The following is a 113,075-nucleotide window of genomic DNA, read 5'->3' on the forward strand; positions in this document are numbered from 1 at the left end:
AAGACTTTCAAAATCCTTGCAGAGCGTTATCGAAATAGAGGGAAAAGACTTGGCTTAAGGTTCAATTTGATTGCAGGTATTTATAATTTAGAACTGAGTAAAAAGTGAGTTATGAAAGAAGTCTATTATCAATATATTTTTCATTATCTTTCAAAGCTTTCTTTTCAATTCCATAAGTTTCAAAACCAAATTTTTTATAGAGATGAACAGCTGCCTTGTTATCATCTGCAACAGAAAGTAAAATTTGTTCAACATGCTTTTTACTATATTCTACAACTGAAGTAAGTAGCCGAGTAGCAACGCCTTTCTTTTGAAATTGAGGCTCAATAAACACGCTTGTTAAATATCCTTTATGAGAAGATTTTGCTGAAATTTGTTTTGTAAATGTGGCTAAACCTATAATTTCATCTTTATGATATACACCAAATACGGTTGAATTTGATAAACAAGCTTCAAAAAAAATTAAGGGTTTCTCCACCTCAGCCGAGTATGTAGATCCAAACATTTCTGGCGCTTTTTCTAAAGCTGATAATCTGATAGTTCTGAAATCTTTAAGCTCATTTTTACTTAAAATTTTAATTTCGATATTTAACATGTACTTATATTTTAAAAAATTTAACATGATTTAACTTTAGCATAAAACACTTATCAAAATTTTTAGAAACTGTAATTCAACCACTCATTCAAACTTGTTTAAATTAATAAGCTTTTTTTACGAGATAGTCTTCACTCTAAGGGCCATACTTCATCTAATTTTTCTTTATTAATTCGCTCTGCATCAGCTCGTTCTAAATTATTTATCTCCCTAAACGATAAATAGGTGTAGGTCAATATCCCCCAAAACCGCTTTGTCCATTATGACGAACATAGTAGTTATCAAATTCACTACTTTCCACGAATTGAAAACCATGACGACTATAAAATCGATTTGAAGCACTCTCTTTTAGAGCCCCTACTTTCAATGACAAGCCAATTGCATCCACCTCCATGAAGATATGACGAAGGACTACAGAACCTATGCCCATACCTTGTGCACCTGGTTTAATATAGAGATGGTCAAGTAACATTCCATCGATATAAGGTTTAACAACCACGAAGCCTACTCTCTCACCAAAAGCTTCTATATAACGAGTAAACTCAGGAGTAAAGCCTTCTCGAAAACGCTCTCGGACACGTATGGGATCAAAGCGACCAAGACGCTCAAGGCTTTCAGACATTGCTTCAATTCGAATAGCGACAAGCGCTTCGAAGTCAGTAAATTGAGTTTTAACAAGTGTAACAGCGCTCTTGTTTAGCGAATATAATTTAAGATCAGACAATTACTCTTTATCCCAATGTTTTAAAAAATTATACAAAATAAAAAATTTAACTCTCACTTAAGCGCTTTACTCTTCGAATCATTCGAAGTACTACAATCATTGTATTTCGCAACAGTATCAATGATCCATAATGTGATTTCTTTACCCTGCCCTGACTCTCATTTTAAGAGTTTAGGGCAAGGCCTTATCTAAAAATTATACCACTCGGCTTCCTAAGATTACTTACAAAATAAAAATGTTGAGATTAAGCATACTAGGCTATATTAGGTATATCGGTCTACCTAATTTCAAATATGAAAAATAAATCTGCTAAACAAAAAATCTTAGATGCAGCATCTACATTGTTTTATAACAATGGGATTGCTAATACAGGAATAAATACAATTACTGATAGGGCTGGTGTTGCGAAAATGTCACTGTACAACAACTTCCCAACTAAATCCGCTCTAATCTCGTCATACATTCAAACTAGACATCAGGAATGGCTTGGTCTATATGAAAAAAGGAATGCTCAAGCTAAATCACCTCTTGAAAGCATTTTAGCTGTTTTTGATGCATATCAAGATCATGCTGAGTTTGCTTATGAAAAAGGTTTTAGAGGATGTGGATTATTAAATGCAGCTGCTGAATTTCCTGCTAATAGTGATGAGAGATGGGCCATAAAATTACATAAAGATGAAATTGAAAATATTATTTTAAATCAACTCTCACTGCTTATTTCAGATCATGGAAAAGCTCACGAAATAGCATTAATGTTTTCTTTTATTTTAGAGGGTTCTATTGCTAGAGCTGGTTTAGAAGGATCTAGTCAAAAAATAATATCAGCCAAAAACATTGTAATTAGTATTTTAAAACAAGAGCTCGCTCCATGAGTCACTCAATTTCTAATCCTTCTAGTTATGGTTTTATTGCTGTTCTTTCAGCGGCATTTCTTTGGGGAACTACAGGTACAATAGCTACATTTGCTCCAAATCTCAGTCCTCTCGCGATTGGCGCAGCAGCTATGGGTGGTGGTGGCCTTTTACAAGCAATTTTAGCTCGAAAAAGCATTAAAAATAACATAGCTCAGATAAATTCCAATTTAGTCATCCTTGCTATAGGTGTCATTTCTGTTTTCATTTATCCATTAGCATTTTATTCTTCAATGCATTTGGCGGGAATTACAATCGGGACAGTAGTCTCGATTGGCACAGCACCCCTATTTACAGCCCTTTTAGAAAGATTCTTTGATCATAAAAAGCTTTCGATTAAATGGTTTATTTGTTTTATATTGGGTATTAGTGGTGTAATTTTATTATCACTTGGAGAGAGTCATTCATCAATTTCATCAGAACAGATCCAAAATAACGGTCAAATTCTAGGAATATTTTTAGGAGCACTGGCAGGACTTACCTATGCTTTATATTCTTGGATTGCAAAAAAACTCATAGACAGAGGTATAGATTCAAAAGCATCAATGGGCTTAATATTTGGTATTGGATCTCTATTTTTATTGCCTACTTTATTTTTTACCGGTGGAAATTTGTTTGATGAAAATATAAATATTTATGTTGTTGGTTATATGATGCTCATTCCAATGTTTTTAGGTTATGTATTATTTGGATATGGATTAAAAACTGTTCCAGCAAGTAAAGCCATTACCTTAACGTTATTTGAGCCATTAGTTGCTGCAGTGTTAGCTATTGCTCTAGTTGGGGAAGAATTAGCACCAATTGGTTGGATCGGCATGATTTTTATTTCATTGTGCTTAGCCCTTCTTTCTAAAACTAAGTAGCCCTCACTCAGAGACCCATGCTTCACTCAAACTTTATGCATCAGCTGCTTTTGCCACTGCGTGATATACTGTAAAGCAACTTTCGAGAATATCACTATGAGCAATACTAAACTCAGTAATGCCACTTCATTTACAGAATCCCCTAACCCAATCTCCTTCACCCTTATTCTCCTCATTCGGATTGTAATCTTGTGCCATTTGAGAAAGCAGACCTTGTGCTAAAATTCGCGCCAAAGTCAGGGTTAAACTCTTGTGCAAATTTATAAGTGCGGCAAATCAATTTACTTTTCTACAATATAGCCTCTAAAGCTTATATACACGTACTGTTCAAGCAACCAGTCCGCGGTTCATGTAGATTTCCGTTTCTCTCAAAACATCTCATAGATGCTTTTGGCATAGTTGATAGGTTCCCTTATAAATATAGTAAAATTCAATCAAGCAATCAGATCAGCAAGATAAAGCTCTTGTTTTTTTAACTGAATGATTTGAAATTGAATCAGCGCAAGTAAATACTGGCAAGCAATTGATAGATATGCAATAAACAACACAGGAATGCATAGCAACATGAGTAATAAATTCGAATTCCAAATCCGTGTATATATCGAAGATACAGATGCTGGCGGTATCGTATACCATGCCAATCATATCCGCTTTATGGAACGTGCACGGACAGAATGGCTACGTGCATCCGGTATTGACCACTATTGGCATCAAAAAGATTACAATTTTGTCGTGCATAAAATTGCATTGAAATATTCTCGCCCTATACTCATGGACGATCTTATTACTGTTACAGCAAGTGTAGTTTCATGTAAAGCTTCGTCATTTGTGTTGCAACAGAATATATATCGTGGTGAAATCATGCTTGCTTCTGGCGAGGTGGAATTGGCATGTTTAAGTACAGATATGAAACCTCGTAGAATTCCTGACGAAATCCGTGATTTAATTCTTCGAGAATTAGCTCACGAATAAAAAATACTTTTGGCACATGTAACTATGGCAACACAACTAGAATCTTCTTTACACATCTCTGATTTAATTTTACAAGCGAGCCCTGTGGTTCAATTGGTGATGCTAATCTTAGTACTCGCATCTGTTTTTAGTTGGTATTTGATTGCCAAGTTGCATATGGGCTATAAGAAAGCACATCAAGGCGATGAGCACTTCCAAAAAATCTTCTGGTCTGGTGCTGAACTCAATACCTTATATAACAATGCTCAGCTTAATTCTAAGCGAAGCGGTTTAGAAGATATTTTCTATCAAGGTTTAAGTGAGTTTTTAAAACTTAAAAAACGTCATGCTGAAACTGCATCGATGATTGAAGGTACTGAACGTATCTTGCGTGTAGGACTCAGTCGTGACCAAGGCCGTTTAGAGCAAGGCTTAAGCTCTCTCGCCAGTATCGGTTCTGTCGCACCTTATATTGGTTTATTTGGTACTGTTTGGGGCATTATGAGTGCATTCATTGGCTTAGCTCAGGTTGAACAAGTTACCTTAGCCACTGTTGCACCAGGTATTGCTGAAGCATTGATTGCAACTGCGATTGGTTTATTTGCTGCAATACCAGCAGTACTAGCATTTAACCATTACACTGCAAAAGGCGAAGAAATTTATTCAGATCGTGCATTATTTGCAGAAGAAATGGTGGCGCTATTACAACGTCAGTCTGTGGGAACTACACAGGAAGATGAATAATGACAATCCAACGTTCTGGACGTTTTGAGCGCGTCAAAAAGCCTTTAAAAAGTGATATGAATGTCGTTCCCTATATCGACGTCATGTTGGTTTTATTGGTTATTTTTATGGTGACAGCACCCATGATTACCACGGGTGTTAAAGTTGATCTACCTCAAGCAAACAATAATCCGATTCAATCTGAAGACCGACCAGCCATCGTGACTTTAGAAGCAGATGGTACGATTAAACTTGAAGACAAAAACCATAAAAATGAGGTTTTAACTTTAGATGAGTTAAAAACAGTACTTACAGAAAATCAGCAACAGGCTCAAGCAAATAACAAGCAATTGAGTGTCTTGATCAATGGTAGTGAATCACGCCCTTATGGTGAAGTCATGAAACTCATGTCTACACTGCAAGATGCTGGTTTAAGCCAAGTGGGTTTACTGACAGAGTCTGTAAAGTAAGTTATGAAAAATATTCAAAAGCCACAATCTAAAGAAAAAGCGATTGCACTTGGATTTACCTTAGGTATTCATGTGGTGGCGATTACTGGCTTACTTTTTCTCGGTTTAAGTCAACCACCTGAGCCACCCAAGCAAATTAAAACCGTTTTAATTAAGCCTGAAGATTTACCACCGCCTGAACCCAAGCCTTTAGTAGAAACTGATGCCACTGAAACGGCAGATAGCAAGGTTGCAGAAAATACTCAGCAAACAACGGAACCCGATCAAACTGCACCAGAAATTCCAACTGAAGCAAATAACACACCAGATACCAAGGCGATAGAGGCACAAAAAGCTGCCGAACAGGCCAAGGCAGCCGCATTAGAACAGCAATTGGCTATGGCAGCGGCTAAAGCAGCACAAGAAAAAGCCTTAAAACTTTCTCAAGCTCAAGCAGATGCTGCGGAAAAAGCCAAACAAGAGGCAGCTGAAAAAGTAAAGCAGGCTAAAAATGCTGCTGAGAAAGCTAAGGCAGAAGCTGAAGCAAGATCTAAAGCAGATGCAGCAGCTAAGGCCAAGCAAGAGGCGCTTCAAAAAGCCAAAGCGGATGCTGCGGAAAAAGCCAGACTTGCAAGACTCAATACCGAAGCAAAAAGCAAAGCAGAAGCTGCTGAAAAAGTCAGAAAAGAAGCCGCAGATAAGGCCCAACAAGCCAAAGCCGATGCTGCTGCAAAAGCCAAGGCAGATGCTAATGCAAAAGCCAAAGCAGACGCTGCTGAAAAAGCCAGAGCGGATGCTAATGCAAAAGCTAAAGCAGATGCTGCAGCAAAAGCCAAAGCAGACGCTGCTGCAAAGGCTAAAGCGGATGCTAATGCAAAAGCCAAAGCGGACGCTGCTGCAAAGGCTAAAGCAGATGCTGCTGCAAAAGCCAAAGCGGATGCTAATGCAAAAGCCAAGGCAGATGCCGCGGCAAAAGCCAAAGCGGATGCGGACGCAAAACGTAAAGCTGATCTAGCACGCGAATTAGATGAAGAAAAAGCCTCTGCTGCTGAAAAAGCCAAAGAAGCTGCTGCAAATAAAAAGGCAGAAGCGAGAAAAGTTGCATCTTCTGCGAAAAAGGACTTTGAAAGTAAAGTTCGGAATGCTTGGCGTATGCCTGCTGGCTCAACAGGTCAAAAGGCTACAGCTCGTGTCACACTAACGGATAGCGGTTCTGTGGCCTCAATCATTGTCAATGCATCAGACCCAGATGTAAAAGCAAGTGTGGAACAAGCAGTTCGCAATGCTGCACCTTTCCCAATGCCATCTGATCCAGATGCACGACGTGAAGCGCGAAGTTTTAGTGCAAATTTTACTGTGAAATAATCTTAAAATTACACCCTGCCTTGGCAGGGTGTAATTTAATGCAAGAACAATCACTCGGAAAATCAAATGCGAGTTAACCCCATATTTGTAGCAATTTCATTATTTTTTCCAACCGCGTTATTATTTGCAAAAAATATCGAGCAAGAAAAAATACTTGAAGTAAATACGCAACAACACCCACCTTCTGCGTCATACGAAAAAAAACCGTCTGTACCAACAACGGAAGCATTACTTCTACAAAGTCAAATGGCTCAGCAGATAAATACCGCTAGAGTCAATCGTATTGTTAAAAAGTTGAGAAATTTAACAATCATCCAAGAAAATGCCGATGTTATTATTTACTTAGATGACAGTGGGAATGTAAAAGATATTTTAATCACAGAACAGGACAGCGAAACGTTTTCAAACGCAATCAAAACGGCGATTCAGCAAACAGCACCTTTTGAAATGTCTAAACAGTCATCGCTCAATCAATTATTAAAAGTGATTCGCACCAAATTCCGTGTTGAATAAGTCTCTATTGAACACGAAATAATATATTTTAATGGCAGTAACAACGACATTGTTCTCAAATCTATAAAAAAGTAATTTTTAAAACTGCGCCATTTACAACACCCAAAGATCAAGCCGAAATTCATTGGTGTAATAAATTTGAATTTAATTTTTTTAGTAAATCTGTTCAATGATAATCTTTTGTTCACAATTACATGCTTTATATAGATTAAAATCATGTCTTTGTGCTACAAAGCTAAGCATAGTTAAAAATTGATATTTGAGTACATGAAGTCCAATGAAAATCATGCCTAAACATCTATTAGGATTCGCAATTATTGTTGCATTTAGTCCAGCATTGATCACCGCATCATATGCACAATTGCAATTAGAAATTGCCAAAGCACCTGAATCTGCACCTAAAATTGCCATCATTCCATTTAGTAATGATCAATCTATCTACCCTATTGTTGAACAAGATTTAAACCGCTCTGGGCGCTTTACCAGTTCATCAAAAAATCTTCCTGCAACTGCAAACATAAACAATATAAATGCAGAAGCATGGAAAGCGGCTGGGGTTCCTTATGTGGTTTTAGGTGACTCTAAAACCAATGCAGATGGTTCATTGGCAGTACATTACCAACTCTATGATGTTGAAAAGCAAAAATTCCTATTAAATGAATTGCTCTCAATCCCAGCATCACGTGTACGTTCTGCGGCACATATGATCAGTGACGCAATTTATCAAGCGCTTACAGGGATTCAAGGCGACTTCACAGGACGTATTGCTTATGTGTTACGTAACCCTGCAACACCAGATACCCGTTATACCTTACAAATTGCAGATACCGATGGTGAGCAACCTAAAACGGTATTAAGTTCAAGAGATCCTATTCTCTCACCTGCTTGGACGCCAGATGCGAAAAAAATTGCATATGTTTCATTTGAAACCAAGCGCCCTGCTATTTATATCCAAGATTTAGCCACAGGTGCACGTGAAAAACTCGCTGCATTTCGCGGTTTAAACGGTGCACCAAGTTTCTCTCCTGATGGGAAATCAATGCTGTTTACTGCGTCAATGCATGGAAATCCTGAAGTTTATCAAATGGATTTAGATTCACGTCAAGTGAAGCGCATGACCAACGATAGCGCAATTGACACAGAAGCACGTTATGCTCCAGATGGAAAATCATTTATTTTCACATCTGACCGTGGTGGATCAGCACAAATTTACCGTTATAGTTTTGATGATGGCTCGACCAAGCGTTTAACTTTCCGTGGTGCATTTAATGCACGTGGTACATTAAGTGCCGATGGTAAATATGTGGCATTGGTACACCGCCCTTCTGGTAGTAATTACAAAGTTGCCATTCAGGAAATTTCTACAGGTATCACCAATATTTTGACACCAACAAGTTTAGATGAATCACCAAGCTTTTCTCCAAATGGGCAAATGGTGGTTTATGCAACACGTGAGGGTAATCGTGGCTTATTGGCAATCATGTCTACAGATGGTCGCTTCCGCATGAACTTACCAAGTGAACAAGGTGAAGTACGTGAACCGGCTTGGGCCCCTAAATAATTTAATCAAGATGTAAATCACTTATTTAAAATTGAAATACCGGAGATCAACATGAAGTCAATTCAATATCTAGCTTTACCCTTATTAGCAGCAAGCTTGGTGATGACAGGTTGTGCAAGCCGTAAACCTGCTGCCACTGTAGAATCAGGAACCAATCCAAATAGTGCAACGACAGTAAATACCAGTGGTTTAAGTGAAGATGCTGCTTTAAATGCACAAAACTTAAATGGTGCTTCATCTAAAGGCGTGACTGAAGCCAATAAAGCATTTTTAGCAAAACGTGTGGTACATTTTGATTATGACAGTAGTGATCTTTCCAATGATGACTACCAAACACTACAAGCACATGCGCAGTTCTTGATTGCCAATGCCAACTCTAAAGTGGCATTAACAGGTCATACAGATGAACGTGGTACGCGTGAGTACAACATGGCTTTAGGTGAGCGTCGTGCTAAAGCCGTTGAAAGCTACCTGATCACCAATGGTGTTAAAGCAAACCAATTAGAAGCGGTAAGCTACGGTAAAGAAATGCCAATCAATGCTGGTCATGATGAAGCTGCTTGGAAAGAAAACCGCCGTGTTGAAATCAACTACGAAGCCGTTCCTCCTCTTTTAAAATAATGCCAAAGTTGCATTATTAAAATAGACCATAAAAAAATGCCCAATTCAATTGGGCATTTTTACCAGAAATTCTTCTCATTCAGCGCTTTTCCATTTCAAGATAAAGTCTTGATTTAGTAAAGTAAAATAAGAAACTGCTTAGAATGTTCAATGGTAATTTATATTAATAACGCCATTTCTTGAGTATTTGCTCATTAAATAACGCAATAAACCTTTCCTCTACCCATTCATCTACTTCATCTGGATGTGCTTCAGCAAAAAACTCAGACTGCACTAAAATCAGACAACCTTTAATATAGTCATCCACACAGTCCAATATTTTACTTAAATAAGGCGAGTTTTAACATCCCACTCCACTTCACCAATTTTATTAAACGGAATGATAATGTCTGTTTTGTGATCAATTTCTATCATGAAGCGTTATTGTTCGGAATGAATATGAAATAAATAGAAAAAAGCGCTCATATAGTAATGAACGCTTTTTATTGATTAAGCCTTTGACTCGTCTGGCTTGGGGCTTTGCATAGATTCAATCATGTCATGCTTATTGAATTCTTTGAATTCAGGCTTAGCTTCGTAATTCTTCCATGCTTCTTTCACTTTTTCAGCACTAATATCTTTTAAATCAATGCTTTCATTTGGAGTCGGAGTCGCTTCAAACTTTGTCGTTGTCATGTCAGTGCTCCTTTACGCTATTGTACGTATATTCAACATAACACTTTCTAAAATACTTTCAAGGGTAATTTCACGACAAATAACACAGGATAATTTCTATTTTGTGCTGAACTCATCTAAAATAGCCTCCATTATTTGGTTTGTAAAAATTTATCGCTTTTGGAGCACCTCTGATATGTCATATCGCACCCTATCCCAATATTTAGAACAACAACAAGGGAACTTAACACCTGAACTTGCCAATGTGATTGAAACAATTGCCAATACCTGTAAAACCATCGATCAGGCTTTACAAAAAGGTGCTTTAGCTGGTGTCTTGGGAAGTGCGCAACATGAAAATGTACAAGGTGAAGAGCAAAAAAAACTTGATGTGATTTCAAATGATTATTTGATTGATGCTTTAAAAGCCAATCCAAATGTAGGTGGACTCGCATCTGAAGAATTAGATGAATTTACCCCAGCTCAAGAAAATGGTAAATATTTGGTTTTATTTGATCCATTAGATGGTTCAAGCAATATTGACATTAATATGTGTGTAGGAACAATTTTTTCTATCCTTCCTGCTCAAAATGCCGTAACACAAGCTGAAGACTTCATGCAAGCAGGGATTCAACAAGTTTCAGCAGGTTATGTGCTTTATGGCCCATCGACAATGATGGCTTTGACCGTTGGCGCGGGTGTTGTATTCTTCACTTACGACCCTGAAGAAAAGCAATTCTTGCTCACTTCTGAAAATATTCAAGTTGCTGCGGATACCAAAGAGTTTGCGATTAACTCATCAAACCATCGTCATTGGGAAGCGCCTGTAAAACGTTATATCGATGAACTACAAGCGGGTAAAACATCTATACGTGAAAAAGATTTCAATATGCGTTGGGTGGCGTGTATGGTGGGTGATATTCATCGTATTTTATGTCGTAGCGGTATTTTCTTATATCCATACGATACTAAAGATCCTAAAAAAGCAGGTCGTTTACGTTTAATGTATGAAGCTAACCCAATGAGTATGTTAATGGAACAAGCTGGCGGCGCATCGACTACAGGTCGTACACGTATTTTAGAGATTCAACCGACTGAGTTACATCAACGTGTTCCTGTTATCATTGGTTCTAAGAATGAAGTTGAGCTTGTTACCAGCTACCACAACTAATTCTTCTCTCTTTTCTTACTCTCTATTTAGGGAGTAACGCCAGCTAGGGTCTGTTGCAATTTCTTTATAGAATGATCACAGACCCTACTTAATTTTTTGGACGTACTCTCCCATGCCTACAATTTTCCTTGAATCAAAAGACAATCCCAAAATTAAACACCTTAGAGGTTTAATTGAACAAAACACTTACCGTAAAAAACAAGGACAAACTGTACTTGAGGGAACGCACCTTACGCTTGCATGGTTAGAAAAAGGTCGAAAGATTAATTCAATTTTCACCACTGAACATGCCTTAGAACATGAAGATTTAGGCAGCATCCTTGACCAATATCAAGGTATCGTGTTTGTGGTCGGTGAATCTTTATACAAAGATTTAAGTACCCTTGGAACCAGCCTTGCATGTCTAGCCATTGTGGATTTACCAAGTTCAACTCAGGCACTGAATTTTACTGAAGACACGCTAATTCTTGAAAATGTCCAAGATCCAGGCAATGTTGGTACATTACTTAGATCAGCGGCCGCTGCGGGTATTGAACAAATTGTCTGTACCAAAGGTTCTGCATCTTTATGGTCACCACGAGTATTACGTGCTGGTATGGGGGCGCATTTTTCATTACACACATATGAAAACGTGATCCTTGAAGACCTGCTCAAGCAATTTAAAATTCCTGTGTATGTCACCAGTTCGCATCAGGCAGAAAGCCTTTACACTAAAAACCTGCGCAAACAATGTGTTTGGATTCTAGGTAACGAAGGTCAAGGCGTTTCAGATTTTGCCCTTAAACGCGCAGAAGCGGTATCTATTCCGCAACCTGGTGGTCAAGAATCCCTCAATGTTGCAGTTGCAGGCTCGATTTGTTTCTTTGAAATGGTTAGACAACGACTATAAGGTTAATTTATTTTAAATATTGCCCGTTATTGGAAAAAATCATTTAAACTGAAAAAAATAATTGATTTACATGTCAACCCAAACCATTTTTTTAACGTTATAGAGATATGAATTTAAAATAATGGTGGGTACCCATGACGGGATTTTCCATCTCTATGGACTTAGCACCAAAGAAGTCACAGTCTGAAACAGCAAGTGCTCAAACGAGTACGAGCGAGCAGCGCCTGCGTTTTTTCATGCAGGACGTGACGGGTCGTGCCCTAGTGATGATGGAAAATGCAACCCAAGGTCACAATGGGATTGCGATGGATTTGGTACAGGAAGCATTTATTTCCTTACATAAATCTTATGCTGAGAAATCTACCGAAGAATGGTATCCACTGTTCTATACAATTTTAAATAACAAATTACAAGATTGGCGACGCAAAGAAGCACGACGCGCTTCTCCATTTTCGTTATTTCGAAAAATTGATTTAGATTCTGATGATGAAGAGGCCATGGAAATTGTGGATGAATCCACACCTAATCCACTTCAATTTCTAGATCAAGATGTCACCGTTGAGGAAATTCAAGAAGCCATTAGCCGCCTCCCTGTACGCCAGCAACAAGCATTTATGTTACGCGCTTGGGAAGGATTTGATACTCAAACCACTGCATCTATTATGAATTGTACAGAAGGTAGTGTAAAAACCCATTATCACAGAGCTATTCAAGGACTAAGAACTTCGCTCTCACATTTAAATCCGTATGGAGGTTCATCACATGAATAATGATGATTTCACCAAACAAGTGACGGCAAAACTGGATGAAGCTGCACGTAATCACCGTAATAAAGCAGTGGTGATGAACAATGTGCTTGATCATATCCAAGATAAACAAACCTCACGTTTTGGTCACTGGAAAATGACTGGCTTTGCGCTTGCAGCGGCAATTACTGGTTTTGTTGTGATTCCCAATGCTTTTGATGTATCACCAGAATCGCAAACTCCGCAACAAGTGGTGATTAGCCCTAAACTTTCACCTCAAATGATGGAAGATTTAGATATGTTGTCTGTATTTGGTGAGGATAAAAATTCTCATGGCAGCTAGAAAATTAGCTTTGGCATTTTGTGCTATTGGTTTTCTACAAACAAGTTTTGCTGGATTTGAACGTTTTTGGATTTTTTCTAAAGATGCGAACAGTCAAGTCAATGAAACATGGGATGCCCTTTCTGAGGACGAACAAAAAGCACTAATTAAACGCTATCAAAATTTAAAAGAAATTCCGACTGATCAAAGTGCAGCACTGCAACAACGCATGGATTGGTTTACGCAACTTCCTGAACAAGAAAAGCAAAAAATGCGTGAAGTCTGGCAGCAAATGAGCACCGCTGAACGCAACGAAATGCGCAAAAAAATGCAAAAAGCATCAACATCTGATGAGCGCAATGAAATTCGTGAACAATATATGGTGAAATATCAACAGAATATCACGGGTTCACATTAAGCATATTTTAAATTTTATTCATTGCCAGTTATTTAACTGGCTTTTTATCTTCAAACTCAACATCGTCAAAATCCAAACACACCATTACTGACAATTCTCCTCTCTCATAATTTTAAAATTAAAATGCTGAATTTCTAATTTTCATGCATAAAAAAACCTGCACAAGGCAGGTTTTTCATCACTTAAATTCGAAAACGAATTACAAGCTATAGTACATATCAAATTCAACTGGGTGAGTCGTCGTATTTAAACGACGTACATCTTCAGTTTTAAGCTCGATGTATGCATCCAACATTTCTTTTGTGAATACACCACCTTTAAGAAGGAACTCATGATCCGCTTCAAGTGCTTCAAGTGCCATATCTAGGCTATGCGCAACTGTTGGGATTTTAGCTTCTTCTTCAGGAGGAAGATCATATAAGTTTTTATCAGCTGCTTCACCTGGGTGGATCTTGTTTTGAATACCATCAAGACCAGCCATCAATAATGCTGCAAAACCTAAGTATGGGTTCATCATTGGATCAGGGAAACGCGCTTCAATACGTTTACCTTTAGGGCTAGAAACGTATGGGATACGAATCGAAGCAGAACGGTTACGTGCAGAATAAGCAAGCATAATTGGCGCTTCGAAATGAGGAACCAAACGCTTATACGAGTTAGTAGAAGGGTTTGTGATCGCATTCAATGCACGCGCATGCTTGATGATACCACCGATGAAGTAAAGCGCCATTTCTGAAAGACCAGCGTATTCATCACCAGCAAACAAGTTCTTGCCATCTTTAGAGATAGACATGTGAACATGCATACCTGAACCGTTATCACCAACCATAGGCTTAGGCATAAACGTCGCTGTTTTCGCATATTGATGCGCAACGTTCCATACAGCATATTTGAACTGTTGAACTTCGTCAGCTTTACGAACCATCGTATTGAAGCTTACACCAATTTCTAATTGGCAAGATGCAACTTCATGATGGTGCACTTCTACACGACCAGGGCCCATGATGTCTTCGATACGTGCACACATTTCAGCACGCATATCTTGTGAAGAATCTACTGGAGGAACTGGGAAATAACCACCTTTAACACGAGGACGGTGACCAGAGTTACCTGCTTCGTAGTCTTTACCTGTAGACCAAGCAGCTTCTTCAGCGATTAATGTATGGCGAGCACCAGACATATCGATGTCCCATTTAACTTCGTCAAAAACGAAGAATTCTGGTTCTGGACCAAAGAATGCAGTATCACCAATACCTGTTGATTTTAGGTATTCTTCCGCACGACGAGCAATCGAACGTGGATCACGGTCATAACCTTGACCAGTAGATGGTTCAATAACATCACAAGTAACGACGATGGTTGCTTCAGCAAAGAACGGGTCAAGGAAAGCAGTTTCAGGATCTGGACGTAAAATCATGTCAGATGCTTCAATGCCTTTCCAACCAGCAATTGAAGAACCATCAAACATTTTACCATCTTCAAAAGTATCTTCATCGATAGTGTCTGATGGGTAGCTTACGTGCTGCTCTTTACCCTTAGTATCAGTAAAGCGAAAATCGACCCATTTTGCGCCACTTTCTTGTATGAGTTGAAGGACCTTGTTCGCCATGCTCATTTTGCTCCAATGAATTTTTGTTGCACTTGTGAAGTGCGTGTTAGTAGTTGGTATTTATATAGCAAGTAGCATACCAACTTTTAAAATAATTGCTAAAATATTGAATTTCTTATCAGAAAATAAGCTTAGCAACGATTAAATTCCATCTATTATACTGAGTGCAAATAGAATTGCACCATATTCAAACACACTTCTCATTTTAAAATTATTACGCACAATTTTAACGCACTATTTTTGTGCAAACTGAATAAAATGTTTTATCTTGGTGCTTATATTACGCGAACAACACTTTTTATCGACTATTTTTTAAGATGATGGCAATTTTTTATTTCAAAAGCATTAAAATAAGGCGTATTCAGTCTGTGTACGCCTTTAACATTGTTCTATACAACCCTTAATAAAGTAACGTAATTTTATAATCTACGATCTACTATATCGACAATTAGCCAAATTCGACTTCAGCTCTTGCAATAAGCGCTTCAACCATGACCAATACATCATCTTTTTTTCTGGCGTCTACTGCAAAAATTGGCATGGTCAATTGATTTAATTGCATCCAATCTTTATAAGGTTTTAATAGATGCTGCGGATTTTCATCTATATGGGTCACACCAACCACAATATTATTGAGATGTTCTTTAAAACGTTGAAAGTAAAATTTTAAATCTTCAAGTGCATCTTTTTGCGTATGGTCAATCAATACGACCGCTCCGATTGCACCTTTACATATCACTGACCAAACAAAATCAAAGCGATCCTGCCCTGGTGTTCCATATAATCCAACAATAACACCTTCATCTAATTTAATTTCACCATAGTCAATCCCGACAGTGGTCAATGCCTTACTGTGTGCTTGCTCATCTGTATTTTGTGCTTCTGTAGATAAGACTGAAATTTCAGATAATGATTTGATTGCTTCTGTTTTACCAGCGCCCATTTTACCGCCAAAAACAATTTTATACTTTTGTAAGATCACATCATCACCTATTTTTAAACTTATCACTGCATCATATAAACTGACTATGCATTTATTTATCGTGTCAGTTTAAACAAACTTGATTTAAGGGTTAATTTTTACAAGCCTTATTTGATTTGCATGTTTTTTACATACTTAAAGCCCTAATTTTTTCCTTAACTTACCAAAAAACCCACGTAAAATGCCTGAAGATTGTTTTTCCTCAGTGAGCAATTTTGCATCTTCAATCGCTATTTTTTTCAGTGAATTGGTCAACATGCCAATTGAAACAAATTTAGCGACTTGTTCTTTGCTATAACCTGTTTTCTGAGCCACTTGGGAAACACTTGCTCCCAATTCAAAACACGCTGCAATTTTAAAAACCATTTGCCGTTCATTTTGATGATTCGGTTGCGGCCAATCTAGCAGTTTATAGCAATCGTTAGAACTGATTGGAATATTGACATCATCTGAATACCACAATAAATTCCACACCCAAGATCTAAGTTCTATACCTTGAAAAGTGCTGACAGACTGTGCCATTTGCATAGTTGCATAAGTAAAATTTAAAGAAACATCCGTTCCCTGCACTTTTCGTAACGGGTCTATCCAAACTTGCTGTGTGCGAATATTAACTAATGCGATGTTGCCTTTTGAGTCGAATACTTGAACATTGCCATTTCGTTCATTAAAAAGCTCAGGAACCACCTTGGTTAAATCGGCTTTTTTAGAAATCTGATTGACAATATTGACGGTTTTATCACTGACAGGTACATGTAAATAGCGATCTTTAAACCATTTTCGAATTTCATCTGAGGGAGAAAAAGGTAAATATAATTTATCTCCTTCTATTTGCCCTGATTTTTCATTCTTATTGACCAGACGCAAATAAGGGACTTTTTTAACACCAACCAAATTTTGAATTGTAGGTGAACTAAAAAACATATCATTCACAAGAAGAATATCTAAATGAGGGTCAGCAATATTCGCCCAACTTACTTGAAGTGAGTCATCATACATAGATCGTATTTTCTGCTTAATTGCATCGAGCACATTTAAACTCAAACCGAATATAGCGATTTTTACTTCTTCTTTCATTTAGCCCCCATGGCCTCATATATAATGTGAACAGTTTATCATTTTTATAGAAAAATAAAATATAAAACACTATATTTGCTGTAAAAAAATTGTACAAATTTAATATACTATTAAGCGCATAAAATACAAGAATAGTTATTAAAAAAATCCTCAAGTAAAATTTAACCTAGACAACACAAACAACATATATAATTATATTTCAATAACTTAATTTAAAATTAAGCTAAATCAGTGATATTTTAGCTTAGAAATAATGCCAATCAAATTTAATAAAACTAAATGTTTTATTTAAAAATATTAATAACATTTGTATATTAATATCGATAACATGAATAAATCAATTTTAACTTGATCAGTTAATCTTATATTCTCATGCATCAAATAGATCTTTTTAGCGTGTATTGGTTTGCCTTTTACTCTACGCTCATCATTCTTATGACCCAAGTATTATAAAAAATTCAGAAAATAAAACAAAAAATCCCAGTAATGAACAAAAGTACGATTAACCAGGCATTAAAAACAATGGGCCTAAATTGCACTGCTCATGACTTCCGCGCCATAGCATCCATGATTTGGCATGAAAAAAATTACAGTTCAGAATGGATTGAAATGCAACTAGCCCATGTTGATAAAAACATTGTACGCTGTACATATAACCATGCTCAAAATTTAGATGAGAGAAGAAAAATGATTCAAGACTGGTCTGATATCGTTGATAGTTGGTAAATTTAAGATGAAATTTATTATTTTTCTTGTTATTGGAATACTTGTTTTTTTGTTATATGACAGTTTCTCTACTTCTCTACAAGATCTAGAATCAATTCCACGATAAATTCAGAGAGTAAAATAAATATATGCGGTACTTTTTTAGGTGTAAAAACCATAAATGCTCGATTTAAGGAAGACTACTTTGCTTTTAAAAATGATGAAAATAAAGTTGAGGCATTTAATATTTTTCCACAATTTGATCTTCATAATAAAATTAAAAATAACGAAATAATTAAAAATGGAGACAAGGTTTGCTTTCAATATGCATACGTTCATACTTATATGGATTCGATTAAAATAATAACAAGTGTAGAGAAGATAAAATGAAAATTAAGAATGAACGCAAATGTGTTCAAACTATGAAATTCCCACCAGAGATGCCCTCGCCTAACTTGATGTCGAAGTTGATCAGTTTACTGTTGCTGCAATCTACGATGATGCTGTAATTAAAGATTCAAAAGTCAGATCATTTTCAATGCTTACGATCAATTCTGACAACCACCCTTTCATGAAGCAATTTCACGCGCCTGACGATGGAAAGCGCTCAATCATAGTCATACCAGAAGAATACCGCAAAGATTGGTTGAATGTTGATAAAGAAAACGCTCATGAATATTTCTTTGAAATGCGTGATGAGTTTGTCACTTTTCCGCGTGATGAAGAAAAACAAAACGTCTTATTCTGACGCACCTTAGGATATATATTTTGAATCACTTACCAAAATTTCCACCAAGCTTTATCAGGCCAATTAGCACAAGGGTTAGGTAATAAACCGTAAATTTTGACAAATTCATCTTCTACAAGTTTTCCATCTTGATTTTCATCTAGATATTTAAATAANTGGCCAATTAGCACAAGGGTTAGGTAATAAACCGTAAATTTTGACAAATTCATCTTCTACAAGTTTTCCATCTTGATTTTCATCTAGATATTTAAATAATTTAATGTTTTTATCTTTGCCTTGAAACCGTCTATCATCTGGCCAAGGATATGGTTCAAAATCTTTAACCTTTAAAAATTCATTAAGTTCAAAAGTACCATTTTTATTTGAATCATAGATTTTATAAAATTTCTCCCAGTCTAATGAAGTCGGATCACAGGCATGACTGAAGCTTGAAAGTGCGCTACAACTGAGAATCAGAATACAGATTATTTTTTTCATTTGTTTTATCCCATCTTTAATTAGCTTTGATTATATAGACAAAGTGATTTAGAAAAAATCATTTAAAGAAAGCCATTTAGAGTTATTCAATGTAATAGATAGCAAAACATCAATAGCGACTTTATTTTAAAACAAAAGCAGTGGTGAACTACTATTTTTTATTACATTAAAGTATTGACTAATACTGTCTGTTTTTTTGTTGGTTTTTTATTCCAAAATTATTCCTAGAAATAAAGCCCTATTTAAAAGCCTTATTCTTCACATCATTCAAAGCACTCCACTTATTGTACATAGTAGTTACTTAATTATCATTCTTAAAACATCAACTGTTTCTTTATAATTCCATATGCTTTTGCGTATCGTATATTTCTGTATTAGGATTTTAACGATATATAAAATTGCTTATTTTATGAAGGCTAATATATCAAAAAAAGGCGCATCAACCTCCTTTATTCAATAAAAGTATCAAATACTTATAGCAAAAAGTTGCGTTTTTTTTGCATTTTATTTTAGATTTGATTAAATGTTTTATTTGATGGAATTTAAAAGTAACCATATTTAAACAATAATCGTTGATCATTGTACTGCCTGAATCACTCTTTAGAAACTTAAATGATTTAGTAGCAAGTGTTGAGCTTGCTACTTAGATATTTTTATGCAACTGACCCGTTGTTTTTATCAAATTGACCATGGATGTAGTAAAATGAAATTAATTTGAAAATGTATAAAACCTCTATTTGGGGAATAATCCTGTGAATTTTACTGATCCAATGAGATTAAATGCATTAATAATTTTAAGTTTAACTTTCAAACAAAAATGGATGATATCAAGATGGTAATAAAAAGAATTTATTTATTGGGACTATTGCTGTTGACGATAGAAGGTTGGGCTGAAGTAATACCAAATACGACTAGTACAGAGTCATTGCCAGATGTTGAGGTAATGCAAACCTTATCCACTAATAATACCCCTATAAAGTACATAAAAAGACCAAAAATCACCTATCCTAAAAATCTTAGCGATTTCGGTAATAGGGGTAAAGTGCTGCTTAAAGTATTAATTACTGAAACAGGTAGAGTTAGTGAAGTTGAGGTACTGGATTCACCACACCCCGATTTAGAACGTGCCGCTGTTCAAGCTGTCATGGGGGCACTGTTTGAACCGGAAAAAATTAATGGTAAGCCACAAAGCGGCTTTGTGAAAATACCCATTGAATTTTCTGTGTCAGCAGGTTTAAGTAATGGTGTTGATCCTTTTAGAATCCCTGCTGCATCAAAAAACCTTCCAGCAGATTTACAGTATGATGTCGCACCGCAGATTCGTATAGCAGCCCCTTTAGTTTATCCCTATGAGCTACTTAAATCGAAAACTACTGGTAAAGCTAAGGTGTATGTAGTTATAGATCCTGATGGAAATGTGCGTCAAGCCAATGTGCTTTCAGCCAGTGAGCCATCATTTGGCTTAGCTGCGAAGGCTTCTTTACAGTCATGGAAATTTTATCCTGCAAAAAAAGATGGTAAACATAGTTGGTCAGTGATCACAAAAGAACAGAATTTTAATCAGTTTAATAGAGATACATCAAATAGCCACTCAACAACTCAAATATTGGCTGATTTAGAGCGTGGAAAAACAAAAATCTATGAGTTGAAAGATTTAGATTCGGTACCTAAACCATTATATGCACCACACCCTGAAATGCCTATAGGTTCTGATAAATCACAAAAATCAAAAGTAATGTTAGAATTTTATTTAGATCAGGATGGTATGGTGATTTTACCTAAAATTGTATCTGGGAATAATGATGAATTTAGTTGGTTGGCGCTTACAGCGGTTAAACGTTGGCAGTTTGATATTCCGAAAGTAAATGGCAAGGCAGTTGTTGCCAGATTAAGACTGCCAATTCAATTTGATTAAATTAAAGGTAGTACTCAGATTCTGAGAACCAGGTATGGTGGAAATCACCACAACTGAAATTACTAAGGATCTGACGATCATGCAGCCCCTTGTAACTACACTTTTAGTGTAGCTATGAATATAAGATATACATCTGATACTTAGATTATGAGTACCTGTTAATCACACTAACCCACTTTTGGTTGGTTAGTTTGGGAGATGGTGAATATTGGTCTAATACCTCATCACCATGGAAGCCTATAGGTTACAAATACAAAGCATGGCATGTAGAATTTAAAACTGGTTTTTTAGCCCCTACACTTAACTACACAGAATACCTTGCCCTCTCTAAGGCTGTTCGTAATAGTAAATAGAAGTACAGCAATTAATTTTAACTTTTAATTACTACTGTTGTATTATTAACAATCAAAAGAATTTAGATACAAAAATGAGAGCTAATTATGAAAAAAATATGTTTTATCACTTCATTAATCGTAGTTTTATCAGGATGTAGTAACTATGTATTACCGAATGGCGAACAACTTGGTAGTAAACGATGGGAGGAAATAAGTGATAGAATGAATAAAAAAGTAGGACTTTCTGAGCAAGAACTTATTAGTCAATGGGGTGTACCAAACGGTAACTATACCCTTTCAAATGGTTCAAAAATTATATCTTATGATGTATATAATTCTAGAAAAGATAGTTATTGTGAAGCAAAATTTTTAATTGAAAGGGGTAAAGTAACAAAATGGGGACATTCTGGTAATAAGGCTTGTGGACTCGGGTCAGCTTCACCTTCAAAATTAATTCCAAAGACTCCTCTTCCTAAACCTACTTTATGAAATTAATTTACTTAATGCTACTTCTCTTGGTTAATCCTTATTAAATTGAAGCCCTCAATTGAGGGCATTTCACTTTATACTTCCGTTACTCCAGTTGCAGATACACCTTTTAAAACAGGCAAATCATAACGAAACTCAGCAGGTTTACTTGTTTTCCCATACCATCGAAATTCCTGAAAATCAGATTCATTATAAAGCGCATAACAAACCATATTTGATTGATTTCCACCAATACAGACCAACTTACCTGTCTTACTATCCCGACCTGCAACAAAGCAAACATGGCCACCACCGCTTCGAGTTTTGATTGCTACACAGCCATAGGCTGGTTTTGATAGTTTAAATCCATAGTTCACATAATCAAGTGCGCAGTACCAATGTTTTGGATATGCCACACCAGTAGATTTTAGACACCACGCCAAAAATGTACCGCACCAAGGTGTTTCATCTTCTTGCCACCATGAACCCAAGGATTGAATCCATTTTAGGATTGTTGGGTTATGAGCTGTTTTGCTTGTATTTTCTTTTAAACCTAAATGTTTTTTGGCTTCGACCATCCAAGCTAAATCATTTGTATTTGATAGCAGTGTTGAGATCAGTGTATTGACGGTGGTTAAATTTAACTGAGGCTCATGCAATTCTGGCTGCTTTTTCAAACGAGCTAAAATCAAAGCTACACCAACAAAAGCGCCAACATATTCTTTCCATTATTCGGGAATTGAGTTTTTGAACTCTTGAGGAGTAATATTCCATAGAGTCAAAAGTGCTCAGAGAATAAACTCAAAGCAAAAAAATGGCGCTTATTGCGCCGATCTGTAGTGATTTAAGCTTGTATGACTGTTTCCAATTATCGATTAATTTCATTTAATACTCCACGTGTTTGCTTGGCGTTTAAGCCAAGACTCAATAAACGTACTTCCTAAAATACCTAATGTTGATGCTATTGCGATCAAAGTAAGAGGGTTTATATCAGGAACCTGTAAAACAATTGCTCCCGCTATCGTTGATGTTGCTGCTCCTAAAGTTGTTCGGCCAATAGCTAAACGCCATGTAAGTTTTCCACCAGAGACAAGTAGTTTGGCAAATCCAATACATGCCCCCATTGCAAGAATGAATAGTAAATTTTTCATTGCTCATAAATTGGGTCCAATAAAAAACCCACTCTGTTGAGTGGGTTTGATTAACATTCGATTTTGCTATTTAAGTCTTCCACGTTAGATACCTCCAACTTTATTTTTTTGAATCCAAGCAAGCCCACCAGCTGAAAATATAAAACTGATCACTGCAATATAAAAAAAAGAATTAATTCTATTATTCTGTTCTTTAGATACATAATGAACCGAGCCATGATTATTTAATGAAACAGAATATATTTTATCTGGTGTTTCCATACCCTTTGAATGGTAAGTTTCAAATAAATCAAGACCATAGAATAAGCTAGATATACTAGAAATTAGTAAAAATGCTGTAAAGAGATAAATTATAAGTTTTTTCATATCTTATCCAAGATATAGATTTAATCCAAGATACTAATTTTTATACAAAAAAGAAACCTCTCGATGGTGATTCCTTTTCACTAAACATTCTATCTTGGTTTTATTAATTTATTTATCGCTTGCTTTGTCTTGCCACAACTTTGCAGTTTCTTTATTTTCTTCGACCCCTAAGCCATGTTCGTACATAAATGCAATATCTCTCATTGCTTCTTTATTTCCTAGTGAAGCAGCTTTCTTGCGGATTTCTAATGCTTTTTGAGAATCTTTATTGATGCCATCACCTCGACTGTATAAATTCGCTAAGCCAACCATAGATTCAGAATGATTTTGATCTACGCCTTTTGAAAACCAAGTAAATGCTTTTTTGTAATGTTCATCAGCATCAGCTGGATCCATATCTTCAACCAACCCAGCATAAGTTGCATATCCATCACCAAGCCAATACATCGCTTTAGCATTACCATTTTCAGCAGACTTTGTAGCCCATAATTCAGCTTGAGTTTCATCCTCATCAACACCATAACCATGAATATATACATCGGCTAACTCCAATTGGGCAACAGCATCGCCACTTTTGGCTTTAGATAATAATTCATTTGAAAATGTCGGATTAGCTAATGTTTCCATGGAAAAAATGAGTCCTAAAATAATAAATATTTGTTTGAAATTATTCAATTTTCACCCTAATATAAGTCAGGTTTGTCTATAAAATTTTGATCAATGATAATATAAATATATGACAAATTGTGTATTAACTAATTTGTTAAATATTAATCAAAACATTTTTATCACTATGTCAGCTAATTGGAATCATTTTGTATACTCAGCTTCAGTATTTTTCAATCTAGTGGATTGGCTATTGAACTCATAAGCTAAAAAATTAAATTATTAACCATCTAATACACCAAACTTATGAAAAAAATATTTGTGGAAGATTATCAAGGACATTACTTATGTGCTCACAACATTGTGGATTTTACTGATATAAAATATTCTCGTCTGTTTGCACAAATCATTTTTACAACCTTAAGAGAACCTATTTCAACTGAAAAATTTGAAAACTTAAAGAACTTTGACTCTTGGTATGATTGTTGTGATTGGATAGAAAAATTTTTATCACTAATGCCCGATTTCAAAAACACTGGAGGTTTTTATGAAAACTCAAAACTATCAACCATTGATGCAATTGAACTCACCTCAAATTGCTATAGTCATTCAGATTATGAAAAGATTTCACATATAAATACCATCTACAATAACAATGAAGACTTTAGCCATCTAGAAATTATATTTATTGATTCAAACGATACAATAGTTAAAAATTTCTCTTCAGAAGATGCTGCAAAAGAATGGCTAAATGAACATTTTTATATGATGTAAAAAATTTGCATTGAAGAAATAAAAAACCTCCCTTGGGAGGTAATAACACAATCAATACCTAATCATTAAGTATCTTAGATTTCTTTATCTCTTCCAACTTAAAAATCTTGGAGCTAATTTTAATACCATTAGACGCATAGACAACTATCGGAAGTTTACTATTGTAATTAAGTATAGTATTACCGTTTAAGTTAATAGGAATCTCACCCATTTTAGGCATCTCAGAACAACCCATTAAAGTCGTAATTATGTTACCTAGTTTACCAACTTCATAATAAGCATATTGCATGCCCTCAACTAATTTTTTAGTATACTTTGCAGATCGACTTTTGGTATTACAATCTTGCATACCCTCCACAGAAGCAGTGATTAAGACTCTATAGTCTTCTTCATTTTCCTTAGGATCTAATAAAATTACATTTCTATTTTGATCTTTTTTAACTTCTGGATATACGTTTAAATCATTAGCACTCTTATTAGCATAAGCGCTGACCGAGATAGAGAACAAACATAAAATAAGAACTTTTTTCATGCCCCACCCTAAATTATAAATTTAGACCAAGATACTAATAATAGGGTTAAAAAGAAACCTCCCGAGAGAGGTTTGGTTTTACTAAAAATTTATAGAAAAGAAATAAACTATCCTTCATTAGCTGAAACTAAAGAAAAAGTAAATTTTTTTGTCTTTCTAAGTGGATATGGTTTGCCATTAATACTTAATGGGAGAAAACTTGCTTTTTCTCGAAATTCGTTTAATACATAATTATCCAATTTAGTTAATCCGCTACTTTCAGTAATCTCGGCTTTAGTTAATTTCCCATTATCATCAGCTTCTGCATAGATCGTTATTGATCTATCTTCACCCTTTAAATCTGATTTTTTTACAAAAATCATTGGTTCACTTTTATATCTCACTTCTCTTGAAACATTAAATTGAAAAGGCTGCTTTGCACGAGCTGGGTAATTGGTTTTCTCTTCCCCTTCATTCCAAACTCGTAATTTAGATATTTGAACAGCCCTTAATACTTTATGATCTAATTCTTCCAGTCCACTACTTTTAAACACCTCAGCGTGTTCAACCTTGCCACTCGCATCAGTTTTAAATGAGATTACGACATTCCTGTCATAGCCTTCTAATAATTCATTTTTAAACGAGACTTTTGGTGCTCTCATCCACCTGACTAACATTGTATTATTTGTAATTTTTTGCCCTTCTTGAGCTTGAACGTTTGATCCTAGATAAAACGTAAGTGCAATTAAAACTATATTTAAAATTTTCATATAAAGTTCGCTTAAACTAGTGTTTTTATAAATCTATAAATTTGACTTTTGGGGTGTAAAAAACCACCCTCAGTTGGTTTAATAACTTTAGATTAACTCATTCAGGTTCAATATTTCTTTCACAATCTTCTCGCCACTCATTTGCATAATTCTCAATAGCTTGCTCTTTAGCAAAATCAGTAGCGTATATTTGATATTGTTTTGCATTAGAAATCATATCAATGAGTAGTAAAGATTGGTTTTCCGATAACTTCCCACTTGTAGCTTGTAAATAATTTTCTATATCGAAACCTTGTTGGTATTCGGTCATTAACATAGATGCCATATTTTTCATAACCTGACAAGCGTCCTGTTCATATGCATATACAGTTGTGCTTGAAAGTAAAAATAAGAATAAAAATGTTTTTTTCATAATAAATTCACGTTTTATTTTAAAACAAGATACTAATAATTAATTCAAAAAGGAACCTTCGCTTTGAGATCGAATAAATAACAGAATCACCTCCCTCATCAAAAGGAGGATGTGCTTAGTTTCTGGTTAAATAGTGATGTGAATGAAGCTGTAGCCACAAAATGTAAAAAATCTGCTAAAGTAGCCGCTTAGATAGCGGCTTTTTTGTAAAAGCTGTTGTTTAAATAGACACTTAGCAAAGTGAGTAACATTGTGAGTAACTTCACAACCAGTCTACACATTAAGCAATATATTTCAAAAGGTTAAGTTTGATATGCTTCTAATGATCGAAAAGAAGAATCTTTGTATCTTATTGTTTCCATTAGTGTCTAATAAAAACATAACTCATTGTATTATTTAAAATATTAGTTTCCTATAGTTTCCTCAATTCCTATTTAATTGCGCTTCAAAACGGGTAATAATACGGGTAACGTCATTTTTCAGAAACTCGTTACCCGTATGGCAACATCAAAACTATCAGATGCCAAGATCAAGACACTGAAACCACAAGAAAAAATTTACAGAATACTTGATGCAGATCGTCTGTATATTGAAGTTCGCCCAACAGGTGTCAAAGTTTGGCGTTTTAAGTTTGTGCTTGATGGTAAAGAGTCATCAATGAGCTTAGGTGAATACCCTGCCATTAGCCTTGCTGATGCGAGAAATTTGCGTGAAGAAATGAGGGAGAAATTATCTAAAGGTATTCACCCGGTTAAAGAACGCAAAAATATTAAAAAAGCTGAACAAGAAAAAATCACAAATACTTTTAAATCGCTTACTGATGAATTTGTCAAAGAGAGACTTTCAAAGCGAACTGAAAAATATGTACAGCAATTCATGCGCAACATGGAAAAGGATGCTTTCCCTATAATTGGAAGCAAGGATGTGCGTGAGGTTACTTCAGGCGACGTACTTCAATGTATTAAGCACACAATGAAACGAGTTAAACGCCAAAAGAATTCAGGCACTGGTGAAGTTGCAGCAATCAATACAAGAAAATTTATTGGCGCAGTTATGCGATATGCTATTGCTACTCTCAGAGCTGATAATGATCCTACATATGCTGTTCGTGATGTTATTGCTAGACCAGCTGTAAACCATGCAAGACCATTAACCAAAGAAGAGAAAAAGCAAGCGCGTACTAAGCTTGAAAGTTATAGAGGTGCTGAAACTGTAAAAAATGCAGGCTTGATCCTTCTTTATACAATGCTAAGAACAATTGAAATCAGAAGAATGGAATGGTCATGGGTAGATTTTGATGATCGAGTTGTTAATTTTCCCAAATCAGCAATGAAGAAAAGTCGCGCGCATATTTTGCCTATGTCGGATCAGGTTTTTAATGTACTTCAAGCGCAGTACTTAAATTCAGGCAATAAAGACTTAGTATTCCCTGCTGTATATAAAGCTTCAGGCATGTTAAGCCAAATGACACTTAACAGAATGCTTGAGTATATTGGACTTGATGAAGTCACTGCTCATGACTTTAGAGCAACCGCCTCAACATCATTAAACGAAATGGGCTATGATGAGAAGTGGATTGAATCACAGCTTGCACATGCCGATGATAATAAAACAAGAGCTTCATATAATCATGCTAAGTATTTACAGGATCGTCGTAAAATGATCCAGGACTGGGCGAACATTGTTGATAGTTGGAAAGATTTGAAATGAAATTTATAATTTACAATCATTAAATTTGGTGCAATTTTGTAAACTGAACTTTCAGGTTAAACAATTATTTACTCTTTATTTTTGATTTTATCGGTTTCATTTGAGTAATATAAACTCAGTCAAAAGCAATAAGGAAACTAGAAATGGAACTAGATGATTATCAATTTAAAACATTAGAATTTATTTTAAAAAACGCATCTGTATCTGTTGAACATAATGCTAAAGACAATAATCTAAATCCTGAAACAGCATTAAGAATTCTTGAAAAAGTTGCAAGTGATGAAAACTATTTTCAAACACTTTCTGATAAACAATCTTTTATTTTTAATAAAACCGTAATGCCATTAATTTCTGAAGTTAAATGCCATGGAATAGTTGAAGGGCACTGCATAGGTGATGATTATCTTTATGGAGAAAGTCTAGTTGAAGCTTATCAATATGGGGAATTTATGTGCAGTGAGTGCAGTGCTGCTATAAATAGACATGGATCTGATTGAAATTTGAGTAAAAGCTCATGTGTTCAAACTATGAAATTCCCACCAGAGATGCCCTCGCCTTTCTTGATGTCGAAGTTGATCAGCTAGAACTTGATCTTAAGTCACACATCTATCCAGGTTACCATGCCCCTATTATCATGAAAAACTTTGATTTGGATTTCGGCAAGTTTGGGCTTTTGCCAAGCTGGGCTAAAGATTTTAAGTTTAGTTCTTATACTTATAATGCGCGGACTGAAACTGTTGCAGAGAAACCGAGCTTTCGACACGCTTGGAAATACAGTAAATTTTGTCTTGTGCCTGTGCAAGAATTTTACGAGCCAAAATATATTGACGGTAAACCACATTGGTACACGATCAAACGAGAGGATGGTCAACCGTTTACAGTTGCAGCCATTTATGATGACGCATTTATAAAAGACTCTAAAGTCAGATCGTTTTCAATGCTTACAATCAATTCTGATAACCACCCTTTTATGAAGCAATTTCATGCGCCTTCAGATGAAAAAAGATCGATCATAGTCATACCCGAAGATTATAGAAATGATTGGTTGAATGCTGATAAAGAAAATGCTCATGAGTATTTTTTTGAAATGCGTGATGAGTTTATCACTTTCCCGCGTGACCATTCATCTGAAGTAGCTAAACAAAGTGATCTATTTTAGATCAGCTATGATTATCCACAGCTTTTAAATTTGAAATTTTAAAACATACAAATTAAACTCTTGAATATGTAACGTAATCAAGTGATATTTTTTATGAATATTAAATCAAATTCAAGCTTCTCAAAAGCTAAACTTCAAAGGCTTAAAGACGCAAATCTAGATCACTTGAACGGTTCTAAAGTTATTGATATAAAAAAATATTCTTCAAAATCTCGTCAAATTTCTGACTTCTCTGAAATCTTGTCATTTCAAGCAATAACTAAAGCCTCAATCCCCTTAGTTTTAAACAAAATTGCTGCGGGTTTCCCCTCCCCAGCTGAAGATTATATTGATAAGACTGTCGACATGAATGACCTACTTATTTCAAATAAAGAAGCGACATTCATTGTTCAAGTTGAATCGCTTTCGATGAAAGATATCGGGATTGATATAAATGATTATTTGATCGTTGATAGAAGCATACGCTCTCAGCATCAAGACATTGTTATCGCATTCATTGATAATGATTTCACTGTAAAAAGAATGATGATTACACAAAGAATGTCTCATCAAGAATTGTTTGATATTTTTCATAATGAAAATGATCTTAGGAATCTTCCAGCAGTTTGGCTGAAACCAGAAAACATTGAATACCAACCTATCCTCCCCCGCTCAGAACAAGAATTAGTAATTTGGGGTGTTGTCACCAAAGTTATTAAGAACTTTAAATGAAACATGGAGAAAAGATATTTGCTCTTATTGATATCAATAATTGCTATGTCTCGTGTGAACGTTTCTTTAACCCCAAGTTAAACAATGTCCCTGTTATAGTTTTATCAAATAACGATGGGTGTGCTGTTGCTCGAAGTAATGAAGCAAAAGCAATGGGCATTAAAATGGGTGTGCCACTTTTTCAGATCAAAGATGTCGTAGAGAAAAATCATGTTCAAGTACTCTCAAGCAATTACGCTATATATGCTGAAATGTCGCGTAGATTTCATTCAATTCTTGCTGGCTATGTTGCACCTCATGAGCAAGAGATTTACAGCATAGATGAATGCTTTCTGGACCTGACAAGCTTTAAGCATAATTATGATTTGGTTGAATACTGTCAAGGCATGCGCGAACGAATTCAAGAGTGGATCGGATTGCCTGTTTCCATTGGAATAGGAAGATCAAAGACTGAAGCAAAAATCGCGAATCACATGGCGAAGAAAGGCAAGCGTTTTAATGGGGTTTGTGATCTTGCAACTATGGACCCGAAATATCGTGATTACTTCTGGTCATTAGTGGAAGTGGGCGAAGTATGGGGTGTGGGCAGAAAGCAAAATAAAAAATTGAATGATATGGGCATTAAGACTGTTCTAGATCTATCAAGAGCTAATCCACCCATAATGGGGAAAATGTTCACTGTCTGTATGCAAAGAACAGTATTAGAACTGCAAGGCATCTCATGTATGCCCATTGATGACCAACCAAAGCCTAAACAACAGATTGTTGCAAGCAGAACGTTTGGTATCAAAATAACAGAGCTTCAAGACTTAAAAGAAGCAATGTCGAAGTACGTACAAGACGCTGTTGGGCGTTTGAGAAAAGAGAAACTATTATGTGGTGTGATTACTGCTTTTGTTCAATCAAATCCATTTAATGCGTCTGCCCCTTACTATAGCAAAGCTCAAACGTACAAATTTGTAGAACCCACTGATTGTGTTTTGGATTTGGTTGAAGTCGCATATCTTTTACTTGAGAAGATATATAAACCAGGTATCAAATACAAAAAATGCGGTGTGTTTTATTCAGAGTTAATTCTGAAATCGAATCATATCCCTGACTTACTTTCTGAATATGAGACAAGAATACAGAATGAAAATCTGATGCAGGCTTATGAAGATATTCAAAGTAAATTCGGCAAGGCAAAAATTTCCGTTGGTCCGTGTTACTTCAAGGATCGTAAGTGGTCAATGAGTCGGGATATGCTGTCTAAGAATTATTTTACGAAGGCTGGGTTGATTAAGGTTAAGTGAGTTTTAATTAAATTATTAATATGTAATATAAAATTATTGACAAATATTAATTTTACATAGAGATTACGTCGTAATTGAATATTTTTTAATTTAGGTAATAAAATGGCAAATTTGTCAGATATGGAAGAGCTACTTCATAAAATCGAAAATGAACAAATTAGAGACTACATGAGAGAAGCATTAACCTGTTACATGACAAAAGCTTATCGCGGATGCATTGTTCTAAGTTTCATTGCACTGTTTGATGATATTACGTCAAAACTAGAAATTCTTGGAACAGTAAATAAAACGGCTAAAACCATATCCGATCAAGTAAAAAAAAGAAAAAATGAACAAGAAGTTTATGAAAACTACTTAATTGAGCAACTTAAGTCAAAGCAACTCTTGCAGGAGATTGATTCTGAATTTGCGGATATATTAAGAAAATTAAGAAATAAATCTGCGCATCCTTCAGGACATAAACCAAGTGCTGAAGAGGCTCGTTATGTTTTTTTTGAAGTCATTGATAGATTTTTATCTAAACCGATTTTTGCAACAACACATTTAGTAGATGAAATTGTAAAACGCTTGTCAAATTCAAATTTTTTCGTAGATACACGTGCCAACCAACTTTCTGAGGTTGTTAAGGAAGAGTCGTCTTCATTGCATATTGAAGCAATACCTCTATTAATAAACAAGCTTTTAAACTCTTTAATATCAGAAGATAAAACTATATCAAATAATGCAGACTTATTTATAAGCGGATTAGCATATAAAGCAGGTAAAGAAACTGCTGCATTACTTATGAAACATATTATCAAACCTAAAAGTGATGATCCTAAATTTAGTAATGTAATCCTAGAAGTTTTATCGTTACAACCAGCGATTTATAAAGAACTCACAGAGACTCATCGTAATAGAATTAAAACTATTCTCTATAAGAAAATCAATAACGATAACTTATCATTAAATCAAACAAAATTAAGACATCCTACTACAGTACTTAAATATTTAACTTCGGTTTACGGAGATAATGAATTTCTAAATGAATTCTCAAAAGTACTAAAAATTCTTTTTAAGAAGGCGCCAACCATCGAAATATTGACAACTTTATTCAAAAACAAGCCTTTAGTTTTTCAAGAATATATAACAACTATAATTAATCAAGCGGGGGATAACTCTTATGATATCGCTAATAATATCAATGAAAAAATTACTCTTATAGAAGACCTATATAAGAAATCAATATCAAATCAACAATCTTTTGAACTTATTACTGCCATTATAATTTCTGCAAAGTCGGGAGCATCAGAAGCAAAAGAATTATTAAAAAGTGAATTTTCCACTATCAATTTTACTAAAGAGAAATCTAAAGCTTATATCTTGGAGAATAAAATTAATGCATCCGAGTATTTTAAGTCTGTAACAGATGATGAAATTCCTGAATTTCTTCTATAAAAATTAGCCCTCAATCTGAGGGCCATGCTTCCCTCAATCTTTCTGCATCAGCTGCGTGTCTCCATTAGCAGCTTATGCCTTACCGTAAATTATGAGATACCAGTAAAATGATTAAAGAATTTCGTAAAAGCCATATCAATTTTTAATAAGTTTTAAAGAATATAAATTATGAATGAAAAGCTAATTATACTTTACAATTTTCCTCACAATGATTTGTATGAAAACTTATCGTTTATAGGAAAGTTGCATGAAAATAACATATGGGCTATTGAGGAATATTGGCTTTTAGAATGGGGAATTTATAATCTTGAAAAAAATTCATCTGAAAAATTAGATTCAGAAGTATTTAGGATTTTTAGTTTAATTATGTTTTACATAAGCTCACATTTGGATAAAAATGACTCCTTTAAAATTAAGAATTTGGAACTAGAATCAATTTATGAGTTTAGGGAACGAACTCAACTAGTATTTGAAGGATATTTCTCCAAAATGATGCCGAAGCAAACCATATTTGAAAAAATTAATCCTTTACTAACTTCTTATTCTATAGAGTAAATGCTAATTGAAAAAGCTCCCTAAAGGGCTTTCACGCAAATACCCACACTTACATTTGTATTGATGGTGTGGGCTGTGCAGCCTGCAAGTGTCATGCAAAACAATAAACTAATTATCTTGAGCTGCATATTTTAAATTCTCTGCAACACGGTTAGTCCACCCTTTACCATAGGTTGCCCAAGTTTTTAAGGATGTATAAAAACTTAAGCGCTCAGAAGCCAGCAGCATTAAAACATCATTCACTTCTTTAGCATTTACTGCAGCAATTGTTTTAGGCCCTATCATTCCATCATCTGGAACACCGACCGCCTGCTGTAGTTCTTTAATTGCTCGGCTTTTCCCTGCATTTACAGCGAAATCCCATAATTGAAAAACAATCGCTGGGTGTAGTTGGTCTGCACCTAATTTATCCCACCAATCCTTTTTATAAATAGCCTTGGCTTGATCAATGGTTAAGTTTTTAATATCTAAATTAGGATAAGTATTGGCAGCAATACCATATTTAGTTCCTTTAAATGTGCCACTACCAACCTTGCCACCTGTCCAGTTGCCTGGATCATTACGATCTGTAGAGTAACCACCCTCATGACCGATTAAACGTTCAAATGCTTTTTCAAAGTTCACGTTTCTTCTCCTTATTTTGCTCAGAATTACCGAAATAAAAGCTAACTACCGCACCAGTCCAACCAATAAGTGAGCCGATAACAATGTTTAATAGATCCTTGTTTTTTTCAGGAACATTGAAAAAGAAGAGACCAACAACAACGAGTACGGATAGTCCTAGTGTGATGTATGCAATATATGTTTTGGTTTGATCACTGTTCATTTTCGTGCCCTAGTACGTTTCGTTTACTTAAAACTGATATGTCTGTATCAAGCCGAATAAGTTTTGACTCAACAATCGCAATTCGTTGATTTGCGTCAGACATGCGCTGTTGTGTTGCTGATAAACTTTGAACTGTCCAAGTACCAAAACCTATCACACTCGCCAAGGCTGTTCCTGCAATGAGTTTTGCAAAGTTCAATCCGCCTTTTGCTTGGTTCATATCAGCTTGCAAAGTAACGATTGAATCCTTGTTTGAGCTCGATAAACTTTGATGCGCCTCATTTCGCTCAGAAAGCCGAATCAATGCGCTATTCATCTCAGACATTTGATGCTGCATGGAGTCGATTTTCTTTTCTAACCGCATCCCATACGTTTCGTTTTCAGACATGTAACCCCCTAATTTTTGGCAATAAAAAAGCACCCTTATGGGTGCTTGTAATGTTTGATATTTAGTAGTTTGTGACGTCAAGAATCATGTAATGGTGTCGACAAACACCTATAGATACAACAGAGGTATCTTCTACCTGATCAATCTTTCCAGAAGTTAAATACAATGTACTACTATCAATTGCAGCTACAGATGAATAGACATCAGCCTGATAAAATGTTTCCCAACCATTAGATATCCACTCAGCGTAAATTGCGAACATACGATTTAAAGGATAAATCGCATATTTTCTACCAACAGGTAATGAGATAGTTTTGCTATTACGATATTGATTACTACCACCTACTACTGGTGAATAGTTATCAGTCTCCATGATCATTTGAACGGGTTGCATGTATCTATGATTTGCATCAAATACTAACTTGCCATTCGCATCCCAAGCTTTAAAACCTATATTTGGGGTGTTATCAATCGGTCTACCAAAAATATAAATATCAATATAATTAGTCTCAGTATTTAACTTATTGACTGCACTTGGAATATTTTGCTGGTTCGCACCAGTCACCATCACTCGAACAGTCGAATCAGTTAAACTGTAGTAACAAGCACCACAGATAGAGCTAAAAGCAAGAACAGCACCGTCAATACCTGAAACATCGATATCATAACCCATCCAACCATAGACACCTGGTCCCGCTGTTTTAATAAAATATCGTCTTTCTTTCCGAACAAACGCTAAATTGAAGAATGAATCATCAATAACTTGAGTGATTTCATTATTAATTTCTAAATAGGATGCCATCAATACTCTCCTACATAGACTTTAAATGGCTTCGGTGCAGAGCTCCATGAGGCATAAGGTACAAATGAAATTGTAAGTTGGGTGCCAGAAACTGAAACCCTATAGTTATAACTCATTGGATCATAATAAGGCTCAGAATCATTGGCTATCAGGGGTTTATAGTAGTAGTAAAGATTGCCCTTTAAGGCTCTTGGTAATGAGACAGTCTTAGTCACATCCCCTGCATTAATAGTGACTTCTACCAATACTTTTGGTATTCGCTGAGTCCCATCGAATGAGACTCCCCCTTGTTCATCTTGCAACAAAATGCCTATTGGCATTACCAGACTCCTATCTTAACTCTTACACGGTTTTGACTATCTTTAACCTCAATATATGAGCCCGTAATCGTTGTTGTGCCATTACTATTTGAACTGGTAAACGTTCCTAAATTAGCACTAATAGCACTCAGGTTATCTGCGTAGATCTTACTCGCTGAAATATAACCAACTGACGCATTATCAAGATACAAGCCAGCAGGTACGATGGTTCCATTGGGTAACTCTGTTGGTGTTGATTGGTACACAAACGCATACTTACTCGATCCACTAGTACCTTCAGGTGGGGCAATTGCAAACTTGTTTGCACGAACAATGAAGTCGACAACACCACCATCATTACCAATCGCAACCCCACCAACTGTATTACCTGCAGCAACTTGAATTGTGGCTTTCGCCTGCAAACCATTAATTGATGATTGTTGGGTTTGAATCGATGCTGTATTTTCACCAACCTTTGTTTGCAAAGTGGAAGTTGCTGAAACATTGGCTGATACTGCATCGGCTGTTGCTTTAATCTGTTGCTGATATAAAGCATCGTTCTGATTCATCTGCGCAACAACCTGATCAGTACGAATCGATTGTGATAAATCTCCTTCAATACGTGCTGATTGTTCAGACCAAACACCTGCATAACCGCTATTGTTACCAATAAGATCAGTTTCAGAGCCGATTAAAGGTGGATTGATTTGAGCGTATACACCATCGATCCGTGTCGTTTGTGCTGTGATCTTGCCGTTATAATCCTCTTCAATCTCAGACTTAACTTGCGTTAATTGTCCTGTTGAGGCTTTATCATCTAGCTCCAATTCCAATGCGGCAATTAATTCAGCATTTGCATTTGATTTATCAACCGCTATTTGTGCTGAATTACGCACAGTTGCTAAAGCTTGATCATTTTCAACAATGTAAGTATCAATCTTTTTAACTGTAGCCTTGTCTCCCTCAATACGCGCTTGAACTTCTTGCTGTGCAAAGGCTTGAACATCATTGACTTGGGCAACAGTTGTATCGATTCGCTTACTTAAAACTAGATCACCTTCGACAATTGCTGATTGAAGCGACCAAGTTCCCGCGAAGCCTTGATCATTGCCAATCAAATCCGTTGCCGACCCAATCAAGGGAGGATTCAACTGCGCGTAAACGCCATCAGTTTTTTCAGCAGTCAGTTTAAGACTATCCGCAACAACTTTAATTTCTGATTGTGCAGCGGCTATACCATCATCACTAGACTTTTTAACAGTATCAACAACTTGAAGTACTGCATCATCACCATCAATAATTTGCTGTGATAAACCCTCTTTTGCTTGTTGAATCGCAGATTGACGATCAATAATTTCTTGGTTGATCTGATCCTTTGTATTCTGAATGTCCTGTTTAATTGGACCAATTTCAGCGTCGATCGTTTCGATATGATCAATCTTAGTTTTCAAATCCTGATTTAACTGACTTTCAGAGATTTGATCATTCAATAGTTCAAGTACATCTGATGCATCTGCCGAAGTCACACCACTGACCCAATCCGACCAATCACCCACATTTCCAATTCTGTCAATCAAGCGCCCGCGGTAATATTGACGTAAGTTTGGCTGCATACCTTGAATCGTGTGCACCGTTGTCGGATAAGCAAACAAACCCAGTTGAGCAATATTTGATGTGCTATCAGGTGAAACTTCAATCTCCGTATATGCTGTATCCAATGCTCCCACCGCTGGAAACAACCAGTTTAATTTCATGCCAAATAAAATACCTTCAGCATGGATATTGGCTAACTTTGGTGGTTTTCCTTGCTTGCCTTTTAGCTCTGTTAAAACTGAATATGTTGGCAAGGATGAAATATCAAAAGCACTGATTGCAAATACGCGTGCTTCATATTGCCCTGCGTAAATCCCCGCCACCTCAGCTGAGTTGCTTCCAGTTAATGGTAGTTTTAACCATGTGCCGTTATCTTTGCGCCATTCAACTTGATACTTAGTGGCATCTTTGGCTTGAGGCCAACTGATGACCATGGTTTCAACAGACATTCCCTGCTGAACCATTTGCTCACTGGAAATCGTGACTGATTCAACAGGATCTTGAGTTGTAGGATTGATGATAGAGATTGGCCGATCATCAATAAATGCACCATGATCAATGGCATCAAATTTAGAATCAGCATGTTGTAGTGCTGTGATGGTAAATTGGTGTGGTTCATCTTGTGAGATCGAAACTACACGAAATTTCATCGTCGCTAAATCTTGTGCATCAATCACCCAGACATTTTGTGGGGCAACACTATCAAATGCTGATACTACAGTAACAACTCGACCAGCAATGCTTGATACAACTCGTGCTTGTGCCTTTCCATTCTCGCCATTCACAACTAGACGATCACCAGCTCGGCAAACCACATCATCACGATCTAAAGTGATTTGTTTTAAATCAGCACTGACTGAAGAAATACGCCCACCGTTTGCACGACCAGCTAACAACTCATCAGCAAGTTCAATCACTTTACCAGGTAATGGAATATAACCATCCAACCCAACTTTAAATGTGACAGTTCGAGTTTCTAGTTGTTCTGTTTTTAAGGCCCATTGCCCCGTCCGTTGTGCTTGTCCTTCTGATGTACAGCCCCATGCCTCAAGCTCAAGTAATTTGACTGCGCCTCGATCACGTGCAATTGCTGATTCATCCCGAACGAACACATATTCAGTCTTATAGCGATTTTGCGGATTATCCCAAGCCACCTTGATTGCATTGTGACGATCACGTGCACGTGTACCTGAATAATTGATTCCTTGAGCACCATCAATGATATTTGCGGATGTGTAAGTAAACATTGTATCTTGTGGCAAATCAGCTTCACATACGATTGAATTACCATCCCAATAACTGATTGCACGAAATAAACCTGCAAGTTTGCTTAAAATATCAAAAGCAGATTCGGCACTTTGAATATATACATTACAAGTGAAACGAGGCTCTTGACCGCCTTTGCCATTCGGTACCAACTGATCACAATATTGTGCTAAACGATATAAAGACCATTTATCAATCATTTGCTCGGTTAAACGGTTGCCAAGTGCATATCGCTTATTGGTACATAAATCATAGTAAATCCAAGCTGGATTATTGCTATAAGCACGCTTAAATAGACCATCCCATATCCCGATGTAAGTTCGGCTTACTGGATCATAGTTGCTTGGTACTTTGATCTTTACACCCTTTAGATCTACAGCAATTTTGGCAATATTTGAGAATGTTTCAGCATCATATTGCACACCAATCAATGCAGTGTTTGGATAGGCAAGTTTAAGATCCACAACTTCAGTAATGGCCTGAATATACATCTTATCGCTGACATATTCAGAGCTTGAATTTGGTGTTTTACGTATGACGCGAATCAACCAATTATTATTGGCTTTGGGTAAGCCGATACGATGGGTACGTTCATAATTTGCTGAAGTTTTTCCTGACATTTGAGTATCAAGCATTAACTCCCATGACCCCCCATCTGTTTGCACTTCGATCGAGTAATCAATAACAAAACCTGAAACATCACCGTTGCTTGGATCTTGCTGTTTTAAGGCCCCAAAGCGCACTCTTAAAATCACGGCATCGAGATTAAGATTGGTAATCCCTTTAACCCAAGGCGTATCACTTTTAAGTTCAACACCAACAGCAGTTTCAGAAGCAATGCTTTCAAAACCTTCCATGTATGCCTGATCATTGGTACCTGAGCGAAAATCTAGAGTGACATCTTGAAAGTTTCTTGCACCACTATCGTTTTCAACGGGTGTGTCATCTAAATAGATAGACTTAAAGCCATTTGCCAAACCCTCAACTTCTCCTTCACTCATACCATATTGTAAACGTGCATAGGTTTTTGAAGCGGTGGTATCATTTGCAACTTTTGGTTGTCTTTGGCTTTGACTGCCACCTTTAGCGCCTTTTACTGTTTTAAGCATACTTTTTCCCACACAATAAAAAAGCGCTTAATGCGCTTATATTCTTCTTAAGATTATTTCTTACCACCACTGTTGCCACCGCCTGTAAAACCAGCATCTGCAGAACTAAAAGTATCTACTGCAAATTGACCAGCATTTACAATGAATCCACCAACTTCGCGCTGACCATAAAGAATCGGGACTGGATTGCCTTGTGCGATTGTGGTGACTGCCCCGCCAAAGCCAAAGTTAGACTTATTTCCATCTTGATTTTGATCTTGTACATCAACTTTTGGGGTAAGCATTTGAGCAACCCCTCCAGCAACCATGCCTACCCCCATCCCAACTAGCCATGCTTGCCCTGTCCATGCTCCTACAACAACCATAACCGCACCTAAGATTAAGTTTATAACACCACCATCTCCACCAGCCCCCATGACTTTAGGCACAATCTTGATAACTTTGGCACCAGTCTCAAAGTCGATTTGATCCTCAGAGATATTTTCATCATCTTGAAAAACAGCAAAGCTAAGTCCTTGTTCATGAGCGGTTAGCATAAATTGTTCAAAGCCGGGCAATTGGACTGATAGCGCTCTTACAGCTTCTCGGGTGCTTTCAACAGCAAGCTTAAATTCCTTACCAAACTTCTTTCCCAGTACGCCATATAATTTGATCGTTTTAAGCATTCTTATGCCTCACAATTTTGACAACACGCTCTCGCCATTGTTGCCCAAAGATTTCACGTACTGACTTTCGACCATAAGGATGATGCAGGATTAATGGTCCACCAAAACAACTTGTGCTTTCTTCTGACTTTAATTGCCACTGATCACCCAACCAAATCACAGCATGATTCGGGTGTTCTGTACGGCCAATATTACACACCAACATGTCACCATATTGAGGTTCGCTGACTTCATAAAATCCAGCTGCGTCTAGGTTTTCTAGATAAAGGGATTTATGATCTTTATCACTCCACCAATTATCTAAACGCTCGAAATCAATGAGTTTGATATTTAACTCACGAAGATAAAAATCACGAACAATTGAATAGCAATCTTGATATCCATGATGATAATCACGACCAATGAGTGGTGCTTTATAGCCACATGGCTTATAGACTTGAAAATCTACTTCAGGCCAAGCACAGATCACCCATGGTTTTTCATGAAGTTCAATTTGCAATAAATCTAAATCAGATGCGCGTGCTGTCGCGTTTGGATGTGAATGTACATAGGCTTGAATCTCACCTTGATCTTCAGCATTCGCCAAGTCTTCATGATGAATTTGAAACTGACCTTTTTCAGCGACATTACGGCATGGAATATACTCACCTGAAACAATAACCCCGCAACATTCTGCGGGGAAACATTGTTCAGCATGAGATAAAATCGCAGCTTTAAGTTTTTTATTTAATTTCATTTTTACACCATTGAAGATGCAGGGAATCCACCAAAATGAAGCTCATTCTCTCGGCAACGACAGCCTGATGTTCGGTAGTTGCATCGATCTAAAGCTGGATTGTCTGTAGACTCATCTTTTTCAGTAAACATTGCCGATCCAATATATCCGCACTCTTCACTTCGATATTCCCAATTGCAGTAGTTTGAGATTTGCCGTGTAGGGATTTTTAATCCTTCAAAATCCACTGGATTAGAAAGTTCAAAAGTCACTTGCTGAGCATTTTCAGAAGTCTTTTGTTCTATAAACCAAATCTGCTCACGTTTCTCACTTGGATTCGCACTGGTATTTCCAGCACTAAAGTTTTCAGCATCGAGATACTTGGCTAATGTGGTAATGACTTTGATCTTTGCACCAGCAAAATCACCAAACTGTAAACAATATGCAGTTACAGCACCTTGAATGCCTTTGATGTTATTTGCCATGCTTAGTGTTGGGGCTGAAGCTTTACCATCACTTCGCATTTCCAAGCCTGATACTTGCAATGCCATTGGCTCAAAAGTCTGACCATTAAAAATGATATTACGGTGCCAGACCTTTTCATCACCAACATCATAAAGCTTACCAATTGAGCCAGTATCTGAACCCATTAGCCCATTTGAACCGATTGAACTATAAATCTTTTCCCAGTCTTCATATGAAATATGACCATGGAAAAGCAAAACGCCAGCACCTAAAGCACTGGCGTCTAATTCAAATAATGTGATTAACCCATCTACATAGAGTTTTTGAAAATCACTGTTGAGGCTCATAAGTCACCTCATCATAGATTTGTTTCCCATCCTCATCGAGTACAGGCACATCATCAAAGATCGGCTGATCTTCACTATCTATCGCTTGCACCCATTCAAAAACAGGCTCGCCTTTATCATTGATAACAGGTTGATTGCTCAAGATTGGAGTGCCATTCTTATCAGTTTGAATATGGGTAACCGGCTTTTGGTATTTTTGACCATCCACGATGACTGGATTTCCAGCATCATCAAATAGATCTTCATATTTGGTGATGTATGTGAGTTGTGGCGCATACTTTACTTGTTGAACCATTCGAGCCTGTTTTTCAGTCCGTGGAACTTTGTGAACTACTGCTTTATTAACAGAATGCAGGCGCACATCAATCCAGCGTGGTTCGCCATTGGCGTTGTATGGAATATCAATCGCTGCATCCAAGTTCGCTACAATATCACCCTCATCATTCAATTTTTTCTTGAATGTCTTAATTTCAAGATCACCATTTTCTAAGGTTTGATATTCAACTGCACAAATACGATTTCCGTTTGTATCAGTAGGCACTTCAATCCACCAACCTTCTTTTGCAAAACCCTCAGTGTTTTTAATTAAGTAATGACCAATATCCACTTTTTCAAATTCTGGATTTTGCTCTAAGGCCTCTTCATTTGATTCAATTTTATCTGCAAATAATTGGACTATTGGGGATGCTGCTTTAATGAAGCCGTTTGAATCTCTTGTGGTATTGCCAGATGTCAAAAGGTAACCATGGGCAAAATTAGACGATGATGCCCCTCCTTGACGTACCATATATCCAACTCTTCTGTTTACATGATCAGTCCAGAATGCAAGCTGTGTATCACCACCCCGACCATAGAGCATCGTTGCATATAGTACTCGACATGCATTAGCTGTATTTGTTGCAGCCTCCCCAGAAATATTATCATTTCTATAAATGCCAGAACCTTTGCTGAACATTTGATCAAAGTACGCTTGAAAAGTCTGATCGCCTGTTATTGCTGGATCTGCAGCTGCAGCACCAAGCCCAAACGCCCCAACTTGCATAACATTACCAGCAGCTGTACCAACCAATCGACTCGCTGCATGGGTATTATTAGTGAAGTTTTCATTTACTTTTGTACCAGTAGATCGAAAGGTATCACCACCCGCCCCACTTGGTGCGGTTCCTAAATTAATTGTTTGAATAGCCATATTTTTCTCACTAAAAAGCCCCAGCTAGTGGGGCGTGAAAATTATTAAGAATTAGGTGACGGGCACAACTCCGTCTTATGTGCATGTCGTAGTTACTTGCATGAGGTCACGACATTAGGAGAAAATTGTATGCCAATATGCTTTTGTTTTTGATCGGGTTAGGAAGTAATAAAGACCCCACTTTTTAGCGAGATCTTGTTTGCTTTTGCCGGTATATTTTACACATAGTTTAATGAATAAATCGGTTGAAAACTGTTTCATTTTGCTTTCCTTTAGATAATAAAAAAGGACGCAAATGCGTCCTTCTCTTTTGATTGTTTTTAAACTAATAAATCACCAATAAATTTGGCTTGTACTTTAATAACCACACCTGGTGCTAATTCAGTTTTGCCAACCAAATCATAACCAGCATTAGTTGGATTAACCTCTAAAACCAATTCGTAATCACTGATATTACCAAATACAGATACAACATCTTTGTCATGTTGTTTTGCATTCAATTTAAGAAGATTATTTTCAAGCTTCCCACGATAAATAAATCCATAATCTCCACCATTGACCACACCATCCTTTACTATCACAGTGCCCGCTCCAAAATCTTGGATATTGCTCTTGAATTCAACAAAGTAAATTCCGTCTTTCATTTTTGACCTCATGCATTAATCGCTGAAAATTCAGCCATTTGATAGTAAGACATTGATGGTCAAAAGTTAAGAGTTCTCAAGGGTAAAAAACTTGGGTAAAGGTTGTGGAAATAGTCCAGATCATTCCACCCACTTGACTAGGTGTATAGCTTGTATCTGTTTTGACTCTCACCTCACCATCCAATGGCGAATTCCATAGAAATGAATCAGAGCCTTTATGTCGATCAAAGAAAGCTTTGATTTGAAGAATTTCTTCCTTGGTAGATGTAAATTTATAAGTCCACTCCCCCTTTTTATTGTTAATGCCTACTGAGATACTCTGCTCGTAGCCATCACCAAATTTTGAAGTCAAAATATTGAAGTTTTGTTTGCCTGAGTTTCCATCCAGATCACACGGAAATGTAAATTTTTCATTGCTCATAAATTGCGTCCAATAAAAAACCCACTCAGGTGAGTGGGTTTGTGTAAAAGTTGCATCAATCAACTTTCAGCATCTTTCTTATTAACATCTTCGGCTTTCTCATGCCCTATGATTCTCTGTAAAAACATCACAGCTGCCATAGCAACAATCAACCCCAAACAAGTATTACTTTGAATAGGTTTATCTAGCCAAGAAAAACCAAAAGATGCTAATAACAGCAAGATCATTGACACAAAAGCAAACCATTGACCCTTTGACTTAATATCTATCTCTCTAGATCTAGCAGTATTAAGAGAGTCTTGCTCTCTGATATTTGCGGCATCAACAGTTTCACTTCTTAATAGGTTCCGCTCTACAAAATCAACCTCTTTTCGCTTTAATTCCATTTCAAATTTTTGCTGCTCATGTATAAGATCAAATATTTCACGAGCAGAGCCTGGCAGAGTTTTCTCATAAGATTCTAAAAACTCTGGAGGCAAATAAGGGGTTTTAATGGATTGAAAAGATGCTTCGACTATTTGATGTTGTGCATACCTATCAGTGTTAATTGGCGTTACTTTCTGATTTGGGTCAATATCAATATCTAAATTTACATGAGGTAAATTCTCATTATTACCAGTCAATTCAATCAGCCTTAGATCTATTTATTAACATTATGTTGAAGCTCATAACGATTTGCTGCTTTTTTCATATATGACCCAACTGCAATCCACGCTGATGCACTGTCATTGATTGAAATATGAGTATCAACCTTTGGGGTTTTTGCTTCTGAAATAAAATTAGCTTTATGTCTGGTTTGCTTAGGTGCTAAATCAAAAGCTGAACGCATACCCTCTACAAAAGCACTTGTACGTCTCATGATAGTATCTCCTTAGACAAAAATACCCTTTTATCATTTGATAACAGGGTTATTAGTGGCTTCATAATATCTATTAAACATGGCATAAGTCAATAATTAAACTATAACCATATACTACAAATTAAACATAGATTTCTTTTAAAGAATTTAACATAATTCAATAATTATCAATCATTTAAAAAAAATAAACCTAAATTTAATTGCTCTAAAACCCCTTAGCTAAAAGTATAGTTTTGTTATCTTAAACCCTCATAAAGATTTCAATTTAGTTTTAAGGATTTTCTTTAAACCTTTAAGAGTTGTTCTAATTTATCAAAAGAAACCTCCCGAGGGAGGTTTCTATTCCTAAGATAGACTTCCTTATATATAACTCTTAACTAAAAAAATTTATTATGTATAGATTTATCTGGACGCTCCAATACAAATTAAAACTTCCATTTTAGTACAAGCATAAGCTCTTCAAAATTCATATATTCGACATCAAAATGTTCGCAAACATTTGGTATTTTAGAGCTATTTGGCTTATAAGCCTCTTCTGTGATTAAAATACCATTGTGTATCTTTGCACAAGCTATTAAGAATGGGTCAGCTACAGGAGTTCCCCTTAGCTTTTGCGTATTACCAATAAGTGTTTGAAAGTGCTTAACCTTGAATATCTCACTAACAAATAAAAGTTCATCTCGCGTTGGAGTTGTAAAAATCTGATTTTTCCAATCATTCAACCATTCAAGTAAATGTGGTGTAGGGCTTCCATTATTTACTTCAGTCCACACTTCTTTTGTTGAAATCAGTTGTCCGTTCTTTACGAGATCATCTAAATGATTCCATACTGTTTCAAATATAGTTGGGTAGTAGTGTTTCATTTTATTGAATGATGATGTGTCAAAAATATATGTTCTATCCATTAATTGACACTCTTCAAAATCATTTGCTCAAGACCTGCAAAATTCTTAGGTTTTATACCTAGATATTCTGATGCACTTTCTAAACTTAGCTTGTGGTTATAATGTTTAGATACAACTTCTTTAGTGAACCTAGAACTTAAATAAGCATTTTGAGTTGCATACCAATTTCCATTGCCTGAAGGTTTTATTTGATTATTCCAAATCTTAACTTTTTCTAGGTATATATGCTCTGAAACTTTTTTTAAGTCTAAAAATTTCCTCAAAACAACTTCTCGACTAACACAGTATCTTTTAGATAAATTAATAACAATTTCATCTAGGTTGTACAAGTCAAGCTCTTCGGGCAAGGTTTGAATTTGATAGCTAAAATCTTTATCAGGAATTAGTACTTCTGAGGCAAACTTATTGCAGAATATTTCTAAAGCTTGTTCTTTTGTATCCAAATAGGCTATATGTTCATCTGTAAATTTGCCAATTCCATTTACCCCGAGAAGAATATGAGCCAATTCGTGCAATAGACTGAAAATTTGCCTTGTTTTTGTTGTTGAATTATTTATATAGATGATAGGAAACTCATCATCATTCAAACAAAAACCTGAAATTTCTTTTTGTTTGAAGCTATTTTTAAAAACAAAAATACCTTGTTTTTCAATTTCAGAAATCCAGTACTTTAATGCCTCGTCATCGTCTTTAAATTTTGCACGAACTTCTATTTCTGCATTCAAAACTGATCGAATTATATCAGCTTGCTTTGTAACAGATTTTTTTGGATCTAATTCAAATCTATAAAATAAGGGTCTTCTCTCAGGATTTTTTCCATTATAAAGTTCGGCCAAAGTTAACTGAAATGCTCGTGCATTTCTAAATTGCATATGAGTATTAGGTAATAAATTTGAAATATCTGTATCGGGTAAAGTTCTAAACTCTTGCTTTGGAGTAAATTCCAAAGGAGGCTCTGGAAGGAAAAATACAGCTAAAGGTCTTTTATAAATTTCATAAGCTAATTTTTCCAATTGAGAATAAGTTGGAGCTGCAATTCCATTTTCCCAATCTAAAACATCTTGCTCTGTTTTCTTTAACTTTTTTGACACGTCAGCAATACTAAAGCCGCTGGTTTCCCTAGCCCATTGCAAAAGTTCTGGCTTTACAATTATTTCTAACTGACTATTCATTTCACTTATTTTTCCAATACTTATAATGCTGTCTATAAGCTTTTGACAACTTCAATATATTATCACTTTAGAACTTTTAATAACCATAGTTTTTACCAATGATTTTTAAAAAGCTTAAAAAAAGCACCCTGCTTAGGGTGCTACGCATTAACTGTTTATTACTTTATTAGCTTCTTCTAGATTGTAATCAACCCATTCCAAGAAGCCTTCCTTATTGCTGAATTTAGCATTGTTGTCTTGTTGGGTGAATTCGTAAGTGTCTTGGCAGTTCTGTTTTGGAATAATCACTTTACGGTGTTGCCACCAGTTTCGATCTATTAGTTTATTAGTTGAGGAAATGAAGTTATCAAAAGCTAATTTTCGTAGAAAATAATCAACGTTGCTTTTTGAATCTAAATTCTGTTGATTACATTCTTCCGATTCTAAGAATAAATCATATTCTTGCTCAAGTTTCATAAATATATCTCCATTTTTCTGCCCATGAAGTTTTTTCATATACTCATCAGTTATATGATCTTCGACAGTTAACCACCCTAAGCTACTTTTACCATTATCTACAACGTCTATCTGATTGTCGCCCTTATATACGAGCACATCTTTACCTAAAAACTTTAATGAATTCCAAAAAGAAGAACCACTCAATACCTCAAGAGCAAGATGAATATCGTCACGAAGTTGATCGAGATCTTGTGTGTAGTCTAAGCTAAGATTATTTAAAAGCTTTCCATAAACAACTCGTTTTATACCGCTCTTTAAATGAAAGATTTTAACATCGGCATTTGTTGGTGCTGAACTATCATTTCTTATAAAACTATCTTCTAATCTCGCAACAATATCAGCATTCATCGAACGATTATGCTCTTTAGCTGATTCAACAATCTTATCTTTGAGATCCTGCGTCATACGCATCTTGTATTCAACGTCTGAACTTCTAGCCATTTTTCTGCACTCGAACAATTTAATTTATAATAGTATCCCCACTGGGGATTGACAAGAAGTTTTTAACGATTTAAATTATAAAACATCCCCATAGGGGATATAAAAAAGCCCTGATAACTTTCGACGGCATCAGGGCTTCTATCAAACCCTTCGCAAGGAATCTGATATGCATACTTTAGCACAAATAAATGCACCCTTTAACGGTGTAGAGTTAATAATTATTGAGCACAATCAACAACCATATACCCCTATGCGCCCAATAGTTGAGGGTATGGGTTTAGCATGGCAAGCTCAATTTGATAAGTTAAAACAACGTTTTAATTCAGTTATCATGGAAATCATGACAACTGGTAAGGATGGAAAATCTTATAAAATGATTTGCCTGCCCTTAAGAAAACTTTTCGGCTGGCTGATGACGATCAGTCCAAATAAAGTAAAGCCTGAACTTAGAGATACAGTAATTAAATATCAAGAAGAGTGTGACGATGTTCTTTGGGATTACTGGACAAAAGGTATTACTGTAAACCCACGCTCAACTAAAGAAGAGCGCGAACCCTTAACAAACGCTGTAAATCTTCTCGTAGCCAAGACTAAACATCTTAACTACAGTGATGCATACAAGCTCGTTCATCAACGCTTCAACGTAAAGCACATTGATGAGATTCCTTACGATACGATTCCTGTAGCAGTGGAATATGTTCATCACTTGATTGCTTTGTATAGTCAGGCAAACAAACACAAAGACACTGAGCCACATATTCAAGCTGTATTACAAGATCAAAATGTTCAATTTCTAATGTGGTACGTGCCGATTCTTGCGAAGTTCGTAAAAAATGAACTCTATCCTGCTCTAACTGTAATTCAAAGCAGTTATGCAGGTCGCCTGATTGGACTAACTCAAGAAGTCTCATGTCACGCTAACATATTAAACCGAAAAGCTATTGGTTATGGCATTACGCTTAAGCATGTTGGTGATAAGCAGCCACATTCAATGGAATGGTATTTAGCTTGAATAATTGATACAAAAAAACAGGGCTTTTGCCCTGTTTTTAATTTTTAAATTCTTTTTCACAATAAGGTGAAGCGTTTGATAAGGAATTGTCAGGTTTGTATTGATAAGTTGCACCACCAAAATACGATACTTTCAAAGTTAAAGAAGATGCATCATTTTTAATAATAGTTTGCTTTAAACCATTTTGCATAAATAGTGTATCCCCATTGATTTTAAACTTCTCTAATGTATCTTTGCCATTATAGCTAGCACACATCAACCCTGTACCATCATCATTAAACTTAATTGTGACAAGATAAGGACCATTATTACCAGACCAAAAACCTCTTAAATTTGTGATGGTGGGTTGCACATTAGTAAAGTTATTATTCGTCATTTCAGAAACAGGACTTACGCAACCAACTAAGCCAACTACGACACTTAATCCTAATATAATTTTCTTCATCACAAACTCTTAATTTATTTTGAATAAATCTAACATTTGAATGAATAAAAAGCTACCGAAGTAGCTTAACGTCTATTCTTTATTGCTTTATCTAATAGATAGCCTTGTTTCAAATTCCTTTGAATACCTCTATCAACCCCATCATCAATCTTCTTATCCATCATTTTTCCAATTTGCACCAATAAATCTCCATTTGATGCAGTTGATGTTTCAACTGTTTCATTGGAGTAGTTGTTGATGATGATATTTGGCTGTGAGGCTACATTTGTTCTGGCTTGACTAATTGCATCATATTGCCTCCTTTCATTATAAGAATTACCGACAATTCCGCCATCTGAATAACCACCAGTTTTGCGTAGCTTTTCAACATTCCCAACTCCACCCCAGCGCTTGATGTCTTCTTGAGAGAATACAACTTCACCCTTATGAACTATGCCTGCTGGATCATGCTTTCCACCTGAACCCGTATAGCCTCCATTTGAGAATCCTGCAATTGTCTGGGCAGCAATTAAGCCAACGGAGGCATAACCAAGCCCTCTCACAAGCGCAGCGGCAGGAACCCCTAGAATCGGACCTAACTCCAGAGCCTTAGTTGATGCTAATTCGGTGCTGATAATTGCTTGAGCGATTGCTAAGGCTTGTTGTGTTAAAAACATTGCCTTATAAGCTGCGCTCTGCTCACCAGTTGCATCTTTAACCATGGTAGTTACACCACCCCAAACAGAACTAGCTTGGGTCAATAAGAAGTTATAGCCATTAAGCCTTTCATCTTGGATTTGGCGTTGTAAAACCTTCTCATCCTCAACCCCTTTCATTTTGATTAATAGAAGTTGATTTTGATAGTTTTGCTCAGCCTGTAACAACATTTGATTACGTGTTTCAGCCTCAATCAAGTACTGATCTTTGTCATCCTTCTTGTTAATATCCTTAACAGAATTTTGATAAGAATCATAAGCACCACCTATAGAAGAACCATATTGATTTTGAAACTGCCACTGTGCAAGTTGCGGTTGAGTCATTGTGTTTTGTGCCATTACCTCATAATAAGCACGTTGCAATTCACCAGTTTGCTGCTCCAAAGCTGCTTTAAACTCATTGAGTTTGTCTTTTTGGAGTCTGCGGTATGCGGCTAGTTCATAATCTCTTTGCTCTTCAAAAGATTTAATTGCTTCTGCCTTTTCCTTTTTATTGAAATCCGTACTAGCTTCAACTCTAAGTTTTTTGACATAAGCATCATTCTTGATCTTTTCCTCACCAACCCAACGCCAACTATCAACCTCCATTGTGAATTCGAATTGACGAAGTTGTTTAGTTTTTTCAAACCGAGCATTTTCATCAGCAACTAGGCTATCTAGGCCATTTTTACGCAAATCTTTTACACGCTTGATATGATCAGCTTCGTCTTTTTCACTTAGCGAGTAGTAGTTTGCTCTTAATGTTTCAATTTCTTGCTCTGACTTAGCTTCAACTTTATCTTGCGCAATATAGGAACCATAAGTCCCAGTACTTGCACCACCTTTCACCTTGCTTTGCATGCTTGGCGATTGATGTAGAAGTTTAAGCACAACACCGTCTTCAAAAGTTACCGTACTGTAGTAACCACCACCTTTTGGATCGTATGCAGTTTTTACATCTTTTACCGCTACTTTTGTTGTGATTGGTGTGCCCACAGGCATAGCAAAATCAATACCCTTATGGAAACTTGACGCCCCAGCAGTTGGTGCTTTTCTTTGACCATAATCAGAAGAAACACGATAATTTGAAAGGGATTTACCACCAGCTTGTAGTCGTGCTATGTGTTCAGGTGATACTTTCTGCCCATCACGAGATCCACCATAGCGAACATCAAGATGAGCGCCTGTGCCGATACCTGAATTACCTGATATTCCAACTAAGCGTTTAGATATATTTTCTTGGTCTTTAAGCTCTTTAGTACGATCCTTTTCAGCCTTACTCTTTGCCTCAATAGTGTCTTTAAGTTTGTTTTCAATACTTAAAACTGACAGTTCATTTTTAAGCATATCTGCAGTAGGATTTTTCAATCCTATTTTTTCTGCTTCTTTGCGAACCTTTAACATTGCAGCAGCTTGCTCTGGAGTTTTACCATACTGAGTAATCAAAATTTGTTGATAACCAGCATCAAATTTTCTCTGAGCAATAGTTTTATTAAACTCCTTCATTTTCTCATTGAGTTTGTCTACTTCTGACATTGCTGTTGAAGCACCCTGACTTGCATCAATGAAACCTTGCTTTGCTTTAGAACCATTTTCTTGAATCGCTTTTAATTCCGTATTAGCCTGATTCATTGCAAATTTAGACTGGTCTGTTTTAGAAGCGTAATCTATCAATCCTTTGATTACATCAGAAGGAACTTTGGCTGAGCTGTTGAATTTTTTTACAGCATCAGTTGCTGTAAGTTGGTTCAAAGAATAAGCTTGAATCACTTTATTCAACGAATTAACTTGTTCTTCACTGCCACCATTCAAACGGATGAATTCTACTTGTGCTTGTAATGAATCAAGCATTTGAGTTTTCATATCAGTGAAATTTTGGGTAGCAACTTTTGTTAAATTTGTTTGAATCGTTAGTTGCTTAATTGAATCAGCAGTTACTTCTACATGTTGCCCAGATGTAGCATTCAATAATTTAAGAGCATTATTATTTTGCTCTATCTTGTTCTTTGATTCTGCTACTGCTCCTGAAAACTCAACCAATTTATCAATTTGATTCTGACTAAAACGACCTGAAGCAATCATTTTATTTAAAAGATCACCTGCATCACTTGCACCTTTAGCAATAGAAGTAACTGCCTTCTGGTAATCTGCATAATCATTGCCAGATAATTTGAACAATTCTTTTTGAATATATGCGAAACGTTTTGTAGCACTACTTGCATCATCAATTACATCATTTTGCTGTTCAATCTCTTTACGTAAGCGCACGCCTTCAACCAAAGCTTGTACAGTATTTAACTCTAAGTATTTCTTTGTTAAAGACTCGACAGAATCAGCTTGAGTTGCAAGAGACTCTTTGACTTCATCTGAACTACTACTCAATAAATAGAAAGTTGCTGCTGTTGCTGCAATTGCTAGACCCATTGGGCTAAAAATCGCCATAAGAGCTGACTTGGCTAAAGCTAAACGACTTGTAGCAACGGTTTGTGCTGTTAAAGCTGCAGATAATCTGGCAGAAGATGCGGTTTGTGCTGATTCAGCCGCTGCAACTTCTAAAGCGACTTGAGCCTGTAATCGACCAAGCTGAGCCATTCGTGTAGTTGTGGCCATTCGACCTTGATCAGTGATTTGAGCTTTCAAACGAACTTTTTCAAGTTCAATTTCAGCCATGATCTGTGCATGTGTTGCCTTGATATTGGTCAATGTTACTTGAGTGCTTTGTGCTTCAGCAGCTGCAGAAGCGACTTCGGCTTGTGCCGCTGCAATATTGGCATTTCGTTCAGCAATACTTGCATCAACTTTTGCAATCAAGGAGTAGGTTGCAGATGTTGTGGCTGCTGCATTGCTGATCATTGCTTTGGTTAACATTCCTATTGCTAGTGCTGCACCAGCGTTTGCAATAGGGGCTAGATTTTCAGCAAGTGCACTAATAGAAGAAGATAGAACCTTTGCAGCCCCACTCCCTTTACCAGCCTCGCCCACAAACTTAGTGACTTCATTGGATAATTGCGTGAATGACTGAGCAATAGTGAAATCCGTTTTGCCAAATAGTTCATTTACTGAACCACGTGCCTTTGTTAAAGCATCAACAAGTACATCACCTGTAATCTTTCCTTCTGCAGCAACTGAACGTAATTGACCTACTGTGATTCCCATACCTTGAGCAATTGCCTTTGCGAGTCCAGGCGCTTGCTCCATTACAGAGTTAAGCTCTTCACCGCGTAGAACATTGGAAGCCAAAGCTTGTGAAAATTGAACTAATGCAGCTTCTGCCGAAGCAGCTGAACCACCACTAATTGCGATTGCTTTAGCAACGGTATCAGTTAGTTCTGCAGTTTTGGCTTGAGTAATGTTTAAACGCTTTGCATTGTCAGAAAAACGTTGATAGATCTGTGCAACCGAATCCCATGCTTGTGCAGTATTTTGAGCGATTTTGAAGGTATCGTTCATTGCAGTATTGAGTTCAGATTGGCTCTTAGTGACTAATTTAAGTTTGTTATTTAAACCAGTATAAGTATCCATCTTAGCGATCGCAGTACCAACAGTCACAACCCCAGCCAAATACCCTGCCAACTGACGTGCTGCCACTGACATAGAGTTCATTGAAGTAGTTGCGTAATTACCAGTGCGTTCGATACTTTGTAGCTCTCGATCTAAAGCACGTGCATTACGTGCTGCTTGTTCTGAGCTAATTTCGATAACGAGGGTGCTGCGTTGTTCAGCCATTTTTTACTTTCCTACGGATGAAAAAAAGCCCGCAGGAAAGGCGGGCTACAGGTATAAAAAAACCACTCAGGTTAGTGGTTTTTTATGTTTGATGGAATTAAATTACATTAGTCCACTACGATTTCGTAGACAGTTTTGCAAAGTTGTTTCGGGTAAGCGGATGGTTAGCTAATTTAGTATGATCCCTGCGTATCTAAGCAAGCCATATAATGTTTCAAGGGAAAACTTGATAGTTCTGCTTCCTTTTCGGAATCACTTGAAGAAATTGGCTTTGAATAAGCTTCTTTTATAATGGTATCAATTTCTTTATAAGTTGCTTGATCGTTNAATTTAGTATGATCCCTGCGTATCTAACAAGCCATATAATGCTTTAAAGGAAAACTCGATAGTTCTGCTTCCTTTTCGGAATCACTTGAAGAAATTGGCTTTGAATAAGCTTCTTTTATAATGGTATCAATTTCTTTATAAGTTGCTTGATCGTTACTTTTTTTCAATGCAAGATCATTTGCTTCTATTTGCTTTGTTATAGATACGCCCTGCTGCTTAGCCTGAATAACCATTTCTGCTGTTTTAAAAATCGTACCGCATTCATGAATATCGTTATCTAACTGTTTTGTGTCCGCAAAACATAAACTAGGTAAAATTGCAGATAAAATTAATATTTTTTTCATATAAACCCCTTGGTGTTTGCTCATAAAATAACAAATAATCCAATTCTTTGTAAGTTGGGCAAGGGCATTCATGAATATCGTTATCTAACTGTTTTGTGTCCGCAAAACATAAACTAGGTAAAATTGCAGATAAAATTAATATTTTTTTCATATAAACCCCTTGGTGTTTGCTCATAAAATAACAAATAATCCAATTCTTTGTAAGTTGGGCAAGGGCTTATTGCGGACATTAAAAAACCGACCTTTTAAAAGATCGGCTTTATGGTTTGATGATCATGTTTATTACCACCAGCGTATGGCAGCAATCACTGCCGCGATTCCAAATAATACTGATGCAATAATTGCGGCAGTTGCTAATTTGTTACCAGCTTTATCCGCACCTAATTCGCTCATTTTTCCGTCTACCTTTAATTGGTTTTTGGGGGTATAATTCATATATGTTCTAATCCTCAAGTGTGCATTGTGGGTTGGAAACAAAAACCCCAAGAGCTGTGAACTCTCGGGGTTTTGTTTTGGAATCAAGAAAACCATATAAATAGTTCTCTCTTATACGTGCACCTCTAAATAAAATTTGTTAGAAGTTTTGGCTTGATAGCACTTATGACTTATTCACTTCACTCAAGTACTTCCCATCCAGCGCAAAAATACACTCAACAAAAAGCCCTCGATCTAAGTCACAACCGTACACATCAAAATAGCTTTTAATATCCGCAAGAGTGAGTGAGTCATAGAACCCACCACCCTGCGGAAAGGCAATAAACCGTCTAGCCTTTGAAATTAAATTAAAGGCTTTAATGATATGGTTTGCGGTGTAACTTGGTTCTAAACGCTCAGGTGGTTTTATGCCGAGCTTTTGGTAGATTTCAGCGGTTTTTTCTTCGCACCATTTGATGTTTCTTTGTTCGTAGTGCTTGAGGACTTTCCCACTTCATCAGCAATCTCTACAGTCTTAGAGTCATGGTTCACTTTAGCCTTTTCCATGATGAATACGATAATTTCAAGTGATTGCTTTGAGCTTGTACAAATCAGCTCAGCATTTTGCGCGCTGTATTCGATTGGCTTCTTATCCTTACCGACTAGTCCAACCCATCCTAGCAAGAGATGTGATACAGCTCGGTTAAAACCTAATTTGGCTTTAACTGCACCCTCATCTGTAACAGCCTTAATGCCTGCAAGCTCTTGCTCGGCCTGAATCCCATTGAGTTCAAGTGAACGCTGAAATGATGGCTTATCAATACTCGCAATGAGTAGTTTCACTCCATCTTTAAAATCAAACCATTCTTGAACGTATTCAATAGACTTCTGTTCTTCGATTTCAATTAACATGATTAAGGCCCCGCAACTACAGGAATACGTGTAAGAGTCGGTGCAACATCCGCGACAGTGAACGAGAATTGGGTAGTTAATACATCACCAGCACCACCACTTGGCAAAGGCGCAGATACTTGAACCTTAGGTAGTTTGAGAGTGTATTTATTACCTGCAGTATCTTTCAATGAGTATTCAAGGCCAATCGGTTCATTTAAGAATTGTTTTTCATAAAGTTCTGCAGTGTTTTTGGACCATGCAATTGTAAAGTTACCACTGCCTTTCATAATGGTTTCTAAGATTGCGGCAATGTTATTTTCATAGTCTAAGCACTTTTGAATCTGCATTGTATTATCAATGGTTAATTCAATCTGAGTGATGCACATTCCTGGTTTCTTCTCACCATCAATAAGAATGTCACCAGTTGATAGGCTAGTTAATGGTACTGCATCCACTGCTGGTGTTACGGTACCAGTCGGGGCAACCTCATAAGCTGTACGCTTCATTCCCATAATTGCGAATTTAGAAGTCACAATACCAGAATCAGGGATCGATAAAGTCCACTGGTTAATGTGGCAACCGGTGAAAGCTTGGAAGTTATCGATATCACTAAAGCCGCGAATAATCGAAAGTGTTTTTCGAGTTGTACCTCCAAAGCTCAAAACGTTGTTATTCCAAGCATTAAAGGCAACTAGCTCTAAGACTTTATCCTGAATCCCATAAGCCCATTCAGATTCAATATCTCCTTGCACTTCAACACCAGTTACCAAAGTACCGGCTGCAATTCGTGAATCTTTAATCGTTTGCGATTCGGTGGTTTGTGCTGCTGCATCTAAACCATTAGTGGTAAATGCAAATGTATTCCAAGTGGTTGCAATCACACCAGGTGATGCTTCAAAACCAACTCGGGTTAATTGTTTAGCTCCAGAACTCATGAAGTTCTCCTTAATTTAGGCATAAAAAAACCTCCTTTAAGGAGGTGGATAGAGTTGCTAGAAAGTGATATTTGAAATCTAACCCTCTAGTTTTAAACTTGGTTGAGCATGTTCAATTAGCTCATCTAATTTTTTCAGTATCTGTGGTCTAATTTGTTTTCCACCAACACTTAGAATTCTTCCTGCATTTGATAAGGTTTCTTTCCATTGATCGGCAAGCAAGGATAATTTTCCAATTTCAATTTGGATGCCGTTTAATGTATTGCGTGCCAATTCTTCTTGCTCAATGTAAAACTTGCGGATTTCAAAACCCTTTTCATTTCGTTCCATCATTCCAAGATGTTTTGTCATATCTACAGAAATAATGTATTCAGTTGTTGGACGTCCACCTTTTAGGTTTTCGTCTTTTTTGACGAAAACCATATAATCAAAATTTTCTTCAAATTTGCATTGGTTAATTCGTCGTTTAATCCAATGAGAAAACTCCGCTTTGACTTCTAGCATTTTGTGCAAATCACGGGCATTTACGCCAAGTTGAATTTTTCCATTAAGCTCCACTTCGATAAATGGACTTTTACCTTCAATTTTTACAATCGCATTCATTGTTATGCTCCGACCACTCATAAATAAAAGAAAGCCAACAAGAAGATGCAATGAGTAGTCGAAACGACCATCTTCCTTTCAGGAGCTACCCTAGTTGGCTTGGATGCCATATTTCAGGCATTAAAAAACCTGTCACTAAGGACAGGTTCGTTTAAAAGTAATTCCGGTTTGTTGTGAGATTAAGCTAATTAACTCGAAACTCAGCTCTCACTATCTTTGCATAAAAATTGTCATCATCCATATCTTGTGGCGCATGGACTCTATAGACTTCTAAATGTGAAACACCAAAGGTTTGTAAGAATTCACGCCATTTAACACATAGATTTGTCATTTCAATCGTGCCTGAATTCTTTGGTGCAAAGCATTGAATTGAAATAGTGCCAATATCTCGAATACAGGGTTCATTTCCAATACCTGCAATCAAACTATCTCCATACTGAATATAAACTTTGCACCAAAGTTTATTTGATGGTGGATCAAATGGTTTGCCATCTGGAGTTTTCTGATTTTCAATTCGAAGATATGTTTTTTCCACACCACTAAATTGGCCTATTCGCTTGTATATCGCCAATTCAGCTTCCGATAATGTCATCATTTATATCTACTCGTAACTGATTGGAAAGTGATTGAATAAATCCCTAAAGGCGCTTGGCCTGAATGTCCATTTTCGAGAGCAATTGCGTAAGGCAGATTATTACTAATGAAGACTCTCATCCCTAATTGAATGCTAAGGACTTTAGCCATTCCATCCGCAATGGTTGTCGTACCTGATTTATCTATTTTTTGAAAGTCTTTGGTGTAATCCACACTACCAATTGAAACACGATGATTACCTCTGAAAGCCCCTGTATCGACTGGACTTTTAAGCACAACACCTTGAAGCATTGCAGCGGTTATTTTTCTTTGTAGTTCTGATCCATCATGCAAAACTTGGAGTGTAAATTGTGATGGTCTAAATCCTTTCCAAGTCATATTTCACCCATTAAAAAACCACCCTAAGGTGGTTTTTATTATTTATAAGCAGATTCAGTAAATATTCTATATAAAAATTCTTTAAGTTGATCTGAGTCAAAACTATTTAATTCTTTTAAGGGTAATGTAATTTCAGATTCTTTAAGCTGAAAAATAGCACTATCTTGTTCAAGATTTAAAAAGCTTTTATGGAAATATATGTGTTCTGCTCTGTCTACATTATTTATGTAGTCAAGAAAAATCTGCATCAATAGATCATAGTTAGTAATATCTTTAATCTTCGGATCCAATAATCTTTTATTAACTAAATACGCAGACAAATCTTTTAATATTAATTCAGTAGGTAGCATTATGTGTACTCGAATTCAAGTTGAAATAAATCATACACTTTTTCAATAAAATCCAAAATTTATTTTATAGCTTTATGTAACTCTTAACTGGCAAATCCAAATACTTCCACTTGGATCTTTGCTAATGCTCAAAACTTTAAACTCACGACCTGCCACCCAAACATCATCAATCTGAGGCACACCAGTTACTTCATTTTGAAGCACAGTAGCTTTTACATCTTCAACTTGATAATTGATAGGCTTTACCAAATCTCGCTTATATGAGCCAAATACGCCACGTCCTGAGTATTGTTCAACGGTAATAATAGGATAAGTCTGCGTTTCAAAGTCGAAATCACCTGATTGAATTTCTTTGGAGCAAGTGAAAGTGGTAATGGCATCAGCTAAATCAGTATCAAATGCCTCTGCAATATCGGCCTGCAATTCGTCTCTCAATCCCATCACAGTTTCCTTACCATTTGAACGCGTGATTTTTTAGTATATGGCTTGATCAAATCCCAAATGAATTGCTCAACTGCATTAATGGATTTAGAGCCATCCTGATATACCTTTTCACTTTCAATACTATCCGCTTTTACTCGTTTAGATTTAAGTTCTTGGTCTTTATCAATGTAGAGTTTTTTATCAATGATACCTTTAATGATTTCAAAGGATGCATCCTTTAAATCCTGTGGTACATCATCAACATTTTCATAATCTTTAACGTTTCGAGCGATTAAATATGTTTGACTTTTCTTAAGAAGTTGAGCCTTGTCACTTTCACTTTGGCTGGTCCAAGTATCCCCAAGCGCTTGCTCAACTTCTGATTCAGTGACAAAACTCATGACTCACCTACTTTGCTTTGGTTGTTTTCGGTTTTTCTTCATCCGTTTTATCGGCGTTTGCTTCCAATTCGGTGATACAGGCTTTCATTGCTTCAATGTTATTTTGGAATGCAATAAATTCACCTTTAGCAGTTTGAAGTTGTTCGAGCGATTCTTTCTGAGCATCTTCTAGAATCAAAACTGAATCTTTCAATCTTGAATTTTCTGACTCAAGTTCAGATTTCGCTGCTTCATTTGCAGAAAGTGCTTCGATTTGTGCTTTCAGGGCCGTATTTTCTTCAACCACCTTTTCACACTCAGCTTTTGCTTCATCAACAACAGCCTGTAATTCAGGCGTGATGCCTACATTAACTTGAACTGATAGAGCCTGAGCATTTAAGAACGCATAGGCTTGTTTTACTGCTTCAGCATTTGGAAATTCATCATCCACTTCAACCGAAGTTGCAGCAGAAATAACACCTAAAAATGAAGTGCGATAGCAAACATTTAGCTGCTGATTTTCAGGAATTGTATTTGTATAAATAACTTTCACTTTATTCTCCAAAACAAAGGCGACCGAAGCCGCCAAGTTTATTAAGGTGTACCTGAGATTACCGCAGCAAAAGGCACAAGTTTACGATCAAACACACGTTCCCAATTCGCAGCATTTGCATACTGAGCAATTGTTGGAGTTTTATTTGGATCTTCCTCCCCTTTCCATGAGAACCCGGCAGGCTGCAAGATGTAAGTCTTACGCTCCACGATGATTTCCGAACCACCACCATTTCCACCTAAGGCATCACGCTGAACTTCAACTGGATTGGTTGGAGTACCCTCACCATAACCGAAGGCACCCGTACCAAAGAACATTGAAAGGTACTGGTTTGCGCCATAAGTAAGGCCATCATCCATAAAGATTGGCTTACCAAGGTAGGTAGTTAAGATGATGTTGCCTTGAGAGTCTTTCACATACTCAATCAGATCTTTTTGCACCATCTGCTTCATTACAACAGAATGCACGCCAATTGCAGCAAACTGATCAGCAGCATCACCAGCAGTAAATGCCGCATCCTGCATAGCTGTAGCGGTCATCGTTGCACCTGCATCAATCACCATATCGCCAGAGTTATTTGCAAGGTTAGATGCAATCACGCCACGTGCAGCACCCAATAAGTAACGCTGCCATTGACGTTCCCAATATTTCCCATAACGGTTGCGAATGTGTTGCATTGGTTCGCTATTGGCAAGCTCAGTCGTTAAATCTGACACGCCATATGGTTTGTTAAGATAGAGAGTACGAGCTTGCATCTTGTCTTGCGACGCTTTACCTACTTTACCTTTTTGATCTGGATCGTCTGTAGAGACGTTTGCCTCTTCATTGGCATCTAGATCCTGCCAATAAGAAATTGTTGAAGTGCCTTGACCATTATTTGCAATATCACTCAAAGCTGGATTTTTGGTAACAATACCTGATTGATAAACTGCCGTTTTTTCAGGTGAGTTCACTGGATCTAATGTTTGGTAGTAATCCCCAACAAAAATATCCGCAATACGAGTAGCTGGCATAAATTAGTTTTCCTTAGTTTTTAATAACTGTTGAAATGCATTTGGATTTTCACGCGCAATTGCTGCACGTTCTGATTCTGTATAGTCAGACCATTTTTTAGTTGATGTTCCTGAACCTGGTGCACCAGAACCTTGCGCTTTAGGGAAAAAATAAGACTTGGTTTCGCGCAGGCTTTCGACCCATTCTTTAGGGCTTAATGGAGTTGAGCCATCTTTCCCAATAATTGTTTCGCCATTGGCATCGATCATCACAGCATTGCCTTTTTCATCTAAAGCAAATTGTGATAAAGCCAAAGCCGTAACATCGTCTGTCGCTTCCGCTAAACCACCAACACCGCTGAATGCTTGTGCAATCTGACCTTTCACTACAGACTGTTTAAACTGGTTTGCATATACTTCCGCTTTATTTGCCCGCTCAGTTTCAGCCTGTAGTTGTTTGTCATGGTCCTGCTTCATTTTTTCAGTACGCTTTTGAATGACTTCATCAATCTTGCCCTCGGCAATTAGTTTTGATTCTTCATCCATATTGGCTTTTGAAAGAAGGTCTTTAACTGCTGTTAAATCCACACCTTCCAACTGCTTTTTAATGCCTGAAAGTTCAGTGTTTAAGTCTTTGTTCTTACCAAGAAGTTCATCATTTTTTGCCTTCAAGCCTTTGACCTGTTCATCTACGGCATTTTTGATTGCTTCTTGAATTTCAGGGTTGTTTAAATCAACTTTATTGTCATCTGACATTATATATTCCTCGAATAACCGCCTAGCGGATTTGTGAACCTGAGCTTTGCGCAGGCAATAAAAAAGCACCCGGTTGGGTGCTTAAGCTGAAAAGTTTAATTTAAGTTCTTATCAATATGATTGAACAATCATTTCTAAAAGCCTTTGATTTGAGTTGTCTAAACGCGGATTAAAAATACATTCCACAAACTCCCCATAATCTTCATAATCTTCATAATCTTCATAATCTTCATAATCTTCATAATCTTCATAATCACATATCACAAAACTATCTCAATGATATTCTAAAATTTCCATGTGCAAGTCTTTGTAGAAATTGTAAAAATCTACTGGTTGAAAACACTCAGAAACTCTCCCTGACTCAAAATGATTTAACCTATTTGCATGATTTGGTCTATTGCAATATATATTTTCCATCCTAGTCAAAATATCACCTTCAACGCTCTCCATCTCCAGCCTAGACAGGTTATATTTAAATTTAAAAGCACAGAAAAGATAATATGTCGGGCGAGCTGAACTATATGATCTTGATCTTAGATCACCAGTAGTAATTCCTATTTTTACGAAACTTTGGTCATTAGCATCGGCTCCCAGATACAACCAATTCGAAATCGATTCGAAGTTATTTCTTATATCATTTATCTGGTGTTGCAGCTTGTAGTCACGACCAGTATCTTCATAATACCAATCATACTCTTCATTAACTTCTCGTTTTTTCACATTAATCACTTAAAACTTTTTTCTTGATAATGCTTAAACTACACTCTTTACAAATAGTTTCCAAGAAATAACACCCTTGCAATGCTACTAATTTAGAACAACCCAACCTCTTTAAAAGTCTTTTCATCCATTTCTTTTAGCTGCTTGAGATTGAATTGCAGACCAGAAAGTGGATCAACAAATTTATCAATGGTATAACCACCATCTTTATAAAGTTTAAACTTTGATGGTCCTAGCCATTCTCTTTGGAATTTCTCATCTTGACGTTCAAACCAATCTTTGTAAGAGGTATTAGCATCAATCTGACCAATCTTGCCGCTACGCTGATCTTTTGGAATATCCTTAACCGCTCGATTATCTGCCACAAATGGTCGTAACCCTGCTATTTCTCCATCAGCATCTACACCAAGTAAAGTTGATCTACAGTGAGGATGTAATGGTGGTCTTCTAATATTAGGATCACCCTTTTGCCATGTAGTTTGATCTAATGATGCACACAGCATAGATGTTCTACCATCAAGCACACTGAAAAACTTATAGAATTCGAAACCTAAAGCATTCCAAGTAGACTCATAAGATTGATTCGACACATGGCTTCGGGCAGTTCTAACAACTCGATCAACATCTTTAAACGATTGATCGATCAAACCATCATAATGAATTTTCTTTCCATCAATAGTTTTGTCATAACCTCGAATTCGTTTAATGATTTCATAATTAGTTTGACCTGAATTAATTCCATCTCGAATCGCATATTCAACTTTTTGACGTGCTGTAGTTGCGATATTTTCAAGTAAGCTATCAACCAAAGCACCACCAGTCAAAGGCTTGTGCCTGATCTTTGTATACAGCTTTTTGCCATCAGGCTCTTTAATTGGATTATTTAACGCCTTGGATAACCATATGGACTCGTAAACTGCGAATGCCGTTGCTGTTACTGCAAAAGTTTCAGGCAGCGCGAAACTTAGATTTAAGAACCATTCATTAATAAGGCTGCGCACTTCTTTGAGCTTTGGTGTTGTGTACTGTGCACCAGATAAGGCTATTTTCTCTTGATCGCTTAATTCATCCAGCAAATCACGAAGTTTCAGAACCATTTCATTAGATTGATTGCTAAAAAGCTGCCACATCTCATTAACAGTTTGACTCGATGCACGATGCAAATAAGTTTGATGCTGAATAAATGCATTTAGAAATGCTTGCTCTTGAATCGAGTTATTCATGGTCTAACCCATATTTAGTGTGCCTTCAGTTTCTTGTTCAACCTTAAGCAATTCTTCTTGATATCCACCTTCTGGAAGTTTGCCAGTAGCAATGTAATCCCAGTAAGTTGAGAACGAGTTTTTACCAGCCAAAGCACCTTCATAAAGTTGCTTAGCCAAATTAATGTCATAGGATTGATTGGAGAATTCAGCTTTCACTGTAAATACATAATCATTAGGATTTAGCCCAAGCCATTGCGCTGCATATTTTAATGCCTGTTCTATACCCTCTGCAGCACAAGTCACAATACTATGTAAACTCGCATGCTGATCATCTTGTCTTGCTCGACGCGCTTCACCTGATTCTTGAGTGTTGGTATCAATGACCTTGGCTCCTGCTTCTAATGCAGCATTCTTTTGAGAATCCATTTCAGCTTTGGTTTTATCAATGCCTACGCCTTCGATCTCTAAATATCCACACTCAGCACCCTGAGGTAAATCCCAAACTGCCATTACACCAGTAACACTGATTTCATCATCATCCGATAGGCCACTAATCCATGGTTGCGGATGAGCCGTATGATGAAGTGATTGAAAATAGTCAGCAGATAATTGGTAATACTTAATTGCTGCCTTTGCCATCGATAACAATGGAATTGATCCAATATTTGGAGAATTATTCGTTGCACCTATAAAAACAAATGTAATAAAACCTAGATTGTTGTTTCCAATTTTCGGAGTCTTTTCTTCAATTTTACCGCCATCATGCAGGAAAACTTCAAAATTACCATCATTCAATTCTAAAGAACGCTGAACTGTCTTTGTGCTATGGCTGAACTTATCTTCACCTGAACTATGTTGTTCTTCTAAGACAACCAATGTTGTATCTTTCCGACCTTCAACACTGTTCTCCTTCCAGTTGATAATAGACAGTGCGTCATAAAGAGCAAAATAAGGTTTCCCTTCTCCATCGACATCGATGTAAAGCCCACAACGTCCAAATTCAATAATCTGCTCAACTATTCGAATGAATAACTGCTTCAATCCAAATCCATCATTTGTTGCATTTTCTTCTAAATGCTTCATCAAATTACTTTTGATCTGAATTTCAGGAGTAAGTTTAGAAACTAAACCAATCATAGTTCTTAATGAATCTTGAACCCACAAAGGATATTGAGCTCGCTGCAAATATCCATTATAGATTTCTTTACCAAGTGGGCTTTGTTTTTCTGCTTCGATTTGACCTGCTGATTTTGGCAGATACTTGGTTGTAGCCTCTTTTATGGTTTCTTCACCAGCAACAGAGCTTGAATCCCGCATCAATTGCCAACTTTTTTTGACCGCTGCGTACTGCGGATGTTGATCTGTAACTGCCATATTAATACCAATAAAAAAAGCACCCGAAGGTGCAAACTATTTAAGCCATCCCTCGAATTCTTCGAGTTTTGACTTTCTGAACATGTTTAACTGCTATGTAAGGTTCCAAGGCATATCTCAGTGCATCAGCATAGTGATTGTCTTTATCCAAGATTTCTGTAGTAATTTCATCGAATTTATCTTTCTTATAACTGTAGGCCATCAATTCCGCATAGCAATTATCAGCATCAGGATGAACAACAATTTCATCAAAAGATTGAATGTAGACTACACCATCCTCAACCGATCCTGACCATTTCACGCAAGCTTTTAACAATGGTAAAGGACATTCTTTATCCTTCTGAACTTTACTGATTGTTTCTGGTCTTGAATTATCCGCTCTTGAAGTATTGGATTTCAGTTTTGGAATGTGTCTATACAACCAAGCAGCAGTGTCATCTAACTCTAAACCAACCCTACTTGCTGCATTTCGAATGTATAGGGTGCGTCCTTTCACATAAGCTTCAATTGCTGCAACTGGATCTGTACTAAATCCCCAATCCACGCCCAACATTGGATCACCAAAACTTTCATCAACTTCAAATTCACGCTGTCTAAGCTTTTTACCGAATATTGACGCCTCAGAAAGCTTTAAAAACTTCCCACCCCATATCCACTCATAACGACCTGCATCACCTCTAGCATCACGTAAACGCTGATTGTTTAAAGATTCAGGAAACCAAGGATTGTCACGCCAACCAATACTAATATGTAGAGTTCGATTATCTTTTTTAGCTACAAACTCTTGCCAAGTTGGGTCAGTTTCAAATTTCGGGTTAAACACTACATAAATTCTAACCTTTCCATAACGAGGCGTTGGTCTAACAATATCCCATGAGTTTTGACTCACATTTTCAGCTTCATCCACAAGCACAACACGTAATTTCGTAATTGACTTTATGCTTGTGATATTTGACTTCAATCCCGCAAAAATGAAGCGTGCACCAGTTATTAGGTTGGTAATTTCATCTTTGAGAATTTTAAATTGCTCATCTAAGCCAAGCTGAGAAATTTTGGCAACCAACATCGAATAGATTGAATCATCAATTGATTTCTGAATCTCGCGGCAACAAAGAATCACCCCATCATCAATATACGATTCTAAAATTCCGATGTGTGCCAGTGCTTCAGATTTTGCACCACCACGCCCACCTTCCCAAACAATTGCATCATATAGACAAGTATTTAAATTCTCGAAAGCTGGAGTCAGCTTAAACGGTATCTTTATCTCCATCTGGCTTAACTCCAACAATGTTAAAAGTTGGCGCTTGAATCTTTAAATTACCCGTCAACTTCACTTCTTCTTTAAACATACCAAGATGTTTACCAATCATCTCAAGGGATTTATTCGCACCTGCTTGATCGAATTTATAGAGCGCTGAATATTCTTCATCGGGCCCTTGAATAAAAACAGGACTACCATCTCGATCGGTTACAGGCTCACCCTGCATACACCGCTCGGCGATAGACTTTAGATTCTTAAGAACATAATAAGCATCAATACCCAGCTCTTCCGCCCGTTCTTCTTGTAGGAACTTAATACGTTCTTGAACATCTGGTCTTAAAATGGCTCGAAATGCGTTTGATTTATCTGTGTAGCCTGCCTTTTCCCCTGCTTTCTTTTTACTCGCAGTCTCAACATAGGCTTGGGCTAAATTTTCATGTTGCTGATTAGCTAATGGCTCACTCCCTTTCGGAAGCTCAATATCTTCCATAAAGGAATCTCCTAATTGATTAACTTAAAATCAAAACTTATAATTGTTAATGCAGGAGCAAGGACTTCCCGATGGCTTGATGATTCAATGCACAAGGTTCCTGCCGTTAGGTAAGTTATTGAACTCCTATTGACAGAAGCAGTAACCAGCCTGTAGTCAATCGAAAGAACGAAGGACGCCATCCCAAAAGAATCACGGTAACTGTGAAATCTTTATTAGAAGCCCAATTTATGGGCTTTTATTTTTTCTGTAATCCACACTCTAAATTACGAATAAACCCATTAATCTGCTTCACTCTCAACTCACACTGATTCTTAAACGCCCAAGTGGAATTGAGATGATTAAGTGAGAGTAAGCGTGCTTTATCTTGTTCGAGTAGTTGGAGGTTCTTTTGTGCTTCGAGTTTGTTCATAAGTCATCCATCCCAACCTTCCATAGTTATCTCCAAGACAAAATAAAACCCCTTTCGGGGCAAAGGAAACGTAGCGGAAGGTTCTGAATTATTTATTTAATTCAGCCTGATAGAGGCTTTCTTTGAGAAGATAACCCTCTAATTCCCAAATCTTTTCGCGTGCATTTTGTCGTGCGATTTTATTACCAATTTCTTGGTTGAAGTTATCTTTACTCACACAGGCAGATTTGCCATCAACAGTAAAACCGTTCTTCAATGTAAGTTGACAAATGACCGTTCGACCATCTGGTAAGTTTGTATAGGTCTCACCAACAATCACACCATCAATAAGATCAGGCGTTAATCGTGGTGCATTCAGACCTTTGTCTTGAATTTCTTGTTCAATTTGCTTTTCGTTTGACATCTTCACTTTCCTCTAGGCATTAAAAAACCCCAACAGTGTGGGGTCAGATTTACAATTGAATTCTTTATTCAGGTGTACAATTGTACTTAGTTCCTGCGAGCGCTTTCTTATACTCTTCAATTTCAGATAAATGGCTTATTTTCATTTCTTCAAATTCATCTTTTGGCGGTGATATCATTTCTACTTTTTCAAGCATTTCCGTATAATCACTATAATTATCAATGATATAATTCACAAAATTAATCTGATCAAGCACTGATATACAAACTAGATTAGTTGATTGTGACTTATCACTACTCGAAAATGCTATAGAATTAATAATTGAATCATCCATTGCTTTGGATAGCTGATTATATTTTTTTTCAAAATCTTCTTTTTGATAGGCATTGGCATAGCCGCAAACAAATAAAGAAATTACTAATATGATATTCTTCATGTTTTATACTGCTTAATTATGTATTAAATACATATAACAAATCCTAAAGAATTAAAAAACCCCTCGGAAGGGGTTTTAAGATTAATTAAGACATTCTTGTTCAGAGGGAATCAGGAACACAATAATCAACCTATGGTATTTTTTAACATTTATTAAAAATATTGTTCACTAGTTTGTAGAACAATTTAGATAAAATTTACTATTTGTTAAAATTATGTGGTACTAATCACCTTCCGACACTCTCTCACTCTAAAGAAATCTGAATATTCCCAAACGTGAAAGCAGAAGATTTGTTTGATTCGGAGCATAGATACCTCCATTAAAAAATCCCACCAAGGTGGGATTCTTCTAGTTCAAACCAAACGGTTTTAAAATTTCATTAACCGAATAGTCAAGATGATCTGCATTAACTTGTTGATAGATTTTTTCACCACCTACAAGATGAAACTCTAGTTTAGTCGATTGCATTCCTTTGATAACTTTTACATGTGTCACATTATCTTTATTAACAAAAGTATTCTCATTTAATTTAATCAGCATAACTACCTTTAATTTTGAATAAGTTTAAAATATTAAAGTAGTGAAATTAATAAGTATTTTCAATATATTTATAAAGTTATTTATAACTTAATGTAAAAAAGACGCCTAAGCGCCCTTTATTCAACCCTGCCTTGCCAGCTTCTCAGCCTCAACAAACGCATCATGAAAACTTACTTTATCTGAAAACCAAAACTTATAGGTCTTTTCACCAATTACAATAGACTGTTGAAAGTAATCGTTAGGGCTTTTCTCTACAACTTGACCGCTAAGATCGCCACCGATGCAAATATTCATGTGTTTTCCTATTTATCGGTGGGAGTGTAGCACTTTTGGTTGGTATGAAAAGCAAAAACCACCGTTGAGGTGGTTAGTGTTAATTTTAAATTACATTAGTATCCTAGATCACCTAAATAAGTATGTAGTGGCATTTTAGCTAAATAATCTGCAAATTGATGATCTTTTGTTTGCTCTAAAGCATAGTCTAATTGATACTGTTCATCAGTGATCTCATCACCACGACCCTTCCATGCAAGCAAAGCAAGCTCCGCCTGTGTGATTTTTGACATATTTTTAATATAGTTTGCTAAATCACCTAACTTATTTTGAGCAGATAGTAATTTCACAGTTAATATTTCGTTAATAGTTAAATTGTTATTAAAAATACTCACACCCATCTCCATGTATGTGTAGCTAAATTTTGGTCTCAGATGAACTGTAATACGACCAGTATAGAAAAACTATACCCTAGTTATCATTTAAATGATAGCCCTATGCTTTTAAATCTTTGTAAGTATTTTTTCTATACTTTTCAATTGCATCTGATGCGCATTTAATTGAAGTCTCTAAAGCAATAATCATCATGTTTTCGTATTGTTTCCATGTTAAACGATATGAATTTTGGGTCATCTGCCAAGAGCGAATCCCTGCATAATACAACCGTCCTTGAGCTGTGAAGTTATTCTCAAGCTCTGGATCAATAGAGAAATCAATTACCATTCTAGCAATCAACACCGCCAAATAGTCTAATTGAATCCCCTCAGGTTCTCGACGTTTATCACTCAATGCATTTGCAATCATGATTTTTGCTAAGTGATTCTGCACAAACTCAAAATCACTCTTACTATTTTGTCCAAAAATGATTACTGATGTAATCGACTTCTCCAATTGGGTTTCCATGCTCGCAATAGCACCCAAGCGATCTTGATAGTCCAAAGGTTTCTCTCCTGTGCCTTTTGTCTCATCATTGAATTGCGGTGACTTAGCAGTGATGCCATGAGTCAACCACTCGAATTGTTCAAACTTCTCTGCTACTACGTTCATAATTGCCCCTTAAACTTTTAACTTCTTAATCGCTTCTTCGATCCAACCAATGAGAATCCCTTTCTTAACCTGTTCTGTAGTACCTCGAATCACTACCCAACCAAGGATTGCCGCTGCACTGTATTTCTCACAATCTGCTGAATAACCTTTGCCTCTTGTGTGACGACCACCTGAGAACACACCACCCTCAACCTCAACCAAAATTGGATAACCCTCAATGCGAAAATCAGCCTTCCACTTCCGCTCTGGATGAAACTTAAACTCTTGCACATATTCGATTTTCAAAGCGTCAAGGTGACGGCATAAGAGCCGTTCACCTAATGATGGTTCATGTTTTTGTCTTGGCTTGAGAACTGATCTCGCCACTGGCTTCGACTGTGTTTGCCACCCTTTAGGAATTTGCATTGTTGTCACCAAAATCAGCAATTTCTTTCCTCATGGCTTCAATACTGATTAAATGATCTATGTATTCAATAAACCCTGAACTTTGCTCCCAATTGCCATCATCCTCACAAATCATATGGTTAATAAGATGACTTTCTTTTGGCGCACTTCTAGCTAAATACTCATGCTCTGCATCAATGTCTTTCACATATACATCGTTATCAAAGTGGTAAAACTCAGCATCATCTGGAACAGTATGTAGTGCTGTGACCAACTGTCTAAACCTTAACAACTGATCAACCGCACCAACTACCTGATCACAAGTCCAAGTGCTACGAGATGACAACCCATTAATACCGTGTAGCATTCCTTGGATTTTTCGCATTGAATTTTCAAAGCGATCTTTACGAACCACCTCACCTGATCCATCAAATTCTAGATCCTCAAGTTTTGCGTCACGGAATTGTGGCAAGCGAATATCTTGTTCAGTCACTGGATTCTTACTCATGCTCACCTCGCAGGGCTTTTATCGCCAAATAACAAGATTGATCCATTCCCTTATTTCGAACATCATTAAGATGATTTAGAGCTGCTTCAATCCGCTTGTCTTTCTCTTCAAGCTTGCTTTCAAGATCTGAGATTTTTTCTTTAAAGCTATCAATTGTCCTGGCTCTCAAGTTCGAAAGGTTTTGCGACGAATCAAAACTTTTTCTTAGTTCATCAACCTCAGCCTGTCGGTAGTTCCAAAGATCTTTTTCATCACCGTAAAACTCACCAACAGGCACATTTGGATATTTTTCTTTAAGATGCTCATAATCAACTGGATATCTTGCCTTGATGTATTCTTCAAACTTATCCATGACGTTCTGCCTCCAAACGGTGACCTGCTTTAATTTCGGATGGTGTGGCGTGCCTTAAATCCGAACGAAATGAGTGTGAGTTTCTGTCATAGAAAACCGTAAATAGATCACCTTTTATTTTAATAATTTCATATATTTTCTTGTTGTCGAATTTAGGGTGAACCACCAAATCCCCCACCTTAAACTCGTCATGCTCTGAAATGGCGGTGCGGAGGTCGCTGTGAGTAAAGCCAACTGAGCTTCTATGCCACATTCCATTGATAATGCTAATCTTCCAACCTTCTGGAACAGCATGTTTTTGAAGCATTGCTTCAAGTGCTATAGCCCTATCAATCCCGCCTACTTTCTCAATCAAGTTTTCAGAGTTGTTTATAGTTGTCATAGTGCCACCTTAAATAATTCTTTTGCTTTGTCGGTTGCAGTAAACCCAAGAGGCTTGGCATTATCAGATTTCAAATACCCTGCTTCCCTTAGTTGATATGCGAAACGTTTTGATTTCGAATAGTTCCCATCAATCCATTGTTGAATATCAGCAATTGAAGTTTTGCCTCGCTTTTCAATTGAGTTCTTTAAAACCAAAACCATTTTTTCGAATTGTTCTACTGTGCTGTGAGCTTTCATTCTGTGCCCTCATAACAATCGCAAGGCATGTCAGGTACAAAGTGATCCATAAATGCATCTTGCTGCTGATAAATTGATTTCCATGAAAAATTGCGCCCCAAACCTTTAATTTCTTTTAGATCCGCTTGCTGCTCCATTGTTAAAGCCCTATGCATCAGATCCAGATGGGTTTGCTCCAGCCATTTAATCTCGCTTGGTTTTGAATTTGGGCAAAAGAAGCATGATGATTTCCCAGGTAGTACTATGCCTTCATTCTGGATCGCTTGAATGCATTCAGCCCTACCCATATTCCACTCAATTAGCGGATAAATACGGGTGAATTTATCGTTGTATTCTTTATTTGCTCGATATGGCTCATCAGCATCAAAACCAATCAACTTAACTAAGCGATAGCCATCTTTTAACGCTTGTCTAGCATAAGGATTTTGATTAATAGCCTTATCTTGAGGCTGAATCTTGAACCGCTGACTACATGTTTTAAAACCATAAGCAACACTAGGTAATGCATTTCGATTTAAGCAATCTTGTTCGAGCGTAACGTTTGGTGCTTTCACAGTAATAATCGATGGGTAGCCCTTTGTGATAAGCCATTGCGACATCCAGTAGACATGGTGATATGTAAATGGCCTCTCTCCACCTGTATCTGCAAATAGAATTAAATCTATTTTGATACCACGATTTACACATTCAATCAGAAGTGCAGTAGAGTTTGTGCCACCACCGAAACTACAAATTACAAAGTCTGTTTCTAAGATTAATTTGTGTTCAGTAAAAATTTTATTTAATGCATTCACACCCCACCCCCTACGCTTTCCACGTCTCGAATGGCTTTTTTAAGATATTTATAATATCTGCCCATCTTTGAAATGGCTTTAGAATCTTCCAAGCCACCAAATGATTTAACTATTTCCCAGCTTTTGACTAAGCTTCTTACATCGTCAATATTTATCTCTTCTCGCTTGTAAGTAACATCACCATTAAAAATACTCACACTTGCTTTATTGGCTTCTTTCCAACCATATTTCCTCACAAACTCAACTGCATTCATACCAGCTCCCCTTGCATTGACACACTTTCAATACCATCTAAAACACTGCCTACATTTCCGAACTGGCAATACTCAAATCGATCACTCAAACGAACCTCTCCCTTTTTGCCCTGTCGGTTTTTAACAACATCAGCAACGATTACGCCTTGTGCATTTGGGCATGGATAAAGCATCACAATTTTGTCGGCATCCTGAGCGATTTGACCTGAGCCACGTAAATCAGACATTGTGATTTTTTTGCCAATGGCATCTTTGGTGAGTTGAGATAAAGCGATTACTGGGACCTTGAAATCCTTGGCAATCTTTTTCAAACCTTTTGAAACCGCAGTGATAACATCGTATTGTTCTTTGAAATATGGATCGCTCATCAACTGAATGTAATCAACAATCACACAGCCGATTCGTCCATGCTTCGCAATTGATTTCTTAATCTCCCCACGGATTTCTTGAATTGTGATACCTGTTTTATCAACAATATCAAGCTTGTATTGAGGAAAAACATCGACAGTTAAATGAACCCACGATGAGTAATCGTCAGTTGTCATATTTCCTTTGTTGATGTGATCAAATGGAATCTTGCCCAAAGCACTTACAATTCGATTGGTGACTTCGTAATGAGCCATTTCACCTGAGAAAAATAATGTAGGTGCGTTGTTGCGTTTAACTGCATTGAGTGAAACCATTTGAGCCATTGTTGTTTTACCGCCACCTGGTGCACCAGCAACAACCATGTAATGACTTGGTTCAATATCTCCAAGCATTGCATCAAGATCACGTAAACCTGTATTTACGCCATAAGCCAAACCAGTTTTATTGGTCTTGTGCTGGATCTTCTCGTTAAGTACTTCAAACGCCATCACACTTGAATCCTGCAAGTTGTAACGAGTATCAGTGGCAATCACTGATTCAACACCAGCCACAATTTCTTGGGCTTTCATTGGCATGTCTTCAGTCAATGTGTTTTGAGCCAGCTCAATAATCTTCTTGCCAGCAGATTCTATTTTTCGGCATTCAGTAAGCTTCTTTAACTTCAAGATGTAGCTTGGAATGTTGTAAAACGATGCTGGTGCCTCTTGCATCATTTGCATCAAGTACTGTTCACCGCCAAGGATGTGCAATTGATTATTGGCTTGCAGTAAATCCTTAACCATCACCACGTCATAAGGCTTACCTTGGATATTCAGGTTTTCAATTGCCTTTAAAATTTCTTGGTGACGAGTAGCGTAAAAATCCTCAACACTTGGCTTTACTTCAAGGCTGTTGTAGCTGTTGTCAACAGTCATCAATGTAGCCAGTACTGCTTGTTCGAATTCCATTTTGTGTAGGTTTGACATGATCAGAACTCCACAAATGAATCTTCAATAGATTCTTGTTGATTGGATTGTGGTTGTGTAGTTCTTGGATTCTCCAATTGCTCTAATTGACTATTGGTCTCATGCCATGCCCAAGTTGCCTTGAAAGATTCCCAGCCACGCAAAACGATGATCTGGAACACACGCTCATTTGAAAGTTGTGCTTCGCTTGCCTGATTGAAAATGATTTTTAAAGCGCGTTCAGTGATGGTTTTACGTTTCTTGTTTTTCAGATCAATAAACTCTTGAGCTGTTTCTTCTGAAACTCCATTTTGAGATAAGAATTTTTTAGCAGAGAATTTTTGTGCTTTAGGTGCGGATGCGCCTAAATTAATATCTGTAGTATTCTCTGTTGTATTCTCTGTAATAGATTGCCCGTTTGGTGCAACACTGTTGGTACGTTTGGTGCCAACTAGTTCGCCCGTTTCGTTCAGACTAGATTGCCCGTTTGGTGCATACTGTGATGAATCAAGGCTTTCAGAGTATTCTATTAATGCTTTGTATAGATTTTCACGCTCAACTTTGAAGTAAACCTTGCAAGGTACACCCCTTTTCATTTCCTTTAAAAAACTTAGGTCTTTCAGTTTTTTACGGGCATTTTCCTGTTCTTTGCGAGTTAGACCAGTTTCCATAGTCCAGTCATGTTGGGTTTTATAGATCCACCCATCAGAATTTTTAGTACGTGCGGTCCAGTACACCAATTGCGATAGCATTAGTGCGCCATTAATTCCACACCCGATAAAAACATAGTGTTTGTTAAACGCAATTGGTTGATCGTTCATAGCCTCAATCAGCTTAATCATTGAGATTGATGTATTCACACAGCACCTCGCAGAAAATCAAAAAGGTCATAACGAGCTTTGGCAACACCCATGGCATTGTCTAAGCATGGCTTTTCCATATTTGCTTTGAGCGCACCTTCAAGAAGTCTGATTTTTTGCTCAATCATTCTTTCTCGATAGGTTGCTTGCGGCTCTGGTGGTTCATGTGCTAAATTTGTTTTCATATTCATTGGTCCCAAAATTGATGAATTTAAAGCCTGATCTCGAACATCAGGCTTTTTCTATTTCTGTACCTGATGTGTACTTCTTCATTTGCTTTAAAGCTGCTTGGTCTACAGCGGTCGCTAATTCAATTAGATGCAATGTCAGTTGATGAATCTCTTCATATTCCTGCGGTGTCACAACACCATCTTCATAAGCTTCATACACAGCTTTATTGGTCTTTCCAGACTTAATGTTGTGTTGCATCATTGCCTCAAAGATCGACAATTCATGATGCTTACTGCGGTCACATGTAACAGGAACTAATGCATAGCCAAGTTCATGCGCCCATATTTTCAAAAGAGCTGGGTTTTGTGTGTAGTAAAGAATTGCCTCAAGCTTTTTTATGCTTGGTAAGTGATTTGGCATGTTGATATTCGCGTAATTGCAAATAGTGTTGTGCGAATCACCTAATACCTGCGCAATATCTTTGGGTGTAAAGCCTGGTGTATTGCTTATCATTTGCCAAATTGCGTTTTGAGCTTCTCGGCTTAAATTGATTTCCATATGTGAATCCTTGTATTTCTTCACGTTTATTTAATATTTTGGTTAATAGATAATTAACTAAGCGCTAAGTTTCTGGTCTCTTAAGTAATTGAAATCAGCTTCAGGGCAAAGCAAATCGCAAGAAACTAAACCATTGCTTTCTTTATCAATTTTTATTGCTAGTGAAGCACTACATTTGCTATTTCCATACATAATTTGATTTAAGTAACCAACTGTCGTTGAGCACTGTTTTGCAAAATCATCTTTTTCTTGAATGGTGAGGCTAGTTAAAAATGATTTGAGTTGGTGGGTATTGCTAGAAGACATGTTGAATCTCCTTATTAGTGATATTTAGTAAATACTAATTTTAATCACTAAATATGTCAACAGATATTTAGCAAACACGAATTTACTTTTTACTAAAAACTATATGAAATACTAAATATGGATAAAATTGCTTTAAGACGCATAAATTTGCGCACAGCTATTAATGCTGTTAATGAATCGAAAGGTTTTAAGTCTGATGTTGCTTTCTGTGAACACTATGATTTAAATCCAAGCCACATCTCTCAACTTCTTAATGGTCATGGAAGTTTTGGAGAAAAAGCCGCACGTAACTTGGAGCGTAAAGTTGGCTGGGAAGAGGGTTTGCTTGACAGGGAATTAAATTCCACAAATGAGACACCTGCTCAGTTCAAAAAACTTGACATTGAAGCATTTAAAAAGCAATACAACATTCCCGATAGTGAAGATGCTGTTTTATTCTCGCATGTGATTGAAAAGCCGTTTCTATCTAGGAAAAGATGGGTTCCAGTTAAGGCTTACAGCAAAATGGGAATGGATGGCTTTTTCACAGATATGGGTTATGAGGGTAACGGTGGTGATGGATATATTCCTTCCCGTTCCGCTGGTGATAAATCATACGGGATAAAAGGTACTGGTGATTCCATGTACCCAGCAATTCGAAATGGGTGGTATGTAGTTTGTGATCCAGATGCAGAGCTAACTCCAACTGAATTTGTTCAGGTTTGCTTAAAAGATGGACGTTGTACGATTAAAGAATTGATTGGTATAAACAACAATGTTCTAAATTTACTTGCTGTAAACGGTGGTGAGCGAATTACATTTGATATGGAAGACGTAGAAAGTATCACCGCCATCACCGAAATTATTCCACCAAGTCAACATAAGCAAGAGCACCCGAATTCTACATAAAAAAGAGAATGTTATGATCGCAACACTTAATAAATACAAAACTGCGCTAACAATTAATCGTCAAGAATTTAAATTGGCATTAGCTAAAATTGGCGCAGGAATTGATAAACAAATAGCCTCACTTAAAAAAGCTAAGCAAAGCTATGACGCTGCGGAAATTGCACGTGAGGTCATTACCGAAGCAAACATCTTTGAGGCCATTATTGAGGGTTTTAACGAAGCAGAAGAAACAAATCTAAAGCTGACTGACATAACCAATCTTGAAGTGGCGCAAGGATGGGTGGATGAGTTTTTAGAGAAGTATTCAGAAGCTTAATAAGCCAAAAGCAATTTTTATAAGAAGAATCTAAGATGAATAAATTTGACTACATGAAACTAGGGATAATTCTTATTGCAGTTGCCCTCTGTTGGGTTTCAATCGTTTTTTAAACTGGGAACCCGACGCAGTCCTTAGAATGATCGGGTAAGTAAAGTAGATAATAATACCTCAATATGGCACAATCTCGCACATATAGGAGTGGCTTATGAATTTAATAAATATTGAAGATTTTGAGAGGGATTCCCATCAAAATGGGATTCGATACTGGTTTGCTCACGAATTTATGTTAAAGCTGGGTTATGAAAATTGGTTAAATTTCAAAAGTGTTATCAGTAAGGCTATGGCTTCATGCTCTAGTCTTGGTATTGATTCTGATGATTGCTTTATCCCAGAAAACACAGTGGATGTAACTGGAAAGCCGTTCAAAACTTATCGATTAAGTAGATTTGCTTGCTTTCTTATCACAATGCAAGCTGACGATAAAAAAATTGAAGTTCAAAATGCAAAAGTTGTTTTATCTGCTATTGCAGCCCAGTTAATTGATTCTCATATCGGAAATAATGATATTGCACGCCTTGAGGTACGCAAAGATTTAGCTGCTGCGAATAAGATTATGAATGGTGCAGCTAAATCAGTTGGTGTTGATAGTTATCAATATGGTTTATTTCAAGATGCTGGTTTTAGAGGAATGTATGATATGCCTCTTGAACAATTAAAAAAGTATAAAAATATTGATACAAATGCAAAAACTGCCTATGACGTTATGGGTTTAACAGAGTTGGCTGGTAATTTGTTTAGGGTTACTCAAACAGCTGAAAGATTAAAATCATCAGATGGGTATGGTATTAATTCTGCAATGAAAACAGCAGAACAAGTAGGCAGTGAAGTTAGATCGATGATGTATAAAAATAGTGGTATTTTACCTGAAGATTTAGCAATTGAAGAAAATGTAGCAGAACTCAAAAAACGCCTAAAAGGTACAAATAGAGAAATGAAGAAGTTAGACAAGAAAAAATAAACACTAATAAAATTACCATCTAACCCACCCAGCGTGGGTTTTCTTTTGTCTATTAAAACATAATACTAAATAAATTTACTAAATATTTAGTAAATACTATTGACTAATTAATTAGTAAATACTAAATTACATCTCATCAGATAAACAAAACCCCCGAAGCCGGTCAAAGCAATTCGAGGGTTTTACCAAATGGCGAGGTAATTATGTCACACAAAAAACCACAACGTCTACTGACGATAGATCAAATCGTTAAGCGTCAGTACATCCAAGATGTATTCCTTGGCTCAATCATCATCTTTTTAATCGGTGCGATGTTCTATATCGCTTTGGTAAGGGGGTGAGTATGGAAGTTTGTACTTTTGAGCGTTTCAGTAAAGATACCAAAAATCACGAACTCACAATCAATTTAGATCACGGCTTATTTCGTGATTTAACAATCAAGCGCCCTAACACAAGTAGTTATTACTACAACATCACTACTCGCCCAGGATTATTAATGATTAGTGGTGATATGGGTTGTTATGTGTTTGAACGTCTTTCAGACATGTTTAAGTTTTTCCGTGGTCAACCAGATGAGATTAATCCGTGTTATTGGTCTGAAAAAATAGAGGCTGGAGAATTCAAAAGATACTCACCAGAAAAAGCACGCGATGCCCTTAATCAAGAATTTGAAAACTGGAAAGAATGTACAGATTTTGATGAAGAACAAATAGCAGAAGAAAAAGAATATTTGGATCAAATCGATACCGATGACGAGTTTGAATTTGTAGATGCAATTCGTAATTGGGTGCCAAATAAAGATGGCGTTCAGTTGGACGATTTTTGGGAATACAGCACTAATGATTACACCTTTCATTATATCTGGTGCTGTTACGCAATAGTGCATGCAATCAAGTTGTATGACGCAGTTAAGGAGCCACAACAATGAATATGCTTTCTAATTACGCTCCTGAAGCACCTACTTTTCAAAATCTTGTAGTTGCTGATGAGTTTGTTATCCAAGACTCAAAAGTCTATTTCTCATTAATTGTACCGAACTACAGCGCTTGTTATGTGTCTGCTGTTGTTGAAGCAAATCAAACTACAAGTTCACTTGCTTGGAACAATACAAGCGATCCGCAAAATGATGTTGATGTGGATTATGACTTACTTGAAGTGGCGACTTGGCACCGTCCAGTTGTTGAAGATTTTGACGATATTTTTGCTGCTCAAGGACTTCAATTTGCACTGACAAATAGTCAAGTTTACGCACTCAACGAAATGCTTAAAGCGCATTTTGAAGAAGAAAAAGTTAATGAATTAAAAGGGGTTGCGTGAGATGGAAAGCAAAACCCCTACATGTAAAAACTGTGGTGACACTGGAATAGTTTTTGTTGGTTGTTGTTCTGGCAATGAATGTGGGTGTATGGGTCAGCCTGTTGCCGCCAAAGACTGCGAGTGTGGTCAAAAAATCAATGAATCAAAAATGTCAGATGTTGAAAAAGTTTATTTCGAACATGTTGAATATATTAAGGAATAAGAAGATGAATGCACCAGTAACAAATCAAGCCCCTGCGCTTCCTGCTAATGCTCAAACTTCAGCATTAGTTTTAGATCCAGCTGCAATGCAAAACATGGTCGCTTTCGCTGACTTTATGTGCAAAGCCGTTATTACGGTACCAAAGCACTTGCAAGGTAATTCGGGAGACTGTCTGGCTATCACAATGCAGGCAATGCAATGGGGAATGAATCCCTTTGCCGTGGCTCAAAAGACCCACTTAGTTAATGGTAACTTGGGTTATGAAGCACAACTTGTGAATGCGGTAATTATCAATCGTGCACCGATCATTGGTCGCCCTGATTATCAGTGGTTTGGCGACTGGTCAAAAGTAGATGGTAAGACGTGCAAAGACCCTAGCATTGGCGTAACCGTTACAGTTGTTTTGAAAGGTGAAAATCTACCACGTACGCTCGATGTTTCATTTGCTCAAGTCGGCACAACACGCAATTCACCAAACTGGGTAAATGATCCAAAACAGCAAATTGCATATTTAGCAATTAAAAAGCTATCTCGCTTGCATTTTCCCGATGTGATCTTGGGTGTTTATACAGAGGATGAATTACAAGACAACACACCTACTTTAAATGTGACGCCTGATGATGGGTTTTCTCAAGAGTATGCATTATTCGAAGAAGCACATTTAAATAATATGCGTGAATTGGCATTTGAGGGAATGGAGGCTCTTGAGACTGGCTATGCGGAATTACCAAAAGGTAAATGTCGCTCGCACTTCTGGACTATGCATAAAGAATCATTAAAGGCTGCTGCACAAAAAGCCGATCAGCCACAAGGGGAAGTTTATGAACACTCTGCAGCGGAATGATGATTGGCATGCTCAACGATGCGGAAAAATTACCGCATCACGCATCAAAGATATGGGCGCAAAACCATCCAAAGGCAAGTGCTACAACGCTTTGGCGTTAACTATTCTTTCTGAGCGCCTTACTGGTGTTCAGGAAGAAACTAAAACCACTGGCCCTATGCAATGGGGGATTGATCAAGAGCCATTTGCAGTAATTGCTTATGAAAATGACACAGGATCATTTGTCACAGATGTTGGTTTAATCGATCACCCTGCTATCAAAATGAGTGGCGCCAGTCCTGATGGATTGGTTGGGAAAAATGGGCAACTTGAGATTAAGTGCCCTTCTACCACAACGCATTTAAATACGATTTTGATGCAAGAAGTTCCAGATGAACACATCCCACAAATCACTTGGCAATTGGCCTGCACTCGTCGTGAGTGGTGTGATTTTGTGAGTTACGATCCGCGGCTTCCTGAGCATTTACAGCTTTTCATTAAGCGTATTTATGCGAAAGATTTGGACATTCAAGGTGTTGAGAATTCAGTTATTGCTTTTAACCGGGTAATTGATAGCGCCTTTATTCAGCTTAATCAAAAGGAGCTCGCAGCATGACCCTCCTAAAACTTTACTTTCAACTTTGGCAAATGGCGTGGTGGTTGTGATGGAAATTAATAAAGAACGAAAATTATTTCAGGATTTTTTAATAGAAAATTTTGATTTTGAACATCATGAACAAACTTATTTTGATGAGAAAACCCAGTGTTATGAGAATGATCATGGTGAAGATACCGAGGTCGTAAATGTAGCATGGGAAGTATGGAAGGCAGCCAAATCCCAAGCCACCCCTGAAGGGTTTGTTTTGGTGCCGAAAGATCAAATCACATGCTTCTGGCAAGATAATAATGAACCTGAAAATTTCTGTAACTCGCCTTCAGATTTTGACAGTCTTGGTGATTGCATTGACTTAGGTGACATTATGCAAATCAATAAGCACACACAAGCGAATATAGGTACAGAAAAGCTATATGGTACTTGGGTTGCAGATGCTGGAAATCCGTTAGAACGATCAAGATCTAAGTTTTTTGTTGGCACTGAGAGTGAGTGTAAAGAGATAGTTTTGGAAAATGAACGAGTCTTTGAAGAAGCACAGGAGCAAAGGCATGATTGAAGAAACATTTAATCAAACTGGTGACTTTGCAGCTCTACATGCAGCAAGAACATGGGTTGAGGATCAAGGTTATAGCGTTGGTTCACTGTGTAGAGATATGCCCATTGGTTTACTTAAGGGAGAATGGACTATAGCAAAATGGAGAAACCTAACCTCTAAAGAGCGTAATCAATTAGATGGCCAAATGACCTCAATTGATTTCAGAAATGGTCCAGTTACTGTGTTTCTTAAAGAAATGCCAACAGATGAGGAAATTAAATCGGGTGAACGGATTAAGCAAGAAGAAAAGGAGGAAGGTTGATGACTAAAACTTACGAAATCCGAACCCTATCTGATTTCTTCAAAATCCCAAATGATCGAATTGAAGATTGTTTAAAAGAGTTTGCTGTTGGTTTGGAATTCTTAAAAGCAAATCATGAGTTAATGGGGCTGGAAAATGGGCAGATGGAATTTTTTAACTGGACTGATGATGGCAAGAAAAACATAACTGCCGATTTTAAGTTTGGCAAAGATGTGATTCGTTCTGAAGTGAAGGAGGAAGGTTGATGGAAATTGATCGTCGTGTCCGAGCAAAGGTTTTTATGGATTACTTAGGATATGGTCGTAAAAAGTTTTACTCTGAAATCAAGAAAGGAAATATCAAACAACCTAATCGAATTTCAGAAAAAGATGTGTTCTGGTATGAGTCCTATGTAAAGCAAAAAGTGGAAGAATTTAAACAAGAATCTGATATCATAGCCTGCACCTAGCAGGCTTTTTATATTTTGTGCTGTAACTAGGTACTTTTTTCAAAACGGGTAACCTAACGGGTATCCAAATCCATCAAACAAAATAAATTGATAAATTTCTATAGGTTAGTATCAATATGCTTCTAATGATCGATAATTACGATAGCTTTACGTATAACATTGTCCAATATTTTGGCGAGTTAAACCAAGACGTTAAAGTTGTTCGCAATGATGCCGTGACCTTAGAGGATATCGAACGATGGCAACCAAAGTACTTAGTGATTGGTCCTGGTCCTTGCTCACCCTCTGAAGCAGGAATCTCTATCCCTGCAATTCAGCATTTTGCAGGAAAAATTCCAACACTCGGTGTGTGCCTAGGTCACCAAGCAATTGGTCAGGCTTTTGGCGGCGAAATTGTGCGTGCCAAAACGGTGATGCATGGTCGTTTATCCGACATGTATCATAGTGACCAAGGGATCTTCAGCAACTTACCTTCTCCATTTTCAGCAACACGTTATCATTCACTCGTGATTGATCAAGCCAGTGTGCCTGAATGTCTGGAAGTCACTTGCTGGACCAATGAAGCAGATGGTTCTATCGAAGAAATCATGGGTGTCAAACATAAGACATTGCCAATTGAAGGCGTGCAGTTCCATCCAGAATCCATTCTGAGTCAACATGGTCATCAGATCTTTAAAAACTTTTTAGAAATTTATGCTTAATATACGTAGTACAAGATAATGAATATTCAACAAGCTTTAAATAACATCACTAAAAATATCGAACTCACTCAACCTCAAATGGAAGAAGTGATGCGTACTATCATGCGTGGTGAAGCCACAGATGCCCAAATTGGTGCATTTATGATGGGACTTCGTCTAAAAGGTGAAAGTATTGACGAAATCACCGCTGCCGCACGTGTAATGCGTGAGTTTGCAATTAAAATTGATGTGGGTGATATCCCGCATTTAATTGATATTGTTGGCACGGGTGGTGATGGACAAAACTTATTTAACGTCTCTACTGCCTCTTCATTTGTTATTGCAGCAGCAGGTGCAACTATTGCAAAACATGGAAATCGTGGTGTTTCTTCTAAATCAGGCTCGTCTGATCTTTTAGAACAGGCTGGGATTAACCTCGATTTAAATATGCACCAGACAGAACGATGCATCCGTGAAATGGGGGTTGGCTTCTTATTCGCCCCAAACCATCATAAAGCGATGAAATATGCGGCTGGCCCACGTAAAGAATTGGGCTTCCGTAGTATTTTTAATCTCCTTGGCCCGCTTACGAATCCGGCTGGGGTACGTCGCTATGTGATTGGTGTATTTTCTACAGAATTGTGTCGACCATTGGCCGAAGTTTTAAAACAACTGGGGGCTGAGCATGTCATGGTGGTTCATTCTAAAGATGGCTTAGATGAAATCAGTTTGGCTTCCTCAACTTATGTTGCTGAATTAAAAAATGGTGAAATCACGGAATGGATGATTCAACCAGAAGATGTAGATATTGAATCTCAAACCTTAACTGGTCTTTCTGTTGATAGTGCTGCTGAGAGCCTAGCATTAATCAAAGATGCACTCGGTAAGAAAAAATCAGCTAAAGGTGAAAAAGCAGCCAGTATGCTGGCATTAAATGCTGGTGCTGGCATCTATGTTTCAGGTTTGACCAAGAGTTATAAACAAGGTGTCGCTTTAGCACATGATATTATCTATGGTGGGCAAGCTTTAGAAAAAATGGGCATTTTGTCTGAATTTACCAAAACACTCAAAGAGTATGAAGCTTAAGGATTAGAGGACGTTATCATGGTGGATATTGCCAATACAATGTTGGGTAAAATTGTTGATCGTAAATACGAAGAATTTGCTCAACGTTTAAAACAACGTAGTTTAAACGATGTTGAAGCGCTTGCCCAAGCTGCAACGCCTGTGCGTGGTTTTGCAAAATCTTTATACAGCAAACGCCCAGGTGTAATTGCTGAAATTAAAAAAGCCTCGCCATCAAAAGGGGTGATTCGTGAAAACTTTAACCCTGCAGAAATTGCTCAACAATACCAGCAAGCCGGTGCAGCCTGCTTATCTGTTTTAACAGATTTAGATTTCTTTCAAGGTGCTGATGAAAATATTCAGATTGCACGTAGTCACTGTGAATTACCTGCGCTACGTAAAGATTTTTTGATTAATCCTTACGGCGTTATCGAAGCGCGTGCTTTACATGCCGACTGTATTTTATTGATTGTGGCTTGTTTGTCAGATCAACAACTTGAAGAAATGTCAAAGACCGCATTTGAGCAGAACCTTGATGTTTTGGTTGAAGTTCATGATGAAGCTGAACTGGAACGTGCATTGCAACTTTCAGAGCGTTGTTTACTGGGTGTGAATAACCGTAATTTAAAAACCTTTGATGTCGATTTAAATACCTCATTGCGTTTGAAGAAGTTACTTCCACCATCACGTTTACTGATCACTGAAAGTGGTATTTCAACACCAGATGATGTGCGCATGATGCAAGAACACGATATTCATTCATTCCTTGTGGGTGAAAGCTTTATGAAGCAACCACGCCCTGATCATGCATTTAATGCGTTGTTTGGTCTGCCTGAAACAGTGTAATTAAAAGTCAAAGGGTGAGTTCGCTCACCCTGTTTTCATATTTCTCCCACTCATCCTATAAATTTTTAAATTCCCAACATTCAAGTCACGATCAACGCAGATATAACGGTGTGAATTCAATTCAGTTCAAATTTGACAAGATTCAGACTATACTGAGCGCCTAATACCGTCCATTTACTGTTTTTTGCAATTATGAGTAAATCTGATTCCACATTCTCTAAATCACAGCTTGATTTATTAAAACAATTCAAAAAACAAATCACTCCTCCGCATTCTTCAAAAGTTGCAGTGCAACCTGAAAGTAAGAATGCACAAGTAACAGCACCTGAAGAGTTAGATGATGCTGATTTGTTTAAAACCGCACTCGGCGGTGTAACCAAACTCGATAACGGCAATATTGCCAAAATCGAGCGTAGTGATTTGCGCAAAAAACCAGATGCAAAAACCCTTGCCAAACGCGCGGCGGCTGAAGGTGCATTTGAAATTAATGATGCAGAATTGTCAGATACTCAAGCAATTTTAAATCCTGTTGCAAGTCAGGCGGCTTTAAGCTATCGCATCGCAACACTACAACATAAAGTTTTTGAAGACTTAAAAGCTGGTAATCTACGCTGGTTTGAAGCTGTTGATTTACATGGTTGTACTGTTGAAGAAGCACGCTCTGCTGTATTGCAAATCATTCAAATGGCAAAAGATGAAAACCAAAATGTCATTAAAATTGTCCATGGCAAAGGTCCAGAAGCCATACTCAAAACTTATGTGAATGGCTGGCTTCGTCAACATCGTGATGTTTTAGCTTTTGTCAGTGCTCCTGAAAAACAAGGTGGCACAGGCGCAGTTTTGGTTTTACTGAAACGTGCTGAAAGAAATCCAAAATCAAATGGAAATCCATGATCGTTTGTTTTAAATGATCAAAACTCTCTTAAGTGTCGGTTTATCTTGTAATTAGAAAATATTATTCATTTTTCTGATACAATGCCGTCCTTGTTCAAACCGTATAAGTGAACACGTTTTATGTCTATGCAGCAATCCTACGCGAATATTTTAACTGCCGTTGGCGAGGACTTAGACCGTCCTGGTCTGAAAGATACGCCTATGCGTGCGGCTAAAGCTTTTTCGTACTTGACGTCTGGCTATAGCAAAACGCTGGAAGAAGTGACCAATAATGCGGTCTTCCCTTCTGATAATGATGAAATGGTCTTGGTAAAGAATATCGAATTTTATTCGTTATGTGAGCATCATTTATTGCCTTTTCATGGTCGTGTACATATTGCCTATCTCCCTTCTGGCAATGTTTTAGGACTGTCTAAATTTGCCCGTATCACAGAAATGTTTGCTCGCCGTTTACAGATTCAAGAACAATTGACCAAACAAATCGCAGATGCCGTGGCTGAAGTTACCCAAGCACGTGGTGTTGCGGTGGTCATTGATTCAGCGCACATGTGTATGATGATGCGTGGTGTCAGCAAACAAGAATCGACCACACGTACCGTGTCATTTGTCGGTGATTTTAAAACAGATAAAGAAGCACGTCGTGAGTTTTTATCTGCCGTGCCTGAAGCACATTAAGACTAATCATTTAGCAAGCAATATAAATATCAAAGCCTCATTTTATTGAGGCTTTATTTTACGATAGGGTTTTACAATGTCTTTAATTTGGTTGGCAGGTCATGGTTTAACGCACAGTGAAACCACTATCGATTATCCTCGTGCAGAGCGATTAGTTAAAGGAAATCCAAAACGACTCACGCAAAGTTTGTATGAACATCCCAATATGAATTGTGGTATTTGGCAATGCGAGGTCGGTGCATGGGATATTCAATTTGCAGACAATAAACAGGAATTTTTTCAGCTAATTGAAGGTATTGTTCGATTGCATGATAAAAACACCTCATCATTTGTAGAAATTAAAGCTGGTGAAGCAGGAATTATCCCACCTTCATTTATCGGTACATTTGAAGTGCTTGAAGCAGTTAAAAAATATTTTGTTGTGGTTGAAGTTTGAGTCAGTAAAACTTGTGATTTTTTTGATGATCAGCGCGTTCAAATATAAGCTTTTTTATATTTTTTGCTTTCCTATAGCTTATATTTGTAAAACATTCGCTTATAGTCCACTTAAAACTATATGATTTAAATTATCTCAGCCTTATGCCATATTTTAAATGAAAAATTTACTGATCTTTATTTCAGCATTAACTGCCACTAGCGCCTTTGCCGACAATCTAAATGCCAACGAATTAAAAGATGTGCAAAGTGTCATTAAATTATTTAAAAATAAAAATATCACCGCGATTTCAAACAATATTACCTATCCCTTACATCGTGAAGAACCCATCCCAAGTATTGCCAATGCACCCCAGATGAAACAACGCTTTAACCAAGTGTTTGATACTCAACTTATTCAAGAGATCGCCAACTCAAAACCATCACAATGGGAAAGTATGGGTTGGCGTGGTGTGATGCTCAATGGTGGCACAATATGGTTAGATGGTCATAAAATTAAAGCCATCAACTACAGTAGTGATGCTGAACAAAAATATAAAGCACAACTGATTTCACAACAGAAAAATCAATTACATTCATCACTTAAAAATTTTAAAACACCTGAATTGCAGTTTAAAACCGCCAAATTTCAAGTGCGTATAGATGCCATGCCCAATGGTAAATACCGTTATGCATCTTGGGGAACAAAACAGTCCCAAGCGACAAAACCTGATCTGATTTTAAATCAAGGTCGTGTTGAAATGGATGGTTCAGGCGGCGATCACCACTACATTTTTGACAGTGGTACATATCAATATGTGGTTTATCGTAATATTTTAGGTTCAAATGAAACAGCAGATGTCACATTAGAAGTCACTCAAAAAGGCAAAAAGATCCTTTCTCAAGCAGGCACATTATTTAAATAGTTTGTATCAATGATTGAGTTGAATCATTTTTCTCAAGTTTTTCTAATTCATACAGATTTAAAGCTAGTCGAGTAAATCACCATGATGATCTACTCGATAAGCTGTTCAAAATCATGTGCTGTGCGATATATCACAAACACACAGACAATCCTTTAAATATGATATTTGATTATTTTTTTTCAGCCAATTGATAAATCAATTGTTCCATTTGTTGCATGTATTGACGATTCTCATGGTCCCACGGATGGAAGTTTGGACGGAAATAATCGATATAATTTCCCAATTGCTTTCTCAATACGCCTATACCACCAAAGGTATAATGATAGGTCTTTTTCCAGCTGGATAAATCGCTTAACTTCCCTTCTCCTTTAACAATGGTCAAGAATACAGGGATCACTAAGCTCCAGAACACAATCGTTGCGACCACCAATCCAAAACTACGAACAGCATAGGCATAAGGACCATGTCCCATTACGGTATTCCATACATCAAAAGCCACAGCTTTATGTTCTGTTTCTTCAAAAGCATGCCAACGCCAGATATTGGCATAATGTTCTTCAGCACCTTCAAATAACTCAGGTGTCCGTAATACAGAATCTGCCAATAAAGCGGTAAAATGTTCTAATGCAATTGTTCCACTGAGCCAAAAATATGCAGGTAAATGCTGTTTAAGCAGACCAAAAATCTCTAAAACCAATGCTTCAAATTTTGGTGCAATCGGTGAGCGTGCAAATAAGGCTTGGTTGTATTCTTCATGCTCACGTCCATGCATGGCTTCTTGACCAATAAAAGCCGTCACCGCTTTTTGTAATTCTGGGTCTTGGACTAAATCACGATGTGCCCTTACCGCATCAATAAAGAAGCGTTCGCCAATAGGCAAGACAATAGAAAACGTATTTAGCAATGCGGTAAAAATTGGACCTGCGGCGGTATGCCAATCTGCGATTCGCTCTGCGGGTAAATTAAATCTGACATCACGGCGAATAGGTAATGGCTCATGATACACACTCGATTTAATAAATTTTTTTAAAATGCCCATGGTTGATCCTGCCTCTGGCTGATTATCATTTTTTTAATTTAGCTGGTGCGCTTATTAGAATTTTACTTAACTGGGTTTAATTCCATAGGTCATTTCGACTCATTTACATGTCATTGCATCCCTTTTTCTGATAGTTCGATCGAATAAGTTTCTCGAAGCATGTCGATATATGCTTGCGATACCATCAACAGCATGATCTAAATTGTGCAAAAAGTGGATCGTCTAAATGTCTTTTTCAGTTCAAAAATAGGCTTTGCTGAAATGCCACATCAAGCATATTCAATAAAAACGCTGAGTTATGACTGGAATTAAATGTAGGATATTTAAGAGAAATACACTTAGTTTTTTGATTTATTTTCTAAATTTAAAAGTTTGTACAACACTTAAGCTTTAACAAATACTCATGTATTCAAAAAGCAATGCCTTAAACATCAAGGCACTGCTCTCTTCAAGATATAAAAATTTAGCCATTAGAATAATAATTTTTTGCGATGCTCATCGCTTTGTAATGGAACAACGTGGTCATCTTTTAAATCGACCCCTGAAAGTTGTAATTTAAATGAATTACGCATCAACGCCATTAAACGCTGTGTGGCAATTTGAATACTTAGCCCTGCAGGTCGTACATTGGAAATACAGTTTCGGCTTGAATCCATACTGCCTTTTCGCGCTTTCCATGTGTAATAAACCCCCATACTGTCAGGTGAGCTTAGACCAGGCCGTTCGCCTATCAACATAATCAATAAGGGTGCATTAAAACTTTGTGCAACTTCATCGCCTAATGCCACACGACTCCCAGTTGCAAGCACAATCGGCGCCAGTTTCCAGCCTTCAGCATCAATATGTTCACGTAAGGAATTGATATAGGCAATGGCATTCTCTTCTATTGCTCGTGCTGATAAGCCATCACCAACCACGATACATACATCATATTGCTGTGGGTGCTGTTGCACATAAGTCGTGAGCTGAGTTTGAGCCTGTTCCGATAACTCACGGCCCAAATCGGGACGTTTTAAATATACTTCTTTGTCGGTTGCTTTACTTTCCACAATGAGACTTTCAAATTTTAAATCTCTAAGCCGAGCTTGCATATTTTCAGTATCTAATTGGTGAAAAACAGCATCTTTGGCCTGTGCATGAGAGAGTTGAAACTTAAGCAGTTCTTGAGTTGGAATGCTACATCCTACTCTTCCCATCGCAATACGAGCATCAGTATATTGTTTTAACTTATGCCAAGGATCTTCATGAAAGCCATTTGGAAAAGTTTCAAGTTTTGAGAGTTTCATGGTTTACTCTCCTTTTTATGATAATAATTTAGCAAAGTTTTTTGGCATACTGTTTGGCCAATGAATTTGCCGTTGTTCTTGGTGCAAAATTCCTTGCTGATCTAACCAAGCCGAGAACTCAGGGGCAGGTTTTAATCCCATTAACTGACGTAAATATAAAGCATCATGGAATGATGTGGTTTGATAATTCAACATCACATCATCCGAACCTGGAATTCCCATGATAAAGTTAATTCCCGCAGCACCAAATAGCGTGAGTAACACATCCATATCATTTTGATCTGCATCCGCATGGTTGGTATAACAAATATCACAACCCATTGGTACACCGAGTAATTTGCCACAGAAGTGATCTTCTAACCCTGCACGAATAATCTGTTTCCCATCATACAAATACTCTGGACCGATAAACCCAACCACAGTATTGACCAATAATGGATTGTATTTACGTGCCACGGCATAAGCTCGTGCTTCAATGGTTTGCTGATCCACACCATGATGCGCATTACTGGATAAGGCACTGCCCTGTCCAGTTTCAAAATACATGACATTTTGACCGATTGTTCCTCGGTTGAGTGCTAAAGTCGCCTCATAACCTTCCTGAAGTAAATCCAAGGTAACACCAAAGCCTTCATTGGCCAATTGCGTACCCGCAATGGATTGGAACATTAAATCAATTGGAATATTACGTTCTGCAAGTTGAATCCCAGAACTGATATGGGTTAACACACAAGATTGCGTGGGAATTTCATATTCTTGAATAATATGGTCCAGTAACTTTAACAACTCTGACAAATTATGTAAGTTGTCTGTGGCAGGATTAATCCCAATCACAGCATCACCATTACCATACATCAAGCCATCCAATAGGCTGGCGGAAATCCCCAATACATCATCGGTTGGATGATTTGGTTGTAAGCGGGTTGATAAATGACCTTTTAAACCAATCGTATTGCGAAATTGCGTCACCACTTCACATTTACTTGCAACCAGAATTAAATCCTGATTACGCATAATTTTACTCACAGCAGCAACCATCTCTGGCGTTAAACCCATGGCTAAATTGGTCAATTTTTCAGAAGTTGCATCTTCACTCAACAACCAATTGCGAAAATCACCTACAGTAAAGTGCGCAATTGGCGCAAATAAATCAGCACGATGCTCATCAATAATTAAACGCGTAATATCGTCTTTGTCATAGTCGATGACCGTCTCATTTAAAAAAGTTTTTAACGGGACTTCTGCCAAGGCCATCTGTGCTGCCACACGTTCCGTTGCATTACTGGCTGCAACACCAGCCAACTCATCACCAGAACGTAATGGAGTAGCCTTAGCCATTAAGGTTTTTAAATCTTGGAAAATATATTGTTGCTGAGCAACGCTATAACGATAACTCATAATTATAATTCCTGTTCTGCTGCCTTAATGCTGGCAAATTCTTCTTCTGGTGTGCCTGAAATCAGATGATGACGACTATAAACAAGAAAATAGACAATGAAGACCACATAGATACCCAAAGCGATAAACCAGACTTTAGGATCAACAAGGAAACCCGCAACCACGGCGACAATTGATAAGATCAATGCAATACTGGAGGTAAAAATACCACCAGGTGTTCGATATGGACGATACACATTAGGTTGTGAAATACGTAATTTGATATGCGCCATCATCATTAAAACATAGGAAATCGTCGCACCAAATACCGCAATCAAAATCAGTAAATCACCCTGTTTGGTCAATGACAATAAGAAGCCAATAATCCCCGGAATAATCACGGCTAAATATGGCGATTTATTTTTGTTGGTCAATGATAAAGACGTAGGTAAATAACCCGCACGAGAAAGTGCAAAAATTTGCCGCGAATAGGCATAGATAATCGAGAAGAAACTCGCGATTAAACCTGCTAAGCCAACAAAGTTTACAAAGTTCGCCAACATGCCGTGCCCATATACTTTAACCAGCGCATCGACCAAAGGTGCACCTGAATCTTTAAGAACACTTGCACCTGCTGCACCCGCACTCAATATTAAAATCAAGATAGCAAAAGCAGCCAAGATCAGCATTGCACCAATCAAACCGCGTGGTAATGATTGAGCCGGATCCTTAGCCTCTTCAGCAGCTAAAGGAACACCTTCTACAGCAAGGAAAAACCAGATTGCATACGGTACTGCTGCCCAGATTCCTATATAACCTTGGGGTAAAAAGCTACTCGCACCGGCTTTAGATGAGTCAACTGCAATATCGAATAGATTGGCACTGTTAAAGTGAGGAATCATCGCGACAAGGAATACCACCACTGCAACCACTGCGATTGCAGTAATCACAAACATGATTTTAAGTGCTTCACCTGCGCCTTTTAAATGAATCCCCATAAAAACCAAATAACAGATTAAATAAATTAACCATCCACCCACTCCAAACAAGGATTCACAATATGCACCAATAAAGGTCGCGATTGCTGCTGGAGCGATGGCGTATTCGATCAGAATCGCTGTTCCTGTTAAGTAACCGCCAAATGGTCCAAAGGCCATACGAGCAAAACTGTATCCACCACCTGCTGTAGGAAGCATGGTCGACATTTCTGACATCGAAAGGCATATACATAAATACATAATCGCAGCAAAAATCACTGCGACAAACATACCGCCCCAACCACCTTGTGCGATACCAAAGTTCCATCCAGCAAAGTCACCTGAAATCACATAGGCAATCCCTAAACCGACCAAGAGTAACCAGCCAACAGCACCTTTTTTTAATTCTCGTTGAGCAAAATATTCTTTGGAATCTTCTGTTTTTACGATAGTTGATTGTTCATTTCGAGCGTCCATCATCGTTCCTTTTTAATTTGCCTTCTTTTGTATAAGCAAAAAAAGTGCCTTTCCTTGGATGACGTCAATGTTTTTTGTTCAATCCCATGAACATCACGTCTTGTCAGTTGTTAAAAACTGCTTTTAAATGAATCTATCAAACAAAGGTAGGAGAAAAGTTGAATAGCCCACATCATAGAGAATCGGAAAAAGTTATTGAAAATTGAATAATTAAAAGAAAAATAATGAAATTTATATATTTTATTTACTTTGTTATTTGTTTATTTAATTTAAGATATTATTTAGTATATATGCATAAATGGATTATGCGATGGACTCAAAACCACCTGCTAAAAAACCAACAAGCAGAAATGAAAATTTAACCCCTACCCAAGCAAACTCACGTTCCCAGCAAGCATTACAATCCGCAATGATTCAATGTCAGCAGGATTTACTCAACACGGCGCTGCTCGCTGCTGTTGTTATACAAATTAGAGATCTGCAACAAAATCTACTGTGGTGTTCAGTGAATACAGATCAATTCGCAGGATTCCAACAAGATCAGGATTTAGAAACAAAGCCAGAACACTATATTTATAGTGCGCCTATTCTTGATTTAACATCAGGGGAAGCCTGTGGTGAAGTGGTTTTATTTCACAGCTTAAATCAAGCAAATATTTTTGGACAATTGGCCGTTACACAATGCGCCGAGATCATTGCACAAAAATTATATACACAGCCCTTTAATCGTTTAACCATTCATGCGTTTTCAGTACCACAGAAAATAATGATCAATAATCAGTCGATCCTTTTAACGCCACGGCAGTTTGAAATCATCTGTATTTTGATTCTAAATCCTTTGGGCTTAACCCTAGAACAGCTACATATTTATCTCTATGGCGATGAACAGATCAGTTTAAATACGCTTAAATCTGAGATTTCTTATTTAAAAAATAAGGTTGGCGAATTAATCTGTGCAAGAACCTATCAAATACAGGCAGAAATTCATGCGGATTTTAAAGAGTTGGAAGATGCTGTCGATGCCGGTTATCTTGATACAGTCAAGCAACTGTACCAAGGTGATTTCTTTATAAAAACCAAAAGCCCTTTTCTAAACAATTGGCAGCAGATTCTAAGTATGAGGATCAATAATCTACTTGTATAAACATCCTTGGCTTGCGATCGATTAATACCTATCTCAACATGTCATTCTCAAAGCTCTACTCTCGAAATAACATTCTAAAATCCGATTTGCCAGATCTATCTTTAAAAATAATGTACAAAGCCTAAACCTATTTTCTGCCAATCGAGTTGGTTTTGTTGTTGGTATTCCCAATTGACGTTTAATGAATTTTGACGATTGAGTGAATATTGCAGTGTGCTCTGGATACGTAAATTCCACTCACTTGAATCTTGCCAATAAGGTAATTCAACTTGAACAATACTGTTTAAACGATCTGACCATATATTTTGACAGCCCAATGTTGGTCCTAGTCCAACACGCCAGCCTTTATCCAATGATGTACCTGCTTGAAGCTGTGTTTGCAATTCCGCATAACAGAGATGCTTACGATCATCATCTGCAAGGGTATAACCAGATTGGGCTTTTGCACTGACTACGCCATGTTGTTGCTGATCACTAAATTGTCCATTTTGAATGGCTTCTTGCTGCCAGCCCAAAGTAAAACCCCATGTTATTGGCATTTTAAACGGGGTAATGGGGTTATAAGAGTTTACTGTTAATAAGTCGAGATGTTCCAGTTTAAGTCGATCATCTCGCCATTGTGCTGCACCATCTAGAAACAACAATTGTGTGCCTGTACGGAAACCGCCCTGTGGATCTTTTAATTCGTGATAGGCCTGACGATGACCAATTTGTACAAATTTTTCACCCTGAACCTCACCCGCTTCTACGGACCACTTACGTGAATCATGCCCATTGACTGGATCAACTTTGGGACGCACAGGTGCTAAACGTTGTTTCTCTATAGGGATTTGACTACGTAAGCCTAGCAGTTGTCTAAAACGCGGTTGAGTAAAGCTTGCATCGACCTGACGAGCAACGAATTGTAAATATAAATCGTCATAGGCCATTTCTAATATTTTTGCACGATCTTGATCATCATAATCAGCGATAGCTGCTTGCATCTGTTGTGGTTCTAATACTGCAATTGCATGGGCTTTTTTTGCCAAAACATGACCATGTTGTTTGGCCTGCGAATTTAATTGTGTTTCTAACGCTGGACGATATACCGCTTCTCGTACTAATCCCTGTTGCTCTACGGCTTTAATGGTTTCAATCGGGATCGCTGCATATGTAAATTGCTTGCGTAAATTCGAGCTTGCACGGACTAAATCAATCAAACCCAATAAACGATATGCACAATTATCGTTGACAAAATAATAAGGAAAACTGACTTTTTGCATTTCCCAAATATGTTTTACCAAAAAAGCGGTCTCTTCAGGATTTAAATTCAGTTCATATTCCCAAAGATCACGGCTTTCAAAATCACCATATTCTTTCACTTTGCGATAATAAGGCATTAAAGAATATTCACCAGGATATTTCCCAACTAACCCTTTCCATGCATAAGACCAATTATCATCGCTGTTTACTGTGGCTGCATAATTCACAGCATAAGAGACTAAATTGAGCTGCTTTTGATCTTTAGGATCGAGACGAAGTAAGGTATGTCCAAACATTGAGCTTGGATTGCCCATAAAATCAGTCGCATAAATTAATGTCACTTGGTAGGGTTTGATTTGTGCATACCATTGATCAAACTCTGGACAGGACACGTCAGGTAATTGTTGTTGTGAAATATTCAGTTGTTGCATCAGCCATTGGCTACGTGCAGGAAATTTACAACGAATGGATTGATTGTCATCGGCGACTTGAAACAGCGCAGTGATATCTGCATTCATTTCATTTTGGATGTTCTGGCGACCATCTTGAGCAAAGAAATAACCTGAATAACTGACTTCGCTTTGATTTGTGTTTTTGTGACCTGCATTATTGTGATTTAAGTCTTTAGCAGAGGCATCCTCTGCATAAAGTAAACGTTTCCATGTAATATGACTGGCCAATTGTTTTTGTTGTGCTAGTTTTAATGCGTTTTCTAATGCCTGCTGATTCTCTAAAAGTGATTCCGCATGCAAATGAACGGTAAACAATGAACTGAGTAAGCTTAAACTAAGTGCTAAATATTTCATTCAATCATCAATTTATATAGATATATTATAAAACTGCGCAATTAAAAAATGTCGGCTCAATACAAAAGTTCGCCCAATGTTCACTCATGCTTGATTCATTTTTCAATAATATGTGTTTGATAAAATTTAAATAAAAAAACCCTGCAACAAGGCAGGGTTTTTGACGCAATTAAACGTAAGCTTTTAATACTTCGTCTTTTGCCATCACTTGTTGAAGTGAAGCTAATACTTGTAGAGAATTTTGATTTTCTGCTGAATAAATACTTGCAAAGTTTGACTTCGCTACAGCATTAAAACGTGCTTTATCTGCATCTTTAACGTTTAATAATGAAGCAAGTACGTTTAGGCTTTCACCTTGTCCTACAGCCATATCACGTGCAAGTGATTCTGAGTTTTCATTGGTAAAGGTCACAACTTGAGCAGTCACTTTACCATTGCCATTACAACCTAAAGTACCAAACGTAATACCTAATAATTGGTTAGTTAAAAGACCATTGGTGGTTGCCGCTAAAATCTTAGGTATTTTTCCAGATTGACCAGCCCAAACTTGCGATCCTAAACCACAACCCACATCTGGATCAGCCATAGCAACACTTGAACCCGCAGCCAATACAGCAGCCAAAGCGATTTTTTTTAACATATAATTCTCCAGAATTTTCATATGCATTGTTTTAATTCAACATATGTAAATTGTTATTTTCCATTATGTGTAAGTTTGATTACACCTATTTAGATTTATCACATAAATTTAGATATGCAAATCTAAATGTGACAATTACGAAATTATTTATTGTACTTTTTTAGTGACCAATCACCATTTTTATTACGATCTCCAAGAATTTTAAGTACTAAAACCAGACTTAAAAGTAACAGCAAATACCACGAGCCAAGCTTACCCCACCCCACCATATGCCATGCATCCACCTGACTCGGGTACAACCAAATTTTATTAAAAGTACTAATATTTTCAGCAACCCAAATTATAAATGCTAAAACAACCAATACCGGTAAAATCGGAAGCTGAAACTCATGCTGTTGTAATCTAAAGCGAATTTTTGTTTTCCAAAAAATTACCACACTCCAAATGAACAATACATTACGAAAATCTGGAATAAAGAATTTGCTCATAAAATTGATATATGACAATACTGCCAGACTCAACATATTGGCAAAACTAGGCAAATTTAAAAAAGAAACCTGATACAAACGCAGTGAGCGTGCAAAAAAACTACCGACTGCCGAATACATAAATCCTGCAAATAAAGGCACGGTCAAAAGTTTAAAAACGGCAGGTTGCGGATATTGCCAAGAGGCAATTTGTGGGTGTGTTAAAAATATTTCCATAGCCATGGCCATGATATGAAATAAAGCAATAACTTTCGCTTCTGCCCAGGATTCTAGTTTTAAATACAATAAGCAGGCTTGAATGATCAACGCATAAAACAATAAACAGTCATAACGAAACAAACCATAAAATTCATGACTGCCCATACTTGCCGTAATGACAAATGCAATCAACAATAAAATACCAAATAAGGCAGCCGACGCTGCCTTAAATAGAAATTCATATAATGCTTTAAAATAGATCATAAATGCATTTACAACAATAAGTTAACCTAAAAATTTGGCACTGTATTGGTGTACAGTGTCAATAAATGCTTTTGGTTTTTCAGGGTCAACCCATTGTGTAATACCATGACCTAAGTTAGCGATATAACCTGTTTTCTCACCATTGGCATATGCATCATCCAACATGGCTTTGGTTGCTTTCTCAATAGAATCAGCTGAACCATACAATGTTGCAGGATCTAGATTTCCTTGTAGCGCTGCTCGTCCATTGACTGTTTGGCGAGCCACGTTTAATGAGGTTGTCCAATCTAAACCAAATGCATCTGCACCTGTAGCAATCATTGGCTCTAACCATTGACCACCGCCTTTGGTAAATAAGATCACAGGTACTTTACGCCCTTCATGCTCTCGTTTTAGTCCTGCAACAATTTTCTGCATATATTTGAGTGAAAATTCTAGATATTCACGATGCGCTAATGCGCCACCCCAGCTATCAAAAATTTGTACAGCTTGAGCACCAGCCTCAATTTGAGCATTTAAATAGTCAATTACAGCATCGGCTAAACGATCTAATAAAGCATGTAAAACTTCAGGTTGTGCATACATCATCTGTTTGGTAAAACGGAAGTCTTTGCTTGAACCACCTTCCACCATGTAGGTTGCCAAGGTCCACGGACTTCCCGAAAAACCAATTAAAGGCACTTGACCACCCAAAGCTGAACGAATGGTTGAAACCGCATTCATCACATAAGCCAGATCAGATTTGGCATCGAATTTGGGTAAATTTGCCACATCCTGTTCAGTACGAACTGTTTTATGGAATTTAGGACCTTCACCTGTTTCAAAATAAAGCCCTAAACCTAAAGCATCGGGAACAGTCAAAATGTCTGAAAATAGAATTGCGGCATCAAGCTCATAACGGCGCAAAGGCTGTAAAGTCACTTCACAAGCAAATTCTGTATTTTTACAAAGAGAAAGAAAATCACCTGCTTTCGCACGTGTTTCACGATATTCTGGTAAATAACGTCCAGCCTGACGCATCATCCAAACCGGAGTCGTATCTACAGGCTCACGCAATAAGGCACGTAGAAAACGATCATTTTTTAAGGTCGTCATTTACTTTCCCAATCAAAAATTAAATTCGCCCCATCATAGCAAAAAGGCCTGCTACATAACCATTTATAGAAAATTTTTCTCAATAAAGTTTTATTTGCTTGCTTTAATTTAAATTCTCATTGGTATACGAAAATAAAACAAAACCAGCTGACAGGGAAAATGTCTATAGAAAAAAATGATTAACACAAAACAAATACTGCAACACCTTATAATTTCTGCAATACTTACCCAGATTTTTAGTCATAAATTATGAATAATTCTTAAGGTTGATCTACATGTTCGTTCGCTCAATTCTTGCTTTGAGTTTAAGCTGTTTATTAACAGGTACAGCTTTTGCTGCATCTACAGCTGAGCAACCTCTAACGCCTAAAAAAGTTGCTGCTCCCGTTGAAGATCCTATTGATCCACTTGCTATTGACAGTTCTGCTTCAAGTGTAGAAACACAGATAAGCCAGCAAGAGCAACAAGACTTAGACAAAGCTGCAAACACGCTACAAAATTTAGAAAAAACTGAGGATAAAAACTCAGGTACTGCTATTGCCCCATCGGCTCCACAGACCACGACTGCAAAAACGGCAAGCAATCCCAACGCGCCTAAAGCATCTTGGACTTTAGATGGAATCAACAATGCAGAATGGTACGAAAATATTGGCAAGGGTCAATTCCCTGTCTATGCTCGTGCCCATGTCATGTTAAATAATGCACATGCTTCACCTGGTGCAATTGATGGTTCAAGCGGTATGAATACGCTGAAAGCCATTGCTTCATTCCAACAAATGAATGGCATTAAACCAACGGGTGAGCTGACCAAAGAAACTTGGGATGCATTAATTTCTCAACAAGGCAATAAGCCTGCTTTTGTGGAATACACGATAACTGCTGAAGATCTAAAAGGTCCTTATGCAAAATCAATTCCACGTGATTATGCTTTACAAGCAAAAATGCCAGGTTTGTATTACACCCGTGTCACCGAAATGCTGGGTGAAAAATTCCATATGGATGAAGAGTTCTTAAAGAAACTTAATCCTAAAGCAACATTTAACAAAGTTGGTGAAAAGATCGTTGTCACCAATATCCGTAACGAATTGCCTGAAAATATCCATTTAATTGTGGCGCATAAAGGCGCGAAACAATTGTATTTATTTAATGCGCAAAACCAAATGGTCGGCTCATTCCCTGCCACGATTGGTAGTTCTGATACGCCATCGCCAACAGGAACGTATAAAGTTACCGGTGTTGCACGCAACCCTTGGTATAGTTACTCGCCAAGTAACTTTGTACAAGGCAAAAACTTAAAACCATTATCATTACCACCTGGTCCAAATGCCCCTGTAGGGAATATCTGGATTGGCTTGAGTAAGAAATCATTTGGTATTCATGGTACGCCAAACCCATCTGCAATTTCGAAAACAGCTTCACATGGTTGTATTCGTTTGACCAACTGGGATGCCAATGACTTAGGTAAAAAAGTTAAATCAGGTGTAACGGTTAAATTCCTAGAATAATCTTATACTTGATGAAATGAAAACCAGTGTGCATACACTGGTTTTTTTATTGCAAAAGATAAAAAACTGATCGTTCTAAAAACAAAACAATATGTTGCTATTTTGCTATTTCATCCCAATTACTTAAATATTAATATTCACTCATGTTAAAAAATAAAGAATTGGAGACTTGAGATGAATACTTTTTTACATCACAGCGAAAACCGTGGTCACGTAAAAATGGGTTGGTTAGACACCAAACATAGTTTCTCTTTTGGTAGCTGGTACGATCCTAAATATATGGGTGTTGGTTCTTTACGTGTAATCAATGATGATACCATTGCAGCACATAAAGGTTTCGGTACTCATCCACATGACAATATGGAAATTTTGACCTGTGTGCTCAAAGGTACCATTTCACACAAAGACAGCATGGGAAATGAACGTCATATCCATGCCGGTGAATGGCAATTGATGAGTGCGGGTACAGGTGTACAACACAGTGAAATCAACCAAGGTGATGAAGCCGTTCATATGCTACAAATTTGGGTGATTCCAAATGTTCAAGATGCTGAACCGAATTATCAACAAATTGAACGTGATCCTAAAAAATCACCTAATGAATGGCAATTGATTGTGGGGCCAAATGACAATGCGCCGATGCATATTCGTCAAGATGCTGAAATTAAAGCGGCATATTTGGAAAAAGGTCACACACTTGAAGTGAAAGCAACCCAAAAATTTAACTATGTACATGTGATCGAAGGTGAGATTGATATTGCCGGTCAAGTCGTTAAAGCAGGTGATGCTTATTTATTTGACGAAGATTCAACACTCACTGCACATGAAGATAGCCAATTTATTTGGTTTGATTTAAACAGCTAATCCGTATGCAATAAAAAACCTCCGTATGCAATATATGGAGGTTTTTTTTATGTCGAGCTTGTTGAATAAGTTAGCAGCAGTGTTTAAGCACAATAATCTTTTTTCTGATCTTTAATCAATGATAGAGCAGCATTCCAAGCGGCCTGAATAATTGGTTCAGCAGCATCACTTTCAAATTGCTTCACCGTATATTCACATATTTGCTTACTCGGATAATGCAGTTTTGAGCTACTCATGGCTTTGATCTGAACTTGACAAGCCCGTTCTAAAAAGTAAATTTCGTGAAATGCTCTTGCGATACTATTACCAGTGGCGAGCAAACCATGATTACGTAAAATCATGCAACGGTAATTGCCCAAATCCTCAACCAAACGCTCTCGCTCTGCGGTGGAAAACGCGATGCCCTCATATTCATGATAAGCAATATTATTATAAAACTTCAGTGCATGTTGCGATAAAGGCAATAAACCTTTTTCTTGTGCAGACACCGCAATCCCGTCTGCCGTATGGGTATGAATAACACAGTGAATATCATCTTTGGCATGGTGTAAGGCAGAATGAATGACGAAGCCTGCGACATTGACCATCTTCCCTTGATCATAATCGGCCACGATATTCCCTTCATGATCAATCTTCACCAAATCTGATGCTTTCATCTGATCAAATGTCACCCCATAGCGGTTAATCAGAAAATGATCAGGCTCATGCGGGACACGTAAACTGATATGGGTATCAATCAAATCGGTCATTCTATAGTGAGCAATCAAGCGATAAAGGGCTGCTAACTGACAACGTGCTTCCCATTCAGCTTTATCAATATGCTTTGGACGTTTCATCCTAAAATCCTTTTTATTGCCAATGTATAAACATCATTACTTTTAGCGAGTGTTCAACAAATTAACAAGTTTTAATTCGTGAATGATAACTAAAGCATCAATTTCGGGGTTGCATAATATAAAAAATCCAAATCAATAATTGAATATTGATTTGGATTAAAATTATTAATTATCATATTTTTTATTATTATTTATATTTATCAAATTATTATAATAAAGATTTATATTTTGTTTGTTCTTATTAAAATAAAAAATTAAATTATTATTTATTTTAATTCTTCATTATTGTTATAAAACGCCCTCATTCGTTGTTATAAGAATAGATTTAAATACTGAGCTGATAGAGCAATTTTTTACCCTTAAAAGTTAAATCCTTAATAAAAACAATATCCCTATTATCTAAGTAAGAAATAGCATCATCAATTTCAATGTAGTCTTCATCAATCAACCATGAAATATCCAATTCGTTTAAATCAACCATACCGACTAAGTAAATAGCCTGATTTTTATTTTGTCGATTTTGAATATTTTTTAGAATTTCGCGTATCTTAATCCAGTCTTTGATATTTTAAATCTCATCGTGCTTACAGGTTCTATTATATTTATTGGAGAATTAAATACTAGATAGAGAAATGCCCTATGCGACAAAATCTGTCGCATAGGGCATCACTATAAAAAACCACAATATCTGTATAAATTTCATCCATAAATATGGATAAGAATTTCCCCTACAATCGCTTTAAAATTGCAATATGAAAGCTTGAATTCACGCCCTATATTCTGTTCTCGTGCTTATAGTCAAACAAGGAAAAATCACATCTGCTTGTGGCACTTCTTACAAACTCACTGCAAGCGTCCCAATTTTTGTGCATGTGATTGACCTTTGCAAAATCACGATTGCATATTTCACTCGTGTACAAACTTTTGCTCAATGAGATGTCATACGTAATCCCATTCCCCACAACCAATGAATGCCACGCTTTTCACGGTAAAATCTGCTGTTTAATCATTTGAAGTCACAATCTTATCCCTTTGCCTCAAGAAGACTGCGATAAGGACTTTTCAGCATCACTTGATTCTAGCTTGATCTCATCAGGCTGTTTTTCTCCACGATTTAAAAATAGATTTAATAAAATTGCGGCCAAAGTTGCTGTACCGATTCCACCAAGATCAAATGAACCAATATGTACACTAAAATTACCTGCTCCCATGATCAAGCTGACCGCAGCAATAATTAAGCTACTGTTTTTAGTGAAATCAATTTTGTTATCAATCCAAATCTTTGCACCAGCCACTGTGATTAAACCAAACACCACAATTGAAGCACCACCTAAAAGCGCAACAGGAATAGTACTAATTACAGCTCCAAATTTAGGTGATAAGCCCAACAAAATGGCAAAGATCCCAGCAATCACAAAGACAGTAGTTGAATAAATTTTAGTGACGGCCATAACCCCAATATTTTCAGCATAGGTGGTCATGCCTGTCCCACCAACAGAAGCTGATAAACTGGTACATACACCATCGGCAAAAAAAGCACGTCCCATATAAGGTGATAAATCACGGCCTGTCATTGCAGATACTGCTTTAAAGTGACCTAAATTTTCAGCGACCAGAATTATTGCCACGGGCGCAATTAACAGCATGGCATTGGCATTAAACGTAGGTGCAACAAAATGTGGTAGGCCTAACCATGCAGCATTGCTAATGACTGCAAAATCGATAGCTTTGCCAAAACCCATTACATTGGCAAGGATAAAATATAAGACATATGCACAGACCAAACCCAACAACAATAATAAGCGACGCATCATGCCTCGGGTAAATACAGCAATCGCACTGATACACAGAATGGTTAGAATTGCCATCCAAGTATCAAATGAATTTGCTGAAACACTTTTAATGGTGACGGGTGCCAAATTTAGTCCAATGATCATCACGATTGCACCCGTAACAATCGGTGGCATCAACTTTTCAATCCAACCTGTTCCAGTCTTCATGACAATTAAACCAATCGCGGCATACACTAAGCCGCAAGCGATGGTCCCCCCCAAAGCCAAGGCAATATTCGGATTTGATCCCACTCCAGCATAGCCTGTTGCAGCAGCGACAGCACCAATAAATGCAAAACTCGATCCGAGATAACTGGGCATTCTTCCACCTGTCATCAAGAAAAATAGAATCGTGCCAATACCCGTGATAAATATGGTTAAATTGGGATCAAAGCCCATTAGTAAAGGGGCAAGAACCGTTGCACCAAACATTGCAAAAGCATGTTGCAAGCCCAAAACAATACTTTTTCCAGCAGGTAAATATTCATCAATTTGCACAGGGGTTTGATCTAAATTTCCTGTGTATGGTTTAAATGATGTAAACCATGGTTCTTTTGTCGCCATTTTCTAAGTCCCCATATTGAGAGATCAACATACATTTTGAGGTTCACAGTAACTGCGTTTGAAATATAGAAGCGCATTTAAACTTGGGTTGTGACGAATTGCTTTGACCTGACAAAACAATACATCATGACTGCCGACCACTTGACTGGATACCACTTCACAATCAAATGAAATTAGGGCGTTATCTAACACGGGAGAACCTGTCACCAGTTCACTCCATTCAGCTTGCGCAAATCTCTGTTGCATCGGTGTTTTGCCACCAAAGAGATTCGACAATTCGGCTTGATTTGAACCCAATGTATTGACACATAAAACTTTATTTTCAGAAAAAATGTGATATACCGAAGCAGCCCGATTGAGACATACCAATAAGGTTGGAGGTGAATCCGTTACACTACACACTGCGGATGCGGTAAAACCTGCCTGCCCTGCATCGCCTTTGGTGGTAATCACATTGACCGCAGCACCTAGGTTAGACATACCTTGTCTAAAAATAGCTTGATCGATTTCTAAATGGACATTGGCTTCACACGGAGTGTTAAACTCAATTATTTCACCAGTAAGTGCACTTTCCTGTTTGATCATTTGCATCATGACGCTCCCACCCCAATGCGCAAATGTTCATCGAGGTTAAAATTATTTTTGAAAAAAATGATTAAAACGCATAGACAAATCTAGACATGCTTTATCCCACATGTGCTACAGATGCAATTTCTACTAAAGCTTCAGGTTTAACTAGTCCGACCTGTACACAATATCGAGCGGGTTTATCATTGGGAAAATATTCAGCATAGACCACATTTACTGCAGCATAATCTGCCCAATCTTTGACGAATATTGAGTTAAAGGTAATATCATCCATTGTCCCACCTGCAGTTTCGATGACGCTTTTAATGGTTTCTAAAATATGCCGGGTTTGCCCTGCGGCATCACCGACACAGACCACATCATTATTTTCATCAAAAGCCAACGTACCTGAGACATAAACAATATTGTCTGCCTTGGTTGCTGGCACATAAGGTGCTAGGGGATTAGCTGTACCTATTGGGATCACAACTTGTTTCGACATTTTAAATTCCTTTATTTTTCCTTAAAGCATCTTCGCCATAGACTTCAATACTAGATATGGCAAAAGACAAATAACCAGTTTAAAACCACTAAGCCGATTGACTGAAAGTCACAGAATTTGGCTGTGCCTGTTGAGTATTAAAAGTCTTTACAAATGACGCCGTGTCAGACACCCATCCAAAAAAAGTTTGAATGTTATATAAGGCTGCCTCTTGCGCTGTTTGAGGACCCGCTTGATAACATGCATCTTTAAGCGCCACACCAAAGTATTCCAAGAAAAAACCATCTCTGAGGGTTGATTCCACACAAACATTGGTGGCAATACCCACGAAAACTAAATTTCGAATACCACGGGCACGTAAAATGCTGTCCAGCGCTGTATTAAAAAAGCCGCTATAACGTGGTTTCTCGATCACAATGTCTTGAGCTTGAGGCCTTAACTCATCAATTAATGCAAAATCCCAACCTCCTTTTGCCAATAATTTGCCTTGTAAGGCAGGATTTTTACGCATGGTTTTTAAGGCATTGGATTTATGAAAGTTAGGAGAACCTAGACCACCTGCTTCTACATATTGCTGATCCCATCCGTTTTGGAAATAGATCACTTGGATGCCCACGGTATGTGCTGCATCAATGCTTTTTTTAATATTGGCAACCACAGGTTGAGTGGCTGAAACATCAAAACCAGCCAAATCTAAATAACCACCAATTGAGGTATAGGCATTTTGCATATCAATCACGATAAGCGCCGTTTGTTCTGGTGCAAGCTGAATTGATTCTGGTTCTGCTTTTAAAACTCTGCCCGTTCCTGCATGTGCGGTAAAATCTGTACAGACCAGATGTTCTACAGCTTTAGCGTCATTCATCATACTCATGCGCTTTTCTCCAAAATGGGTTGAGCTGATTGATAGCTTGCAACAACCTCCTGACGGCAAGTCATCAAAGGCTGAATACGTTGTCCAAAATCCTCAACCCCTTGTATAAAATCATCAAAAGTTAAAAGAATCCCTTCAGTACCTTGAATTGTAGAAATTTGGTCCAGCATCTTAGCCACATTTTCATACGAACCAACGATTGTTCCCATGTTGATATTGACGGGGGAAACACTTGAAGCCATTTGACGAATATTGGTATCTGTACCCGATGTTTGATCTTTGCCACCTTGGTTCATTAACCAATTAATCGCCTCTAGATCTGCACCTTGGTTATAGTTCTCCCATTTCGCCATGGCGTGTTGATCTGTCTCTGCGGCAATCACCATAAACAAAACATAAGTTTGTACATCTCTTCCAGTTTGGTCGGTATGTACTTTTAAACGGTCATTGATTTCAGCGTAGGCGGTTGGTGTATTTAACCCTTTACCAAAGACAAAATTATAATCTGCATATTTTGCAGAGAACGCTAAGCCCGCATCAGACTGGCCTGCACAAATAATTTTCATATCAGCTTGTGGCATTGGCTTTACTTGGCAATCCTCCATTTGGAAGAACTCGCCTTTAAAATCAGATGTTCCAGTTGCCCAAAGCTCACGTAAAATTTCGACATATTCAGATAAATAATCATAACGTTTAGAGAAATAATCATTCCCTGGCCATAGTCCCATTTGGGTATATTCTGGTGGTTGCCATCCCGTCACAACATTTAGCCCAAAACGTCCATTTGAAATTGAATCAATCGTAGATGCCATACGTGCCACGATGGCTGGTGGCATCACCAAAGTCGCGGCTGTCGCAAAAATTTTAATTTTACTGGTGACTGCGGCCAAACCTGCCATTAATGTAAACGTTTCTAAGTTATAATCCCAAAATTCAGTTTTACCACCAAAACCACGCAGTTTAATCATGGACAATGCAAAATCAAAACCATAATGTTCTGCACGCTGTACAATCTGTTTATTTAACTCAAATGTTGGCTTATATTGCGGTGCATTTTCTGAAAGCAACCAGCCATTATTTCCAATCGGACAAAACACACCAATTTTCATAGCTAAACCTCACTGGACAAAAAAATATTCTAAAAAACATCTGATCAAAAATTTAAAACTTCACTCAACTTATAATTATTAATAATGCATAGTGCATGCCACTAAATTTAATGTATTGTTTTTATTGTTAAAATTTTAATTATTATTTTTTATTTTACCTTTTGGTAAAATTTATGAATTTCTCAAGTAAAAAATTAAACTAAAATAGTGCATAAATGCATCATTTTAGATCATTGAAATTTCTAAATCGGATTTAACAAAAAATAAAAAACCGCATAAAAATGCGGTTCGATAGCATAACAATTTTCGTTTAATCAACCAGTATTTTAATAAAATAAATAACCTATTAAAAATCAAAATTAAAACCGCAATTAAAACCATAACAAAATCAATATTTATAATATTTTACAAGCACCCTCAACAGCTAATCGAAGCTATCTTGCATATATTTTTTATGACCACCATAACCAATATTAATAATCATATTTGCAGCCGTCATGTTTTTTTCTATATTTCATTTCCTAAAGAAAGCGCTGGCTTTTATCCTACTTTGGCCTCAGATGTCGTCAAAAATATAAATCGTGCAGGACAACGATTGGCAGAAGTAGGCCCCATTTTTACTACATCATAAATCTGCTCAGTGCTGATTATTTTATCTAACTAGCCATTATAGTTATGGCTGCTAAGCACAATTGATTTATATTCATATTTAGGTTGTGGTTTATAGCACCTCTTCTACTAAATTTTGAATTAAAATCTGATTGACTGTCTTACTTTCTGTTACAGAGGATGCATGTGCTCCTGTTTCCAACAGTGTTAATACGCCATGCCCCAATGCTTTTTTAAGATCGATACTCTTTTGATAAGGCACTAAAAAATCATCTTTGTTGGCAATATAATACACATCCGTTTTTGCCAAAGCTGCGACATGTTCAGGTAAAATTTTAAAATTCATCAATGCATTCATACGTACCAATACATTGTTGATGGGTGGGAAATCATCGAATCCAGAATTTTCAATATCCTGAATTTTTTGAATATGTTTTGAAATATAGGCAGGCGGATATAGGAATAAAGCTTGTACCCGTATATAAGCTTCAACACCTACATTTTCTAATAAAGTAATACGTGCCTGAAAACACTTTTGTGTATGCGGATCAAGTGCATCCCAAGCATTAATAAAAGTAAGACTGGTTAATGATATATCTGTGTTCTGAACCAAGACCGCCAATTCTGCCCCGATGACCGCGCCCAAAGCATGTCCAATAAAATGGCATTGTTTGATCTGTTGTTGTTGCAGAATATCGAGAATTTGTTTCGCCATATTTTTGATTGAGTATGATGTTGGCAATGCATCAGAATTCGCATGACAACCTTCTTGATCATAAACAAGCACTTGAAAATATTGGGTTAATGTTTCAATTTGTGGTTGCCAAAATGAGGCGTGCCCGCCTAAACCTGAAGATAAAACGACAATTTCAGCATCTTGCTGAGTAACACAAGGAAAAATTCGATAGCTCATTGTTTTACCATTCTATTAATTAGTTGATTTAATAACAGCAAAAAATATGCCGAATCCTTGTTATGTTTAGGTTGGTTTTTTAAAGGCTTTTGATGACCAATGTAAACGGTAGGGTTTTTATCCGATCCTTTACATACTAAACATAACATGGGCATATTTTTGACATAAAACTAAAAAGACTCTTGATAAAATGAATCTTTTATTCAAAATAATTCGATATCATAAACATAGACCTACCCATTAAAATTTGGATATTGGATTAAATCCCTTAAATGTATCTTAAAAAAAAGCAACAAGAATGTTGCTTTAAAATACAAAAGACTTTCAGCGTTATCCGAATAGATTGTTTCAATCAACGCATGCGTTTTAAGTTATAGGTTACCACACCCCAGATTTCAAATTCTTGCCCTTCTTCAATATAAATATTTTTAAATTCTGGATTCTCAGCTTTTAACCAAACTTTCGGTGGATCAAACTGTTTATCGATCATCAGGCGCTTCACCGTGAAATCATTATCAATACGGGCAATCACAATATCACCAGATTTTGCAGAAATACTACGATCTACAATCAATGGATCTTCAATATCAATACCAACATCTAGCATTGAAAGCGAATTTGCTTTAACAATAAAGGTAGAACTTTCATTTCGAATTAAATATTCATTCATATCCAATGATTGTTCTATGCTATCTTGAACAGAAAATGGCACACCAGCAGCGACTCGTTCTGTCGCAAGTGGAATCTGATAGACCTTATCATTTTTAGGCTGAATGGTCTGGATATTCATGCTAGAGCTTAAATCACTGAGCTGGCCGTTTTTGAAATTTTTCAGTAACCAGTTTTTGATAAAATCTACTTGTGACTCTGGGACACGGATAACTTTGGTCGGCTCACTAAACTGTGCCTTACGCCCAGCATTGGCTCTCGCACCTCCGTGTTCAAATTCTACTTTCTTAGACATTATTTATCCTATATGCTTCATAAAAGCCTGTAAAATCAATATAGCTTGAAAAAGTTACAAATTCAAGTTGACGGCAAGTTTTTTTTGAATAACAATAACTCTATCGATCAGTTTTGATACATCTATTTGAACAAGGACGACAAAGATAATCAATATACTTATCATAAATCAATAATTTAGAATACAGACATCTTGTTAATTTATTGATATTTTTGAATAAGTTCTCTGATCCCACTTAAGCACTTAATTGATTGATTTTCTATGTGGAGACATAAAAATGGCGACTCAACGTGATGCAATTCTTGGTTATGCAGACGAACAACATGCTTACTATATTCGTTTGATTGAAGACAATAATGTGTTAGGCAGCCAGTATGGTTTATTTTGTGAAAATACCAATAGCGATATCGCTGAAAGTATCATGACCACATTATTTTTAAAGAAATCATTTTGGTTAAATGGTTCTGAATTTAGTGATATTGTTAAAGGTTTAGAACCTCTTCCACTTTAAGCTGATGCCAACCTGATAAAATTGGATTTGCTTAAATATTCAACTGAAGTTTATGATTTGATATGTATTTCGTGATTAAAATGTCGTTGTATTCCCCTCGATACAACGACGATTTAATTTTCAATTGATCACGCTATCGATTGAGTTTAGATCCTTGTCATAAGTATTAAGCTTTTTAATCAAATACTCACCGCCCATGATCTCTTGTTTGATTATTCCTTTTTCGTTATTCCTGCTTTATCCGTTTCTTGATTATCTTGCCCTTTTATTGAGCCCCCTACTGAGCGCTTTATCAGTCACTTATAAAGATCATTGATCACCTCGTATTCACGAGTTGCTGAAATACTCAGATCAATCCAATTCCTCCTGTTTATTCATGGCACTTATTTTGCTTAATAAATATTACGTTTTTCAATAATCGTAATACTCAAGCTAAAATGAGGGCGGTAAATATGGGTTATGTCGCAAAGGAAATTGGTCAAAAGAACAAGCTATTACTGAGCTTATGTTCTTTTTTGATCCCTATTTTGCTCTGGTGTGCGGTCAGTTATTTACCTTTTATTTGGCACCCTCAAGTGCAAATTACAAATTCTGGTAGTGTCTCGTATTTTCAAGTTGGCAGCCGTGTTGAAAAAAGTGTGTTCTATAGTGAGGCACAAAATGCGGTCGATCACCATTCTGCACCACCACAAGGTATTTTAGTTAATCCCATTTACTTACCTGCACCACATGAAGTGGCTAAAGCCTTGGTCACTGCATTTACCACACCGCCAGAACAACCAGATACACCATGGTTTCATCAAAGCTTATGGCACAGTATTAAAATCGTTTTTTCTGCTTTTTTAATCTCTTCAATTTTTGGTATTCCGCTGGGGATCTTCTGTGGTTTCTCACAAAAAATATCGCTGCTTACAGAACCTTTTGTTGAGTTTTTCCGTTATTTACCTGCACCTGCATTTGGCGCACTTGCTGTTGCCATTCTCGGAATCAATGATGCGCCTAAGATTGCGATTATTGTAATTGGAACGCTATTTCAACAAATCCTAATTATCGCCAATACAACCCGTATGGTCGATAAAGGCTTAATTGAAGCCGGCTATACCCTTGGAACCAATAAGCTTAAAAGCCTATTCAATGTAGTAATTCCTGCGGCTTTTCCAGATATTTACCGTGATTTACGTGTCTTGCTGGGTTGGGCGTGGACCTATTTGATTGTGTCTGAATTGATTGGTACGACCTCAGGTATTACATGGTTTATTACTCAACAAGCACGCTATCAAAACTTTGACAATGTCTATGCCGCGATCTTGATTATCGGCGTGATTGGGCTGGTTTGTGATGTGTTATTAATGAAAGTGGGCGAGCGTATGTTCGCATGGAAAGCAGGGGCAAAATAATGAATGACTCAACTTTTAATTCAGCTGAATATTTTCAAAAAATTTATGCACGCCCTATCATCTTAGAGGCCAAACGACTGAGCCAAGTATTTAAACATGGTAAAACTGAACGAACCGTTTTAAATCAACTGGATCTTAAAATCCATAAGCGTGAATTTATTTGTGTGATCGGTCCATCAGGCTGCGGAAAATCAACCTTAAGCCGAGTGATTGCAGGTTTAGATCCATATCATAGTGGTGAGATCTTGGTCGATGGCGAAGCTATTACAGGCCCAAGCCCTGAACGTGGCATGGTATTTCAGGGATATACCCTATTTCCTTGGAAAACGGTTAAAGAAAATGTCATGTTCGGCCCACGAATGAAAGGTGCCAGCCAAATGACTGCGGAAGCCAATGCACGGGAATGGATCAATATTATTGGCTTAGACAAATACGAAAACCAATATCCACATCAACTTTCTGGTGGAATGAAACAGCGTGTTGCCATAGCACGAGCTTTGGTCAATGAACCAAAAATCTTATTGATGGATGAACCTTTTGGTGCGCTTGATCCGCATACTCGCCAAAAGATGCAAAAACACTTAATGGATTTATGGCAAAACATTGATATCACAATTATTTTTGTCACGCATGATATGGATGAAGCCATTTTATTGGCTGATCGTATTGTCGCGTTAAAAGCCAATCCCGGTGAAATTAAAGAAATTATTGAAGTAGATTTACCGCGCCCACGTTCATTAGATCTTATGGCAACACCCGCTTTTCAACATTTAAGAGCGCGAGTGGATCAGTTGGTCCATGCTCAGGAAGATGAGCTAGATCCATCACTACAAGACTTACCCAAAATACCGCGTATGACCCAAGTCAGTACAGGTCAATAAGCAGACGGATTTTTAGAGCATTTGGGACGACCCAAATCGCTAAATTCTTTGTTGGACGGCCAACCTTGGTGATATTCATGTCAAACACATATGTTTTACCGCTGGTGGACATTTCTTTACTCTCCAGCCCTGAGCTTCAAGATCGACTCACGGTCGCACACGCTTTAGATCAGGCATGTAAAGATGTTGGT

At 37.1% G+C, this 113,075-nt stretch carries 134 protein-coding genes and 5 pseudogenes (1 of these 139 running past the window's edge); 54 read left to right on the top strand and 85 right to left on the bottom strand.

The genetic code is table 11. From position 1 onward, the window contains the following. Positions 1–108, top strand: a pseudogene (locus tag ASC84_RS19220) (IS5/IS1182 family transposase); the annotation flags it as partial. Position 109: 1 nt separating this feature from the next. Here ASC84_RS19220 and ASC84_RS19225 read toward each other — a convergent pair. Next, complete coding sequence (locus ASC84_RS19225) at positions 110–595, bottom strand: GNAT family N-acetyltransferase (protein ID WP_056517989.1); 486 nt, start codon at positions 593–595, stop codon at positions 110–112. 232 nt (positions 596–827) lie between these two features. Continuing rightward, on the bottom strand, positions 828–1,319 hold the full coding sequence (locus ASC84_RS19230; protein WP_056517650.1) for a GNAT family N-acetyltransferase: 492 nt from the start codon (positions 1,317–1,319) through the stop codon (positions 828–830). Positions 1,320–1,612: 293 nt separating this feature from the next. Between ASC84_RS19230 and ASC84_RS19235 the strand changes: the two genes are divergently transcribed. The 9 genes from ASC84_RS19235 to pal all read left to right on the top strand — a co-directional run bounded on the left by ASC84_RS19235 (position 1,613) and on the right by pal (position 9,276). Continuing rightward, positions 1,613–2,191 carry a TetR/AcrR family transcriptional regulator gene (locus ASC84_RS19235; RefSeq protein WP_056517657.1) on the top strand — a complete coding sequence of 193 codons (579 nt, stop codon included), beginning with the start codon at positions 1,613–1,615 and terminating at the stop codon, positions 2,189–2,191. Further along, complete coding sequence (locus ASC84_RS19240; protein WP_056517658.1) at positions 2,188–3,093, top strand: DMT family transporter; 906 nt, start codon at positions 2,188–2,190, stop codon at positions 3,091–3,093. The genes ASC84_RS19235 and ASC84_RS19240 overlap by 4 nt, the downstream gene beginning before the upstream one ends. A 564-nt stretch (positions 3,094–3,657) precedes the next feature. Then, positions 3,658–4,065 carry a tol-pal system-associated acyl-CoA thioesterase gene (ybgC, locus tag ASC84_RS19245; protein ID WP_004724526.1) on the top strand — a complete coding sequence of 136 codons (408 nt, stop codon included), beginning with the start codon at positions 3,658–3,660 and terminating at the stop codon, positions 4,063–4,065. Positions 4,066–4,089: 24 nt separating this feature from the next. Next, positions 4,090–4,788 (top strand): protein TolQ, encoded by a 699-nt coding sequence (gene tolQ / locus ASC84_RS19250; protein WP_004724528.1) that lies wholly within the window; start codon positions 4,090–4,092, stop codon positions 4,786–4,788. Further along, positions 4,788–5,237 carry a protein TolR gene (gene tolR, locus ASC84_RS19255; protein ID WP_004724530.1) on the top strand — a complete coding sequence of 150 codons (450 nt, stop codon included), beginning with the start codon at positions 4,788–4,790 and terminating at the stop codon, positions 5,235–5,237. The genes tolQ and tolR overlap by 1 nt, the downstream gene beginning before the upstream one ends. Before the next feature lie 3 nt (positions 5,238–5,240). After that, entirely contained in the window at positions 5,241–6,581 is a 1,341-nt protein-coding gene (gene tolA / locus ASC84_RS19260; protein WP_056517660.1) for a cell envelope integrity protein TolA, read from the top strand. Positions 6,582–6,647: 66 nt separating this feature from the next. Continuing rightward, positions 6,648–7,094, top strand: coding sequence for a hypothetical protein (locus tag ASC84_RS19265; protein WP_056517668.1), 447 nt, complete (start codon positions 6,648–6,650; stop codon positions 7,092–7,094). A gap of 277 nt (positions 7,095–7,371) precedes the next feature. Continuing rightward, positions 7,372–8,655: a Tol-Pal system beta propeller repeat protein TolB gene (gene tolB / locus ASC84_RS19270; protein ID WP_056517670.1), complete on the top strand. Its 1,284-nt coding sequence runs from the start codon at positions 7,372–7,374 to the stop codon at positions 8,653–8,655. Between the two features lie 51 nt (positions 8,656–8,706). Beyond that, a complete protein-coding gene (pal, locus tag ASC84_RS19275; protein ID WP_004822680.1) occupies positions 8,707–9,276 on the top strand; it encodes a peptidoglycan-associated lipoprotein Pal in 570 nt (189 codons plus the stop codon). Between the two features lie 163 nt (positions 9,277–9,439). Here pal and ASC84_RS23405 read toward each other — a convergent pair whose 3' ends face one another. Then, entirely contained in the window at positions 9,440–9,583 is a 144-nt protein-coding gene (locus ASC84_RS23405) for a hypothetical protein (protein WP_227515179.1), read from the bottom strand. A gap of 182 nt (positions 9,584–9,765) precedes the next feature. Then, complete coding sequence (locus tag ASC84_RS19280; protein ID WP_004724542.1) at positions 9,766–9,951, bottom strand: NF038105 family protein; 186 nt, start codon at positions 9,949–9,951, stop codon at positions 9,766–9,768. Between the two features lie 175 nt (positions 9,952–10,126). On the opposite strand from ASC84_RS19280, the gene ASC84_RS19285 reads away from it, so the two are divergent. From ASC84_RS19285 to ASC84_RS19305, 5 genes are all read left to right on the top strand, one after another. Continuing rightward, the gene (locus ASC84_RS19285; protein ID WP_056517672.1) at positions 10,127–11,101 is read left to right on the top strand and encodes a class 1 fructose-bisphosphatase; all 975 of its coding nucleotides are present in this window, start codon (positions 10,127–10,129) and stop codon (positions 11,099–11,101) included. Positions 11,102–11,213: 112 nt separating this feature from the next. Continuing rightward, a complete protein-coding gene (locus tag ASC84_RS19290) occupies positions 11,214–11,990 on the top strand; it encodes an RNA methyltransferase (RefSeq protein WP_056517677.1) in 777 nt (258 codons plus the stop codon). A 155-nt stretch (positions 11,991–12,145) separates the two neighbouring features. Continuing rightward, on the top strand, positions 12,146–12,760 hold the full coding sequence (locus tag ASC84_RS19295) for an RNA polymerase sigma factor (RefSeq protein ID WP_016539489.1): 615 nt from the start codon (positions 12,146–12,148) through the stop codon (positions 12,758–12,760). Continuing rightward, positions 12,753–13,079: a hypothetical protein gene (locus ASC84_RS19300; RefSeq protein ID WP_004724551.1), complete on the top strand. Its 327-nt coding sequence runs from the start codon at positions 12,753–12,755 to the stop codon at positions 13,077–13,079. Before ASC84_RS19295 ends, ASC84_RS19300 begins: the two co-directional genes overlap by 8 nt. After that, positions 13,069–13,476, top strand: a complete 408-nt coding sequence (locus ASC84_RS19305; protein ID WP_004724554.1) for a DUF3106 domain-containing protein — start codon at positions 13,069–13,071, stop codon at positions 13,474–13,476. The genes ASC84_RS19300 and ASC84_RS19305 overlap by 11 nt, the downstream gene beginning before the upstream one ends. Positions 13,477–13,675: 199 nt before the next feature. On the opposite strand, the gene glnA is transcribed toward ASC84_RS19305, so the two are convergent. The 3 genes from glnA to ASC84_RS19320 all read right to left on the bottom strand — a co-directional run bounded on the left by glnA (position 13,676) and on the right by ASC84_RS19320 (position 17,144). Continuing rightward, a complete protein-coding gene (gene glnA, locus ASC84_RS19310; protein WP_016539490.1) occupies positions 13,676–15,091 on the bottom strand; it encodes a type I glutamate--ammonia ligase in 1,416 nt (471 codons plus the stop codon). A 442-nt stretch (positions 15,092–15,533) separates the two neighbouring features. Beyond that, positions 15,534–16,067: an ATP/GTP-binding protein gene (locus tag ASC84_RS19315; RefSeq protein ID WP_056517680.1), complete on the bottom strand. Its 534-nt coding sequence runs from the start codon at positions 16,065–16,067 to the stop codon at positions 15,534–15,536. 135 nt (positions 16,068–16,202) lie between these two features. Next, positions 16,203–17,144, bottom strand: coding sequence for a hypothetical protein (locus ASC84_RS19320; protein WP_056517684.1), 942 nt, complete (start codon positions 17,142–17,144; stop codon positions 16,203–16,205). Between the two features lie 486 nt (positions 17,145–17,630). On the opposite strand from ASC84_RS19320, the gene ASC84_RS19325 reads away from it, so the two are divergent. Together ASC84_RS19325 and ASC84_RS22530 are read left to right on the top strand one after the other, a co-directional pair. Beyond that, positions 17,631–17,870, top strand: a complete 240-nt coding sequence (locus ASC84_RS19325; protein WP_227515180.1) for an integrase — start codon at positions 17,631–17,633, stop codon at positions 17,868–17,870. Between the two features lie 448 nt (positions 17,871–18,318). Further along, positions 18,319–18,597: pseudogene (locus tag ASC84_RS22530) on the top strand (SOS response-associated peptidase); the annotation flags it as partial. A 29-nt stretch (positions 18,598–18,626) separates the two neighbouring features. Here ASC84_RS22530 and ASC84_RS23580 read toward each other — a convergent pair. Both ASC84_RS23580 and ASC84_RS19335 read right to left on the bottom strand, forming a co-directional pair. Next, positions 18,627–18,752: pseudogene (locus ASC84_RS23580) on the bottom strand (EF-hand domain-containing protein); the annotation flags it as partial. Position 18,753: 1 nt separating this feature from the next. Further along, a pseudogene (locus tag ASC84_RS19335) lies at positions 18,754–19,074 on the bottom strand (EF-hand domain-containing protein); the annotation flags it as partial. 817 nt (positions 19,075–19,891) lie between these two features. Between ASC84_RS19335 and ASC84_RS19340 the strand changes: the two are divergent. Continuing rightward, positions 19,892–20,989, top strand: coding sequence for a TonB family protein (locus tag ASC84_RS19340; protein ID WP_227515181.1), 1,098 nt, complete (start codon positions 19,892–19,894; stop codon positions 20,987–20,989). Between the two features lie 440 nt (positions 20,990–21,429). Continuing rightward, entirely contained in the window at positions 21,430–21,813 is a 384-nt protein-coding gene (locus ASC84_RS19345; protein ID WP_004724583.1) for a hypothetical protein, read from the top strand. Between the two features lie 74 nt (positions 21,814–21,887). Here ASC84_RS19345 and ASC84_RS19350 read toward each other — a convergent pair whose 3' ends face one another. The 4 genes from ASC84_RS19350 to ASC84_RS19365 all read right to left on the bottom strand — a co-directional run bounded on the left by ASC84_RS19350 (position 21,888) and on the right by ASC84_RS19365 (position 23,936). Continuing rightward, complete coding sequence (locus ASC84_RS19350; RefSeq protein ID WP_081409400.1) at positions 21,888–22,484, bottom strand: TIGR02594 family protein; 597 nt, start codon at positions 22,482–22,484, stop codon at positions 21,888–21,890. 189 nt (positions 22,485–22,673) lie between these two features. Beyond that, the gene (locus ASC84_RS19355) at positions 22,674–22,943 is read right to left on the bottom strand and encodes a holin (RefSeq protein WP_056517692.1); all 270 of its coding nucleotides are present in this window, start codon (positions 22,941–22,943) and stop codon (positions 22,674–22,676) included. 84 nt (positions 22,944–23,027) lie between these two features. Further along, entirely contained in the window at positions 23,028–23,309 is a 282-nt protein-coding gene (locus tag ASC84_RS19360) for a hypothetical protein (RefSeq protein WP_056517694.1), read from the bottom strand. 108 nt (positions 23,310–23,417) lie between these two features. Beyond that, entirely contained in the window at positions 23,418–23,936 is a 519-nt protein-coding gene (locus ASC84_RS19365; RefSeq protein ID WP_056517697.1) for a tetratricopeptide repeat protein, read from the bottom strand. A 285-nt stretch (positions 23,937–24,221) separates the two neighbouring features. Between ASC84_RS19365 and ASC84_RS19370 the strand changes: the two genes are divergently transcribed. Continuing rightward, on the top strand, positions 24,222–24,689 hold the full coding sequence (locus ASC84_RS19370; protein WP_004724592.1) for a hypothetical protein: 468 nt from the start codon (positions 24,222–24,224) through the stop codon (positions 24,687–24,689). Between the two features lie 58 nt (positions 24,690–24,747). On the opposite strand, the gene ASC84_RS19375 is transcribed toward ASC84_RS19370, so the two are convergent. The 3 genes from ASC84_RS19375 to ASC84_RS19385 all read right to left on the bottom strand — a co-directional run bounded on the left by ASC84_RS19375 (position 24,748) and on the right by ASC84_RS19385 (position 26,382). Further along, on the bottom strand, positions 24,748–25,221 hold the full coding sequence (locus tag ASC84_RS19375; RefSeq protein ID WP_056517700.1) for an ecotin family protein: 474 nt from the start codon (positions 25,219–25,221) through the stop codon (positions 24,748–24,750). 107 nt (positions 25,222–25,328) lie between these two features. Beyond that, positions 25,329–25,970, bottom strand: a complete 642-nt coding sequence (locus ASC84_RS19380; RefSeq protein WP_004724596.1) for a TonB family protein — start codon at positions 25,968–25,970, stop codon at positions 25,329–25,331. 97 nt (positions 25,971–26,067) lie between these two features. Beyond that, positions 26,068–26,382: a hypothetical protein gene (locus ASC84_RS19385; protein ID WP_004724597.1), complete on the bottom strand. Its 315-nt coding sequence runs from the start codon at positions 26,380–26,382 to the stop codon at positions 26,068–26,070. A gap of 498 nt (positions 26,383–26,880) precedes the next feature. Here ASC84_RS19385 and ASC84_RS19390 point away from each other — a divergent pair, with 498 nt between their 5' ends. The 7 genes from ASC84_RS19390 (at position 26,881) to ASC84_RS19420 (ending at position 33,246) form a co-directional block, all read left to right on the top strand. Next, positions 26,881–28,092: an integrase arm-type DNA-binding domain-containing protein gene (locus ASC84_RS19390; RefSeq protein WP_056517703.1), complete on the top strand. Its 1,212-nt coding sequence runs from the start codon at positions 26,881–26,883 to the stop codon at positions 28,090–28,092. Between the two features lie 143 nt (positions 28,093–28,235). Continuing rightward, positions 28,236–28,589, top strand: a complete 354-nt coding sequence (locus ASC84_RS19395; protein ID WP_056517707.1) for a hypothetical protein — start codon at positions 28,236–28,238, stop codon at positions 28,587–28,589. A 17-nt stretch (positions 28,590–28,606) separates the two neighbouring features. Next, positions 28,607–29,251, top strand: a complete 645-nt coding sequence (locus ASC84_RS19400; RefSeq protein ID WP_056517710.1) for an SOS response-associated peptidase — start codon at positions 28,607–28,609, stop codon at positions 29,249–29,251. Positions 29,252–29,344: 93 nt separating this feature from the next. Further along, a complete protein-coding gene (locus tag ASC84_RS19405) occupies positions 29,345–29,962 on the top strand; it encodes a LexA family transcriptional regulator (RefSeq protein ID WP_056517713.1) in 618 nt (205 codons plus the stop codon). Next, positions 29,959–31,254, top strand: coding sequence for a Y-family DNA polymerase (locus tag ASC84_RS19410; RefSeq protein WP_056517716.1), 1,296 nt, complete (start codon positions 29,959–29,961; stop codon positions 31,252–31,254). The genes ASC84_RS19405 and ASC84_RS19410 overlap by 4 nt, the downstream gene beginning before the upstream one ends. Positions 31,255–31,356: 102 nt before the next feature. Beyond that, positions 31,357–32,691: a hypothetical protein gene (locus tag ASC84_RS19415; RefSeq protein ID WP_056517719.1), complete on the top strand. Its 1,335-nt coding sequence runs from the start codon at positions 31,357–31,359 to the stop codon at positions 32,689–32,691. 168 nt (positions 32,692–32,859) lie between these two features. After that, positions 32,860–33,246, top strand: a complete 387-nt coding sequence (locus ASC84_RS19420) for an Imm41 family immunity protein (RefSeq protein WP_056517722.1) — start codon at positions 32,860–32,862, stop codon at positions 33,244–33,246. Between the two features lie 108 nt (positions 33,247–33,354). Here ASC84_RS19420 and ASC84_RS19425 read toward each other — a convergent pair whose 3' ends face one another. The 52 genes from ASC84_RS19425 to ASC84_RS19695 all read right to left on the bottom strand — a co-directional run bounded on the left by ASC84_RS19425 (position 33,355) and on the right by ASC84_RS19695 (position 75,935). Continuing rightward, complete coding sequence (locus ASC84_RS19425; protein ID WP_056517726.1) at positions 33,355–33,870, bottom strand: glycoside hydrolase family 108 protein; 516 nt, start codon at positions 33,868–33,870, stop codon at positions 33,355–33,357. Further along, complete coding sequence (locus ASC84_RS19430; protein WP_056517728.1) at positions 33,860–34,072, bottom strand: hypothetical protein; 213 nt, start codon at positions 34,070–34,072, stop codon at positions 33,860–33,862. The genes ASC84_RS19425 and ASC84_RS19430 overlap by 11 nt, the downstream gene beginning before the upstream one ends. Beyond that, complete coding sequence (locus ASC84_RS19435) at positions 34,062–34,460, bottom strand: hypothetical protein (protein WP_056517730.1); 399 nt, start codon at positions 34,458–34,460, stop codon at positions 34,062–34,064. The genes ASC84_RS19430 and ASC84_RS19435 overlap by 11 nt, the downstream gene beginning before the upstream one ends. A 61-nt stretch (positions 34,461–34,521) precedes the next feature. Further along, positions 34,522–35,262: a hypothetical protein gene (locus ASC84_RS19440; RefSeq protein ID WP_056517733.1), complete on the bottom strand. Its 741-nt coding sequence runs from the start codon at positions 35,260–35,262 to the stop codon at positions 34,522–34,524. Next, a complete protein-coding gene (locus tag ASC84_RS19445) occupies positions 35,262–35,582 on the bottom strand; it encodes a hypothetical protein (protein WP_056517737.1) in 321 nt (106 codons plus the stop codon). Before ASC84_RS19445 ends, ASC84_RS19440 begins: the two co-directional genes overlap by 1 nt. Then, positions 35,582–39,529, bottom strand: a complete 3,948-nt coding sequence (locus ASC84_RS19450) for a host specificity protein J (RefSeq protein ID WP_056517740.1) — start codon at positions 39,527–39,529, stop codon at positions 35,582–35,584. Before ASC84_RS19450 ends, ASC84_RS19445 begins: the two co-directional genes overlap by 1 nt. Positions 39,530–39,582: 53 nt before the next feature. Further along, positions 39,583–40,194 (bottom strand): tail assembly protein, encoded by a 612-nt coding sequence (locus ASC84_RS19455; protein ID WP_056517743.1) that lies wholly within the window; start codon positions 40,192–40,194, stop codon positions 39,583–39,585. After that, the gene (locus tag ASC84_RS19460) at positions 40,187–40,930 is read right to left on the bottom strand and encodes a C40 family peptidase (protein WP_056517746.1); all 744 of its coding nucleotides are present in this window, start codon (positions 40,928–40,930) and stop codon (positions 40,187–40,189) included. The genes ASC84_RS19455 and ASC84_RS19460 overlap by 8 nt, the downstream gene beginning before the upstream one ends. Positions 40,931–40,932: 2 nt before the next feature. Next, positions 40,933–41,721: a phage minor tail protein L gene (locus ASC84_RS19465; protein WP_056517747.1), complete on the bottom strand. Its 789-nt coding sequence runs from the start codon at positions 41,719–41,721 to the stop codon at positions 40,933–40,935. Next, a complete protein-coding gene (locus ASC84_RS19470) occupies positions 41,705–42,910 on the bottom strand; it encodes a hypothetical protein (protein ID WP_056517750.1) in 1,206 nt (401 codons plus the stop codon). Before ASC84_RS19470 ends, ASC84_RS19465 begins: the two co-directional genes overlap by 17 nt. Positions 42,911–43,230: 320 nt before the next feature. After that, complete coding sequence (locus ASC84_RS19475) at positions 43,231–43,554, bottom strand: GrlR family regulatory protein (protein ID WP_056517754.1); 324 nt, start codon at positions 43,552–43,554, stop codon at positions 43,231–43,233. 76 nt (positions 43,555–43,630) lie between these two features. After that, positions 43,631–43,975, bottom strand: coding sequence for a phage tail protein (locus ASC84_RS19480; protein ID WP_056517993.1), 345 nt, complete (start codon positions 43,973–43,975; stop codon positions 43,631–43,633). Positions 43,976–44,034: 59 nt separating this feature from the next. Beyond that, positions 44,035–44,598 carry a DUF2335 domain-containing protein gene (locus ASC84_RS19485; RefSeq protein ID WP_056517756.1) on the bottom strand — a complete coding sequence of 188 codons (564 nt, stop codon included), beginning with the start codon at positions 44,596–44,598 and terminating at the stop codon, positions 44,035–44,037. Positions 44,599–44,615: 17 nt separating this feature from the next. Next, positions 44,616–44,834 carry a hypothetical protein gene (locus ASC84_RS19490; protein WP_056517758.1) on the bottom strand — a complete coding sequence of 73 codons (219 nt, stop codon included), beginning with the start codon at positions 44,832–44,834 and terminating at the stop codon, positions 44,616–44,618. A 425-nt stretch (positions 44,835–45,259) separates the two neighbouring features. Further along, on the bottom strand, positions 45,260–45,739 hold the full coding sequence (locus ASC84_RS19495; RefSeq protein WP_056517761.1) for a PIN domain-containing protein: 480 nt from the start codon (positions 45,737–45,739) through the stop codon (positions 45,260–45,262). Beyond that, complete coding sequence (locus ASC84_RS19500) at positions 45,739–46,911, bottom strand: ImmA/IrrE family metallo-endopeptidase (RefSeq protein ID WP_056517763.1); 1,173 nt, start codon at positions 46,909–46,911, stop codon at positions 45,739–45,741. Before ASC84_RS19500 ends, ASC84_RS19495 begins: the two co-directional genes overlap by 1 nt. A 7,146-nt stretch (positions 46,912–54,057) precedes the next feature. Beyond that, positions 54,058–54,378, bottom strand: a complete 321-nt coding sequence (locus tag ASC84_RS19525) for a hypothetical protein (RefSeq protein ID WP_056517775.1) — start codon at positions 54,376–54,378, stop codon at positions 54,058–54,060. A gap of 840 nt (positions 54,379–55,218) precedes the next feature. Beyond that, positions 55,219–55,704, bottom strand: a complete 486-nt coding sequence (locus ASC84_RS19535; protein WP_056517782.1) for a hypothetical protein — start codon at positions 55,702–55,704, stop codon at positions 55,219–55,221. 2 nt (positions 55,705–55,706) lie between these two features. Then, positions 55,707–56,621, bottom strand: a complete 915-nt coding sequence (locus ASC84_RS19540) for a phage tail tube protein (protein ID WP_056517785.1) — start codon at positions 56,619–56,621, stop codon at positions 55,707–55,709. 78 nt (positions 56,622–56,699) lie between these two features. Then, complete coding sequence (locus ASC84_RS19545; RefSeq protein WP_056517786.1) at positions 56,700–57,224, bottom strand: antA/AntB antirepressor family protein; 525 nt, start codon at positions 57,222–57,224, stop codon at positions 56,700–56,702. A 184-nt stretch (positions 57,225–57,408) separates the two neighbouring features. After that, positions 57,409–57,819, bottom strand: coding sequence for a hypothetical protein (locus tag ASC84_RS19550; RefSeq protein WP_056517789.1), 411 nt, complete (start codon positions 57,817–57,819; stop codon positions 57,409–57,411). Continuing rightward, positions 57,816–58,196 (bottom strand): hypothetical protein, encoded by a 381-nt coding sequence (locus ASC84_RS19555; RefSeq protein ID WP_056517791.1) that lies wholly within the window; start codon positions 58,194–58,196, stop codon positions 57,816–57,818. The genes ASC84_RS19550 and ASC84_RS19555 overlap by 4 nt, the downstream gene beginning before the upstream one ends. Positions 58,197–58,234: 38 nt before the next feature. Beyond that, complete coding sequence (locus tag ASC84_RS19560) at positions 58,235–58,546, bottom strand: hypothetical protein (RefSeq protein ID WP_056517794.1); 312 nt, start codon at positions 58,544–58,546, stop codon at positions 58,235–58,237. 72 nt (positions 58,547–58,618) lie between these two features. After that, a complete protein-coding gene (locus ASC84_RS19565) occupies positions 58,619–58,987 on the bottom strand; it encodes a glutamate 5-kinase (RefSeq protein ID WP_081409402.1) in 369 nt (122 codons plus the stop codon). Next, complete coding sequence (locus tag ASC84_RS19570) at positions 58,987–59,370, bottom strand: hypothetical protein (protein WP_056517797.1); 384 nt, start codon at positions 59,368–59,370, stop codon at positions 58,987–58,989. Before ASC84_RS19570 ends, ASC84_RS19565 begins: the two co-directional genes overlap by 1 nt. Before the next feature lie 7 nt (positions 59,371–59,377). Next, positions 59,378–59,902, bottom strand: coding sequence for a hypothetical protein (locus ASC84_RS19575; protein ID WP_056517801.1), 525 nt, complete (start codon positions 59,900–59,902; stop codon positions 59,378–59,380). 41 nt (positions 59,903–59,943) lie between these two features. Next, positions 59,944–60,915, bottom strand: a complete 972-nt coding sequence (locus tag ASC84_RS19580) for a hypothetical protein (protein ID WP_056517802.1) — start codon at positions 60,913–60,915, stop codon at positions 59,944–59,946. Positions 60,916–60,918: 3 nt separating this feature from the next. Then, on the bottom strand, positions 60,919–61,650 hold the full coding sequence (locus ASC84_RS19585; protein WP_056517805.1) for a hypothetical protein: 732 nt from the start codon (positions 61,648–61,650) through the stop codon (positions 60,919–60,921). A gap of 273 nt (positions 61,651–61,923) precedes the next feature. Beyond that, positions 61,924–62,370, bottom strand: coding sequence for a hypothetical protein (locus ASC84_RS19590; protein WP_155860363.1), 447 nt, complete (start codon positions 62,368–62,370; stop codon positions 61,924–61,926). 92 nt (positions 62,371–62,462) lie between these two features. Continuing rightward, a complete protein-coding gene (locus ASC84_RS19595) occupies positions 62,463–63,593 on the bottom strand; it encodes a minor capsid protein (protein WP_056517811.1) in 1,131 nt (376 codons plus the stop codon). A 3-nt stretch (positions 63,594–63,596) separates the two neighbouring features. Continuing rightward, positions 63,597–64,949 carry a DUF4055 domain-containing protein gene (locus ASC84_RS19600; protein WP_056517813.1) on the bottom strand — a complete coding sequence of 451 codons (1,353 nt, stop codon included), beginning with the start codon at positions 64,947–64,949 and terminating at the stop codon, positions 63,597–63,599. 40 nt (positions 64,950–64,989) lie between these two features. After that, positions 64,990–66,222 carry a PBSX family phage terminase large subunit gene (locus ASC84_RS19605; RefSeq protein WP_056517815.1) on the bottom strand — a complete coding sequence of 411 codons (1,233 nt, stop codon included), beginning with the start codon at positions 66,220–66,222 and terminating at the stop codon, positions 64,990–64,992. Then, the gene (locus tag ASC84_RS19610) at positions 66,200–66,703 is read right to left on the bottom strand and encodes a terminase small subunit (RefSeq protein WP_081409403.1); all 504 of its coding nucleotides are present in this window, start codon (positions 66,701–66,703) and stop codon (positions 66,200–66,202) included. Before ASC84_RS19610 ends, ASC84_RS19605 begins: the two co-directional genes overlap by 23 nt. Positions 66,704–66,941: 238 nt before the next feature. After that, on the bottom strand, positions 66,942–67,115 hold the full coding sequence (locus ASC84_RS22975) for a hypothetical protein (RefSeq protein WP_171252563.1): 174 nt from the start codon (positions 67,113–67,115) through the stop codon (positions 66,942–66,944). Positions 67,116–67,203: 88 nt separating this feature from the next. Continuing rightward, a complete protein-coding gene (locus tag ASC84_RS19615; RefSeq protein WP_056517817.1) occupies positions 67,204–67,518 on the bottom strand; it encodes a Gp49 family protein in 315 nt (104 codons plus the stop codon). Between the two features lie 64 nt (positions 67,519–67,582). After that, positions 67,583–67,954 carry a hypothetical protein gene (locus ASC84_RS19620; protein ID WP_056517819.1) on the bottom strand — a complete coding sequence of 124 codons (372 nt, stop codon included), beginning with the start codon at positions 67,952–67,954 and terminating at the stop codon, positions 67,583–67,585. Between the two features lie 348 nt (positions 67,955–68,302). Further along, complete coding sequence (locus ASC84_RS19625) at positions 68,303–68,494, bottom strand: hypothetical protein (protein WP_056517821.1); 192 nt, start codon at positions 68,492–68,494, stop codon at positions 68,303–68,305. Between the two features lie 120 nt (positions 68,495–68,614). After that, a complete protein-coding gene (locus tag ASC84_RS22980) occupies positions 68,615–68,788 on the bottom strand; it encodes a hypothetical protein (RefSeq protein ID WP_171252564.1) in 174 nt (57 codons plus the stop codon). Positions 68,789–68,883: 95 nt separating this feature from the next. Further along, positions 68,884–69,162 (bottom strand): DUF3775 domain-containing protein, encoded by a 279-nt coding sequence (locus ASC84_RS19630; RefSeq protein WP_162242543.1) that lies wholly within the window; start codon positions 69,160–69,162, stop codon positions 68,884–68,886. A 100-nt stretch (positions 69,163–69,262) separates the two neighbouring features. Continuing rightward, positions 69,263–69,814 carry a hypothetical protein gene (locus ASC84_RS19635; protein WP_056517824.1) on the bottom strand — a complete coding sequence of 184 codons (552 nt, stop codon included), beginning with the start codon at positions 69,812–69,814 and terminating at the stop codon, positions 69,263–69,265. A 9-nt stretch (positions 69,815–69,823) separates the two neighbouring features. Continuing rightward, complete coding sequence (locus ASC84_RS19640) at positions 69,824–70,219, bottom strand: hypothetical protein (protein ID WP_081409404.1); 396 nt, start codon at positions 70,217–70,219, stop codon at positions 69,824–69,826. Beyond that, positions 70,206–70,706, bottom strand: a complete 501-nt coding sequence (locus ASC84_RS19645; RefSeq protein ID WP_056517826.1) for a hypothetical protein — start codon at positions 70,704–70,706, stop codon at positions 70,206–70,208. The genes ASC84_RS19640 and ASC84_RS19645 overlap by 14 nt, the downstream gene beginning before the upstream one ends. Then, positions 70,699–71,058, bottom strand: coding sequence for a hypothetical protein (locus ASC84_RS19650; protein WP_056517827.1), 360 nt, complete (start codon positions 71,056–71,058; stop codon positions 70,699–70,701). The genes ASC84_RS19645 and ASC84_RS19650 overlap by 8 nt, the downstream gene beginning before the upstream one ends. Further along, a complete protein-coding gene (locus ASC84_RS19655) occupies positions 71,051–71,440 on the bottom strand; it encodes a hypothetical protein (RefSeq protein WP_056517828.1) in 390 nt (129 codons plus the stop codon). Before ASC84_RS19655 ends, ASC84_RS19650 begins: the two co-directional genes overlap by 8 nt. After that, on the bottom strand, positions 71,437–71,679 hold the full coding sequence (locus ASC84_RS19660; protein WP_004723595.1) for a hypothetical protein: 243 nt from the start codon (positions 71,677–71,679) through the stop codon (positions 71,437–71,439). The genes ASC84_RS19655 and ASC84_RS19660 overlap by 4 nt, the downstream gene beginning before the upstream one ends. Beyond that, positions 71,676–72,473 (bottom strand): hypothetical protein, encoded by a 798-nt coding sequence (locus tag ASC84_RS19665; protein ID WP_056517829.1) that lies wholly within the window; start codon positions 72,471–72,473, stop codon positions 71,676–71,678. The genes ASC84_RS19660 and ASC84_RS19665 overlap by 4 nt, the downstream gene beginning before the upstream one ends. After that, positions 72,470–72,727 carry a hypothetical protein gene (locus ASC84_RS19670; protein ID WP_056517830.1) on the bottom strand — a complete coding sequence of 86 codons (258 nt, stop codon included), beginning with the start codon at positions 72,725–72,727 and terminating at the stop codon, positions 72,470–72,472. The genes ASC84_RS19665 and ASC84_RS19670 overlap by 4 nt, the downstream gene beginning before the upstream one ends. Then, a complete protein-coding gene (locus tag ASC84_RS19675; protein ID WP_056517831.1) occupies positions 72,724–74,061 on the bottom strand; it encodes a DnaB-like helicase C-terminal domain-containing protein in 1,338 nt (445 codons plus the stop codon). The genes ASC84_RS19670 and ASC84_RS19675 overlap by 4 nt, the downstream gene beginning before the upstream one ends. A 2-nt stretch (positions 74,062–74,063) precedes the next feature. Continuing rightward, positions 74,064–74,900, bottom strand: coding sequence for a hypothetical protein (locus ASC84_RS19680; RefSeq protein ID WP_056517832.1), 837 nt, complete (start codon positions 74,898–74,900; stop codon positions 74,064–74,066). Beyond that, complete coding sequence (locus ASC84_RS19685) at positions 74,897–75,085, bottom strand: hypothetical protein (protein WP_056517833.1); 189 nt, start codon at positions 75,083–75,085, stop codon at positions 74,897–74,899. The genes ASC84_RS19680 and ASC84_RS19685 overlap by 4 nt, the downstream gene beginning before the upstream one ends. Positions 75,086–75,131: 46 nt before the next feature. Then, a complete protein-coding gene (locus tag ASC84_RS19690) occupies positions 75,132–75,629 on the bottom strand; it encodes a phage regulatory CII family protein (RefSeq protein ID WP_056517834.1) in 498 nt (165 codons plus the stop codon). 57 nt (positions 75,630–75,686) lie between these two features. Then, complete coding sequence (locus ASC84_RS19695) at positions 75,687–75,935, bottom strand: hypothetical protein (protein WP_056517835.1); 249 nt, start codon at positions 75,933–75,935, stop codon at positions 75,687–75,689. A 117-nt stretch (positions 75,936–76,052) separates the two neighbouring features. On the opposite strand from ASC84_RS19695, the gene ASC84_RS19700 reads away from it, so the two are divergent. The 20 genes from ASC84_RS19700 to ASC84_RS19790 all read left to right on the top strand — a co-directional run bounded on the left by ASC84_RS19700 (position 76,053) and on the right by ASC84_RS19790 (position 87,923). Beyond that, positions 76,053–76,823, top strand: coding sequence for a S24 family peptidase (locus tag ASC84_RS19700; protein ID WP_056517836.1), 771 nt, complete (start codon positions 76,053–76,055; stop codon positions 76,821–76,823). Between the two features lie 13 nt (positions 76,824–76,836). Continuing rightward, complete coding sequence (locus ASC84_RS19705; RefSeq protein ID WP_056517837.1) at positions 76,837–77,139, top strand: hypothetical protein; 303 nt, start codon at positions 76,837–76,839, stop codon at positions 77,137–77,139. A gap of 208 nt (positions 77,140–77,347) precedes the next feature. Continuing rightward, positions 77,348–78,160: a damage-inducible protein D gene (locus tag ASC84_RS19710; RefSeq protein ID WP_081409405.1), complete on the top strand. Its 813-nt coding sequence runs from the start codon at positions 77,348–77,350 to the stop codon at positions 78,158–78,160. A gap of 203 nt (positions 78,161–78,363) precedes the next feature. Then, complete coding sequence (locus ASC84_RS22985) at positions 78,364–78,501, top strand: hypothetical protein (protein WP_171252565.1); 138 nt, start codon at positions 78,364–78,366, stop codon at positions 78,499–78,501. A 2-nt stretch (positions 78,502–78,503) separates the two neighbouring features. After that, positions 78,504–79,088, top strand: coding sequence for a hypothetical protein (locus ASC84_RS19715; RefSeq protein ID WP_056517838.1), 585 nt, complete (start codon positions 78,504–78,506; stop codon positions 79,086–79,088). After that, positions 79,085–79,477, top strand: a complete 393-nt coding sequence (locus ASC84_RS19720) for a hypothetical protein (RefSeq protein ID WP_056517839.1) — start codon at positions 79,085–79,087, stop codon at positions 79,475–79,477. The genes ASC84_RS19715 and ASC84_RS19720 overlap by 4 nt, the downstream gene beginning before the upstream one ends. A 1-nt stretch (position 79,478) precedes the next feature. Further along, the gene (locus ASC84_RS19725; RefSeq protein WP_056517840.1) at positions 79,479–79,679 is read left to right on the top strand and encodes a hypothetical protein; all 201 of its coding nucleotides are present in this window, start codon (positions 79,479–79,481) and stop codon (positions 79,677–79,679) included. 85 nt (positions 79,680–79,764) lie between these two features. Then, a complete protein-coding gene (locus ASC84_RS19730; RefSeq protein WP_081409413.1) occupies positions 79,765–80,523 on the top strand; it encodes a RecT family recombinase in 759 nt (252 codons plus the stop codon). After that, on the top strand, positions 80,501–81,118 hold the full coding sequence (locus tag ASC84_RS19735; RefSeq protein ID WP_056517842.1) for a lambda exonuclease family protein: 618 nt from the start codon (positions 80,501–80,503) through the stop codon (positions 81,116–81,118). The genes ASC84_RS19730 and ASC84_RS19735 overlap by 23 nt, the downstream gene beginning before the upstream one ends. A 49-nt stretch (positions 81,119–81,167) precedes the next feature. Then, a complete protein-coding gene (locus ASC84_RS19740; RefSeq protein WP_162242542.1) occupies positions 81,168–81,674 on the top strand; it encodes a hypothetical protein in 507 nt (168 codons plus the stop codon). Beyond that, positions 81,667–81,975, top strand: a complete 309-nt coding sequence (locus ASC84_RS19745) for a hypothetical protein (protein WP_081409406.1) — start codon at positions 81,667–81,669, stop codon at positions 81,973–81,975. The genes ASC84_RS19740 and ASC84_RS19745 overlap by 8 nt, the downstream gene beginning before the upstream one ends. Continuing rightward, on the top strand, positions 81,975–82,220 hold the full coding sequence (locus ASC84_RS19750) for a hypothetical protein (protein ID WP_056517844.1): 246 nt from the start codon (positions 81,975–81,977) through the stop codon (positions 82,218–82,220). The genes ASC84_RS19745 and ASC84_RS19750 overlap by 1 nt, the downstream gene beginning before the upstream one ends. Continuing rightward, on the top strand, positions 82,220–82,423 hold the full coding sequence (locus ASC84_RS19755) for an AlpA family transcriptional regulator (protein WP_056517845.1): 204 nt from the start codon (positions 82,220–82,222) through the stop codon (positions 82,421–82,423). Before ASC84_RS19750 ends, ASC84_RS19755 begins: the two co-directional genes overlap by 1 nt. Positions 82,424–82,539: 116 nt before the next feature. Further along, positions 82,540–83,124, top strand: a complete 585-nt coding sequence (locus ASC84_RS19760; protein ID WP_004724599.1) for an aminodeoxychorismate/anthranilate synthase component II — start codon at positions 82,540–82,542, stop codon at positions 83,122–83,124. Between the two features lie 18 nt (positions 83,125–83,142). Beyond that, positions 83,143–84,189, top strand: a complete 1,047-nt coding sequence (trpD, locus tag ASC84_RS19765; protein WP_004724601.1) for an anthranilate phosphoribosyltransferase — start codon at positions 83,143–83,145, stop codon at positions 84,187–84,189. An 18-nt stretch (positions 84,190–84,207) separates the two neighbouring features. Next, the gene (trpC, locus tag ASC84_RS19770; RefSeq protein WP_056517846.1) at positions 84,208–85,014 is read left to right on the top strand and encodes an indole-3-glycerol phosphate synthase TrpC; all 807 of its coding nucleotides are present in this window, start codon (positions 84,208–84,210) and stop codon (positions 85,012–85,014) included. 192 nt (positions 85,015–85,206) lie between these two features. Beyond that, a complete protein-coding gene (locus ASC84_RS19775) occupies positions 85,207–85,908 on the top strand; it encodes a Smr/MutS family protein (RefSeq protein WP_034611770.1) in 702 nt (233 codons plus the stop codon). 126 nt (positions 85,909–86,034) lie between these two features. Further along, entirely contained in the window at positions 86,035–86,583 is a 549-nt protein-coding gene (folE, locus tag ASC84_RS19780; protein ID WP_171064926.1) for a GTP cyclohydrolase I FolE, read from the top strand. Positions 86,584–86,659: 76 nt separating this feature from the next. Then, a complete protein-coding gene (locus tag ASC84_RS19785) occupies positions 86,660–87,019 on the top strand; it encodes a cupin domain-containing protein (RefSeq protein WP_056517847.1) in 360 nt (119 codons plus the stop codon). Positions 87,020–87,176: 157 nt separating this feature from the next. Then, positions 87,177–87,923 carry a hypothetical protein gene (locus tag ASC84_RS19790; RefSeq protein WP_056517848.1) on the top strand — a complete coding sequence of 249 codons (747 nt, stop codon included), beginning with the start codon at positions 87,177–87,179 and terminating at the stop codon, positions 87,921–87,923. Positions 87,924–88,092: 169 nt separating this feature from the next. Here ASC84_RS19790 and ASC84_RS19795 read toward each other — a convergent pair whose 3' ends face one another. The 4 genes from ASC84_RS19795 to eat form a co-directional block, all read right to left on the bottom strand. After that, positions 88,093–88,962: a metal-dependent hydrolase gene (locus tag ASC84_RS19795; protein WP_056517849.1), complete on the bottom strand. Its 870-nt coding sequence runs from the start codon at positions 88,960–88,962 to the stop codon at positions 88,093–88,095. Between the two features lie 470 nt (positions 88,963–89,432). Continuing rightward, positions 89,433–90,248 carry an ethanolamine ammonia-lyase subunit EutC gene (gene eutC / locus ASC84_RS19800; protein ID WP_004822715.1) on the bottom strand — a complete coding sequence of 272 codons (816 nt, stop codon included), beginning with the start codon at positions 90,246–90,248 and terminating at the stop codon, positions 89,433–89,435. Positions 90,249–90,263: 15 nt separating this feature from the next. Next, complete coding sequence (locus ASC84_RS19805; RefSeq protein ID WP_056517850.1) at positions 90,264–91,646, bottom strand: ethanolamine ammonia-lyase subunit EutB; 1,383 nt, start codon at positions 91,644–91,646, stop codon at positions 90,264–90,266. Positions 91,647–91,648: 2 nt separating this feature from the next. Then, entirely contained in the window at positions 91,649–93,079 is a 1,431-nt protein-coding gene (gene eat, locus ASC84_RS19810) for an ethanolamine permease (protein WP_004724619.1), read from the bottom strand. A gap of 310 nt (positions 93,080–93,389) precedes the next feature. On the opposite strand from eat, the gene ASC84_RS19815 reads away from it, so the two are divergent. Continuing rightward, complete coding sequence (locus ASC84_RS19815) at positions 93,390–94,223, top strand: hypothetical protein (protein ID WP_056517851.1); 834 nt, start codon at positions 93,390–93,392, stop codon at positions 94,221–94,223. A 101-nt stretch (positions 94,224–94,324) separates the two neighbouring features. On the opposite strand, the gene ASC84_RS19820 is transcribed toward ASC84_RS19815, so the two are convergent. The 4 genes from ASC84_RS19820 to hemE all read right to left on the bottom strand — a co-directional run bounded on the left by ASC84_RS19820 (position 94,325) and on the right by hemE (position 98,956). Beyond that, on the bottom strand, positions 94,325–96,271 hold the full coding sequence (locus tag ASC84_RS19820) for a DUF4105 domain-containing protein (protein ID WP_056517852.1): 1,947 nt from the start codon (positions 96,269–96,271) through the stop codon (positions 94,325–94,327). Positions 96,272–96,440: 169 nt separating this feature from the next. Continuing rightward, positions 96,441–96,911, bottom strand: coding sequence for a DUF3015 family protein (locus ASC84_RS19825; protein WP_056517853.1), 471 nt, complete (start codon positions 96,909–96,911; stop codon positions 96,441–96,443). Between the two features lie 143 nt (positions 96,912–97,054). Next, entirely contained in the window at positions 97,055–97,861 is an 807-nt protein-coding gene (locus ASC84_RS19830; RefSeq protein ID WP_056517854.1) for a DUF817 family protein, read from the bottom strand. Positions 97,862–97,882: 21 nt separating this feature from the next. Beyond that, entirely contained in the window at positions 97,883–98,956 is a 1,074-nt protein-coding gene (gene hemE, locus ASC84_RS19835; protein ID WP_056517855.1) for a uroporphyrinogen decarboxylase, read from the bottom strand. 275 nt (positions 98,957–99,231) lie between these two features. Between hemE and ASC84_RS19840 the strand changes: the two genes are divergently transcribed. Together ASC84_RS19840 and ASC84_RS19845 are read left to right on the top strand one after the other, a co-directional pair. After that, positions 99,232–100,461, top strand: coding sequence for a L,D-transpeptidase family protein (locus tag ASC84_RS19840; protein ID WP_004724632.1), 1,230 nt, complete (start codon positions 99,232–99,234; stop codon positions 100,459–100,461). Positions 100,462–100,635: 174 nt separating this feature from the next. After that, on the top strand, positions 100,636–101,325 hold the full coding sequence (locus ASC84_RS19845) for a pirin family protein (protein ID WP_004724634.1): 690 nt from the start codon (positions 100,636–100,638) through the stop codon (positions 101,323–101,325). A gap of 83 nt (positions 101,326–101,408) precedes the next feature. Here ASC84_RS19845 and ASC84_RS19850 read toward each other — a convergent pair whose 3' ends face one another. The 9 genes and pseudogenes from ASC84_RS19850 to ASC84_RS19890 form a co-directional block, all read right to left on the bottom strand. After that, a complete protein-coding gene (locus tag ASC84_RS19850; RefSeq protein WP_056517856.1) occupies positions 101,409–102,161 on the bottom strand; it encodes a class II aldolase/adducin family protein in 753 nt (250 codons plus the stop codon). 1,037 nt (positions 102,162–103,198) lie between these two features. Continuing rightward, entirely contained in the window at positions 103,199–104,557 is a 1,359-nt protein-coding gene (rutG, locus tag ASC84_RS19860; protein ID WP_056517858.1) for a pyrimidine utilization transport protein G, read from the bottom strand. A gap of 24 nt (positions 104,558–104,581) precedes the next feature. Continuing rightward, on the bottom strand, positions 104,582–105,148 hold the full coding sequence (gene rutF / locus ASC84_RS19865; RefSeq protein ID WP_035371025.1) for an NADH-dependent FMN reductase RutF: 567 nt from the start codon (positions 105,146–105,148) through the stop codon (positions 104,582–104,584). Positions 105,149–105,242: 94 nt separating this feature from the next. Next, positions 105,243–105,626 (bottom strand): pyrimidine utilization protein C, encoded by a 384-nt coding sequence (rutC, locus tag ASC84_RS19870; protein WP_056517860.1) that lies wholly within the window; start codon positions 105,624–105,626, stop codon positions 105,243–105,245. A gap of 88 nt (positions 105,627–105,714) precedes the next feature. Further along, positions 105,715–106,491, bottom strand: a complete 777-nt coding sequence (gene rutB / locus ASC84_RS19875) for a pyrimidine utilization protein B (RefSeq protein ID WP_155860366.1) — start codon at positions 106,489–106,491, stop codon at positions 105,715–105,717. 5 nt (positions 106,492–106,496) lie between these two features. Next, positions 106,497–107,609, bottom strand: coding sequence for a pyrimidine utilization protein A (gene rutA / locus ASC84_RS19880; RefSeq protein ID WP_056517864.1), 1,113 nt, complete (start codon positions 107,607–107,609; stop codon positions 106,497–106,499). 543 nt (positions 107,610–108,152) lie between these two features. Next, positions 108,153–108,302 (bottom strand): annotated as a pseudogene (locus ASC84_RS23415) (nitroreductase family protein); the annotation flags it as partial. A 28-nt stretch (positions 108,303–108,330) separates the two neighbouring features. After that, positions 108,331–109,131, bottom strand: coding sequence for a pyrimidine utilization protein D (rutD, locus tag ASC84_RS19885; RefSeq protein ID WP_056517866.1), 801 nt, complete (start codon positions 109,129–109,131; stop codon positions 108,331–108,333). 352 nt (positions 109,132–109,483) lie between these two features. Continuing rightward, complete coding sequence (locus tag ASC84_RS19890; RefSeq protein ID WP_004724650.1) at positions 109,484–110,095, bottom strand: LexA family transcriptional regulator; 612 nt, start codon at positions 110,093–110,095, stop codon at positions 109,484–109,486. Between the two features lie 277 nt (positions 110,096–110,372). Here ASC84_RS19890 and ASC84_RS19895 point away from each other — a divergent pair, with 277 nt between their 5' ends. The 4 genes from ASC84_RS19895 to ASC84_RS19910 all read left to right on the top strand — a co-directional run. After that, positions 110,373–110,606 carry a hypothetical protein gene (locus tag ASC84_RS19895; RefSeq protein ID WP_004724652.1) on the top strand — a complete coding sequence of 78 codons (234 nt, stop codon included), beginning with the start codon at positions 110,373–110,375 and terminating at the stop codon, positions 110,604–110,606. Positions 110,607–111,058: 452 nt separating this feature from the next. Then, on the top strand, positions 111,059–112,003 hold the full coding sequence (locus ASC84_RS19900) for an ABC transporter permease (protein ID WP_056517868.1): 945 nt from the start codon (positions 111,059–111,061) through the stop codon (positions 112,001–112,003). Then, a complete protein-coding gene (locus tag ASC84_RS19905; protein WP_056517870.1) occupies positions 112,003–112,884 on the top strand; it encodes an ABC transporter ATP-binding protein in 882 nt (293 codons plus the stop codon). The genes ASC84_RS19900 and ASC84_RS19905 overlap by 1 nt, the downstream gene beginning before the upstream one ends. Positions 112,885–112,961: 77 nt before the next feature. Beyond that, a protein-coding gene (locus ASC84_RS19910) for an isopenicillin N synthase family oxygenase (RefSeq protein WP_056517872.1) crosses the window boundary here: on the top strand, positions 112,962–113,075 show its beginning. 891 nt of this gene lie beyond the right edge of the window; only the first 114 of its 1,005 coding nucleotides appear in the window; the start codon lies at positions 112,962–112,964; the stop codon falls past the right edge of the window.

Origin of the sequence: Acinetobacter sp. Root1280 (genome assembly GCF_001425285.1) — a bacterium.
GTDB lineage: Bacteria > Pseudomonadota > Gammaproteobacteria > Pseudomonadales > Moraxellaceae > Acinetobacter > Acinetobacter guillouiae.

What these genes read in the sequence shown, in the direction of transcription:
- ASC84_RS19790 (WP_056517848.1), top strand. Translation starts at nt 87,177, where the DNA reads ATGAAAAATTTACTGATCTTTATTTCAGCATTAACTGCCACTAGCGCC.
- ASC84_RS19295 (WP_016539489.1), top strand. Translation starts at nt 12,146, where the DNA reads ATGGACTTAGCACCAAAGAAGTCACAGTCTGAAACAGCAAGTGCTCAA.
- ASC84_RS19475 (WP_056517754.1), bottom strand. Translation starts at nt 43,554, where the DNA reads ATGAAAGACGGAATTTACTTTGTTGAATTCAAGAGCAATATCCAAGAT.
- ASC84_RS19455 (WP_056517743.1), bottom strand. Translation starts at nt 40,194, where the DNA reads ATGCTTAAAACGATCAAATTATATGGCGTACTGGGAAAGAAGTTTGGT.
- ASC84_RS19415 (WP_056517719.1), top strand. Translation starts at nt 31,357, where the DNA reads ATGGCAAATTTGTCAGATATGGAAGAGCTACTTCATAAAATCGAAAAT.
- ASC84_RS19775 (WP_034611770.1), top strand. Translation starts at nt 85,207, where the DNA reads ATGAGTAAATCTGATTCCACATTCTCTAAATCACAGCTTGATTTATTA.
- ASC84_RS19595 (WP_056517811.1), bottom strand. Translation starts at nt 63,593, where the DNA reads ATGAATAACTCGATTCAAGAGCAAGCATTTCTAAATGCATTTATTCAG.
- ASC84_RS19550 (WP_056517789.1), bottom strand. Translation starts at nt 57,819, where the DNA reads ATGATGACATTATCGGAAGCTGAATTGGCGATATACAAGCGAATAGGC.
- ASC84_RS19620 (WP_056517819.1), bottom strand. Translation starts at nt 67,954, where the DNA reads ATGAAGAATATCATATTAGTAATTTCTTTATTTGTTTGCGGCTATGCC.
- ASC84_RS19760 (WP_004724599.1), top strand. Translation starts at nt 82,540, where the DNA reads ATGCTTCTAATGATCGATAATTACGATAGCTTTACGTATAACATTGTC.
- ASC84_RS19570 (WP_056517797.1), bottom strand. Translation starts at nt 59,370, where the DNA reads ATGAGTTTTGTCACTGAATCAGAAGTTGAGCAAGCGCTTGGGGATACT.
- ASC84_RS19740 (WP_162242542.1), top strand. Translation starts at nt 81,168, where the DNA reads ATGGAAATTAATAAAGAACGAAAATTATTTCAGGATTTTTTAATAGAA.
- ASC84_RS19700 (WP_056517836.1), top strand. Translation starts at nt 76,053, where the DNA reads ATGGATAAAATTGCTTTAAGACGCATAAATTTGCGCACAGCTATTAAT.
- ASC84_RS19615 (WP_056517817.1), bottom strand. Translation starts at nt 67,518, where the DNA reads ATGTCAAACGAAAAGCAAATTGAACAAGAAATTCAAGACAAAGGTCTG.
- ASC84_RS19435 (WP_056517730.1), bottom strand. Translation starts at nt 34,460, where the DNA reads ATGTCTGAAAACGAAACGTATGGGATGCGGTTAGAAAAGAAAATCGAC.
- ASC84_RS19650 (WP_056517827.1), bottom strand. Translation starts at nt 71,058, where the DNA reads ATGGATAAGTTTGAAGAATACATCAAGGCAAGATATCCAGTTGATTAT.
- ASC84_RS19900 (WP_056517868.1), top strand. Translation starts at nt 111,059, where the DNA reads ATGGGTTATGTCGCAAAGGAAATTGGTCAAAAGAACAAGCTATTACTG.
- ASC84_RS19795 (WP_056517849.1), bottom strand. Translation starts at nt 88,962, where the DNA reads ATGGGCATTTTAAAAAAATTTATTAAATCGAGTGTGTATCATGAGCCA.
- ASC84_RS19445 (WP_056517737.1), bottom strand. Translation starts at nt 35,582, where the DNA reads ATGCCAATAGGCATTTTGTTGCAAGATGAACAAGGGGGAGTCTCATTC.
- eat (WP_004724619.1), bottom strand. Translation starts at nt 93,079, where the DNA reads ATGGACGCTCGAAATGAACAATCAACTATCGTAAAAACAGAAGATTCC.
- ASC84_RS19890 (WP_004724650.1), bottom strand. Translation starts at nt 110,095, where the DNA reads ATGTCTAAGAAAGTAGAATTTGAACACGGAGGTGCGAGAGCCAATGCT.
- rutD (WP_056517866.1), bottom strand. Translation starts at nt 109,131, where the DNA reads ATGAGCTATCGAATTTTTCCTTGTGTTACTCAGCAAGATGCTGAAATT.
- ASC84_RS19850 (WP_056517856.1), bottom strand. Translation starts at nt 102,161, where the DNA reads ATGAAACGTCCAAAGCATATTGATAAAGCTGAATGGGAAGCACGTTGT.
- ASC84_RS19755 (WP_056517845.1), top strand. Translation starts at nt 82,220, where the DNA reads ATGGAAATTGATCGTCGTGTCCGAGCAAAGGTTTTTATGGATTACTTA.
- tolB (WP_056517670.1), top strand. Translation starts at nt 7,372, where the DNA reads ATGAAAATCATGCCTAAACATCTATTAGGATTCGCAATTATTGTTGCA.
- ASC84_RS19710 (WP_081409405.1), top strand. Translation starts at nt 77,348, where the DNA reads ATGAATTTAATAAATATTGAAGATTTTGAGAGGGATTCCCATCAAAAT.
- ASC84_RS19815 (WP_056517851.1), top strand. Translation starts at nt 93,390, where the DNA reads ATGGACTCAAAACCACCTGCTAAAAAACCAACAAGCAGAAATGAAAAT.
- ASC84_RS19225 (WP_056517989.1), bottom strand. Translation starts at nt 595, where the DNA reads ATGTTAAATATCGAAATTAAAATTTTAAGTAAAAATGAGCTTAAAGAT.
- ASC84_RS19840 (WP_004724632.1), top strand. Translation starts at nt 99,232, where the DNA reads ATGTTCGTTCGCTCAATTCTTGCTTTGAGTTTAAGCTGTTTATTAACA.
- ASC84_RS19390 (WP_056517703.1), top strand. Translation starts at nt 26,881, where the DNA reads ATGGCAACATCAAAACTATCAGATGCCAAGATCAAGACACTGAAACCA.
- ASC84_RS19820 (WP_056517852.1), bottom strand. Translation starts at nt 96,271, where the DNA reads ATGAAATATTTAGCACTTAGTTTAAGCTTACTCAGTTCATTGTTTACC.
- ASC84_RS19720 (WP_056517839.1), top strand. Translation starts at nt 79,085, where the DNA reads ATGAATATGCTTTCTAATTACGCTCCTGAAGCACCTACTTTTCAAAAT.
- ASC84_RS19340 (WP_227515181.1), top strand. Translation starts at nt 19,892, where the DNA reads ATGGATGATATCAAGATGGTAATAAAAAGAATTTATTTATTGGGACTA.
- ASC84_RS19635 (WP_056517824.1), bottom strand. Translation starts at nt 69,814, where the DNA reads ATGAACGTAGTAGCAGAGAAGTTTGAACAATTCGAGTGGTTGACTCAT.
- rutG (WP_056517858.1), bottom strand. Translation starts at nt 104,557, where the DNA reads ATGGCGACAAAAGAACCATGGTTTACATCATTTAAACCATACACAGGA.
- ASC84_RS19360 (WP_056517694.1), bottom strand. Translation starts at nt 23,309, where the DNA reads ATGAAAAAACTTATAATTTATCTCTTTACAGCATTTTTACTAATTTCT.
- ASC84_RS19365 (WP_056517697.1), bottom strand. Translation starts at nt 23,936, where the DNA reads ATGGAAACATTAGCTAATCCGACATTTTCAAATGAATTATTATCTAAA.
- tolA (WP_056517660.1), top strand. Translation starts at nt 5,241, where the DNA reads ATGAAAAATATTCAAAAGCCACAATCTAAAGAAAAAGCGATTGCACTT.
- ASC84_RS19480 (WP_056517993.1), bottom strand. Translation starts at nt 43,975, where the DNA reads ATGAGCAATGAAAAATTTACATTTCCGTGTGATCTGGATGGAAACTCA.
- ASC84_RS19895 (WP_004724652.1), top strand. Translation starts at nt 110,373, where the DNA reads ATGGCGACTCAACGTGATGCAATTCTTGGTTATGCAGACGAACAACAT.
- ASC84_RS19605 (WP_056517815.1), bottom strand. Translation starts at nt 66,222, where the DNA reads ATGGAGATAAAGATACCGTTTAAGCTGACTCCAGCTTTCGAGAATTTA.
- ASC84_RS19470 (WP_056517750.1), bottom strand. Translation starts at nt 42,910, where the DNA reads ATGGCTATTCAAACAATTAATTTAGGAACCGCACCAAGTGGGGCGGGT.
- ASC84_RS19540 (WP_056517785.1), bottom strand. Translation starts at nt 56,621, where the DNA reads ATGAGTTCTGGAGCTAAACAATTAACCCGAGTTGGTTTTGAAGCATCA.
- ASC84_RS19325 (WP_227515180.1), top strand. Translation starts at nt 17,631, where the DNA reads ATGAACAAAAGTACGATTAACCAGGCATTAAAAACAATGGGCCTAAAT.
- ASC84_RS19830 (WP_056517854.1), bottom strand. Translation starts at nt 97,861, where the DNA reads ATGATCTATTTTAAAGCATTATATGAATTTCTATTTAAGGCAGCGTCG.
- ASC84_RS19640 (WP_081409404.1), bottom strand. Translation starts at nt 70,219, where the DNA reads ATGCAAATTCCTAAAGGGTGGCAAACACAGTCGAAGCCAGTGGCGAGA.
- ASC84_RS19495 (WP_056517761.1), bottom strand. Translation starts at nt 45,739, where the DNA reads ATGGATAGAACATATATTTTTGACACATCATCATTCAATAAAATGAAA.
- ASC84_RS19405 (WP_056517713.1), top strand. Translation starts at nt 29,345, where the DNA reads ATGAATATTAAATCAAATTCAAGCTTCTCAAAAGCTAAACTTCAAAGG.
- ASC84_RS19610 (WP_081409403.1), bottom strand. Translation starts at nt 66,703, where the DNA reads ATGGAAGATATTGAGCTTCCGAAAGGGAGTGAGCCATTAGCTAATCAG.
- pal (WP_004822680.1), top strand. Translation starts at nt 8,707, where the DNA reads ATGAAGTCAATTCAATATCTAGCTTTACCCTTATTAGCAGCAAGCTTG.
- ASC84_RS19290 (WP_056517677.1), top strand. Translation starts at nt 11,214, where the DNA reads ATGCCTACAATTTTCCTTGAATCAAAAGACAATCCCAAAATTAAACAC.
- ASC84_RS22980 (WP_171252564.1), bottom strand. Translation starts at nt 68,788, where the DNA reads ATGAATATTTGCATCGGTGGCGATCTTAGCGGTCAAGTTGTAGAGAAA.
- ASC84_RS19715 (WP_056517838.1), top strand. Translation starts at nt 78,504, where the DNA reads ATGGAAGTTTGTACTTTTGAGCGTTTCAGTAAAGATACCAAAAATCAC.
- hemE (WP_056517855.1), bottom strand. Translation starts at nt 98,956, where the DNA reads ATGACGACCTTAAAAAATGATCGTTTTCTACGTGCCTTATTGCGTGAG.
- ASC84_RS19285 (WP_056517672.1), top strand. Translation starts at nt 10,127, where the DNA reads ATGTCATATCGCACCCTATCCCAATATTTAGAACAACAACAAGGGAAC.
- tolR (WP_004724530.1), top strand. Translation starts at nt 4,788, where the DNA reads ATGACAATCCAACGTTCTGGACGTTTTGAGCGCGTCAAAAAGCCTTTA.
- ASC84_RS19400 (WP_056517710.1), top strand. Translation starts at nt 28,607, where the DNA reads ATGTGTTCAAACTATGAAATTCCCACCAGAGATGCCCTCGCCTTTCTT.
- ASC84_RS19235 (WP_056517657.1), top strand. Translation starts at nt 1,613, where the DNA reads ATGAAAAATAAATCTGCTAAACAAAAAATCTTAGATGCAGCATCTACA.
- ASC84_RS19580 (WP_056517802.1), bottom strand. Translation starts at nt 60,915, where the DNA reads ATGCCAGCTACTCGTATTGCGGATATTTTTGTTGGGGATTACTACCAA.
- tolQ (WP_004724528.1), top strand. Translation starts at nt 4,090, where the DNA reads ATGGCAACACAACTAGAATCTTCTTTACACATCTCTGATTTAATTTTA.
- rutA (WP_056517864.1), bottom strand. Translation starts at nt 107,609, where the DNA reads ATGAAAATTGGTGTGTTTTGTCCGATTGGAAATAATGGCTGGTTGCTT.
- ASC84_RS19805 (WP_056517850.1), bottom strand. Translation starts at nt 91,646, where the DNA reads ATGAGTTATCGTTATAGCGTTGCTCAGCAACAATATATTTTCCAAGAT.
- eutC (WP_004822715.1), bottom strand. Translation starts at nt 90,248, where the DNA reads ATGAAACTCTCAAAACTTGAAACTTTTCCAAATGGCTTTCATGAAGAT.
- ASC84_RS19745 (WP_081409406.1), top strand. Translation starts at nt 81,667, where the DNA reads ATGATTGAAGAAACATTTAATCAAACTGGTGACTTTGCAGCTCTACAT.
- ASC84_RS19460 (WP_056517746.1), bottom strand. Translation starts at nt 40,930, where the DNA reads ATGAAATTAAATAAAAAACTTAAAGCTGCGATTTTATCTCATGCTGAA.
- ASC84_RS19280 (WP_004724542.1), bottom strand. Translation starts at nt 9,951, where the DNA reads ATGACAACGACAAAGTTTGAAGCGACTCCGACTCCAAATGAAAGCATT.
- ASC84_RS19465 (WP_056517747.1), bottom strand. Translation starts at nt 41,721, where the DNA reads ATGAGCCTCAACAGTGATTTTCAAAAACTCTATGTAGATGGGTTAATC.
- ASC84_RS19585 (WP_056517805.1), bottom strand. Translation starts at nt 61,650, where the DNA reads ATGTCAGATGACAATAAAGTTGATTTAAACAACCCTGAAATTCAAGAA.
- ASC84_RS19300 (WP_004724551.1), top strand. Translation starts at nt 12,753, where the DNA reads ATGAATAATGATGATTTCACCAAACAAGTGACGGCAAAACTGGATGAA.
- ASC84_RS19670 (WP_056517830.1), bottom strand. Translation starts at nt 72,727, where the DNA reads ATGAATGCAGTTGAGTTTGTGAGGAAATATGGTTGGAAAGAAGCCAAT.
- trpC (WP_056517846.1), top strand. Translation starts at nt 84,208, where the DNA reads ATGGTGGATATTGCCAATACAATGTTGGGTAAAATTGTTGATCGTAAA.
- rutF (WP_035371025.1), bottom strand. Translation starts at nt 105,148, where the DNA reads ATGCAAATGATCAAACAGGAAAGTGCACTTACTGGTGAAATAATTGAG.
- ASC84_RS19380 (WP_004724596.1), bottom strand. Translation starts at nt 25,970, where the DNA reads ATGAAAATTTTAAATATAGTTTTAATTGCACTTACGTTTTATCTAGGA.
- ASC84_RS19785 (WP_056517847.1), top strand. Translation starts at nt 86,660, where the DNA reads ATGTCTTTAATTTGGTTGGCAGGTCATGGTTTAACGCACAGTGAAACC.
- ASC84_RS19440 (WP_056517733.1), bottom strand. Translation starts at nt 35,262, where the DNA reads ATGGCATCCTATTTAGAAATTAATAATGAAATCACTCAAGTTATTGAT.
- ASC84_RS19385 (WP_004724597.1), bottom strand. Translation starts at nt 26,382, where the DNA reads ATGAAAAAAACATTTTTATTCTTATTTTTACTTTCAAGCACAACTGTA.
- ASC84_RS19410 (WP_056517716.1), top strand. Translation starts at nt 29,959, where the DNA reads ATGAAACATGGAGAAAAGATATTTGCTCTTATTGATATCAATAATTGC.
- ASC84_RS19555 (WP_056517791.1), bottom strand. Translation starts at nt 58,196, where the DNA reads ATGACTTGGAAAGGATTTAGACCATCACAATTTACACTCCAAGTTTTG.
- ASC84_RS19695 (WP_056517835.1), bottom strand. Translation starts at nt 75,935, where the DNA reads ATGTCTTCTAGCAATACCCACCAACTCAAATCATTTTTAACTAGCCTC.
- ASC84_RS19560 (WP_056517794.1), bottom strand. Translation starts at nt 58,546, where the DNA reads ATGCTACCTACTGAATTAATATTAAAAGATTTGTCTGCGTATTTAGTT.
- ASC84_RS19565 (WP_081409402.1), bottom strand. Translation starts at nt 58,987, where the DNA reads ATGGGATTGAGAGACGAATTGCAGGCCGATATTGCAGAGGCATTTGAT.
- ASC84_RS19675 (WP_056517831.1), bottom strand. Translation starts at nt 74,061, where the DNA reads ATGTCAAACCTACACAAAATGGAATTCGAACAAGCAGTACTGGCTACA.
- ASC84_RS19375 (WP_056517700.1), bottom strand. Translation starts at nt 25,221, where the DNA reads ATGAAAAAAGTTCTTATTTTATGTTTGTTCTCTATCTCGGTCAGCGCT.
- ASC84_RS19730 (WP_081409413.1), top strand. Translation starts at nt 79,765, where the DNA reads ATGCAAAACATGGTCGCTTTCGCTGACTTTATGTGCAAAGCCGTTATT.
- trpD (WP_004724601.1), top strand. Translation starts at nt 83,143, where the DNA reads ATGAATATTCAACAAGCTTTAAATAACATCACTAAAAATATCGAACTC.
- ASC84_RS19825 (WP_056517853.1), bottom strand. Translation starts at nt 96,911, where the DNA reads ATGTTAAAAAAAATCGCTTTGGCTGCTGTATTGGCTGCGGGTTCAAGT.
- glnA (WP_016539490.1), bottom strand. Translation starts at nt 15,091, where the DNA reads ATGAGCATGGCGAACAAGGTCCTTCAACTCATACAAGAAAGTGGCGCA.
- ASC84_RS19725 (WP_056517840.1), top strand. Translation starts at nt 79,479, where the DNA reads ATGGAAAGCAAAACCCCTACATGTAAAAACTGTGGTGACACTGGAATA.
- ASC84_RS19525 (WP_056517775.1), bottom strand. Translation starts at nt 54,378, where the DNA reads ATGAAAAAAATATTAATTTTATCTGCAATTTTACCTAGTTTATGTTTT.
- ASC84_RS19450 (WP_056517740.1), bottom strand. Translation starts at nt 39,529, where the DNA reads ATGCTTAAAACAGTAAAAGGCGCTAAAGGTGGCAGTCAAAGCCAAAGA.
- ASC84_RS19320 (WP_056517684.1), bottom strand. Translation starts at nt 17,144, where the DNA reads ATGAAAGAAGAAGTAAAAATCGCTATATTCGGTTTGAGTTTAAATGTG.
- ASC84_RS19600 (WP_056517813.1), bottom strand. Translation starts at nt 64,949, where the DNA reads ATGGCAGTTACAGATCAACATCCGCAGTACGCAGCGGTCAAAAAAAGT.
- ASC84_RS19735 (WP_056517842.1), top strand. Translation starts at nt 80,501, where the DNA reads ATGAACACTCTGCAGCGGAATGATGATTGGCATGCTCAACGATGCGGA.
- ASC84_RS19690 (WP_056517834.1), bottom strand. Translation starts at nt 75,629, where the DNA reads ATGGAAATCAATTTAAGCCGAGAAGCTCAAAACGCAATTTGGCAAATG.
- ASC84_RS19660 (WP_004723595.1), bottom strand. Translation starts at nt 71,679, where the DNA reads ATGAAAGCTCACAGCACAGTAGAACAATTCGAAAAAATGGTTTTGGTT.
- ASC84_RS19420 (WP_056517722.1), top strand. Translation starts at nt 32,860, where the DNA reads ATGAATGAAAAGCTAATTATACTTTACAATTTTCCTCACAATGATTTG.
- ASC84_RS19395 (WP_056517707.1), top strand. Translation starts at nt 28,236, where the DNA reads ATGGAACTAGATGATTATCAATTTAAAACATTAGAATTTATTTTAAAA.
- ASC84_RS19500 (WP_056517763.1), bottom strand. Translation starts at nt 46,911, where the DNA reads ATGAATAGTCAGTTAGAAATAATTGTAAAGCCAGAACTTTTGCAATGG.
- ASC84_RS22975 (WP_171252563.1), bottom strand. Translation starts at nt 67,115, where the DNA reads ATGAACAAACTCGAAGCACAAAAGAACCTCCAACTACTCGAACAAGAT.
- ASC84_RS19905 (WP_056517870.1), top strand. Translation starts at nt 112,003, where the DNA reads ATGAATGACTCAACTTTTAATTCAGCTGAATATTTTCAAAAAATTTAT.
- rutC (WP_056517860.1), bottom strand. Translation starts at nt 105,626, where the DNA reads ATGTCGAAACAAGTTGTGATCCCAATAGGTACAGCTAATCCCCTAGCA.
- ASC84_RS19355 (WP_056517692.1), bottom strand. Translation starts at nt 22,943, where the DNA reads ATGAAAAATTTACTATTCATTCTTGCAATGGGGGCATGTATTGGATTT.
- ASC84_RS19370 (WP_004724592.1), top strand. Translation starts at nt 24,222, where the DNA reads ATGAAAAAAATATTTGTGGAAGATTATCAAGGACATTACTTATGTGCT.
- ASC84_RS19705 (WP_056517837.1), top strand. Translation starts at nt 76,837, where the DNA reads ATGATCGCAACACTTAATAAATACAAAACTGCGCTAACAATTAATCGT.
- ASC84_RS19305 (WP_004724554.1), top strand. Translation starts at nt 13,069, where the DNA reads ATGGCAGCTAGAAAATTAGCTTTGGCATTTTGTGCTATTGGTTTTCTA.
- ASC84_RS22985 (WP_171252565.1), top strand. Translation starts at nt 78,364, where the DNA reads ATGTCACACAAAAAACCACAACGTCTACTGACGATAGATCAAATCGTT.
- ASC84_RS19430 (WP_056517728.1), bottom strand. Translation starts at nt 34,072, where the DNA reads ATGAACAGTGATCAAACCAAAACATATATTGCATACATCACACTAGGA.
- ASC84_RS19845 (WP_004724634.1), top strand. Translation starts at nt 100,636, where the DNA reads ATGAATACTTTTTTACATCACAGCGAAAACCGTGGTCACGTAAAAATG.
- folE (WP_171064926.1), top strand. Translation starts at nt 86,035, where the DNA reads ATGCAGCAATCCTACGCGAATATTTTAACTGCCGTTGGCGAGGACTTA.
- ASC84_RS19645 (WP_056517826.1), bottom strand. Translation starts at nt 70,706, where the DNA reads ATGAGTAAGAATCCAGTGACTGAACAAGATATTCGCTTGCCACAATTC.
- ASC84_RS19490 (WP_056517758.1), bottom strand. Translation starts at nt 44,834, where the DNA reads ATGAGACGTACAAGTGCTTTTGTAGAGGGTATGCGTTCAGCTTTTGAT.
- ASC84_RS19750 (WP_056517844.1), top strand. Translation starts at nt 81,975, where the DNA reads ATGACTAAAACTTACGAAATCCGAACCCTATCTGATTTCTTCAAAATC.
- ASC84_RS19345 (WP_004724583.1), top strand. Translation starts at nt 21,430, where the DNA reads ATGAAAAAAATATGTTTTATCACTTCATTAATCGTAGTTTTATCAGGA.
- ASC84_RS19685 (WP_056517833.1), bottom strand. Translation starts at nt 75,085, where the DNA reads ATGAAAACAAATTTAGCACATGAACCACCAGAGCCGCAAGCAACCTAT.
- ASC84_RS19535 (WP_056517782.1), bottom strand. Translation starts at nt 55,704, where the DNA reads ATGTTAATTGAAATCGAAGAACAGAAGTCTATTGAATACGTTCAAGAA.
- ybgC (WP_004724526.1), top strand. Translation starts at nt 3,658, where the DNA reads ATGAGTAATAAATTCGAATTCCAAATCCGTGTATATATCGAAGATACA.
- ASC84_RS19625 (WP_056517821.1), bottom strand. Translation starts at nt 68,494, where the DNA reads ATGCTGATTAAATTAAATGAGAATACTTTTGTTAATAAAGATAATGTG.
- rutB (WP_155860366.1), bottom strand. Translation starts at nt 106,491, where the DNA reads ATGAATGACGCTAAAGCTGTAGAACATCTGGTCTGTACAGATTTTACC.
- ASC84_RS19545 (WP_056517786.1), bottom strand. Translation starts at nt 57,224, where the DNA reads ATGAATGCGATTGTAAAAATTGAAGGTAAAAGTCCATTTATCGAAGTG.
- ASC84_RS19240 (WP_056517658.1), top strand. Translation starts at nt 2,188, where the DNA reads ATGAGTCACTCAATTTCTAATCCTTCTAGTTATGGTTTTATTGCTGTT.
- ASC84_RS19655 (WP_056517828.1), bottom strand. Translation starts at nt 71,440, where the DNA reads ATGACAACTATAAACAACTCTGAAAACTTGATTGAGAAAGTAGGCGGG.
- ASC84_RS19265 (WP_056517668.1), top strand. Translation starts at nt 6,648, where the DNA reads ATGCGAGTTAACCCCATATTTGTAGCAATTTCATTATTTTTTCCAACC.